At 70.8% G+C, this 111056-nt stretch carries 109 protein-coding genes, 3 tRNA genes and 2 pseudogenes (2 of these 114 cut by a window edge); 69 read left to right on the top strand and 45 right to left on the bottom strand.

The features are described from left to right. The 4 genes from M1L60_RS09785 to M1L60_RS09770 form a co-directional block, all read left to right on the top strand. A protein-coding gene (locus tag M1L60_RS09785) for a thiolase family protein (protein ID WP_253237006.1) crosses the window boundary here: on the top strand, positions 1-1047 show its 3' portion. The gene continues 144 nt to the left of window position 1, outside the view; only the last 1047 of its 1191 coding nucleotides appear in the window; its start codon lies beyond the left edge, outside the window; it ends in the stop codon at positions 1045-1047. After that, the gene (locus M1L60_RS09780; protein ID WP_253237005.1) at positions 1044-3101 is read left to right on the top strand and encodes a 3-hydroxyacyl-CoA dehydrogenase NAD-binding domain-containing protein; all 2058 of its coding nucleotides are present in this window, start codon (positions 1044-1046) and stop codon (positions 3099-3101) included. Before M1L60_RS09785 ends, M1L60_RS09780 begins: the two co-directional genes overlap by 4 nt. Before the next feature lie 149 nt (positions 3102-3250). Next, positions 3251-4216, top strand: a complete 966-nt coding sequence (locus M1L60_RS09775) for a hypothetical protein (protein WP_253237004.1) — start codon at positions 3251-3253, stop codon at positions 4214-4216. A gap of 165 nt (positions 4217-4381) precedes the next feature. Continuing rightward, positions 4382-5467, top strand: coding sequence for a DUF2637 domain-containing protein (locus M1L60_RS09770; RefSeq protein ID WP_253237003.1), 1086 nt, complete (start codon positions 4382-4384; stop codon positions 5465-5467). A gap of 1920 nt (positions 5468-7387) precedes the next feature. Here the strand turns inward: M1L60_RS09770 and M1L60_RS09765 are convergent. Beyond that, positions 7388-8698 (bottom strand): ribonuclease D, encoded by a 1311-nt coding sequence (locus tag M1L60_RS09765; RefSeq protein WP_253237002.1) that lies wholly within the window; start codon positions 8696-8698, stop codon positions 7388-7390. Positions 8699-8841: 143 nt separating this feature from the next. Here M1L60_RS09765 and M1L60_RS09760 point away from each other — a divergent pair, with 143 nt between their 5' ends. Further along, on the top strand, positions 8842-10146 hold the full coding sequence (locus tag M1L60_RS09760) for a S1C family serine protease (RefSeq protein WP_253237001.1): 1305 nt from the start codon (positions 8842-8844) through the stop codon (positions 10144-10146). 43 nt (positions 10147-10189) lie between these two features. On the opposite strand, the gene M1L60_RS09755 is transcribed toward M1L60_RS09760, so the two are convergent. After that, complete coding sequence (locus M1L60_RS09755; protein WP_253237000.1) at positions 10190-10756, bottom strand: DUF3000 domain-containing protein; 567 nt, start codon at positions 10754-10756, stop codon at positions 10190-10192. A gap of 72 nt (positions 10757-10828) precedes the next feature. Here M1L60_RS09755 and hemE point away from each other — a divergent pair, with 72 nt between their 5' ends. The 3 genes from hemE to hemQ all read left to right on the top strand — a co-directional run bounded on the left by hemE (position 10829) and on the right by hemQ (position 14087). Next, positions 10829-11869: a uroporphyrinogen decarboxylase gene (hemE, locus tag M1L60_RS09750; RefSeq protein WP_253236999.1), complete on the top strand. Its 1041-nt coding sequence runs from the start codon at positions 10829-10831 to the stop codon at positions 11867-11869. Between the two features lie 75 nt (positions 11870-11944). Further along, positions 11945-13327 (top strand): protoporphyrinogen oxidase, encoded by a 1383-nt coding sequence (hemG, locus tag M1L60_RS09745; protein ID WP_253236998.1) that lies wholly within the window; start codon positions 11945-11947, stop codon positions 13325-13327. A 58-nt stretch (positions 13328-13385) separates the two neighbouring features. Next, complete coding sequence (gene hemQ, locus M1L60_RS09740; RefSeq protein WP_253236997.1) at positions 13386-14087, top strand: hydrogen peroxide-dependent heme synthase; 702 nt, start codon at positions 13386-13388, stop codon at positions 14085-14087. On the opposite strand, the gene M1L60_RS09735 is transcribed toward hemQ, so the two are convergent. Continuing rightward, positions 14084-14491 (bottom strand): RidA family protein, encoded by a 408-nt coding sequence (locus M1L60_RS09735; RefSeq protein ID WP_253236996.1) that lies wholly within the window; start codon positions 14489-14491, stop codon positions 14084-14086. The genes hemQ and M1L60_RS09735 overlap by 4 nt on opposite strands. Before the next feature lie 60 nt (positions 14492-14551). Between M1L60_RS09735 and M1L60_RS09730 the strand changes: the two genes are divergently transcribed. Beyond that, positions 14552-15157: a TetR/AcrR family transcriptional regulator gene (locus tag M1L60_RS09730; RefSeq protein WP_253236995.1), complete on the top strand. Its 606-nt coding sequence runs from the start codon at positions 14552-14554 to the stop codon at positions 15155-15157. On the opposite strand, the gene M1L60_RS09725 is transcribed toward M1L60_RS09730, so the two are convergent. After that, on the bottom strand, positions 15154-15600 hold the full coding sequence (locus M1L60_RS09725) for a GNAT family N-acetyltransferase (RefSeq protein WP_253236994.1): 447 nt from the start codon (positions 15598-15600) through the stop codon (positions 15154-15156). The two genes, M1L60_RS09730 and M1L60_RS09725, sit on opposite strands and share 4 nt — an antisense overlap. A gap of 81 nt (positions 15601-15681) precedes the next feature. Between M1L60_RS09725 and M1L60_RS09720 the strand changes: the two genes are divergently transcribed. From M1L60_RS09720 to M1L60_RS48630, 6 genes and pseudogenes are all read left to right on the top strand, one after another. Continuing rightward, positions 15682-15957, top strand: coding sequence for an isoamylase early set domain-containing protein (locus M1L60_RS09720; RefSeq protein WP_253236993.1), 276 nt, complete (start codon positions 15682-15684; stop codon positions 15955-15957). Between the two features lie 70 nt (positions 15958-16027). Continuing rightward, on the top strand, positions 16028-16636 hold the full coding sequence (gene wrbA / locus M1L60_RS09715) for an NAD(P)H:quinone oxidoreductase (protein WP_253236992.1): 609 nt from the start codon (positions 16028-16030) through the stop codon (positions 16634-16636). A gap of 29 nt (positions 16637-16665) precedes the next feature. Continuing rightward, a complete protein-coding gene (locus M1L60_RS09710; protein ID WP_253236991.1) occupies positions 16666-16923 on the top strand; it encodes a hypothetical protein in 258 nt (85 codons plus the stop codon). A 146-nt stretch (positions 16924-17069) separates the two neighbouring features. After that, positions 17070-17870 (top strand): thymidylate synthase, encoded by an 801-nt coding sequence (locus M1L60_RS09705; RefSeq protein ID WP_253236990.1) that lies wholly within the window; start codon positions 17070-17072, stop codon positions 17868-17870. Positions 17871-17878: 8 nt separating this feature from the next. Then, positions 17879-18349, top strand: coding sequence for a dihydrofolate reductase (locus M1L60_RS09700; RefSeq protein WP_253236989.1), 471 nt, complete (start codon positions 17879-17881; stop codon positions 18347-18349). A 67-nt stretch (positions 18350-18416) separates the two neighbouring features. Continuing rightward, a pseudogene (locus tag M1L60_RS48630) lies at positions 18417-19271 on the top strand (glycosyltransferase family 2 protein); the annotation flags it as partial. A 42-nt stretch (positions 19272-19313) separates the two neighbouring features. On the opposite strand, the gene M1L60_RS09690 reads toward M1L60_RS48630, so the two are convergent. The 3 genes from M1L60_RS09690 to abmR form a co-directional block, all read right to left on the bottom strand. After that, positions 19314-19616, bottom strand: a complete 303-nt coding sequence (locus M1L60_RS09690; protein WP_253237142.1) for a DUF3037 domain-containing protein — start codon at positions 19614-19616, stop codon at positions 19314-19316. Positions 19617-19690: 74 nt separating this feature from the next. After that, positions 19691-20413, bottom strand: a complete 723-nt coding sequence (locus M1L60_RS09685) for a HipA family kinase (protein WP_253236988.1) — start codon at positions 20411-20413, stop codon at positions 19691-19693. A gap of 13 nt (positions 20414-20426) precedes the next feature. Further along, a complete protein-coding gene (abmR, locus tag M1L60_RS09680) occupies positions 20427-20978 on the bottom strand; it encodes an ATP-binding transcription factor AbmR (RefSeq protein WP_253236987.1) in 552 nt (183 codons plus the stop codon). 99 nt (positions 20979-21077) lie between these two features. Here abmR and M1L60_RS09675 point away from each other — a divergent pair, with 99 nt between their 5' ends. Next, positions 21078-22145 carry an ATP-dependent DNA ligase gene (locus tag M1L60_RS09675; RefSeq protein WP_253236986.1) on the top strand — a complete coding sequence of 356 codons (1068 nt, stop codon included), beginning with the start codon at positions 21078-21080 and terminating at the stop codon, positions 22143-22145. Positions 22146-22258: 113 nt separating this feature from the next. Next, complete coding sequence (locus tag M1L60_RS09670) at positions 22259-23773, top strand: alpha/beta hydrolase (protein WP_253237141.1); 1515 nt, start codon at positions 22259-22261, stop codon at positions 23771-23773. On the opposite strand, the gene M1L60_RS09665 is transcribed toward M1L60_RS09670, so the two are convergent. Continuing rightward, complete coding sequence (locus tag M1L60_RS09665; RefSeq protein ID WP_253236985.1) at positions 23724-24182, bottom strand: potassium channel family protein; 459 nt, start codon at positions 24180-24182, stop codon at positions 23724-23726. The genes M1L60_RS09670 and M1L60_RS09665 overlap by 50 nt on opposite strands. A 166-nt stretch (positions 24183-24348) precedes the next feature. On the opposite strand from M1L60_RS09665, the gene M1L60_RS09660 reads away from it, so the two are divergent. Beyond that, positions 24349-24810, top strand: coding sequence for a GNAT family N-acetyltransferase (locus tag M1L60_RS09660; protein WP_253236984.1), 462 nt, complete (start codon positions 24349-24351; stop codon positions 24808-24810). Between the two features lie 175 nt (positions 24811-24985). On the opposite strand, the gene ligD is transcribed toward M1L60_RS09660, so the two are convergent. The 3 genes from ligD to msrB all read right to left on the bottom strand — a co-directional run bounded on the left by ligD (position 24986) and on the right by msrB (position 26726). Beyond that, a complete protein-coding gene (gene ligD / locus M1L60_RS09655; RefSeq protein WP_253236983.1) occupies positions 24986-26017 on the bottom strand; it encodes a non-homologous end-joining DNA ligase in 1032 nt (343 codons plus the stop codon). Positions 26018-26032: 15 nt separating this feature from the next. After that, positions 26033-26227, bottom strand: a complete 195-nt coding sequence (locus M1L60_RS09650; RefSeq protein WP_253236982.1) for a hypothetical protein — start codon at positions 26225-26227, stop codon at positions 26033-26035. 88 nt (positions 26228-26315) lie between these two features. Continuing rightward, entirely contained in the window at positions 26316-26726 is a 411-nt protein-coding gene (gene msrB / locus M1L60_RS09645) for a peptide-methionine (R)-S-oxide reductase MsrB (protein ID WP_253236981.1), read from the bottom strand. A gap of 64 nt (positions 26727-26790) precedes the next feature. Here msrB and M1L60_RS09640 point away from each other — a divergent pair, with 64 nt between their 5' ends. Both M1L60_RS09640 and M1L60_RS09635 read left to right on the top strand, forming a co-directional pair. After that, on the top strand, positions 26791-27255 hold the full coding sequence (locus M1L60_RS09640; RefSeq protein WP_253236980.1) for a hypothetical protein: 465 nt from the start codon (positions 26791-26793) through the stop codon (positions 27253-27255). Positions 27256-27349: 94 nt separating this feature from the next. Continuing rightward, positions 27350-27901, top strand: a complete 552-nt coding sequence (locus M1L60_RS09635; protein WP_253236979.1) for an LPXTG cell wall anchor domain-containing protein — start codon at positions 27350-27352, stop codon at positions 27899-27901. 147 nt (positions 27902-28048) lie between these two features. Here the strand turns inward: M1L60_RS09635 and M1L60_RS09630 are convergent, their stop codons facing one another. After that, a complete protein-coding gene (locus tag M1L60_RS09630) occupies positions 28049-29494 on the bottom strand; it encodes a deoxyguanosinetriphosphate triphosphohydrolase family protein (protein WP_253236978.1) in 1446 nt (481 codons plus the stop codon). A 10-nt stretch (positions 29495-29504) separates the two neighbouring features. After that, positions 29505-30083 carry an LURP-one-related family protein gene (locus M1L60_RS09625; RefSeq protein WP_253236977.1) on the bottom strand — a complete coding sequence of 193 codons (579 nt, stop codon included), beginning with the start codon at positions 30081-30083 and terminating at the stop codon, positions 29505-29507. 36 nt (positions 30084-30119) lie between these two features. On the opposite strand from M1L60_RS09625, the gene M1L60_RS09620 reads away from it, so the two are divergent. Genes M1L60_RS09620 through M1L60_RS09610 form a run of 3 tightly spaced genes read left to right on the top strand, consistent with a single transcriptional unit; the run spans position 30120 to position 32451 of the window. Continuing rightward, positions 30120-31223 (top strand): MBL fold metallo-hydrolase, encoded by a 1104-nt coding sequence (locus M1L60_RS09620; RefSeq protein ID WP_253236976.1) that lies wholly within the window; start codon positions 30120-30122, stop codon positions 31221-31223. Continuing rightward, positions 31205-31774 (top strand): YdcF family protein, encoded by a 570-nt coding sequence (locus M1L60_RS09615; RefSeq protein ID WP_253236975.1) that lies wholly within the window; start codon positions 31205-31207, stop codon positions 31772-31774. The genes M1L60_RS09620 and M1L60_RS09615 overlap by 19 nt, the downstream gene beginning before the upstream one ends. Before the next feature lie 8 nt (positions 31775-31782). After that, positions 31783-32451: a glycosyltransferase family 2 protein gene (locus M1L60_RS09610; RefSeq protein ID WP_253236974.1), complete on the top strand. Its 669-nt coding sequence runs from the start codon at positions 31783-31785 to the stop codon at positions 32449-32451. Here M1L60_RS09610 and M1L60_RS09605 read toward each other — a convergent pair. The 3 genes from M1L60_RS09605 to M1L60_RS09595 all read right to left on the bottom strand — a co-directional run bounded on the left by M1L60_RS09605 (position 32435) and on the right by M1L60_RS09595 (position 34281). Continuing rightward, entirely contained in the window at positions 32435-32647 is a 213-nt protein-coding gene (locus M1L60_RS09605; RefSeq protein WP_253236973.1) for a hypothetical protein, read from the bottom strand. The genes M1L60_RS09610 and M1L60_RS09605 overlap by 17 nt on opposite strands. Positions 32648-32774: 127 nt before the next feature. Continuing rightward, entirely contained in the window at positions 32775-33668 is an 894-nt protein-coding gene (locus M1L60_RS09600; protein WP_253236972.1) for a diacylglycerol/lipid kinase family protein, read from the bottom strand. A 34-nt stretch (positions 33669-33702) separates the two neighbouring features. Then, entirely contained in the window at positions 33703-34281 is a 579-nt protein-coding gene (locus M1L60_RS09595) for a GAF domain-containing protein (RefSeq protein ID WP_253236971.1), read from the bottom strand. A 153-nt stretch (positions 34282-34434) separates the two neighbouring features. On the opposite strand from M1L60_RS09595, the gene M1L60_RS09590 reads away from it, so the two are divergent. Genes M1L60_RS09590 through M1L60_RS09580 form a run of 3 tightly spaced genes read left to right on the top strand, consistent with a single transcriptional unit; the run spans position 34435 to position 37977 of the window. Further along, positions 34435-35271: a PfkB family carbohydrate kinase gene (locus M1L60_RS09590; protein WP_253236970.1), complete on the top strand. Its 837-nt coding sequence runs from the start codon at positions 34435-34437 to the stop codon at positions 35269-35271. Continuing rightward, entirely contained in the window at positions 35264-37459 is a 2196-nt protein-coding gene (locus M1L60_RS09585; protein WP_253236969.1) for a glycoside hydrolase family 65 protein, read from the top strand. Before M1L60_RS09590 ends, M1L60_RS09585 begins: the two co-directional genes overlap by 8 nt. Then, positions 37456-37977 (top strand): DUF1697 domain-containing protein, encoded by a 522-nt coding sequence (locus M1L60_RS09580; RefSeq protein WP_253236968.1) that lies wholly within the window; start codon positions 37456-37458, stop codon positions 37975-37977. The genes M1L60_RS09585 and M1L60_RS09580 overlap by 4 nt, the downstream gene beginning before the upstream one ends. A gap of 311 nt (positions 37978-38288) precedes the next feature. Here the strand turns inward: M1L60_RS09580 and bioD are convergent, their stop codons facing one another. Both bioD and M1L60_RS09565 read right to left on the bottom strand, forming a co-directional pair. Next, the gene (gene bioD / locus M1L60_RS09575; RefSeq protein WP_253237140.1) at positions 38289-39065 is read right to left on the bottom strand and encodes a dethiobiotin synthase; all 777 of its coding nucleotides are present in this window, start codon (positions 39063-39065) and stop codon (positions 38289-38291) included. A 956-nt stretch (positions 39066-40021) separates the two neighbouring features. Next, the gene (locus M1L60_RS09565) at positions 40022-41401 is read right to left on the bottom strand and encodes an 8-amino-7-oxononanoate synthase (protein WP_438862088.1); all 1380 of its coding nucleotides are present in this window, start codon (positions 41399-41401) and stop codon (positions 40022-40024) included. Positions 41402-41556: 155 nt separating this feature from the next. Here M1L60_RS09565 and bioB point away from each other — a divergent pair, with 155 nt between their 5' ends. Both bioB and bsaP read left to right on the top strand, forming a co-directional pair. After that, positions 41557-42552 (top strand): biotin synthase BioB, encoded by a 996-nt coding sequence (gene bioB, locus M1L60_RS09560; RefSeq protein WP_253236967.1) that lies wholly within the window; start codon positions 41557-41559, stop codon positions 42550-42552. After that, positions 42531-42728: pseudogene (gene bsaP, locus M1L60_RS48495) on the top strand (biotin synthase auxiliary protein BsaP); the annotation flags it as partial. The gene bioB and the pseudogene bsaP, both read left to right, overlap by 22 nt. A 35-nt stretch (positions 42729-42763) precedes the next feature. Here bsaP and M1L60_RS09555 read toward each other — a convergent pair. Beyond that, entirely contained in the window at positions 42764-43810 is a 1047-nt protein-coding gene (locus M1L60_RS09555; protein ID WP_253236966.1) for a GNAT family N-acetyltransferase, read from the bottom strand. Positions 43811-43915: 105 nt separating this feature from the next. Beyond that, complete coding sequence (locus M1L60_RS09550) at positions 43916-44623, bottom strand: ACT domain-containing protein (protein ID WP_253236965.1); 708 nt, start codon at positions 44621-44623, stop codon at positions 43916-43918. Positions 44624-44933: 310 nt separating this feature from the next. Here M1L60_RS09550 and M1L60_RS09545 point away from each other — a divergent pair, with 310 nt between their 5' ends. The 5 genes from M1L60_RS09545 (at position 44934) to M1L60_RS09525 (ending at position 52261) form a co-directional block, all read left to right on the top strand. After that, a complete protein-coding gene (locus M1L60_RS09545; RefSeq protein ID WP_253236964.1) occupies positions 44934-45650 on the top strand; it encodes a pyrimidine reductase family protein in 717 nt (238 codons plus the stop codon). A gap of 167 nt (positions 45651-45817) precedes the next feature. Beyond that, on the top strand, positions 45818-47566 hold the full coding sequence (locus tag M1L60_RS09540) for an ATP-binding protein (protein WP_253236963.1): 1749 nt from the start codon (positions 45818-45820) through the stop codon (positions 47564-47566). Between the two features lie 9 nt (positions 47567-47575). Further along, positions 47576-48727 (top strand): exonuclease SbcCD subunit D, encoded by a 1152-nt coding sequence (locus M1L60_RS09535; protein ID WP_253236962.1) that lies wholly within the window; start codon positions 47576-47578, stop codon positions 48725-48727. A gap of 70 nt (positions 48728-48797) precedes the next feature. Continuing rightward, positions 48798-51284, top strand: a complete 2487-nt coding sequence (locus tag M1L60_RS09530) for an AAA family ATPase (RefSeq protein WP_253236961.1) — start codon at positions 48798-48800, stop codon at positions 51282-51284. Then, entirely contained in the window at positions 51281-52261 is a 981-nt protein-coding gene (locus M1L60_RS09525; RefSeq protein WP_253236960.1) for a hypothetical protein, read from the top strand. The genes M1L60_RS09530 and M1L60_RS09525 overlap by 4 nt, the downstream gene beginning before the upstream one ends. Here M1L60_RS09525 and M1L60_RS09520 read toward each other — a convergent pair. Then, entirely contained in the window at positions 52258-52821 is a 564-nt protein-coding gene (locus tag M1L60_RS09520) for a TetR/AcrR family transcriptional regulator (RefSeq protein WP_253236959.1), read from the bottom strand. The genes M1L60_RS09525 and M1L60_RS09520 overlap by 4 nt on opposite strands. Before the next feature lie 52 nt (positions 52822-52873). Between M1L60_RS09520 and M1L60_RS09515 the strand changes: the two genes are divergently transcribed. The 7 genes from M1L60_RS09515 (at position 52874) to M1L60_RS09485 (ending at position 60045) form a co-directional block, all read left to right on the top strand. Continuing rightward, complete coding sequence (locus M1L60_RS09515; RefSeq protein WP_253236958.1) at positions 52874-53656, top strand: class I SAM-dependent methyltransferase; 783 nt, start codon at positions 52874-52876, stop codon at positions 53654-53656. A 699-nt stretch (positions 53657-54355) separates the two neighbouring features. Then, positions 54356-55039, top strand: a complete 684-nt coding sequence (locus M1L60_RS09510) for a sigma-70 family RNA polymerase sigma factor (RefSeq protein WP_253236957.1) — start codon at positions 54356-54358, stop codon at positions 55037-55039. Beyond that, on the top strand, positions 55036-55815 hold the full coding sequence (locus M1L60_RS09505; protein ID WP_253236956.1) for an anti-sigma factor family protein: 780 nt from the start codon (positions 55036-55038) through the stop codon (positions 55813-55815). The genes M1L60_RS09510 and M1L60_RS09505 overlap by 4 nt, the downstream gene beginning before the upstream one ends. Positions 55816-56023: 208 nt before the next feature. Beyond that, positions 56024-56719 (top strand): COG4315 family predicted lipoprotein, encoded by a 696-nt coding sequence (locus tag M1L60_RS09500; RefSeq protein ID WP_253237139.1) that lies wholly within the window; start codon positions 56024-56026, stop codon positions 56717-56719. A gap of 86 nt (positions 56720-56805) precedes the next feature. Beyond that, entirely contained in the window at positions 56806-57558 is a 753-nt protein-coding gene (locus M1L60_RS09495; protein ID WP_308208440.1) for a DUF4142 domain-containing protein, read from the top strand. Between the two features lie 41 nt (positions 57559-57599). After that, positions 57600-58880 (top strand): Pecanex-like protein 1, encoded by a 1281-nt coding sequence (locus M1L60_RS09490; protein ID WP_253236954.1) that lies wholly within the window; start codon positions 57600-57602, stop codon positions 58878-58880. A gap of 280 nt (positions 58881-59160) precedes the next feature. Continuing rightward, positions 59161-60045 carry a DNA-3-methyladenine glycosylase family protein gene (locus tag M1L60_RS09485; protein ID WP_253237138.1) on the top strand — a complete coding sequence of 295 codons (885 nt, stop codon included), beginning with the start codon at positions 59161-59163 and terminating at the stop codon, positions 60043-60045. Positions 60046-60067: 22 nt separating this feature from the next. Here M1L60_RS09485 and M1L60_RS09480 read toward each other — a convergent pair whose 3' ends face one another. Continuing rightward, a complete protein-coding gene (locus tag M1L60_RS09480; RefSeq protein ID WP_253236953.1) occupies positions 60068-60868 on the bottom strand; it encodes a TrmH family RNA methyltransferase in 801 nt (266 codons plus the stop codon). A 63-nt stretch (positions 60869-60931) separates the two neighbouring features. Between M1L60_RS09480 and M1L60_RS09475 the strand changes: the two genes are divergently transcribed. Further along, entirely contained in the window at positions 60932-61687 is a 756-nt protein-coding gene (locus tag M1L60_RS09475) for an ROK family protein (RefSeq protein ID WP_253236952.1), read from the top strand. A gap of 1 nt (position 61688) precedes the next feature. Continuing rightward, positions 61689-62414 carry an HAD family hydrolase gene (locus M1L60_RS09470; protein WP_253236951.1) on the top strand — a complete coding sequence of 242 codons (726 nt, stop codon included), beginning with the start codon at positions 61689-61691 and terminating at the stop codon, positions 62412-62414. On the opposite strand, the gene M1L60_RS09465 is transcribed toward M1L60_RS09470, so the two are convergent. After that, the gene (locus tag M1L60_RS09465) at positions 62395-63261 is read right to left on the bottom strand and encodes a helix-turn-helix transcriptional regulator (RefSeq protein WP_253236950.1); all 867 of its coding nucleotides are present in this window, start codon (positions 63259-63261) and stop codon (positions 62395-62397) included. The two genes, M1L60_RS09470 and M1L60_RS09465, sit on opposite strands and share 20 nt — an antisense overlap. Positions 63262-63361: 100 nt before the next feature. Here M1L60_RS09465 and M1L60_RS09460 point away from each other — a divergent pair, with 100 nt between their 5' ends. Continuing rightward, a complete protein-coding gene (locus M1L60_RS09460; RefSeq protein WP_253236949.1) occupies positions 63362-64228 on the top strand; it encodes an oxidoreductase in 867 nt (288 codons plus the stop codon). On the opposite strand, the gene M1L60_RS09455 is transcribed toward M1L60_RS09460, so the two are convergent. Further along, positions 64219-64854: a class I SAM-dependent methyltransferase gene (locus M1L60_RS09455; protein WP_253236948.1), complete on the bottom strand. Its 636-nt coding sequence runs from the start codon at positions 64852-64854 to the stop codon at positions 64219-64221. The genes M1L60_RS09460 and M1L60_RS09455 overlap by 10 nt on opposite strands. Before the next feature lie 81 nt (positions 64855-64935). Between M1L60_RS09455 and M1L60_RS09450 the strand changes: the two genes are divergently transcribed. Further along, positions 64936-67977, top strand: a complete 3042-nt coding sequence (locus tag M1L60_RS09450; RefSeq protein ID WP_253236947.1) for a putative bifunctional diguanylate cyclase/phosphodiesterase — start codon at positions 64936-64938, stop codon at positions 67975-67977. Here the strand turns inward: M1L60_RS09450 and M1L60_RS09445 are convergent. Next, on the bottom strand, positions 67974-69149 hold the full coding sequence (locus M1L60_RS09445) for a cysteine desulfurase-like protein (protein ID WP_253236946.1): 1176 nt from the start codon (positions 69147-69149) through the stop codon (positions 67974-67976). The two genes, M1L60_RS09450 and M1L60_RS09445, sit on opposite strands and share 4 nt — an antisense overlap. Before the next feature lie 9 nt (positions 69150-69158). Continuing rightward, positions 69159-70238, bottom strand: coding sequence for an NAD-dependent epimerase/dehydratase family protein (locus M1L60_RS09440; RefSeq protein WP_253236945.1), 1080 nt, complete (start codon positions 70236-70238; stop codon positions 69159-69161). A gap of 59 nt (positions 70239-70297) precedes the next feature. Here M1L60_RS09440 and M1L60_RS09435 point away from each other — a divergent pair, with 59 nt between their 5' ends. Genes M1L60_RS09435 through M1L60_RS09420 form a run of 4 tightly spaced genes read left to right on the top strand, consistent with a single transcriptional unit; the run spans position 70298 to position 74683 of the window. Next, the gene (locus tag M1L60_RS09435) at positions 70298-70762 is read left to right on the top strand and encodes a (2Fe-2S)-binding protein (RefSeq protein WP_253236944.1); all 465 of its coding nucleotides are present in this window, start codon (positions 70298-70300) and stop codon (positions 70760-70762) included. After that, positions 70759-71721, top strand: coding sequence for an FAD binding domain-containing protein (locus tag M1L60_RS09430; protein WP_253236943.1), 963 nt, complete (start codon positions 70759-70761; stop codon positions 71719-71721). Before M1L60_RS09435 ends, M1L60_RS09430 begins: the two co-directional genes overlap by 4 nt. After that, positions 71718-73787 (top strand): xanthine dehydrogenase family protein molybdopterin-binding subunit, encoded by a 2070-nt coding sequence (locus tag M1L60_RS09425; protein WP_253236942.1) that lies wholly within the window; start codon positions 71718-71720, stop codon positions 73785-73787. Before M1L60_RS09430 ends, M1L60_RS09425 begins: the two co-directional genes overlap by 4 nt. 14 nt (positions 73788-73801) lie before the next feature. After that, complete coding sequence (locus M1L60_RS09420) at positions 73802-74683, top strand: aminoglycoside phosphotransferase family protein (protein ID WP_253236941.1); 882 nt, start codon at positions 73802-73804, stop codon at positions 74681-74683. A 3-nt stretch (positions 74684-74686) separates the two neighbouring features. Here M1L60_RS09420 and M1L60_RS09415 read toward each other — a convergent pair whose 3' ends face one another. Then, positions 74687-75427 (bottom strand): SDR family NAD(P)-dependent oxidoreductase, encoded by a 741-nt coding sequence (locus M1L60_RS09415; protein ID WP_253236940.1) that lies wholly within the window; start codon positions 75425-75427, stop codon positions 74687-74689. Between the two features lie 68 nt (positions 75428-75495). Then, positions 75496-75840: a histone-like nucleoid-structuring protein Lsr2 gene (locus tag M1L60_RS09410; protein ID WP_253236939.1), complete on the bottom strand. Its 345-nt coding sequence runs from the start codon at positions 75838-75840 to the stop codon at positions 75496-75498. Positions 75841-76107: 267 nt separating this feature from the next. Between M1L60_RS09410 and M1L60_RS09405 the strand changes: the two genes are divergently transcribed. Further along, on the top strand, positions 76108-77235 hold the full coding sequence (locus tag M1L60_RS09405) for a glycoside hydrolase family 12 protein (protein ID WP_253236938.1): 1128 nt from the start codon (positions 76108-76110) through the stop codon (positions 77233-77235). Here M1L60_RS09405 and M1L60_RS09400 read toward each other — a convergent pair. The 4 genes from M1L60_RS09400 to M1L60_RS09385 all read right to left on the bottom strand — a co-directional run bounded on the left by M1L60_RS09400 (position 77201) and on the right by M1L60_RS09385 (position 81268). Continuing rightward, positions 77201-77725, bottom strand: a complete 525-nt coding sequence (locus tag M1L60_RS09400) for a hypothetical protein (protein WP_253236937.1) — start codon at positions 77723-77725, stop codon at positions 77201-77203. The two genes, M1L60_RS09405 and M1L60_RS09400, sit on opposite strands and share 35 nt — an antisense overlap. Positions 77726-77944: 219 nt before the next feature. Beyond that, positions 77945-78448 carry a pyridoxamine 5'-phosphate oxidase family protein gene (locus tag M1L60_RS09395; RefSeq protein WP_253236936.1) on the bottom strand — a complete coding sequence of 168 codons (504 nt, stop codon included), beginning with the start codon at positions 78446-78448 and terminating at the stop codon, positions 77945-77947. Between the two features lie 49 nt (positions 78449-78497). After that, positions 78498-80147, bottom strand: coding sequence for a GMC oxidoreductase (locus tag M1L60_RS09390; protein ID WP_253236935.1), 1650 nt, complete (start codon positions 80145-80147; stop codon positions 78498-78500). A 110-nt stretch (positions 80148-80257) separates the two neighbouring features. Continuing rightward, entirely contained in the window at positions 80258-81268 is a 1011-nt protein-coding gene (locus M1L60_RS09385) for a zinc-dependent alcohol dehydrogenase (RefSeq protein ID WP_253237137.1), read from the bottom strand. Positions 81269-81320: 52 nt separating this feature from the next. Here M1L60_RS09385 and M1L60_RS09380 point away from each other — a divergent pair, with 52 nt between their 5' ends. Continuing rightward, positions 81321-82922 carry an AMP-binding protein gene (locus M1L60_RS09380; protein ID WP_253236934.1) on the top strand — a complete coding sequence of 534 codons (1602 nt, stop codon included), beginning with the start codon at positions 81321-81323 and terminating at the stop codon, positions 82920-82922. Here the strand turns inward: M1L60_RS09380 and M1L60_RS09375 are convergent. Continuing rightward, positions 82919-83905 carry a hypothetical protein gene (locus M1L60_RS09375; protein ID WP_253236933.1) on the bottom strand — a complete coding sequence of 329 codons (987 nt, stop codon included), beginning with the start codon at positions 83903-83905 and terminating at the stop codon, positions 82919-82921. The two genes, M1L60_RS09380 and M1L60_RS09375, sit on opposite strands and share 4 nt — an antisense overlap. Before the next feature lie 72 nt (positions 83906-83977). On the opposite strand from M1L60_RS09375, the gene M1L60_RS09370 reads away from it, so the two are divergent. Continuing rightward, complete coding sequence (locus tag M1L60_RS09370; protein ID WP_253236932.1) at positions 83978-84583, top strand: TMEM175 family protein; 606 nt, start codon at positions 83978-83980, stop codon at positions 84581-84583. Here the strand turns inward: M1L60_RS09370 and M1L60_RS09365 are convergent. From M1L60_RS09365 to M1L60_RS09355, 3 genes are read right to left on the bottom strand one after another with little or no spacing between them, the layout of a single operon-like run. Beyond that, the gene (locus tag M1L60_RS09365) at positions 84571-86205 is read right to left on the bottom strand and encodes an ArnT family glycosyltransferase (protein ID WP_253236931.1); all 1635 of its coding nucleotides are present in this window, start codon (positions 86203-86205) and stop codon (positions 84571-84573) included. The genes M1L60_RS09370 and M1L60_RS09365 overlap by 13 nt on opposite strands. A gap of 9 nt (positions 86206-86214) precedes the next feature. Further along, on the bottom strand, positions 86215-87885 hold the full coding sequence (locus tag M1L60_RS09360) for an AMP-binding protein (RefSeq protein WP_253236930.1): 1671 nt from the start codon (positions 87883-87885) through the stop codon (positions 86215-86217). Positions 87886-87899: 14 nt separating this feature from the next. After that, positions 87900-88550, bottom strand: a complete 651-nt coding sequence (locus M1L60_RS09355) for a dioxygenase family protein (RefSeq protein WP_253236929.1) — start codon at positions 88548-88550, stop codon at positions 87900-87902. Positions 88551-88703: 153 nt separating this feature from the next. On the opposite strand from M1L60_RS09355, the gene M1L60_RS09350 reads away from it, so the two are divergent. The 3 genes from M1L60_RS09350 to M1L60_RS09340 all read left to right on the top strand — a co-directional run bounded on the left by M1L60_RS09350 (position 88704) and on the right by M1L60_RS09340 (position 92889). After that, positions 88704-90986 (top strand): TRAP transporter fused permease subunit, encoded by a 2283-nt coding sequence (locus M1L60_RS09350; protein WP_253236928.1) that lies wholly within the window; start codon positions 88704-88706, stop codon positions 90984-90986. 10 nt (positions 90987-90996) lie between these two features. Continuing rightward, a complete protein-coding gene (locus tag M1L60_RS09345) occupies positions 90997-92022 on the top strand; it encodes a TAXI family TRAP transporter solute-binding subunit (RefSeq protein WP_253236927.1) in 1026 nt (341 codons plus the stop codon). 102 nt (positions 92023-92124) lie between these two features. Next, entirely contained in the window at positions 92125-92889 is a 765-nt protein-coding gene (locus tag M1L60_RS09340; RefSeq protein ID WP_253236926.1) for a DUF6745 domain-containing protein, read from the top strand. Positions 92890-92996: 107 nt separating this feature from the next. Here the strand turns inward: M1L60_RS09340 and M1L60_RS09335 are convergent, their stop codons facing one another. Next, on the bottom strand, positions 92997-93890 hold the full coding sequence (locus tag M1L60_RS09335; protein WP_253236925.1) for an LLM class flavin-dependent oxidoreductase: 894 nt from the start codon (positions 93888-93890) through the stop codon (positions 92997-92999). Positions 93891-94274: 384 nt separating this feature from the next. On the opposite strand from M1L60_RS09335, the gene M1L60_RS09330 reads away from it, so the two are divergent. Continuing rightward, positions 94275-94346, top strand: a tRNA-Trp gene (locus tag M1L60_RS09330). Positions 94347-94473: 127 nt separating this feature from the next. On the opposite strand, the gene M1L60_RS09325 is transcribed toward M1L60_RS09330, so the two are convergent. Continuing rightward, positions 94474-94860 carry a VOC family protein gene (locus M1L60_RS09325; protein ID WP_253236924.1) on the bottom strand — a complete coding sequence of 129 codons (387 nt, stop codon included), beginning with the start codon at positions 94858-94860 and terminating at the stop codon, positions 94474-94476. Between the two features lie 70 nt (positions 94861-94930). Between M1L60_RS09325 and M1L60_RS09320 the strand changes: the two genes are divergently transcribed. The 6 genes from M1L60_RS09320 (at position 94931) to M1L60_RS09295 (ending at position 97118) form a co-directional block, all read left to right on the top strand. Next, positions 94931-95002, top strand: a tRNA-Met gene (locus M1L60_RS09320). Between the two features lie 4 nt (positions 95003-95006). Further along, positions 95007-95081: transfer RNA gene (locus tag M1L60_RS09315), tRNA-Arg, on the top strand. A gap of 42 nt (positions 95082-95123) precedes the next feature. Then, positions 95124-95516, top strand: a complete 393-nt coding sequence (locus M1L60_RS09310) for an ArsR/SmtB family transcription factor (RefSeq protein WP_253236923.1) — start codon at positions 95124-95126, stop codon at positions 95514-95516. Further along, the gene (locus M1L60_RS09305; protein ID WP_253236922.1) at positions 95513-95968 is read left to right on the top strand and encodes an SRPBCC family protein; all 456 of its coding nucleotides are present in this window, start codon (positions 95513-95515) and stop codon (positions 95966-95968) included. Before M1L60_RS09310 ends, M1L60_RS09305 begins: the two co-directional genes overlap by 4 nt. Then, a complete protein-coding gene (locus M1L60_RS09300) occupies positions 95961-96377 on the top strand; it encodes a DUF6069 family protein (protein ID WP_253236921.1) in 417 nt (138 codons plus the stop codon). The genes M1L60_RS09305 and M1L60_RS09300 overlap by 8 nt, the downstream gene beginning before the upstream one ends. A 39-nt stretch (positions 96378-96416) precedes the next feature. Next, positions 96417-97118: an ArsR/SmtB family transcription factor gene (locus M1L60_RS09295; protein WP_438862092.1), complete on the top strand. Its 702-nt coding sequence runs from the start codon at positions 96417-96419 to the stop codon at positions 97116-97118. Positions 97119-97145: 27 nt separating this feature from the next. On the opposite strand, the gene M1L60_RS09290 is transcribed toward M1L60_RS09295, so the two are convergent. Next, a complete protein-coding gene (locus M1L60_RS09290; protein ID WP_253236919.1) occupies positions 97146-97841 on the bottom strand; it encodes a TetR/AcrR family transcriptional regulator in 696 nt (231 codons plus the stop codon). A gap of 27 nt (positions 97842-97868) precedes the next feature. Here M1L60_RS09290 and M1L60_RS09285 point away from each other — a divergent pair, with 27 nt between their 5' ends. Further along, positions 97869-98690, top strand: coding sequence for an alpha/beta fold hydrolase (locus tag M1L60_RS09285; RefSeq protein ID WP_253236918.1), 822 nt, complete (start codon positions 97869-97871; stop codon positions 98688-98690). On the opposite strand, the gene M1L60_RS09280 is transcribed toward M1L60_RS09285, so the two are convergent. Further along, a complete protein-coding gene (locus M1L60_RS09280) occupies positions 98674-99459 on the bottom strand; it encodes an SDR family NAD(P)-dependent oxidoreductase (protein ID WP_253236917.1) in 786 nt (261 codons plus the stop codon). The genes M1L60_RS09285 and M1L60_RS09280 overlap by 17 nt on opposite strands. 70 nt (positions 99460-99529) lie before the next feature. Here M1L60_RS09280 and M1L60_RS09275 point away from each other — a divergent pair, with 70 nt between their 5' ends. Then, positions 99530-101269 carry a pyruvate dehydrogenase gene (locus M1L60_RS09275; RefSeq protein WP_253236916.1) on the top strand — a complete coding sequence of 580 codons (1740 nt, stop codon included), beginning with the start codon at positions 99530-99532 and terminating at the stop codon, positions 101267-101269. Here M1L60_RS09275 and M1L60_RS09270 read toward each other — a convergent pair. Continuing rightward, complete coding sequence (locus M1L60_RS09270) at positions 101266-102267, bottom strand: fatty acid desaturase family protein (protein WP_253236915.1); 1002 nt, start codon at positions 102265-102267, stop codon at positions 101266-101268. The two genes, M1L60_RS09275 and M1L60_RS09270, sit on opposite strands and share 4 nt — an antisense overlap. A 102-nt stretch (positions 102268-102369) precedes the next feature. Between M1L60_RS09270 and M1L60_RS09265 the strand changes: the two genes are divergently transcribed. Continuing rightward, entirely contained in the window at positions 102370-103665 is a 1296-nt protein-coding gene (locus M1L60_RS09265; RefSeq protein ID WP_253236914.1) for a sensor histidine kinase, read from the top strand. Further along, positions 103617-104252 (top strand): response regulator transcription factor, encoded by a 636-nt coding sequence (locus M1L60_RS09260; RefSeq protein ID WP_253236913.1) that lies wholly within the window; start codon positions 103617-103619, stop codon positions 104250-104252. Before M1L60_RS09265 ends, M1L60_RS09260 begins: the two co-directional genes overlap by 49 nt. Here M1L60_RS09260 and M1L60_RS09255 read toward each other — a convergent pair. Then, complete coding sequence (locus M1L60_RS09255) at positions 104237-105163, bottom strand: LLM class F420-dependent oxidoreductase (RefSeq protein ID WP_253237136.1); 927 nt, start codon at positions 105161-105163, stop codon at positions 104237-104239. The two genes, M1L60_RS09260 and M1L60_RS09255, sit on opposite strands and share 16 nt — an antisense overlap. Positions 105164-105450: 287 nt before the next feature. Here M1L60_RS09255 and M1L60_RS09250 point away from each other — a divergent pair, with 287 nt between their 5' ends. Together M1L60_RS09250 and M1L60_RS09245 are read left to right on the top strand one after the other, a co-directional pair. Beyond that, entirely contained in the window at positions 105451-106428 is a 978-nt protein-coding gene (locus M1L60_RS09250) for an ABC transporter substrate-binding protein (RefSeq protein ID WP_253237135.1), read from the top strand. A 111-nt stretch (positions 106429-106539) separates the two neighbouring features. Continuing rightward, on the top strand, positions 106540-107367 hold the full coding sequence (locus M1L60_RS09245) for an ABC transporter permease (RefSeq protein WP_438862087.1): 828 nt from the start codon (positions 106540-106542) through the stop codon (positions 107365-107367). 4 nt (positions 107368-107371) lie between these two features. Here M1L60_RS09245 and M1L60_RS09240 read toward each other — a convergent pair whose 3' ends face one another. Next, complete coding sequence (locus M1L60_RS09240) at positions 107372-107737, bottom strand: hypothetical protein (protein WP_253236911.1); 366 nt, start codon at positions 107735-107737, stop codon at positions 107372-107374. Positions 107738-107765: 28 nt separating this feature from the next. Then, the gene (locus M1L60_RS09235; protein ID WP_253236910.1) at positions 107766-108809 is read right to left on the bottom strand and encodes a beta propeller repeat protein; all 1044 of its coding nucleotides are present in this window, start codon (positions 108807-108809) and stop codon (positions 107766-107768) included. Between the two features lie 74 nt (positions 108810-108883). Here M1L60_RS09235 and M1L60_RS09230 point away from each other — a divergent pair, with 74 nt between their 5' ends. Beyond that, positions 108884-109447: an antibiotic biosynthesis monooxygenase gene (locus M1L60_RS09230; RefSeq protein WP_438862086.1), complete on the top strand. Its 564-nt coding sequence runs from the start codon at positions 108884-108886 to the stop codon at positions 109445-109447. On the opposite strand, the gene M1L60_RS09225 is transcribed toward M1L60_RS09230, so the two are convergent. Further along, positions 109413-110411 (bottom strand): hypothetical protein, encoded by a 999-nt coding sequence (locus tag M1L60_RS09225; RefSeq protein WP_253236908.1) that lies wholly within the window; start codon positions 110409-110411, stop codon positions 109413-109415. The genes M1L60_RS09230 and M1L60_RS09225 overlap by 35 nt on opposite strands. A 157-nt stretch (positions 110412-110568) precedes the next feature. Here M1L60_RS09225 and M1L60_RS09220 point away from each other — a divergent pair, with 157 nt between their 5' ends. Beyond that, positions 110569-111056, top strand: the 5' portion of a protein-coding gene (locus M1L60_RS09220) for an RNA polymerase sigma factor (protein WP_253236907.1). 49 nt of this gene lie beyond the right edge of the window; the window shows 488 of its 537 coding nt (coding positions 1-488); its start codon is at positions 110569-110571; the stop codon falls past the right edge of the window.

The following is a 111056-nucleotide window of genomic DNA, read 5'->3' as shown; positions in this document are numbered from 1 at the left end:
CCGCCGGATCGGGTCGACGAGGTCGCGATCGCGGCCACCACCCAGATCGGCGATCAGGGCCTGACCATCGGGCGCACCGCCGCCCTGCTGTCCGGCCTGCCCAAGACTGTGCCCGGCTACGCGATCGACCGCATGTGCGCGGGCGCGATGACGGCCGTGACTAATGTGGCCGGCGGCATCGCGATGGGCGCCTACGACGTGGCGATCGCGGGCGGCGTCGAGCACATGGGCCGGCACCCGATGGGCGAGGGCGTCGACCCCAACCCGCGGATCCTGGCCGAGAAGCTGGTCGACCCGTCGGCGCTGGTCATGGGCTCGACGGCCGAGAACCTGCACGACCGGCTGCCCGGGATCACCAAGGAGCGGGCCGACCGGTACGGCCTGAACTCCCAGCTCAAGACGGCCAAGGCGTACGCCGACGGCAAGCTCCAGCCCGATCTGGTGCCGGTCGCGCTGCGCAGCGCCGAGCAGGGCTGGGGGCTGGCCACGGTCGACGAGGCGCCGCGCGAGACGTCGATGGAGAAGCTGGCCACGCTGAAGACCCCGTTCCGCCCGCACGGCCGGGTGACCGCGGGTAATGCCGCCGGGCTCAACGACGGCGCCACCGCGGCCCTGCTGGCCAGCGAGGACACGGCTCGTGAGCTGGGTCTGCCGGTGGCGATGCGGATGGTCTCGTACGGTTTCGTCGGCGTCGAGCCCGAGATCATGGGGTACGGCCCGATCCCGTCGACCGAGAAGGCGCTGAAGAAGGCCGGCCTGACGATCGACGACATCGGCCTGTTCGAGCTGAACGAGGCGTTCGCGATCCAGGTGCTGGCGTTCCTCGACCACTACGGCATCGCCGACGACGACCCGCGGGTGAACCCGTGGGGCGGCGCGATCGCCATCGGTCACCCGCTCGCCTCGTCCGGCGTACGCCTGATGACGCAGCTCGCGCGGCACTTCGCCGAGCACCCGGAGGTCCGCTACGGCCTCACCGCCATGTGCATCGGTATCGGCATGGGCGGCACGGTTATCTGGGAGAACCCGAACTGGGAGGCGAAGTGATCGAGCACCCGAACGAGGTCGTGACCAAGGCGCTCGTCCGCTTCGTCCAGATCGGCGGCGGCCGGCAGGCGGCCGTCATCACGTTGGACAACGGGTTCGACCACACGAAGCCGAACAGCTTCGGGCCGGGCGGCCTGGCTTCGCTGGACGCCGCGATCACCGCGGCCACCGAGGCTTCGCCGGCCTTCATCGCGATCACCGGCAAGCCCTACATCTTCTGTGTCGGCGCCGACATCACGGGCATTCCGTACCTCACTTCGCGTGAGCAGGCGATCGAGCTCGGGGAGCTGGGGCACCGCGTTTTCGCGCGGCTAAAGAATTCGGCAATTCCGACATTTGCCTTCGTCAACGGCGCTGCCCTCGGCGGGGGCCTCGAGGTCGCGCTGCACTGCCATTTCCGTACGGTGTCCGGTGGCGCCGCCGCGCTCGGTCTGCCCGAGGTCGCGATCGGTCTGGTCCCCGGTTGGGGTGGCAGCCAGCTGCTGCCCAACCTGATCGGCGTGCCCGCCGCGGCCCAGGTCATCCTGCAGAACCCGCTGACCCAGAAGGTGCTGCGGCCCAAGCAGGCCGTCGAGCTGGGCGTGGCCGACCAGCTGTTCGAGCCGGCCGACTTCCTGGAGCGCTCGCTCGAATGGGCGACCGCGGTCGTCGACGGCGAGCTCACCCCGCAGCGGCCCGAGATCGATCGGGACATGTGGGAGGGCGTGCTCTTCTTCGCCAAGCAGCAGCTCGACGAGAAGCTGCACGGCGCTGTTCCCTCGGCCAACAAGGCGTTGGAGCTGCTCGCCCTGGCCAAGGACGCGTCGTTCTCCGACGGCACGGCGGCCGAGACCGAGGCCCTGGCCGACCTGATCATGGGCGACGAGTCCCGGGCCAGCCTGTACGCGTTCGACCTGGTGCAGCGGCGGGCCAAGCGCCCGGTCGGCGTGCCCGACAAGTCGCTCGCCCGCAAGGTCACCAAGGTCGGCATCGTCGGCGCCGGCCTGATGGCCTCGCAGCTCGCGCTGCTGTTCGCGCGCCGTCTGCAGGTGCCGGTCGTGCTCACCGACCTGGACCAGACCCGGGTCGACAAGGGCGTTCAATACGTACGCGACCAGATCGACAAGCTGGTGGCCAAGCGCCGTCTCGACGAGGGCACGGCGGCCAAGCTGCGCGGCCTGGTCAGCGGCTCGGTCGACAAGTCGGTGTTCGCCGACGCCGACTTCGTGATCGAGGCCGTGTTCGAGAACCTCGAGCTCAAGAAGCAGATCTGGGCCGAGCTCGAGAAGATCGTCACGCCCGAGGCGATCCTCGCGACCAACACCAGCTCGCTGTCGGTGACGGCGATGGCGGCCGACCTCGAGCACCCGGAGCGGGTCGTCGGCTTCCACTTCTTCAACCCGGTCGCCGTACTGCCGCTGCTCGAGATCATCAAGGGCGAGCGGACCGACGACGCGACGCTGGCCACCGCCTTTGCCGTGGGCAAGGAGCTCAAGAAGTCGTCGGTGCTGGTCAAGGATGCCCCGGCCTTCGTGGTCAACCGCCTGCTGACCCGCGTGACCAGCGAGATCTTCAAGGCGATCGATTCCGGTACGCCGCTCGAGGTGGTCAACGAGGCCATGGACCCGCTGGGCCTGCCGATGCGCCCGATCGCGTTGCTGCAGCTCGTGGGACCGGCGGTGGCCTACCACGTGGGCGAGACGCTGCACCAGGCGTTCCCCGACCGGTTCGCCGAGTCGGCCAACCTCAAGAAGATCGTCGACGCCGGCCTGCCCGTCATGGTCGACGACGAGATCAACCCCGAGGTGGCCAAGCTGGTGGCGGGCGGTTCCGCGCCGTTGTCGGCCGATGAGGTACGGGCCCAGGCGCTCGACGCGCTGGCCGGGGAGATCCGCATCATGCTGGACGAGGGCGTGGTGGCCGAGGCGCAGGACATCGACCTGTGCATGATCCTCGGTGCCGGCTACCCGTTCCACCTGGGTGGCGTGACGCCGTACCTGGACCGCAGCGGCACCTCCGAGCGGGTGACCGGCCGGCGGTTCCTGCCCCAGGGTGTGGGCAGTCTGCCCGCCTGATTTTCCGTCCGATAGCCGACGCCCCGCGCTCACCAGCGCGGGGCGTCGGCCGTTTTGCCCACATGACGTCCCGCCACCGGCGAACGGGGGACGTAGTCGATTGCTCACTACCGATAGGCTCGCGCGGTACCCGATACCTGGAGCTCTTGATGTCGCAGCCCCCGTACCCCGGCCAGCCCTATCCCGGCGAGCCCTCCTCCGGTCAGCCGAACCAGGGTCAGCCGCCTTATCAGGGTCAGTCGCCTTACCAGCCCTACCCGGGTCAGACTCCCCAGGAGCCGCCGGCCTACCCGCCGACCTCGGCCTACCCGTCGTCGGGGCAGCCCTCCTACGGCCAGCCCTCCGGGCAACCTGATTACGGGCAGCCGCAGTACGGGCAGCAGCAGCCCCAGTACGGCGCCGGTCAGCCCGGTTTCGGCCAGCAGCCCGGTGGCTACGGCACGCCTCCGCCGCCGAAGAAGTCCAAGGTCCTGCCGATCGTGCTGGTCTCGGTCGCGATCGTGCTGGTGCTCTGCATCGGCGGCGTGGTGGCCCTCTACATGGTCGGCAAGAACGCCGCCGACGACGTGACGGACGCGGTCAACAACCTGCCCACGAGCACCTCGACGGCCGGGCCGACCGACGAGCCGACGACGGCGCCCCCGACCCGGGCCGCCGCCACCGTGACGATCACCGAGCCGACCACCCTGGGCGGCCGCAAGAAGCTCACGTCGGCCCAGTTCGCGGCGATCGCCGAGCAGCTCAAGGGTGGCCTCGAGTCGGTGCCGGGCGCGACCAACACGGTCGGCGCCCTCTACGGCGACGTCTCCGACCAGGACATCGTGATCGTGGCGGCGGCCGAGGCCCCCATCAAGAACCCGAAGGCCGAGCTCGAACAGACCTTCTACGGCGCCGGCATCGGCGGCCTGAAGATCGACAACATCACCACGGCCCCCACCGGCGCCCTGGGCGGCGCGGCCAAGTGCGGCAGCTCCGAGACCTCCGGCATCGACATGGCCATCTGCACGTGGGCCGACGAGGGCAGCGTCGGCATGGTCATCTGGTACTTCAAGTCGGTGGCCAAGGCCAAGGCCGAGTTCCCCAAGCTGCGGGCCGAGATCGAAAAGAAGAGCTGACGGCGTCAAGCCGACACGCCGCCCGACACGATCACATAGTCGCATCGCCTCCGGAACGGACCGGTCACGGTTCCCGTCCCGGAGGCGATTGCGTCATATCGAGCCGTCAGGATGGGCCCGGCGTTCGCCCCGAACGCCCTTCGACACTCGTCCGAGGAGGGCCCGGTGATCCTGGAACAGCTGCGACGTGTCCGCTGGGCCGTCCGGGCCACGCTGCTGCTGGGCGTGGCCGCCTCGGTCGTGGCCAACGTCCTGCATGCCCGGGACAACCCGATCAGCCAGGCCATCGCCGCCTGGCCGCCGCTGGCCCTGCTGCTGACGGTCGAGCTGATCTCGCGGGTGCCGGTGCACCGGCGGTATCTGGCGGCTATGCGGTTGATCGCCACGGCCATCATCGCGGGGATCGCGGCCTGGGTGTCGTACTGGCACATGGTGGGGGTGGCGGCCCGCTACGGGGAGACCGGGGCGTCGCCCTATCTGCTGCCGCTCTCGGTTGACGGCCTGATCGTGGTGGCCAGCATCTGCCTGGTCGAGCTGGGTGGGCGGATTTCTACGCTGGAGCGCGCCTCTCGTGAGTCCTCCGCACCTGAGCATGCTTCTCGCGACTCCTCCACGCCCGAGCCCGCCTCCCGCGATGCTTTCGCACCTGACCACACCTCTCGTGCTGCTTTTGCGCCTGGTGAGACTGTCGCGCCGGCTGAGCCCGCTGCTTCGCCGGCGCCGGTGCCCGGGCTGATCCCCAGTCCGCTCGGCGCGGCACGCGCTCGGGTCAACGGCCCCGCACCTTCGTCGCCCACCGGTGGCCCTGGACCATCATCGCCGACCCGCGGACTTGCACCTTCATCGCCGACCCCCGGACTTGCACCTTCGTCGCCGACTCGCGGACTTGCACCTTCGTCGCCGACTCGTGGGGCGGCGCCGCTGAGCCCGACTACGGCGGCGGCACTGGCTGAGGTGGCGGCAGCTCTTCCCCGGCCTGCTCCCGGTGCCGCGCGCACCCCGGTGAGCTCCGGCCGGGCGGTACCGGCCCAGCGATCGGGTACGGCCCCGAGCAACCGTGCCCTGACCGGCCGAACAGCCCGCACGGGCGAACACCCGACCGTCGCCAAGCCGCGCCGAACGCCGGCCGAGACGGTGGCGCTGGCGGCGCGGATCAAGGAGTCGCGGCCCGAGATCTCCGAGACGGAGCTGGCCGCCGAACTCGGCATCAGCGCATCCCGCTGGCGCTCCATCCGACGCGAAGCAGCGTAAGGCGCGTCCGGCGAGATCATCGCTTGCCCTCCGACGCGACGGCCGCGCGGCTCCTGCTTCTCTGCTTCCCGGCGGAGGTCTAAAGGCGGCGCTCGCCAGTCGATAGCAGCGCTCTGTCCGCCGAGAGGTGTCGGCTCCGGGGGTTGCGTCACCTTTTGCCGCCCTTTGCAGTGCAGGGTTGTTCGGGCCTTTCGTGGGGCTGCCGATGTTGTGCCCAGGGCGGGCGCCGCACGTTGCGGGCGGGATGGCCAGGCTGTTCGCTGAGCATTCCCGGCGGGCATCGAGTAGTGAAATGCCGTATTCGCCGGGTAAATAGAGCTGCGTTCACTGGTGGGCGTCGCCTGTTGCGGTGCGGGACGAGCAAGGCGGGTGGCGTCGTGCTCGCGCGTGGGCGTCGCCCGTTGCAGTGCCGTATCGATTGGGCGGGCGGCGGTGTGCTTGGGCAGCGGGTCGCCTGCTGCGGTGCCGGATTGGCTGGGCCGGATGGTGCAGTGCTCGGGCATGGGGGGCGTGTCGCGGTGCCGGATTAGCTGGGCGGATGGTGCCCTGTTCGGGTGTGGGGTCGTCTGTTGCGGGGTGGGGTTGGTCCGGCGGGTGGCGGTGGGCTTGGGGGCGGGGGTGGCCCGTTGCGGTGCGGGATTGGCTGGGCGGGTCGCGGTGGGCTCGGGGGGTGGGCGCCGCTTGTTGTGGGGCGGGATGGCCGGGCTGCTTGTCGGGTTGCGGATGGTTGAGGTTTGGCCTGGGCCTGGTGGGGGTGTTGGGCTGTCGGGCGGTTTGGCCAGGGCACCTGTGCGGCGTAGGTGAGCCAGCTTGGCGGCGTGCCTTTGTTGCAAACCCCAGGCGCGGCGTATTGCGTGTTCGCGGCGGAATTCGTCGGACGAGGGGGAGTAGTTCCGGCGTCGGGTTCTGTCGCGCATTGTTGCCAATTGTGCCGTAGTGAACAACTGTAGCTGTCGCATACCTATATTCTCCCGCGATGGCGGCCAGAATGGGCTGCCGGATCGGAAGTCGATCATGCCAAGTTCGGTATTGAATTCACTAGATCACCGTCTGGTCAAGCGGCTAAATTGGTCAGCTGAAAGGGGAGCAGCGACTCAAGTTGAACAGAATTACCGCGGGCGCAAGAATGAAAGGCGCTGATACACATTGCATAACAGGCGGAACAAAGATCGACCACGACGCCCCGTTGCCTGGGGATCGTTCTGGTCAGTCGTGCCGTGACTGGCTGCACGGTGCTGTGCGACGACGTTTGCTGGCCTGGGGATCGCTACGGACTGGCGATCTGCGCACTCGTGGTTTGTCTTTACGCCGGCCGACCCCCGCGATACGTCGAGTTTATAACGCCTCGTCGGCAGGGTCATGGTCGATTCTGTGAGAATGGATAAAAGGTGAAAGCCGGGCTTTTCGAAGTAAGGGAAGGGGTGGTAGAAGCAGGTGGCGGCGTCTTCCCACGGCAGGTTTAGGCGTTCCGAGCCAGAGCTGCAACTCACTATGCGCGCGGACAGGGAAAGCCTTCGCCTCACTGCGGCTCACAGCGAGGAGGTTCGTCTCACGCGGGCTAGCGATGAACGGCTGCTGCGCGTGGGCCGACTAGGAGCGGCTGCCGCTAGTGGCCGCCAGGGAGTGGGTTCGTGCTGGCAGGTGGGGGAGGGCTGCTGAGCGTGAACCGCCAGGGAGTGGACTGGGAGGTGCGAGCTGGTTCGTGTGGGCCGGCAGGGAGTGGGCTGGCGGAGAGCGAGCTGGTTCGTGTGGGCCGGCAGGGAGTGGGCTGGCGGAGAGCGAGCTGGTTCGCGTGGGCCGGCCGGGAGCGGGCCCGGCTGCGCTGGTGGGCGGGCGAACGGGGGCCGGTTGCGCGAGCCGGGGGTGGCCCGGCTCGCGCGTTTGATGGGCCGCCCCTGGCGGGCGCGACGAGGTCTTGGGTCAGGTGGTGGTGGGGGGTGGGGCTGGCAGGGCCTCGGTGAGCTGGTTGGCCAAGAGGTTGATCTGCCAGTTTCGGGCGCCGAAGCCGCGCAGGGTGTCGCCCACTGTTTGGGCGGTTACCTCGTCGGGTGGGGACCAGGCCAGGCGGCGTACGAAATCGGGGCTGATCAGGTTTTCCGGGGGGAGGTTGTTGGCTTCGGCGGTGGCCACCACTACGGCCCGGCAGCGGGTCAGGCGGGCTGCTGCGATCGGGTCGCGTTCGGCCCAGCGGTGGGGTGGGGGTGGGCCCTCGACCGGCTGGTTGATCGGTAGGGCGTCGTCGGGGAGGGCTCTGGCCTCGTCCAACGCGTCCAGCCAGACCCGGGCCAGGCGGCGCACGGAGCGGCCGCCGAAGCCGGCGATGGCCAGCAGGGTGCGTTCGTCCTTCGGGTCGGCCTCGGCGGCGGCGACGATGGCCGCGTCGGGGAGGACCCGGCCGGGGGCGGAATCGCGTCGGGCGGCCACGCCGTCTCGGGCGTACCAGAGGGCTCGGACCCGGGATTGGGCCCTCGCGCCCCGTACGCGGTGTATTCCGGAGGTTCGGCGCCACGGGTCGGGGCGGGTCTTCGGAGGGCGGTCGGCGCTGGCGACCAGGGCCGCGAACTCTTCGGCGGCCCAGGCGCTTTTGCCTTGGCGGTCGAGTTCGGCCGCCAGGTGGTCGCGCAGGTCGGTCAGCAGTTCCACGTCGAGGGCGGCGTACGTGAGCCACGACTCGGGTAGTGGGCGGGTCGACCAGTCGGCTGCGGAGTGGTGTTTCTCGAGCGAGTAGCCCAGGAGTTGCTCGGTCAGGGCGGCCAGGCCGACCCGTTCGAAGCCGGCCAGGCGGGCGGCCAGCTCGGTGTCGAACAGGCGGCGGGGCTTGAGGCCCAGTTCGGCGAGACAGGCCAGGTCCTGGCTGGCGGCGTGCAGCACCCATTCGCTCTCGGCCAGGGCCGTGTCGAGGGTGCGCAGGTCGTCCAGCGGGAGCGGGTCGATCAGCACTGTCCCGGCGCCGGCGCGGCGCAACTGCACCAAGTAGGCCCGCTGGGTGTAGCGGTAGCCGGAGGCACGCTCGGCGTCGACCGCAACGGGTCCGGAACCGGTGGCCATGCGGGCCACGACGTCGGCGAGTTCCTCGGCGGACTCCACCGGGCGGGGTGTGCCCTCGCGGGGCGCGGTGAGTGGTACGGGAGCGGGACCGCCAGACGTCGGGTCGGGCGAGTCGGCGTGCGGTCGTCCGTCCCTTTCGGGCTCCGGCGTGTCCCGACGGCGCAGGGGTGCTTCGTCGGTCACTCCGCTACCGTACGGGGACACCTCCCCGGCTGCTTGCAGCCGGGTCCCGGCGCGCCGTTTTCTCGATCGACATCCGACTGATCCGGACGGCCGTTTTCTGCGTACTACCCGTCGCAGCGCCGATACCCGGGAGGCCGCGCCGGATGACCATGACCTACGAACCGTTCACCCCCGCGGGCTCCGACGAGCAGCGCCGATACGACGGGCGGCGCCGCGCGCAGGGCCAGCCGGAAGCTCCGCAGCCGGAGCAGCGGGGTGAGCAGCGCTGGTCAGACCCGGTCCCGGCCGACCCGTGGGCGGAATCAGCCCACGGCGACTGGAGCGAGCCGGCGCCCCGGGCGGGCGCGTGGAGCGAACCGGCCCCGCGAGCGGGCGCGTGGAGCGAACCGGCCCCGCAGCAGCGGGCGGGCGGCTGGAGCGAACCGGCCCAGGAGTGGGCCGCGCCGGCGTCGCCGCGCGTGCAGCACTGGGGCGGCGACCAGCAGTGGGAGCCGGCTGCACCGATCCCGCGCCAGCAGCGGCACACCGGCGAGCAGGCACATGCAGGCGAGCAGCGGCACACGGGCGAGCAGCCGCGGCACACCGGGGAGCAGACCGCCTGGCACACCGGCTTGACCCCGGCCACCGAGAACTCGGCCTTTGAGAGGTCCGCGAGCCCGGCGTACGAAAAGACCGAAGTCCCGGCGTACGAAAAGACCGGCCGGACCGGCGGCAGCAAGCTCAAGCCCGCCATCGTCGGGGTGGTGACCCTGCTGCTACTCGTCGCGGGCTGGCAGGCGTACCGGATCGAGGGAATGAGCCGTCACAACCAGGACCTGGCGTCGGTGCTTTCGGCCGAGCAGAGCCGCACCGATCAGCTCGAGAAGAAGCTGGCCGGGGTGTTCGACCCCGAGGCGGTTTCATCGGGTGTGCTGCCCAGCGTGTTCCGGGTGCGGGCGGGCGGCTTCACCGGCACCGCGTTCTCCGTGGGCAAGAAGGCCACGGGCAACCAGGCCAACCTGATCACGAACTACCACGTCGTCGCCGAGACCTGGACCGATGGCGGGCGCAAGGTCTCGCTGGAGCGTGGCAGCACCCGGATCAGCGCCACCATCGTGAAGGTCGACAAGGGCAAGGACCTCGCCCTGCTCAAGGCCAACCAGAAGATCCCCGCGCTCGGCACCTCGACCAACCAGGTCAAGCCGGGCCAGCAGGTCGTGGTCGTGGGCGCCCCGCTCGGCCTGGACGATTCGGTGACCACCGGCGTGATCAGCGCCTACCGGCCCAACGACGCCGACGGCCCGACCGTGCAGTTCGACGCGCCGATCAACCCCGGCAACTCGGGCGGACCCGTGGTCAACGCGAACGAGCAGGTCGTGGGCGTGGCCACGGCCAAGGCCAAGGACGCCGAGGGCATCGGCCTGGCCATCCCGATCAAGACCGCCTGCGAGACGCTGAAAGTCTGTTAGCTGAGCTGCTGGCCTCGACGGGCGAAATTGGGTCGGGGTGCGCTCAACCCACGCGCTGGCGGTCGCCGAGGGCGGCGACGCCGGGTGGGGGGAGACCGGCCGTCGAGGCCAGCATCGAGCACCAGCCCTGCAGGTGGGCCGCGAAGTCGTCGCCGGTCGGGGTCCACGAGGCGCGCACTTCCAGGTCGGCCGTCGGCGCGGGGCCGGCCAGTTCGCCGAAGCGGGTCGACGTGGTCTGGGTGATCGTGCCGCCGATCGCCGTGTAGGCCGCGGCGTGCTGTTCGAGCGCGTCGGTCAGCCACGTCCAGGCCACCGCGGACAGCATCGGGTCGCCCGCCAGGTCGTCCTCGAGCTCGGCCGTGACCAGGGTGACCAGCCGGATGTTGCCCTGCCAGGCCTCGTGCCCGGCCGGGTCGTGGAGCAGGATCAGCCGGCCGCCGGCCACCTCGTCGCCCGCGCGCAGCACAGTCGCGCTGATCGCGAACGCGTAGGGCGCTAGCTTCTGCGGGGCGGCGATCTCTTCGAGCAGGATCTCGGGTCGTGGCGCCGCGGCCCGCAGAGCGTCGACCGCGCGGGCGAACGCCGGAGGAACAGCGGAGGGGGACGCCATGGGGGAAGACTATGCCGCCGCGCGGGTCCGTAGCCGATCGGCGCGCCGAGCGTGTCGTGGCACGATGGCGCAGTGACTTCCGTTGTGACTGATTCGCCGTTTGTCCGGGCCTGCCGCGGCCTCGACGTGCCGCACACCCCGGTCTGGTTCATGCGGCAGGCGGGCCGGTCGCTGCCCGAGTACCGCAAGATCCGGGCCGGCATCGGGATGCTCGACTCGTGCCGCCGTCCCGACCTGGTCACCGAGATCACCCTGCAGCCGGTCCGCCGGCACAACGTGGACGCGGCCATCCTGTTCAGCGACATCGTGGTGCCGATCGCGGCGGCCGGCATCGATCTCGACATCGTGGCCGGCACCGGCCCGGTCGTGGCCGCGCCGATTCGTACGGCAGATGATCTCGTTCGGCTGCGGCCGATCACCCTGGACGACGTCGGCTTCGTGGCCGAGGCCGTGCGGCAGCTGGTCGGCGAGCTCGGCCCGACCCCGCTGATCGGCTTCGCCGGGGCGCCGTTCACGCTGGCCAGCTATCTCATCGAGGGTGGGCCGTCGCGGACCTATCTGAAGACCAAGGCCATGATGTACGGGGCTCCGGAGCTCTGGAACGCCCTGCTCTCGCGTCTGGCCGACATCACGCTGGCCTTCCTGCGCACACAGATCGAGGCCGGGGTCAGCGCCGTCCAGCTGTTCGACTCGTGGGCCGGTGCGCTCAGCGAGGCCGACTACCGCGAGCACGTGCTGCCGCACTCGGCCCGGGTTCTGCAGGGGCTGGCCGACGCCGGCGTGCCGCGCATCCACTTCGGAGTGGGGACGGCCGTGCTGTTGCGGGCGATGGGCGAGGCCGGGGCCGACGTGGTCGGTGTCGATTGGCGTACGCCATTGGATCAAGCCACCGAAATCGTCGGGCCCGAGCGGTCGTTGCAGGGCAACCTCGACCCGGCGATCCTGTTCGCGGGCTGGGAGGTCGTGCGCCGCGAGGCCGACCGCGTGCTCGAGCAGGGCCGGGCCGCTCCCGGCCACGTGTTCAACCTGGGCCACGGGGTCATGCCCGAGACCGACCCGGACATCCTGACCCGGTTGGTGGCTCACGTTCACGAGGCGTCCGGTAGGGCCTGAAGACCCTCCCGGCGCAACTCACACTCGTCGACCCCGGACCGGTCGCCGCCAACGGGACCTGGAAGGCTTGAAGGCGTGCGAAAGCGGATCGCGGTCATCGGCGGCGGCATCGCCGGGCTGGCGGCCGCCCTGCGGTTGCGCGACCTGACCCCGCCCGACACCGAGATCATCGTGTACGAGCAGAGCGGCGCCCTCGGCGGCAAGCTGCGCACCGGTGAGCTGGCCGGTGTCACCGTCGAGCGCGGCGCCGAGTCGTTCCTGATGACCGGTGCCGACGGTCGCGAGTCGGCCGCGGTGGCCCTGGTCCGGCGTCTGGGCCTGGAGAAAGCCCTGGTCCACCCGCGCAAGGTCCCGGCCGCGCTGGCCCTCGGCGGCCGGCTGGCCCCGATGCCGGCCGGCACGCTGGTCGGTGTCCCGGCCGATGTGACCGCGCTGGGCGACGTCGCGCAGGCCGCGGCCGGGCACGACACCGACAACGGCCACCCGCTGCTGGCCGTGGGGCAGGACGTCGCGGTCGGCGCGCTGGTCCGCGAGCGCTACGGCGACGAGGTCGTCGACCGCCTGGTCGACCCGATGCTGGGCGGGGTCTACGCCGGCCGGGCCGACCGGATCTCGCTCGACGTGGCGATGCCGCAGCTCGCGCGCACGGCCCGGGTCGAGCACACCCTGAGCGCGGCCGTGCGGGCGGCGCAGGCGGCGAGCGGCCGGGTGCCCGGGCAACCGGTCTTCGGCGCGCTCGAGGGCGGGCTGAGCCGCCTGGTCGGCGCGGCCGCCACGGCCGGCGGCGCCCGGATCAGCCTGGGTCTGCCCGTCCGTGAGCTGGCCCGCACCGCGCACGGCTGGCGGCTGCTGCTGGGCCCGGTGCCGGCGCCGCAGACCGATGACGTCGACGCGGTGGTGCTGGCCGTCCAGGCCAAGCCGAGCGCCCGTCTGCTGGCCCCGGTGGCGCCGGCCGCGGCCGAGGCGGTGGGCGGGCTCGACTACGCGAGCGTCGCGCTGGTCGCGCTCGCGCTGCCCCCGGGCACACCGCTGCCCGAGCTGAGCGGTTTCCTGGTCCCGCCGAGCGCGGGCACGCTGGTCAAGGCGGCGACTTTTGTCACCCGTAAGTGGGACAGGCCCGAGAACGGCCCGGTGATCGTGCGGGTGTCGCTGGGCCGGGCCGGCGAAGAGGACCGTCTGCAGTTCGACGACGCGGTGCTGACCGAGCGGGCCTGGCGCGAGCTGGGCGAACTGATCGGTGGGCCGCTGCCGCCGCCGGCCGCGTCCTGGGTGCAGCGCTGGGGCGGCGGGCTGCCGCAGTACGCGCCGGGTCACCTCGACCGGCTGGCCGTGGCCCGGGCCGCGCTGCCCCCGGGGCTGGCGCTGGCCGGGGCGGCGTTCGACGGGGTCGGCATCCCGGCCTGCGTCGCGAGCGGCGAACGGGCCGCGGAAGACGTGAGCAAGGCGATGGCCGCATGACGTTCTTCGCAGGTGTGCGGAGGACCCGGCGGCCGGGCAACGGAAGGGTGAGCGAGGCATGAGCGAGCAGACGAACGCGGCGCGGATCAACGAGCTGAACGCGACGATCCGCTACACGATGTGGTCGGTGTTCCGTGCCCAGGCGCCGCTGCCGGCCCTGCGCGACGAGCTGGCGGGCGAGGTCGACGGCCTCTTCGACCAGCTCTCGGCCAAGGACGTGACGATCCGGGGCACGTACGACGTGTCCGGGCTGCGGGCCGACGCCGACGTCATGGTCTGGTGGCACTCGGCCTCGCCGGACGCGCTGCAGGAGGCGTACTCGCTGTTCCGGCGGACGGCCCTGGGCCGGCACCTGGCCCCGGTGTGGTCGCAGATGGCGCTGCACCGCCCGGCCGAGTTCAACAAGAGCCACCTGCCGGCCTTCCTCGCCGGTGAGGAGGCCCGCCCGTACATCTGCGTCTACCCGTTCGTGCGCTCCTATGAGTGGTACCTGCTGCCCGACGAGGAGCGCCGCCACATGCTGGCCGAGCACGGCAAGATGGCCCGCGGCTATCCCGACGTGCGCGCCAACACGGTCGCGTCGTTCGCGCTCGGCGACTACGAGTGGATGCTGGCCTTCGAGGCCGACGAGCTGCACCGCATCGTCGACCTCATGCGTGACCTGCGCGCCTCGACCGCCCGTCGGCACGTGCGCGAGGAGGTCCCGTTCTACACGGGCCGCCGCCGCTCGATGACCGAGCTCGTGGCTGCCCTGCCCTAGTCGAGCACCGCGGTCGCCTCGACCTCGATCAGCAGGTCGGGCTCGCCCAGGGCGGCCACGCTGAGCAGGGTGATCGGCTTGACCGGGTCGACGCCCAGCTTGGCCGCGGCCCGGGCCACGCCCTCGCCCAGCAGCGGGTATTTCTCGGGCGACCAGTCGACGACATAGATGGTCAGCTTGGCCACGTCGTCGAACGAGCCGCCGGCGGCGGCCAGGGCCGTGCCGATGTTGAGGTAGGCCTGCTCGGTCTGGGCGGCCAGGTCGCCCGGGCCGACCGGGTTGCCCTCGGCGTCGCGGGCCACCTGGCCGGCCAGGAACACCAGGCGCGAGCCGGTGGCGATCGACATCTGCCGGTAGACCTCGGGCTGGGGCAGGCCTTCGGGGTTGATCAGCTGCACGGCCATGACTGTCTCCTTCGTTCGTCGTCGAGAATTAATATAGCATCGCTATGCTATATTAAGTCAATGGCGAGGACGAAAGATCCGGCGATCCGGTTACGGCTGATCGAGCGGGCGGCGCAGATGTTGCGGGCCCGCGAGCCCATCACGCTGCGCTCGGTGGTGGCCGACACGGGCCTGTCGACGATGGCCGTCTACACGTATTTCGGCAGCATGGACGGGCTGTGGCGGGCCATGCGGCAGGAGGGCTTCACGCGTTTGGCGGCCCGGCTCGCGGCCGTCGCGCCGTCGGCCGATCCGGTCCGCGACCTGGCTGCGCTCGGGGCGGCGTACGTGTCGAACGCCCTGGCTCATCCCGATCTCTATCGAGTCATGTTCGACTCCGGGTTCGACCTGGAAGACCCGGCCGCCGCCGATGAGGGGCTGCTTCACTTCGTACGGGCCGTGGAGCGGGCCCGGGAGGCCGGGCGCTTCCCGGGCGGAACGGATGCGCCCGCGCTGGCCACCCGCACCTGGATCGTCGGGCACGGCTTGGCCTCGCTGACCGCGGCCGGTCCGCTGCCCCGTGAGGCCTTGTCGGCCGGACCGGCCCTGCTCACGGCGGTCTTCGTGGACGCCGGCGACGACCCTGTGCAGTGCGGCCGTTCGGTGGCCGAGGGCTGGACGCTCTAGGGCTCGCGGCGCATCGGGGTGTGCGGGATGCCGTCCTCGATGAACTCGGGGCCGGTCGGCTCGAACCCGTAGCGAGAATAGAACTTCACCAGGTACGACTGGGCGTCCAGCACGCTCGGGCGGTGCCCGATGACGACCAGGGCCTCCTCGATCAGCCGCCCGGCCAGCCCGGCGCCGCGGGCCGACTCGGCGGTCACCACGCGGCCGATGCGCTGCACGTCCCCGTCGTCCAGGACCCGGACGTACGCCCGCATCTCGCCGTGCCGGGTGAACCAGAGATGGCGCGTGCCGGGCTCGTCGTCGCGGCCGTCGAGATCGGCGTAGACGCACTCCTGCTCGACCACGAAGACGTCCGACCGCAGCTTCAGGAGGCGGTAGAGCGTGGTGGTGTCAAGATCACGAAACGTGGCCGATCGCAGTTCGTCATGAGGCTCCGGTTGCATGCCAGAAGACTATGCGGCGCGCCGTCACCCGTATCGCCGCCGGCCGTTGTGAAGATGGAAGCCCGAGCTGTGGAGGTCGTGATGATCAAGAGGAACCGACTCTTCGGCAACAAGACGCGGGTGACCTTCAGCCTGCCCGTCAACGATCCGTCCGGCCCGGTCAGCGTGGTCGGCACGTTCAACGACTGGGAGCCCGGCCGGCACACGCTCAAGCCGCGCCGCGATGGCACCCGCACCATCAGCATCACGATCCCGCCCGGCGACTACCGGTTCCGCTATCTCGGTACCGACGGCGTCTGGTTCGACGACGAAAGCGCGGACCGTGTCGGTCCTCACGGTGGTGAGCTCCGGGTTTAGCGTTTCGGCGTGACCCCCTCGGGGACCTTGCTTGACTGGGCAAGCAGATCTCCAGAGAGGGGGCCACATCGTGGCCGACGTGAAACTGTCAATCATCTATTACTCGTCCACCGGGACGCTGCACAAGATGGCCGAGCGCCTGACTGAGACGGCGCAGAAGGCCGGGGCCGACGTGCGGCTGCGCCAGGTGGCCGAGCTCGCGCCGCCCGAGGCGATCGCCTCCAACGCGGCCTGGAGCCAGCACTTCGACCGGACCAAGAACGAGCCCAAGGCGACCGCCGACGACGTGGTCTGGGCCGACGCCGTGCTGTTCGGGTCGCCCACCCGCTACGGCAACGTGGCCAGCCAGCTCAAGCAGTTCCTGGACACCCTGGGCCCGCAGTGGGCGCAGGGCCTGCTGGCCGACAAGGCGTACGCGGGCTTCACCGCGACCCAGACCCGCCACGGCGGCCAGGAGTCGACGCTGCTAGCCCTCTACAACACGGTGCACCACTTCGGCGGCATCCTGGTGCCCCCGGGCTACACCGATCCGCTCAAGTTCGTCGACGGCAACCCGTACGGCGTCTCGCACGTGACCGGGGGCAACAACGACAATCCGCTCGGAGACGCCGAGCTGGCCGCTCTCGACCATTTGGTGCAGCGGATCATCCGCATCGCAGCGAAGCTGAAAAGCGAATAAAACTACTCATCTTTCGCTAACCTGGCTGCATGACCACGTACGAGACTTTGGACCTGCACACGCGGGTCGCGCGTTATGAGGCCGCGCTCGAGGAACTGCGCTCGTCGCACCACGACGTCCGGGCCCTGTTGCAGGACCAGGTGCTCTACGAGCGCTGGCAGCAGATCGGCGTCGAGCTGGGGTTCATCGGCGGCGCGGGCAACGGCGCCGCCCCGAACGGGCAGCAGGCGGACCTGCAGGCGCTGAACCAGCAGATCCCCCAGATGTCGGAGTCCTGGGCGAGCTGACAGGCTGTGCCGGTCGGTCGTCGCCACCCCGGCCACCTTGGGGGTGGCGGCGACGAGGCCCGGTTGCCGGCCGCATACCGGGCACGCCGCGCGTCTCGGCCCGCCGTTGTGCGGGGCCGGGCCGCGCGGCGGGTAGGTTCTTGGCCATGCCCGTCGACACCCAGTACGAGGACCTGCTGCGCCGGGTCCTGGAAACCGGAACGCCCAAGAGCGACCGCACCGGCACCGGCACCGTCAGCCTGTTCGGCGAGCGCCTGCGCTACGACCTGTCGGCCGGGTTCCCGCTGGTCACCACCAAGCGGGTGCACTTCAAATCCCTCGCCGTCGAGCTGCTGTGGTTCCTGCGCGGCGAGAGCAACGTCGGCTGGCTGCGTGACCAGGGCGTCACGATCTGGGACGAGTGGGCGTCGCCGACCGGCGAGCTCGGCCCCGTCTACGGCGTGCAGTGGCGCTCGTGGCCCACGCCCGACGGCGGGCACGTCGACCAGATCAGCGGCATCCTCGACACGCTGCGCCGCGACCCCGACTCGCGCCGCATGATCGTCTCGGCCTGGAACGTCGGCGACCTGCCCGAGATGGCGCTCGCGCCCTGCCACGCGATGTTCCAGTTCTACGTGGCCGACGGCCGGCTCTCGTGCCAGCTCTACCAGCGCAGCGCCGACCTCTTCCTCGGGGTGCCGTTCAACATCGCCAGCTACGCCCTGCTCACCCGCATGGTGGCCGACCAGGTCGGCCTGCGGCCGGGCGACTTCATCTGGGTCGGTGGCGATTGTCACATCTACAACAACCACGTCGAGCAGGTCACCGAGCAGCTCTCGCGCGAGGCGTACGAGTTCCCGCAGCTCGAGATCGCCCCGGCCGCCTCGCTCTTCGACTACAAATACGAGAACTTCACCGTCGTCGACTACAAGCACCACCCGGCGCTGCGCGCGCCCGTCGCCGTATGACGGTCCACATGATCTGGGCCGAGGCCCACGACCGGGTGGTCGGCGCCAAGGGCGAGATCCCGTGGCGGTTGTCCGAGGATCAGAAGATCTTCCGGCAGCGTACGAACGGCGCCACCGTCGTCATGGGCCGGGCCACCTGGGACTCGTTGCCGGAACGCTTCCGCCCGCTGCCGGGGCGCCGCAACGTGGTGCTCACCCGCGACCGGTCGTGGTCGGCGCCCGGGGCCGAGGTGGCCCACTCGGTCGACGAGGTCGACCTGAGCGGCGAGGTGTGGGTCATGGGTGGCGAGTCCGTCTACCAGGTCTTTCTGCCGCTGGCCGAGCACATCCTGCGGACGCGCATCGACCTGGCGGTCGAGGGCGGCGACACCTTCGCGCCGCGGCTGGACGAGCGGTGGGTCGTCACATCGTCGTCCGGCTGGCAGACTTCCGAGGGCGGTCTGCGTTTCGTGGTCGAGGAGCTGGCCTCAGTTTCTTGAGCGGCCGAAGCCGAAATGCATTCATGATCTAGGGGTGCGGATCGGACTCGACGTGGAAGAGGTCGCCATGCTGCTTTCGGTGATCACGCCGATGTACAACGAGCGCGAAGCCGTCGACCAGTTCGTGGGCCGGCTCCGGCCCGTCCTGGACGGGCTCGACGTTCCGTACGAAGTGGTGGCGGTCGACGACGGCAGCACCGACGCCACGGTTTCGCGGCTGCTGCAACTCCGCGCCGACTGGCCCGAGCTGCGGGTCGTCTCGTTGCGCCGCAACGTCGGGCACCAGACGGCGCTGCGGGCCGGGTTCCAGGCGGCCCGGGGCGACTACATGGTCACCATCGACGCCGACCTGCAGGACCCGCCCGAGGTGATCGGCGAGATGCTGGCGGTGGCCCGGCGCGACCAGGTCGACGTGGTCTATGGCGTGCGCAGCGACCGCAGCACCGACTCGGTGTTCAAGCGGAACTCGGCCGCCCTCTACTACTGGACCATGCGGCGGCTCGTCGGGCCGTCGATCAGCGACCAGGCGGGCGACTTCCGGCTGATGAGCCGGGCCGTGGTGACCGTGCTGAACGCGCTGCCCGAGCCGCGGCCGGTCTATCGGCTGGTGGTGCCGTCGCTGGGCTTCCCGAGCGCGGAGGTCGGCTACACCCGGCAGGAAAGGGTCGCCGGGCGGACGAAGTACCCGTTGTCGCGGATGGTCCGGCTGACCTTCGACAGCGTGACCGGGTTCTCGGCGGCCCCGCTGCGGCTCGCGACCTGGCTCGGGTTGCTCAGCTTCCTGCTCTGCGTGGTGCTGATCGTGACGGCGCTGGTCGCCTGGGCCAGCGGCGGGGTGGTGCCGGGGTGGACGTCGCTCTACATCGCCGTACTGCTGCTCGGGGGTATTCAGTTGATCTGCCTCGGGCTGCTGGGTGAGTACGTAGGGCGGATCTACATGGCCTCGCAGCAGCGGCCGCCCTATCTAATCGCCCGCGACACTGACCAGCAGCTGCACGAGCCGGTCGAGCTCTTCGGAGGGGTCGGCGGCCAGACCCATGTGAACGGGGCCGGCCCGCAAAATGGTGCTGCGCGGGGCGACCAGCCAGCGGAAGCGCTCGCCCTGGCTGATCCCCGCGGCGGCTCCGGAGCCGGAGCAGGTGGCATCCCACGAGGCCAGCGCGGCGCGGATAGCAGGGACATCGGCGCCGGGGTCGACGGCAAGTAGGCGGTCGTCGCGCAGGTCGGTGCGGGCGGCCAGGAAGTCGAGGCGCTGGCTGTAGAGCACCACGCCGACGTTGATCAGCTCGCCCCGCTCGATGCGGGGCACGGCCTGGATGATCGCGTACTCGTAGGGGGTTCTCACGGCAGCCACGCCTCCGGGCGCTCGGCGCGGGCGGTGAGATGGTTCCGGTACAGCTCGCGGTCGCCGTCGTCCAGCCACTCGTCGGGAACCAGCTCGACGACCTCGGCGATCAATTCGGGCGTGAGCCGGGCGGCCAGGGCCGGGCCCTCGGTGGCCGGCTCGGTCGCGTACGGCTTCAGAACGTGGTCGTCCCACTTGTACGGACGGTGCACGACAGCTTCGGCTCGGGGCCAGTTGTGATGGAAGTACAGCGTCGCGCCGTGGTCGATCAGCCACAGGCCGCCGTGCCACATCAACAGGTTGGGGTTGCGCCAGCTGCGGTCGACGTTCTCGACGAACGCGTCGAACGCGATGACCCGGGACGCCAGGCCGGCCTCGACCGGGTGCACCAGCGGGTCGTAGCCGAGCGCACCGGGCAGGAAGTCCATGCCCAGGTTGGTGCCGGCGCTGGCCTTGATGAGCTCTTGCACCTCTTCGTCGGGCTCGGCCCGGGCCACGACCGGGTCGAGGTGGACGACGGTGAGCTCGGGCACCGGCAGGTCGAGACGGCGGGCCAGCTCGCCCGCGATCACCTCGGCCACCAGCGCGCGGGGACCCTGCCCGGCGCCGCGGAATTTCACCACGTAGGTGCCGAGGTCGTCGGCCTCGACCACGCCGGGCAGCGAGCCACCCTCGCGCAACGGGGTGACGTAACGGATCGCGGTGACCTGACGTAGCACCCCGTAACAGTAACTACGCCCCGTCGGGCCCCTGCTTGCGGAGTTCGTCGACCTTCGTCATGGCCGCGCGCAGGTCGGCCAGCCACTGGTCGGAGTGCTGACCGACGAGCTTGACGCACCAGGCCAGCGCCTCGGAGCGGGACCGGGCCACGCCGGCGTCGACCAGCGTGTCGAGGATCTGGCGCTCGGGCTGGCGCAGCCGGGTCATGACCGGCGCGGCGAGGTGGGTGAACAGCTCGTTGGTGTCGCCGCAGCGGACGCCCCAGGCGACCTTGCGCTGGTAGCGGTACTCGATCTGGCGGGCCACCCGCATGCGGGCCTCGCGGGTGTCCTCACGGAACTGGTTGATGCGGCCGGCGTGGGCGGCGGCCCGGTCGGCGTCGGTGGCGTCGGCGCCCAGCTCGGGCGGGGCGACCCGGCCCCAGATGATGATCTCGTCGCGGTCGATGACGATCTCGGGGCGCTCGGTGAACCAGCCGTCCGGAATGGCGCCGGTGACCCAGGCCGGGGCGTCCTCGGCGTTCGGCGGCTCGGAGCGGCCGGGCGGTGCGGTGCGGAAGCGCATGCTTACCTCCTAAGGCTGATTACATGATTACACCGTTTCTTTTCCGTCCGCCACGCCGCGGGGCATCCGGAAGGGGCGGGGACGCGGCAGACTGACGGCATGGAGCTGCCGATCAACCCGCCGGTCAAGCCGATGCTGGCCAAGCCGGTCGCCGCGATTCCGCCCGGACAGATCTACGAGCCGAAGTGGGACGGGTTCCGGTCGATCATCTTCCGGGACGGCGACGAGATCGAGATCGGCAGTCGCAACGAGAAGCCGATGACGCGCTACTTCCCCGAGGTGGTCGAGGCCGTGCGGGCCAACTTCCCGCCCCGGGCCGTGATCGACGGTGAGGTCATCGTGGCCGACACCGCGCGCAACACGCTCGACTTCGAGGCGCTGCAGCAGCGCATCCACCCCGCGGCGAGCCGGGTCAAGATGCTCAGCGAGCAGACGCCGGCCGGGTTCGTCGCGTTCGATCTGCTCGCCCTCGGCGACGAGGACCTGACCGAGGTGCCGTTCGGCGAGCGCCGGGCGCGGCTGCTCGAGGTGCTCAAGGACGCCAAGCCTCCCGTGTACGTGACCCCGGCGACCGACGACCTCGAGACGGCCACCCGGTGGTTCGCCGAGTTCGAGGGGGCGGGCCTGGACGGGCTCATCGCCAAGCCGCGCGACCTGATCTACCAGCCCGACAAGCGCGTCATGAGCAAGATCAAGCACAAGCGGACGGCCGACTGCGTGGTCGCCGGCTACCGGGTGCACAAGTCGGCCGACAACCGGATCGGCTCGCTGCTGCTCGGGCTCTACGACGAGCGCGGCGTGCTGGCCTCGGTCGGCGTCATCGGGGCGTTCCCCATCGCCGTACGGGAAGAGCTCTTCGCGGAACTGCAGCCGCTGGTAACGAGCTTCGAGGGACACCCGTGGAACTGGGCCGCCCACGAGGACGGCGAGCGGACCCCGCGCAAGAACGAGTACAGCCGCTGGAACAACGGCAAAGACCTGTCGTTCACGCCGCTGCGACCCGAACGGGTGGTTGAGGTGCGTTATGACTACATGGAGGGCGTCCGGTTCCGCCACACCGCCCAATTCGAACGGTGGCGGCCCGACCGGGAACCGCGGACGTGTACGTACGAGCAGCTGGAACGGCCGGTGCAGTTCGACCTGGCCGAGGTGCTCACCAGCCGCTGACAGAGTCTTGTCAGGCCGACCCGTTAGCCTTGCTGGGCAACTGCAGCCGTCGAAAGGTCAGCCACGTGCAGCGTCGCTCCCGCTCGGTGATCGCCGTCCTCGCCGCGGTCATCATGGTCGCCGCCGGGTGCACCGTGCCCACGTTCGCGCCCAACGGCTCCAGTCAGGCCGGTCCGGTGACCTCGTCGGGCGCGCCCACGACGAACGGCACGGCCGACTGGCAACCCTGCCCCGACGTGCCGAAAGACCTCGTCGGCCAGACCGCGCCGGGCATGACCTACGACTGCGCCGAGGTCAGCGTCCCGCGCGACTGGAACGACCAGAACAACGGCGAGAAGTACGCGATCTCCATGATCCGCATCCGGTCGTCCAAGCAGTCCGGTCGCATCGGCTCACTGCTGCTCAACCCGGGCGGCCCCGGCGGCTCCGGCGTCGACCTGTCGGTCTACCTGTCGTTCGGTGAGGCGTTCAACGGGCTGCCGACCGAGATCACCAACAAGTTCGACATCATCGGCTTCGACCCGCGTGGCGTCGGCCGGTCCGACCCGATCAAGTGCATCGCGCCCGACGACCAGGACGCGAGCTTCGCGGCCCCGCCCGACCCGCAGAGCCAGGCCGAGTTCGACGAGCTGGTCGCGCTCAACAAGAAGATCGCCGGCGACTGCGGCGCCAAGTACGGCGACCAGCTGCCCCTCTTCTCGACCGAGCAGGCCGCGCACGACATGGACGCGCTGCGCCAGGCCGTCGGCGACGACAAGCTGAGCTACCTCGGCTTCTCGTACGGCACGCTGCTCGGCGCCACCTACGCCCAGCTCTACCCCAAGAACGTGCGGGCGCTGGTGCTCGACGGCGCGGTCGACCCCAAGGAGAACTTCGTCGAGGGCTCCGAGACCCAGGCCAAGGGCTTCGAGCGGGCGTTCACCAACTTCACCACCTGGTGCAAGGCCACGCCCGACAAGTGCCCGATCGCGGCCGACGCGCGCAAGGCGGTGACCGACGCGCTGGCCGCCGCGGCCACCAAGCCGGTGCCGGGCAGCGACGGGCGCCAGGCCACCCCGGGCTGGATCTTCGTGGCGGTGATCTCGTCGCTCTACACCGAGTCGAGCTGGGCCAAACTGGCCGACGCCGTGGCCGAGCTGAAGCAGGGCAACCCCAAGGGCGTGTTCACGCTGGCCGACCAGTACGCCGAGCGCAAGCCCGACGGCACCTACAGCAACCTGTTCGATGCCAACCTGGCCGTCAACTGCGCCGACACCGACGACGCGCCCACCATCGACGAGGTGCGCAAGCTGCAGGGCGAGTGGCGCCAGAAATACCCGCTGTTCGGGGCGGCGCTGGCGGTCGGCATGCTGCCGTGCGCGGTCTGGCCGGGCGAGCGCGACCCCTACCCGGCCGGCGCGGCCGCCGGGGCCCCGCCGATCGTGGTCGTCGGCACGACGGGTGACCCGGCCACGCCGTACGAGAACACGGCCGACCTGGCCTCGATGCTGGGCGTCGGGCACGTGCTGACCTGGGAGGGTGAGGGCCACACGGCCTACCCGAGCACGCCCTGCATCGTGAAGGCGGTCGACGGCTATCTCATCGATCTGAAGGTGCCGCAGGCGGGGCTGCGCTGTCCGGCAAAGTGAGGCCGTCGCGCTCGGCGATGGCCTCGAGCAGCGCCCGCACCCGGCGCAGGTTGTTCTTGAGCTCCTCCTGCTCCTCGTGGTGAAAGGCGTCCGAGTCGACGATCAGCTTGCTGGCGAAGTGGGCCGTGATCAGCGGGATGACCAACAGCACCATGATCGAGATCAGCAGGCCGGCCAGGACGCGGGCCTGCCACGACTCGGGCGAGATGTCGCCGTAGCCGACGGTCGACGCGGTGACGACCGCCCACCAGATCGAGTCGCCGATCGACTGGTCCGTCTCGAAGAAGTGGTAGAGCACGCCGCAGACGACGATCAGGATCGCGTAGGCCAGGATCAACGTGCCCGGAGAGTTGGCCAGCCAGACGATTCCGCGGTAGGCCCGGAGGACCGGTTTGAGCAGCACCTTCATGGCGACATGGTGCCCGAGCAACCACTTTCCGCGTAGGCCCTCTCGGCCATAATCCCCGCCCTGATGATCGAGCGGCTCTGCCTGCTCGCCGCGCTGATGATCGAGCGGCTCGGGCTGCTCGCCGCTGTGGTGATCGCGGGCGAAGGGGCTGTGTGAGACTGCGGCCATGGAATTCCGCGCCGCGAACCGGACCGATGTGCCCTCAGTGCTCCGCCTGCTGGCCGACGACAACATCAGCCGGGCCCGCGGCTTCGGGGATGCGCCGGTGGCCGAGGACGTGGACGCGGCGATCTGGGCCGCCTTCGAAGAGATCGACGCCGACCCGAACAACGAGCTGATCGTGGCCGACGACGGCGGCGAGATCGTGGCGACGTGCCAGCTGACCTTCACGCCGGGGCTTTCGCGCTTGGGAGCCCGGCGGATGACCATCGAGGCCGTGCGCGTCCGGGCCGATCGGCGGGGGTCGGGGCTGGGCAGCGACCTCATGGCGTACGTGTTGGAGCGTGGACGGGAGCGAGGCTGCCGCATCGCGCAATTGACGACCGACAAGCGGCGCGAGGACGCGCACCGCTTCTACGAGCGGCTCGGCTTCGTGGCCTCGCACGTGGGGATGAAGCTCGCGTTGTAGGTTCCGGCGTTATCCACATTTACCCCGCTGTCCACAGGGTCAGCTCGTGCCCCGCTCATTGGCCCGCACTTTCCACGACAATGGCTGCGGGGGATCCCCCAGGGAGTGGTGGGGTCTGGTTGGCGGGGGTCCGGGTGGCCAGGGCTGGGTGGCGCTTGGTCGGTGACGCGGAGCGCTACTCGTCCTTCTGCCAGTTGGCGGCGTTCTTGCGGCTGGGCTGGACGCGTGGGGGCTCGCCCGGCATCTTCGGGTGGTCGGGGGGATAGGGCATGTCGCCCTGGCCGCTTTTCTCGTCGCGTTCGACCCACTCGAGCAGGGGGGTCAGGTCGTGGGCGATGTCGTCGATTTTTGCGTGGGGGTCGCCGATCTCGGCGAAGCGCTTGGGCAGGGTGCGCAGGTCGAAGTCGTCCGGTTCCACGTCGGGGAGCTCGGCCCAGGTGACGGGGGCCGAGGCGGTGGCGCGGGCGTTGGCGCGCAGTGAGTAGGCGCAGGTGATCGTGCGGTCGCGGGCCATCTGGTTGAAGTCGAGGAAGACGCGTTCACCGCGCTCCTCTTTCCACCACGCCGTGGTGATCAGGTCGGGGCGGCGGCGTTCGGCCTCGCGGGCCAGGGCGATCGCGGCTCGGCGGACCTCCACGAACGACCAGCTGGGGGCGATGCGGATGTACACGTGTACGCCGCGGCCGCCGGAAGTTTTGGGGTAGCCGACCCAGCCGAGGTCGTCCAGCACCTCGTGCAGCACGTTGGCGGTGGCGACCACGTCGGCGAACGAGTTGCCGGGCTGCGGGTCGAGGTCGATGCGCAGCTCGTCGGGGTTGTCGGGGGCATCGCCGCGGACCGGCCACGGGTGGAAGACAACAGTGCCCATCTGGGCCGCCCAAGCCACGTGAGCCAGGTCGGCCGGGCACAGTTCCACCGCCGTACGCATGCTGGGGAATTTGATCTGGGCCGTCTGGATCCACTCGGGGACACCGCGCTGGGGGATGCGCTTCTGGAAGAAGGCCTCGCCTTCGATGCCGTCGGGGAAGCGTTGCAGCGTCGTCGGGCGCTGCCGGAGCGCGCGCATGATCCCGTCGCCGACGGCCAGGTAGTACTCGAAGACGTCGCGCTTCGTGTAGTTCCGCTGCGGGAACATGACCTTGTCAGGGCTGGTCAGCCGGACGTCGTGGCCGGCGATCTCGACGATTTCCGCTGCGGCTTTCGGCATGCGACTGACGATAGGTCAATTGCGTACGCGGTTGTCCAGAGGCTCGGGCTGGCTGGTCCACCACTCCTGGGGCACGAGGTCGTGGATCTCGCCCGCGATGGCCTTCAGACGGTCGCCGGTGGCGTGGCCGTGATGGGCGTCGGCGAGACCCTTGACCCGCACGTACCACTCGGCGAGCTGTTCACACTTGACCGAAACCTGGTAGTCCATGAGCTCGACGCTAGGCCGGTCGGCGGTGGCTCGGGCCCGGAATCGCGCACCGGCACCCGCACGAGGTGGTGCCGGTGGCGTCGGAGCGTCAGGCGGTCTTCGGGTCGAGCTTGATCGAGAGGCTGTTGACGCAGTGGCGGGTGTTCTTCGCCGTCATGTGCTCGCCGCGGAACACGTGGCCCAGGTGGGAGTCGCAGTTGGCGCAGCGGATCTCGGTGCGGGCCATGCCGTGGGAGAAATCGTTGATCTCTTTGACCGCGCCCGGGATGGCGTCGTCGAACGACGGCCAGCCGCAGTTCGAGTCGAACTTGTCGGTGCTGGGATAGAGGGCGGCGCCGCACGCGCGGCAGTCGTACATGCCCTCGGTCTTGGTGCTGACGTATTCCCCGGACCAGGGCGCCTCGGTGCCGGCCTGGCGCAGGACACGGAACTCGTCGGGGGAGAGGCGCACGCGCCACTCCTCCTCGGTGGTGGGCAGGGTGGTCTCGTTCTGTGCCATACAACAAAAGTACGTCGCACTCAAAGTGCGGGGGGCGTGCTCTTCGTCTCCGTTGAACCCGGGCGTGGAAGACGCACCGGCGGCCACCTTCCGGCCCACCTGGCAACAAGCCCTCGGACGAGGCCTTTACCTCGGCTCCCTGGCGGCGATCGGGGTGTTGCTGATCACCGCGATTCTGGCTCCACCGGGTCTGTGGTGGGTGGCGGCGCTCACCGGGCCGACCATCCTCTGCGGGCTGATCGGGGTGCTGGCGGGGCGGTTCACCGGCACGCAGATCAGCTCGCGGGGGATCCGTACGGTTTCGGTCTTCGACGGCCGGGTCGCGACCTGGAACGAGGTCGTCGACCTGCGGGCGGAGCGGCGGGGCGGGCGCACGGTGGTGTCGGTCTATCTGGAGTCCGGCGCGAGTGTGCAGCTTCAGGCCCCGTACAGCGGTGGGTTGTTCGCGGCTGACCCAAAATTTGAGGGGAAAATGTTCGCTTTGTCCCATCTGTGGCGGAGTCACCGTTTCGGTGGTCTTCCGGGATGATGACCCGCCGAGCGCCCTTAACGGGTAAATCGGGCAATTGCCGCTAAGCTCCCCACCGGACCGAGAACACCGCAACAGGAATGGAAAACTCCTCATGAGCTCAATCAGCCGGATCGTCGCTGTCGGCCTGCCCGCCGTCGGCCTCTCCGCCGCTCTCGCGCTGGGTGTCTCCCCGGCCCTGGCCTCCGAGGCCACCATGGACCAGGGCCTGCGCCCGGTCGTCGCCGCCACCGGCTACGGCGACGAGGAGCCGGACGCCACCGACGACGCGCCGACCCGTGGGCAGGGCGGCTACGGCACGCCGGGCACGACCACGCCCGACGTGGACGACACGGACACCGCGACCCCGGCCACCACGCCGGACGTCGACGACACGGACACGCCGGACACCGACACCCCCACGCGGGGCAACCCCGGCTACGGCCCGACGCCCACCGCCAGCGTCGACACGGTCACGCCGTCCGCCACGCCGAGCACCCCGACCGGCGCGCTCCCGGCCACGTCGCCCCCCGGTGGCGGGGTCAGCGCCGGTGGCGCCCTCCCGGTGACCGGCGCCCCCACGGGCATGGTCATCTCGCTCGGCGCCGTGCTGGTCGCCGCGGGCGCCGGGGCGGTCTGGTACACCCGTCGCCGCCGCACCGCCTGAAGCACCACCTGAAAAAGGCCGCCCGATCGGGCGGCCTTTTTCGTTCCTCGGTTTGAGCGCAACCCCTCACGCACGTGGAGCGGAGCGACCCTCGGCGTGAGCTGCGGTCTGCAATCCCCACCCCGCTACGACATCCAGTTCTTGACCTTAAAGAACGAAAGCATCCGTCCAGAGTTGGCGGGATTTGCCGGAGAGGGCCTGCATGAGGCCGACCGCCTGGTTGTCGGTCAGGCCGGCGACGAAGTCGACGACGGCGCGGCCGCGGGCCCGGTCCATGCGTTCGGGAGTTCCGGGCGGCAGTTCGGCCTCGGCCAGTTCGACCAGGTCGCGCAGGCGGCTCGGGATGCGTTCCTCCTCGTCCGGGTCGACGAGCCAGGCCATCAGGGCGTCGACCAGCGATGACACCAGCCGGCCCTGGCCGCGCTGGTGGAGGGCCAGGTCGGGGCGGGCCAGGACGAAGCGGTTCTGGACGAACTTGAGGATCTGGACCTCGTGCCACTGGGCTGTGGCGAGTTGCACATGGCCGGAACGCACGGCGGGGTCGGCGATCGTCTCGACCGATTCGACCAGGCGCCTGGTCCAGGTGGCCGAGAACGCCGCCACCTGGGCCTCGGCGTCCAGGGAGCCGTCGAACGGGCGGGCCAGCAGGCCGTCGACCAGTTCGGCCCGGACCAGTTCCACCGCGGCTGAGAAGGCGTCGTCGTCGGCCATCCAGCCGTCCTTGCGGTGCAGCTGGCGGCGCAGGGACTCGATGGCGCCGCCGGCCCGGGTCAGGTCGGTCTGCGCACCCCAGCGTTGCCAGGCCATCAGCTCGGTGGCGACCGCGCCCTGCTGCAGGACGCCGACCCGGTGCACGTCCTCCAGATCGTGGATGGCGTACGCGATGTCGTCGGCGGTGTCCATGACCGAGGCCTCGACGGTCTGCTGCCAGTCGGCGACCCGGCCCAGGAACGGCGCTCGCGCCGCGTGCATGTCGGCCGCCTCGGTCGAGTAGGCGCCGAACTTGATCGAGCCGCCGTCGGGGTCGTCGGGTGGCGGCGCGGCGCCCCGGGGCGGCGGGTCCATGAAGCGTTGCGGGTCGCGCCGGGTCCACGGGTATTTCAGGATGGCGGCGCGCACGGCGTTGGTCAGGTTCAGCCCGATCGTGGCCTGGCCGCGGCTCTCGGTGCTGGTGACTATGCGGTACGACTGGGCGTTGCCCTCGAAGCCGTCGCGCAGCTTGAGCCGCTGGCGGGCGACCCGGTCGAGCACCCGCTCGCCCAGGTGGCCGAACGGCGGGTGGCCGAGGTCGTGGGCCAGCGCGGCCGCCTCGACCACGTCGGGGTCGCAGCCGCCCAGCTTGTCGGCCAGGCCGGGGTCGACGCGCTCGGCGATGGCCCGGGCCACCTGGGCCACCTTGAGGCTGTGGGTCATGCGGTTGTGCACCAGCAGGCCGGCGCCCCCGGGGCTGATGACCTGGGTGACGCCGGCGAGCCGGGCGAAGAACGGCGACGCGACGATGCGGTCGCGGTCGACGCGGAACGGGCTGGCGGCGAGGTCGCCGGGGGCGACCAGCCGGTCGCCGAAGAGGCGCTGAGCCCGGGGATCGTCCATCCCCGGGAGATTACCGGGCCTGGAGAGCGTCCAGCGCGACGGACATGGCCGCCACCAGGCGGCGGTCGACCCGCGGGTCGTGGATCGTCACGACGTAGCGGTCGCGCAGGCCCCACTTCTTGACGACCGAGAAGACCGCGCGGCCGTCGAGCACGAAGTCGAAGTGGTAGGGCAGCCACGACAGGGCCTCGACGAACCGGCGCACGATCGCCACGATCTGGTTGGTCTCGCGGCCGACCATCTCGCCGAGACCGGGCTGCTCGAGACGCCACGTCGAACGCAGCAGCGACTCCTTGAACAGCTTCTTGAACTGGCCGATCGGGTTGCCGCCGGCGTCGGTCACGTCGTAGGTGGCGCCGAGGTCGATGCGCTGGCGGGCCTTGAAGCCGAAGACCGGCACCTGCTTGGTGTCGTCGGAGTACAGGGTGACCTGCTCCTTGAACGCCATACGCTTCTGCTGCGCGAAGGCGAGGATTCCCGCCTCCTGGCCGTCCGGGGTGACGGCGTGGATCTCGTATTGGTTGACCATCAGCCGGATGCGCTGACGGATGATCAGCTGCTGCTGACTTTGAAGGGTGTCGACAGTCACGGGTGAGCAGTCTGTCACACCTGGCAAACTGGTCGGATGGCGAAGCGACGACGTACTGGATCTCTGATTGCGCTGGCCCTGGGGGCGGCGGCGGTGTGGGTCGCGCGGGACATCCCGCGCCAGATGGGGGCCCGGGCCAAGGGTGAGCGGCTCGCCCGCATGCAGGCCTCGCCGCAGTTCGCCGAGGGCAAGTTCCGCAACACGGTCCCGGCCACGATGCTCGCCGCCGCCTCGATGCCCAAGATCTTCGCCGAGACGCTGCGCGACCGCGAGCGCCGCCACCCGCGCCTGCCCATCCCGGTGGTCACTCCCGACCCGGGCGCCCCGGCCGACGGCCTGCACATCACCTGGTACGGGCACTCGTCGGCGCTGGTCGAGATCGAGGGCAAGCGGGTCCTGCTCGATCCGGTGTGGAGCGAGCGCTGCTCCCCGTCGCAGATCAGCGGCCCCAAGCGCCTGCACGAGCCGCCCGTCGCGTTGCGCGACCTGCCCCCGCTCGACGCGGTGCTGATCTCTCACGACCACTACGACCACCTCGACATGGAGACCATCCAGAACCTGGTCGACCTGCAGGCGGCGCCGTTCCTGGTGCCACTGGGCGTGGGCGCCCACCTCGAGCGCTGGGGCGTGCCGGCCACCCGCATCGTCGAGATGGACTGGAACGACACCCACCAGGTGGCCGGGCTCGAGTTCGTGGCCACCGCGGCCCGGCACTTCAGCGGGCGCGGGTTCGGCCGTGACGGCACGCTCTGGGCGAGCTGGGTCATCAACGGGCCGACCCGCAAGGTCTTCTACTCGGGCGACACCGGCTACTTCCCCGGCTTCGCCGAGATCGGCCGGCAGTACGGGCCGTTCGACGTCACGCTCGTGCAGATCGGGGCCTACAGCGAGAACTGGCCCGACATCCACATGTTCCCCGAAGACGGTGTGGCCACCCACGTCGACGTGCGCGGCGGGCTGATGATCCCGGTCCACTGGGCCACGTTCAACCTGGCCCTGCACGACTGGCCCGAGCCGGCCGACCGCACCTGGCGCGAGGCCAAGGCCCGCGACGTCCGGCTGGCCGTGCCGCGCCCGGGCGAGCGCGTCGACGTCGACAACCCGCCCGCGGTGGACGGCTGGTGGCAGCAGATCGCGTAGCGGCCGCGCTCCTGGTGCTCGGCAACGGGCTGGCGGGCTCCGGTCTGTCCGCCGGCAGTCTGGCCCGGGTGCGGGCTGCGGTCTCCTACCCGTACGTGGAGAGGGTCGTCTTCTCCGGCGGCTGGGAGCAGGCCCGCTCGGGCGCCCCGGAGCCCCCGCCCGGGTGCCGCGAGGCCGACCTGATGCGGGCGGCCGCTCTGTCACAGGGGATGAACCCCGATGTCGTGCGGATCGAGTGCCGGTCGCGCAGCACGCTCGAGAACCTGATGCACGTGGCGGCCGACGGGTTGCTCGACGGTCTGCGGCTGGGGCCGGGGCGGCCGCTCGGGCTGGTCACGCACGCCTGGCACCTGCCCCGGGCCCGGTTCCTGGCCGGAAAGGTGCTGGGGTTGCGGGGCGCGACGCTGCTCGACGTGCCGGTGCCGGGGCGGCACTTCCACGAGTACGGCATCCGGGCGGCTTCGCGGGTGTTCTTCTTCGGCGTACGCGACCCGGAAGTGTTGCTGCGCCGCGAGCGACGCATGGTGACGATGTTGCGCCGCGGGGTATAGCAGCGGGCATGGTTCTGCTTGTGCCGGTTTATCAGCCGGGCGACGGGTTGTCCCGTCTGGTCGCCGACATGCGTTCAACTGACCCTTCGGGCCCGATCGTCCTGGTCGACGACGGCTCCACGACCCCGGTCGACCTGCCGGGCTGCACGGTGCTGCGGCATTCCGTGAACCGCGGCAAAGGGCAGGCTCTGCGCACCGGATTCGCGCACATCGCCGCGGTATACCCGGGCCGGCCGGTGGTGTGCGCGGACGGGGACGGGCAGCACAGCGTCGAGGACATCCTGCGGGTCGCGGACCGGGTGGCGCACGACGACCACCTGGTGCTGGGCGTGCGGCGGGTGCGCCGGATGCCGCCCCGGTCGAGGCTGGGCAACGCGGTCACCCGGGTGCTGTTCCGGGCCGCGACCGGGCGGTGGGTGCGTGACACCCAGACCGGGCTGCGCGGGTATCCCGGCTCGATGCTCGAGTGGCTGGGCGACGTGCCCGGCGAGAGGTTCGAGTACGAGATGAACGTGCTGCTGGCGGCCGTCCGGGCGGGCCACACGATCGAGCAGGTCGAGATCGCGACGACGTACCTGAACGGGAACGCGTCGTCGCACTTCGGCTCGCTGAGCGATGCGGCCCGGGTCTACCGGTCGTTGCTGCGGTTCGCCCTGGACACTAGCTTGCGGCGTTGAAAGCGGCCGTGAACAGGGCGGCGAGGACGAGGACGACAACGGTCAGCAGGCCCGCGGCCGGCCGCCACGAGTGCCCGCGGGCGAGGTGGGCGACCGGGGCCGAGCGGCGGACGGACGGACGGCGGCTGACGTGGTAGCCGGCGACGACGACGGCGGCCAGGATCAGCAGGGCTGCGGAACTCTGGTGGAACGTCATGGCGTACCCCCTGGAGATGCGTAGCAGTGCCGGGTTGGTGACCGTCAGTGTGCGGCCACTCGGCTTCACAATCCAGGGGATATCCGGGCGAAAAGGGCGATCCGACGGACGAAGCGCCTTGTCGGCTTTATGACTGGGGGACGCAGATCTTCACGGCGGCCGGCACGACCTTGGCCGTGAACGACTTGGTTTTGCTGCGGGCGCCGCCGTCCAGTTCGTACTCCATCTTCGATTCGAGGTGGACGTCGATGCGGCGGGCGCGGGTGGTGCGGACGAAGGGCGAGCTGTCGCTGCGGCCGACGGCCATCGTGCCCAGGGCCCGGGCCCACTGCATCGCGCCGTGGGCGGTGGCCACGCCGACGTCGAGCCAGCCGTCGTCCGGTTTGGCGTCGTCGAAGGCCTTGATGCCGCCGGTGATCTGGCTGACGTTGCCGATCAGGACGCAGCTCGCCTCGTCCTTGAACCACTTCGTGCCGTCGATGGTGATGGTGGCCGTGGCCGGCTCGCCGTTGACGTGACGCAGGCCGGCCCATACGTAGGCCAGCTTGCCCAGCCTGTCCTTGAGGTTGCGGTCGGCGTCGTTGATCATCGCGCCGTCGAAGCCGATGCCGGCCATCACGCCGAAGTGCTCGCCCTCGAGTTTGCCCAGGTCGATGGCCCTGCCCTCGCCGTGCAGGGCGATCTCGACCGCCTCTTCGAGGTCGGCCGGGATGCCCAGGTTGGTGGCGAGCAGGTTGCCCGTGCCGGCCGGGAGGATGCCCACCGGCACCTTCGCCCCGGAGCGGGCGACCACGTCGATCGACCGCTGCACCATGCCGTCGCCGCCCCAGACGAGCAGCCTGTCCGGCTTGTCCTTGAGGGCCTTCTCGACCGCCTTGGGCGCCTTCTTGCTCTTCGGCACCTCGTACCAGGCGAGGTCGTCGATCCCGGCGTCGGTCAGGCGGCGGCGGAGCTCGTCCAGGCCGCCGCCCAACGTCTTCTTCTGGTGCGCGACAACAGCGATTCTGCGGGGGGTACGCATGGGCTGCGCGTTACCCGGATCGCCGGTTTCGTAATCAGTTCACCGTTTCCCGCATGCGCTGCTCGGCGGCCGCGCTGCGGATCACCATGAGGCGCAGTTCGAGCTCGTCGGAGACCATCGAGGCCAGGTGTTCCAGGGCCTGGAGCTGCCGGTCGGAGGCCTCGCGGGGCTTGTTGTCGATCACGTTGACGGTGCCGAGCCGGTAGCCGTCGTGGGTGCGGATGGGCGCGGCCGCATAGAAGCGCAGGCCCAGTTCGCCCCGGACGAGCGGATGTTCGAGCGTACGGGGGTCGACCGCGGCGTTGTTGATCACGTAGACGTCATCCTGGGCGATGACCGACGCGCACAGCCCCGGTTCCTTGCCCACCTCGCGCACGCCGACCAGCCCCTGGCACGCGGCCAGCCAGACCTTGTCCTGCTCCACGAGCGACACTGTCGCGATCGGGGTGTTGAAAATGGCGCCGGCGACGAACGCGATCCGGTCGTACGCGTCCTCGACCGGCTGATCGACCAGCCGGTAGCGGCGGACGGCCTCGAGCCGCGCCTGCTCCTCCGGACCGACGTTGTCCAGATATTCGTACGCGTTCGACGACACGGGATTGCTGTTGGTCATGGCCGGTGATCCCCCTCACATTCGACGACAGTGCCAGAGAGCCTAGAAAGTGCATCGGTGTCCGGCAATGCTCCCGATGGCCGAATCGCGCTCTCAGCCAAGGCTCAGCGCAAAAGTCGCACAAATTGTCAGTCGCTGGGTACATGCTGGTCCGTGACACCTACCGCCGCCGTGGTCGGGCAACTGGCCCGCGACCTCGTCCTCACCGTTGATGAACTGCCCGCGCGGGAAAGTTCGGGCGCCGCGCACAGCCGCCACGAGCAACTCGGCGGCAAGGGGGCCAATCAGGCCGTGGCGCTGGCCCAGCTCGGCGTGCGGCCGGCGCTGGTCGCGGTGGCGGGCGACGACGTGATCGGCGACGTGCTGCTGGCCCAGGCCCGGCGCGACGGGATCGACGTCCGCCCGGTGATCCGCCGCGCCGGCACGCTGACCGGGCTGATCGTGGAGATCCTGGAGCCGGGCGGCCACTACCGGTACGTCGAGCACCTGCCGCCGGCGGTGCTGCTCGACGAGGCCGATGTGCTGCGGGCCCGGCCGGTGCTGGAGGGCTCGGACGCCGTACTCGTGCAATTGCAGCAGCCCGAGGCGGCCACCCTGGCCGCGGCCCGGATCGGTCACGAGGCCGGCAAATTGGTCGTGCTCGACGGCCAGGTCAAGAACAAGAGCCTTCTGGCGTACGCCGATGTGGTGCGGGCCGACGAGAAAGAGGCCGACGGCCTCGACGAGAGCGTGCTCGACCACGGCCCGAAGCTGCTCGCGCTGGCCCGGGACGACGGCAACCTGTTCGTCTGGCGGGGCGGCCGCGTCAGGATCCCGCTGGACGACGCCGAGGTCGTCGACACCACCGGCGGCGGGGATGCGTTCGTGGCCGGGCTGACCGCCGCGTTGCTGGCCGGGGCCTCGTACGAGGAGGCGGCCCGGAAGGCGACGGCCGCCTCGGGCGCCACCGTCACCCACGTGAGCGGGCGACCGGAGCTGCGCGATGCCTGAGATCGGACCGGCCGAGCCGTGGATCGTCCGGGAGATCGGCGCCCCCGCCGAACAGGACGGCGCCCTGCTGCAGGGTGAGTCGGTCTTCGCGCTGGCCAACGGGCACGTCGGGCTGCGCGGCAACCTCGAGGAGCCGCACCCGGGGGGCATGCCGGGCACGTTCCTCAACTCGCTCTACGAGGAGCGCGACCTGCAGTATCCCGAGGAGGGGTACGGGTTTCCGGAGCAGACCCAGACGATCGTGAACGGGCCCAACGGCAAGCGGATCGCGCTCTATGTGGACGGGGAGAGCTTCGATCTGCGTACGGGTGAGGTGCGCCGCCACGAGCGGGTGCTCGACCTGCGGGCGGGCACGCTGACCCGCGAGGTCGAGTGGGTGTCACCGGGCGGGGCCGAGGTCTGGTTGCGTACGGAAAGGCTGGTGTCTTTTGTACGACCGTCGGTCGCTGCGCTGCGCTACTCGGTGCGGGCCGACGCCGAGCTGCGCATCGAGTCCGACCTGGTCGTCGACGAGGAACTGCCGTCGCCCCGCGAGGACGACCCCCGGGCCAGCGCGATTCTGCAGGACCCGTTCGAGCCGATCTCGCACGACGACGACCAGCTTGTTTGCCGTACGCGCCGTAGTGACATCTCGGTCGCGGCCGCGGTCACGCACACCGGCGCCGACGGCACGGTCTCGTCCACGCCCGAGCTGATCCGCTGGGTGACCACGGGCCGGGGCGAGATCACGTTCGAGAAGTTCCTCGCCTACCACTGGCCGGCCACCGACGACGCCGTGACCGACCGTGACGCGGCGGCCCGGGACGGATTCGACGTGCTGGCCCGCGAGCAGCGCGACTATCTCGACGACTTCTGGGCCGGGGCCGACGTCGAGGTCGACGGCGACCCGGACATCCAGCAGGCGGTCCGCTTCGGGCTGTTCCACGTGCTGCAGGCGGGGGCGCAGGCCGGCCCGCACCCGATCCCGGCCAAGGGGCTGACCGGCAACGGGTACGACGGTCATACATTGTGGGACACCGAGTCGTACGTGCTGCGGACGTTGACCTACACGCATCCCGGCTGCGTCGGCCCCGCGTTGAAGTGGCGGCACAACACGCTCGATCATGCCCGTGAACGGGCCCGCGAGCTCAAACTGGACGGCGCGGCCTTCCCGTGGCGCACGATCAGCGGCCCCGAGTGCTCCGGCTACTGGCCCGCGGGCACGGCGGCGCTGCACGTCAACGCCGACATCGCCGACGCTGTGCTGCGATACCACGCGGCCACCGGCGACGACGAGTTCATGCGCGAGGCCGGCGACGAGCTGCTGAGCGAGACGGCGAAGCTGTGGAAATCGGTCGCCTACTTCGACGACGAGGGCGTGGCCCACATCGCCGGCGTGACCGGCCCCGACGAGTACACGGCGCTGATGGACGACAACATCTACACCAACCTGATGGCCGAGCAGAACCTGCGGGCGGCCGGGGTCGACCTGCGCCTCAACATCCCGTACGCCGAGAACCGCCAGGTGCACGAGCAGGCGGCCGGCTTCACCCGGCTGCCCGAATGGGACTTCACCGACGACGACTACCCGCTGATGCTGAGCCACCACTACCTGAACCTCTACCGCAAACAGGTGGTGAAACAGGCCGACGTGGTGCTGGCCATGATGGTGCGCGGCGACGCGTTCACCACCGAGCAGAAGCGGCGCAACTTCGCCTACTACGAGGCCCGGACCGTGCGGGACTCCTCGCTGTCGGCCCCGATCCAAGCGGTGCTGGCGGCGGAACTGGGCCACCTGACCCTGGCCCACGACTACCTGGCCGAGGCGGCCCTGCTCGACCTGCGCAGCGGCGGCGAATCGGGCGGCGACGGCCTGCACATCGCGGCCTGCGCCGGCGCCTGGATCTCGCTGGTGATGGGCTTCGGCGGCCTGCGCGACCACGGCGGCGCGCTGTCGTTCCGCCCCCGGCTGCCACCCGGCCTGACCCGCCTGTCGTTCCACGTCCACTGGCGAGGCTCGAAGCTGTGCGTCACGATCACCCGCGACACGGTCAGCTACACCGCTGACGGCGAGGTCACCTTCCGCCACGAGGGCGACGAGGTCCGCGTACGCGCCGGAGAAGAACTGAAGTTCGCCGTCGACCCGATCGACGACATCCCGGCGCCACCGTCACCCCGGCCCCCGCGTCGGCATAGCCTTTCCGCGTGACGGTGTGGGTGGCGTTGTTGCGGGCGGTCAACCTGGGCGCCCGCAACCGGGTCCCCATGGGTGAACTGCGCACCCGGCTGGCCGAGGTGGGGCTGCCGGGGGCTCGCACCCTGCTGCAGAGCGGCAACGTGGTCGTCGAGTCCGAGCTCGACGTGGCGGCGCTGATCCGCTCGGTGCTGCGCGACAACTTCGGCGTCGACCAGCCGGTGATGCTGCGCAGCCGCGACCGGCTCGACGAGATCATCGCGGCCAACCCGTTCCCGGCGGCGGCCCGGGACCGCCCGACGATGCTGCGCGTCACCTTTCTGGCCGAACTGCCGTCGGCCGAGCAGGTGCAGGCTCTGGAAAGCCACGAGGACGTGCGCCTGCACGACCATGAGGTCTACATCGACTACCGCGACCAGGGGCACGGCAACCCGATCGCCACGACGACGGCTTCCCGTCAATCGGCCCGGAACGGCACCGAACGCAACTGGTCCACCGTCCTCAAGCTGGCCGCGCTGGCGCGGTCCGTTTGAAGAAGCGGCATCACGCTCCGGCCACCGTAGATCCGGGGACCGGGGTGGCGGGTCCGCATCGGCGGCGGGCGGCCCGGGTTGGATCTCACCGACTTGGCGGAACGAGCTGACGAGTTGGCCGTGTCAGTGGTGGCCTTCGCCGTGCTCCTCGGCTCCGACCTGCTCTGGCGCAGTCCGGTAGTGGGTCAGTGGTGGTCTTCTCTGTACTCCTCGGACGGACCCGCCGTTCTGGCGCAGTCCGTTGAGGGTCAGTGGTGGCCTTCTCTGTACTCCTCGGCCGGACCCGCCGTTCTGGCGCAGTCCGTTGAGGGTCAGTGGTGGCCCTCGCCGTACTCCTCGGCCCAGACGCGCCAGTTGTCGAGGACGCCGTAGAGGGACGGGGTCAGCCAGCCGGGGGCCGAGCGGCGGAAGACTCCGGGGTCCATCTGGCCCGCGCCGGACGGTAGGGCGCCGACCAGGTGGGGGACCAGTTCGCTCAGGTTGGCCCAGTGGACCAGCTCGGGGTCGTGGGGCCAGGCGCCGATGATCACGCCGGCCGGGACGCCCCGGCGGGCCAGGGCCTCCAGGGTCAGGGCGGTGTGGTTGAGCGTACCCAGACCGGCCCGGGCCACCACGATCGTGCTGATGCCGAGGGTGGTGGCCAGGTCGGCGACCGTCCAGGACTCGCCCGAGGGGCGTACGCCCATGGGGACCAGCAGGCCGCCGGCGCCCTCGACGAGGACCAGGTCGTGCTTGTCGGCCTCGGCCCGGATGGCGTCGACGACCTCGTAGAGCTCGAGCGGAGGCAGTTCGGCCACGGTGGCGGCGGCCAAGGGGGCTAGGGGCTCGGGGTATTCGGCCAGCGTGCGGGTGGTGTCGGGGGCGGCCAGGCGAGTGATGACCTCGATGTCGGTCGGGGCGCCGGTGGCGATGCCGGTCTGGCCGGGCTTGATCACGGCGACCCGGAGACCGGCGGCCTGAGCCGCGGCAGCGATGGCCGCGGTGACCACGGTCTTGCCGACATCGGTATCGGTGCCGGTGACCAGCACGATGCCCCGCCACTCGCCGGCCTCGGGACGCCGGGGGGCGGGCTGGGCCTGAGCGGACAGCTCGGCCGAGATCTCCGCGCTGATTGCCTCGGCACTCGGCAGATCATCGAGGCCGAGCCCGGCGCCACCCGGCGCGGGCGCAATCGGCCCGGGCGCGTCCGGCACCGGGTGCCCCGGCGCCGGCGACACCGGCGCGTCCGGCACCGGGTGCCCCGGCACCGGCGACACCGGCACGTCCGGCGCTGGATGGCCCGGCGCAGGCGACACCGGTACGGGTGAGTCGGGCACTGGGTGGCCCGGTGCGGGCGAAATGGGAACGGGCGAGTCGGGCAGTGGCTGCCCCGGCGCGGGTGAGACCGGCATGGGTGAGTCGGGCAGCGGGTGGCCAGGCGTGGGTGAGACCGGCGGGATCTGCCCCGGTTCGGCCGGCGGCGCAGTCGCAGAGGACAACCCGGCGGCGGCACTGCGCTCAGTGGCAGCGGCAGAGCTCGACGCGGTGGCGGCTCTGTGCTCAGCGGCGGCGTCAGGGCTGGGGGCGGTCGCGGTGATGGCACTGTGCTCATTGGCGCCGACAAGGCTGCGGGTGGTCGCGACAGCGGCTCGGTGCTCTGTGGCGGCGGCAGGGCTCGCGGTGGTCGCGGTGGCGGCGCTTTGCTCGGCGGCGACAGGGCCGGCGGTGGCCGCGGCTTCTTGCTCGGCGGCGCCGACCGGGCTGGGGGCGGTCGGGAAGAAATTGTCGCGGGAGGCGGTGGTGGCGTCGCTCAAGTTGAGGACACCAACTCCGGCGGCTGCGGCGAGGGCGCCGGCTTGGGCACTCGTCGTGGGGGGCGGAGGTGTATCCGCGAAGGCGGGCTCGGTGGGCGCCGGGACGGTTTCCAGGTCGATCGGGGTGAGGATCGTCGTGGGGTTGGGGGTGAAGGCACGGGCGCGGGCCGTGAAGCTGGCGTTGGCGTGGGGGAGGCGGGTCAGGACCTCGTCGAGGTCGAAGGAGGCCGCGTCTCGGCGGGTGGGGCGGGTCACGGGGCGCACTCCACGATGACGTTCAGGGCTCGGGCGAAGTCGGCGTCGGGGATTCCCGCGTTGAGGGTCAGGCGCAGGCGGGAGCTGCCGTCGGGGGTGGACGGCGGGCGGAAACAGCCGACGGCCACACCGCGGTCGCGGCAGTCGTCGGCCCACACGAGGGCGGCCTCAGGGCCGGGAGCCAGCACCGACAACACACCGGCGGCGGGAACGAGCAGTCCCCGGCCGACAACGGAATGGGCCGTGCCTGGCCCAACACCGGAAAGGCTGGCACCGGAAGAACCGGCATCGTGAAGGCCAGTACCGGCGACGGCGGCAGCGGGAGAGCCGGCACCCGGAAGGCCGGCGCCGGCGGCGCCCGCGGACGGGGTGGTGCCGGCGCCGGTCGTGTGACTGGCGTCGCCCGGACTGGAGGGAAGGCTGCTGAAGGCGAGAACTTCCGGACCGGTGGGGGCGGGTACTTCGAGGCCGGCGGCGGTCAAGTGGGCGACTGCCAGTTCGGCTCGGGCGCGGATCAAGGCGCGGCGGTCGTCGGCGGTGCGAGTTATGTGCAGGGCTTCGAGGACGCCGGCGGCCACGGCGGGTGGGAGCGCTGTGTCGTAGATGAAGGTGCGGCCGGTGTCGATCAGGTGCTGCATGAACGGCTGAGGGCCGGCGACCACGCCGCCGGCGCCGCCCAATGACTTGGACAGGGTCGCGGTGACGATCACGTCGTTGTGGGTGGACAGGCCCGCGGCGGCCACGCCGCCGGCGCCGGACGGGCCGAGCAGGCCCAGGGCGTGGGCGTCGTCGATCAGCAGCAGGGCGCCGCGGGCCGAGGTCACCTCGTGGAGGGACGCCAAGGGGGCCAGGTCGCCGTCGACCGAGAACACCGATTCGGTGACGACCAGGGCGCGAGCGGGGCGGTGGGTGTCGAGGATCTCGGCCACGGCGGACGGCGAGTTGTGGGGCGCGACCACCGTGCGTACGCCGGAGATCTTGCAGCCGTCGATGAGCGAGGCGTGGTTGTAGGCGTCGGAGACGATCAGGTCGCACACCGAGGTGAGGCTGCGCACAGCGGCCAGGTTGGCCAGGTAGCCCGACGAGAAGACGAGCGCCCCGGGCGTGCCCAGCCAGGCCGCCAGTTCCGTTTCGAGCGCGGCGTGGACCTGCGCCGAACCGCGCACCAGGCGGGAACCGGTCGCCCCCAGCCCGTACGCCGAAAGGGCTCTGGCCGCCGCCGCGACGACCGCGGGATGGGCGGCCAGGCCGAGATAGTCGTTGCCGGCCAGATCGACGACGAGGTCGTCGGCCGCGCGGGGCCGCAGCCGACGCGTCAGCCCCGCCTTGGACCGGCTCGCGGCCAGGCCCTCCAGCGACTCCAGCCAGCCCGACAAGACACCCTCCAAAGCACCACGAGAACGCCCAAGCGGGCATCACGAGAAGGGGAAACTACCACCCACCACCGACAGTCCTCCCGGGGCTGAGACTTCCGTCCGACCGCCACGCCCACCGCCGGGGAACGAGGTGAAAGCTTGTTAAGGTGCGGGGCATGTCAGAGATCCTCGACCGGGCCACAGCCCAGGTGCTCAACGACGGTATCGGCCTCGACGAGGCGCAGATCCTCGAGGTGCTGCGGTCGCCGGACGACGACCTGCCCGCGCTGCTGCAGCTGGCCCACGACGTCCGGATGAAGTGGTGCGGACCCGAGGTCGAGGTCGAGGGAATCATCTCGCTCAAGACCGGCGGCTGCCCCGAGGACTGTCACTTCTGCTCGCAGTCGGGCCTGTTCGCCTCGCCCGTGCGCTCGGTCTGGCTCGACATCCCGTCGCTGGTCGAGGCGGCCAAGCAGACCGCCGCCACCGGGGCCACCGAGTTCTGCATCGTGGCCGCCGTCCGCGGGCCCGACAAGCGCCTGATGGACCAGATGCGCGAGGGCGTCAAGGCGATCAGGGCCGAGGTCGACATCCAGGTCGCGGCCAGCCTCGGCATGCTCAGCCAGGAACAGGTCGACGACCTGGTCGACATGGGTGTGCACCGCTACAACCACAACCTCGAGACCTGCCAGTCGCACTTCCCCAACGTGGTGACCACGCACACGTGGGAAGAGCGCTGGAGCACGCTCAAGATGGTCCGCGAGTCGGGCATGGAGGTCTGCTGCGGCGGCATCCTGGGCCTGGGCGAGTCGCTCGAGCAGCGGGCCGAGTTCGCGGCCCAGCTGGCCCAGCTCGACCCGCACGAGGTGCCGATGAACTTCCTCAACCCCCGCCCGGGCACCCCGCTGGGCGACCAGCCGGTGGTCGAGGGCAAGGACGCGCTGCGCGCGATCGCCGCGTTCCGGCTGGCCATGCCGCGCACCATCCTGCGCTTCGCGGGCGGCCGCGAGATCACCCTGGGCGACCTGGGCACCCGCGACGGGCTGCTGGGCGGCATCAACGCGGTGATCGTCGGCAACTACCTGACGACGCTGGGGCGCCCGGCCACGGCCGACCTCGAGCTGTTGCAAGACCTGAAGATGCCGGTCAAGGCCCTGTCGGCGACGATCTGATGTATTGCGACCGCTGCGGCGGAGTCGCCGCCGAGGGGGATCACGGCCCATGTGTGGCGGCTCGGGATCTGGAGCCGCCACGCTTCTGCCCGGACTGCCGCCGCCGCATGAAGGTGCAAGTGGTGCCGACCGGGTGGACAGCCACCTGCGTCGAGCACGGTGTGCGTACGCAATAGAAGGTGGCGGCGACCCCCGGGGCCGCCGCCCCATCTCAGCCGAAGGCGGCCGGCGTCTCTTTCCCGGCCGGGCGGTGGCCGGCGATCGGCAGCGTCACGCTGACCAGCGTGCCGTCGCGGTCGGCCGGGCCGCCGCCGAGGCGCCGCAGGGTCCGCAGCATGGCCACGTTGTCGGCCGCCGTGTGCGCGATCAGGGCGGCGAAATTCCCCTGCTCGGCGTATGCGTAGAGGCGCCGCAGCAGGGCCGTGCCGATGCCCCGGCGTTGCCAGTCGTCGTCGACCAGCATCGCCACCTCGCCCAGGTCACCCTCGACGAGCAGGTTGGCCATGGCCACCACCTGGTCGCCGGCCAGGGCGAGCAGGGTGCGCCCCGAGCCGGACGGTTCGAGCAGCTGGGCCAGCCGGGCGTCGCTGGGCACGCTGCCCAGGTAGCGCCGCTGCAGGGAGGCGGCCGAACTGCGGGCGTGCAGATCGCGTACGGCGTCCAGGTCTTCGAAGGAAGCGGCCCGCAGCGTCAGCTCGTGACCGTCGGGAAGCAGCACCGAACTCTGCCCCTCTTGCCGGCGCAGCATCGCGCCGGACAGCTCGACCAGGGCCTGCGCCCGCGCGTATTCGGCCGGGGTGAAGGCCGGAGCCGCCCGCAGCACCTCGAACGAGCCGCCGGCCGGGTCGGCCAGGACCATGCGGGCCGCCTCGTAGCCGGGGCGCGCGGTCAGCGGCTCGGGCCGCCAGCGCACCTCGGTCGCGTCGAGCAGGGCGACCAGCGCCTCGGCCAGCGTGTCGGGTTCGTGGACGAGCCGGCCGGCCAGGGCCAGGGCCCGGGTCGGCTGGTCGACCAGACCCTGCGCCTCGGCCCGGGCCACGAACGCGTCGCGTCCGCGGCCCTTGGCCACCGCGGCCAGCAGTTCGGTCTCGGTCATCGTGTCCGGCGCGTCGACGAGGAAATCGTCGACCGCGCCGGCCTCGGTCGTGTGGACCTGGACGGCGAGGATGTTCACCGACCGCAGGGCGAGGCTTGCGGTCAGGACGGAGAGGTAGCCCGGTCGGTCGTCAACCGTTGCCCGGATCCGCCACAGCGCCATTGATGGCACCCCTTTCGGCGAGTCACGTCAGCTTTGCCGACCTCAATTCTCCTCCGCGGCTGTTAACCGGACATTGCTTGAGCTGGGATTTCAGCGAGAGTCCGATCACAGCGCGGACGGCACGGCGACCGTGTCGAGCCGGTCGCCCAGGATCACCGCGGCCGCGCGGATCAGCTGCGCGACCCGGTCGACCTCGGTGACGTGGAAGGCCGCGGCGGGCAGGTCGTCGACGTCCGAACGGGCGACCACCAGCACCAGGCCGGCCCGGCCGAACGGGGCGATCGCGTACCGGGTGCCCTCGGGACCGGTCACCGGCCGGGCCCGCAGCGGGGTGATCTCGGGCAGCTGCAGCGGGCCGGGCGCGCGCCAGCTGGCGTAGGCCACGGTGGGCTCGGAGGGCAGCGTGCGCGGCGCGTCGGCCCGCGCGGCCCAGTCGGCCGGCACGACCGCGGCCGCGGCCCAGTCGGCGGCGAGCAGACCGGGCACGGCGTCGACCAGGGTGGCCAGGCCGTCGGCCGGGTTCGCGGCCACCTGGGCCAGCAGCTCGGCGTCGTGCCCGCCCGAGACGGGGGCGCCGATCGCCTTCCAGACCCCGTCGACCTGGACGCCGGGGATGGCGGCGAGGCCGGCCAGCAGCCGCTCGACGCGGGCCGCGCCCGGCCACACGACGGTGAAGTCGTCGACGGCGCGGCCGCCCAGCCGTTCCAGCACGACCACCTGCACGATGTCGGCCCCGGCGACGCCCAGCGTGCGGGCCACCTGACCGAGAGCACCGGGACGATCGGGCAGAGTGACTCGAACCCGCAGCAACATGCGACTCCTCCCGCCTTGCGGACGGCACGGCGAGGCCGTCCCCTGAGGCGTACAGCCTGCCAATTCGGCGTTTCGCCCCGGTTGCGACGCCGTGTCCGACACCCGCGTATGCGGAGAATCACACCAGGCCGCGCCGGAATTTGTACCAGCCGTTCGTGCGGTTCGAGTGACCGGGTGGGCGGTAGGGTCGCAGTGTGATCTGCCCGGCCTGCCGCGAGCGGCGGCACGACGAGTGCCGCGGCGGTTCGTGGTGCGACTGCCAGCACAAGGTCAGCCGGCCCGTCCCGCCGGTGACGGGTCCGCCCGGCCCATGACGTCGTTCCCCGCGTGGCCGTCGAGCGCCGACGGTCTGATCGAGCTGTACCCGCGCAATCCATCACCCACGCTGCGGGTCAACTTCATCGCCAGCGCCGACGGCGCCGTCACCGTCGACGGCCTGTCCGCCGGTCTGCAGGGCCCGGGCGACAAGCAGATCTTCGACTCGCTGCGGATGGTCTGCGACGCCCTGATCGTCGCTTCCGGCACCGTGCGGGCGGAGAACTACGACGCGTTGCGGCCGAGCCCTGACGCCCGGCAGTGGCGGATCGCCCACGGCCTGCCCGAGTACCCGCTCATGGTGATCGTCTCGGGCTCCCTCAACCTCGACCTCGATCAGCTGGTCTTCACGGACGCGCCGGTCCGCCCGATCGTGGTCACGACGACCCGGGCCGACCCGGCGCCCCTGGCCGGGGTGGCCGACGTCATCGCGGTGGGCGAGGACAGGGTCGACTGCGCCGCGGCGGTCCGCGAACTGAACGCGCGCGGGGCGACCCAGCTGCTGTCCGAGGGCGGCCCGCAGTTGTTCGGCGCGCTGATCGAAGCCGACGTGGTCGACGAGTTGTGCCTGACCGTCGCGCCGCTGCTGGTCGGCGGCGGCCCCGGCCGCATCTCGGCCGGCGCCCCCGCCACCCCACGCCAGATGTCCCTGCGCCACGTGCTGACGCTCGAGGAGATGCTGTTCCTGCGCTTCTTGCGTCAGGGCCGCTGACCGGTCACCCGGCTGTTGGCCGATCGGCTCACATTGGTTCATTGATGGGCGCGCCTCCACCATCGAACCAAGATCTTGTGGATAACTCTGTGTATGAGCACTAGAAGTTGTGGACAACTCGTGCCAACCCCCGGCGGATGCGAGTTTTGTCGTACCCCTGGTGCACGATGATCGGCGTGTCTGACGAAACTTCCCCCGTCGGGCGGGTGCTAGGTACAGCCGACGCGACGCCGCTTCAGTTCTGGACGGCCGTGACCCCGGGCAGCTATTTACAGCTGGACGATGTCGTGGTCACCCAGCGTGATCTGCCGGACCGCGAACCGGTCACGATCGCCGGGGTGGTGACGCAGGTGCGGGCCCGGCACGAGGGGGCGCAGTTCGACTCCGACGTGTTCGCCATCGCCGAGGGCACCCTGCCCGCCCTGGTGCAAGAGGCGGCCGAGATCACCACGACCCGGGTCGACCCCGAGCTGTACGTGCCGCCCGCACCCGGCGCCGTCGTGCACCGGGCGACCGGCGAGGCCCGCGACGCCGCTCTGCACTTCGACCGGATGGACCGGCGCATCCCGATGGGCACCGGGCGCGACGGGGTGCCCGTGTTCCTCAATGCCGACTTCCTCGACGGCACCCGCGGCGCCCACGTGTCGATCAGCGGCATCTCCGGCGTGGCCACCAAGACCAGCTTCGCGACGTTCCTGCTCTACTCGGTGTTCCGGTCGGGTCAGCTCGGGGCCGACGGCGCCAACGCCCGCGCGCTGATCTTCAACGTCAAGGGTGAGGACCTGCTGTTCCTCGACCACCCCAACACCAAGCTCGACGAGGCCACCCGGGCCAATTACAAGCTGCTCGAGCTGCCGGCCACCCCCTTTTCCGACGTACGGGTCTATGCGCCGCCCCGCGCGGGCGACTCCTCCGGCGCGCCCGATGTGAGCAGCCGGCTCACCGGTGTCGACTCGTTCTATTGGACGCTCGAGGAGTTCTGCGACAAGCGGCTGCTGCCGTACGTGTTCGCCGACGCCGACGACGAGCGCCAGCAGTACACGATGGTCGTCCACTCGGTGACCGCCCACCTCAACCGCTACGCCGTGCCCGCCGAGGGGGGCATCAGCATCGACGGCAAGCGGATCGGCTCGTACGGCGATCTGGTCGACCACATCGTCGAGCAGCTCACCGACGACGAGACCCGGTCGACCTGGGCCGGCTCGGCGGTCAACATGGGCACGGTCAACGCGTTCGCCCGCCGGCTCATCGGCAGCAAGCGCGACCTGGCCCGGCTGATCCGCGGCGACCTGGCCCAGCGCCGCCCCCACCAGATCAAGACGGCCGAGTCGGCCCAGGTCACGGTGGTCGACCTGCACAACCTGCCCGACCGCGCCCAGCGGTTCGTGGTCGGCGTGACGCTCAAGACCGAGTTCGAGGAGAAAGAGAAGGCCGGCACCGGCCGCCCGCTGCTCTTCGTCGTGCTGGACGAGCTCAACAAGTACGCCCCGCGCGAGGGCAGCTCCCCGATCAAAGAGGTGCTGCTCGACATCGCCGAGCGTGGCCGGTCGCTCGGGGTCATCCTGATCGGCGCCCAGCAGACGGCCAGCGAGGTCGAGCGGCGCATCGTGACCAACTCGGCCATCCGGGTGGTCGGCCGGCTCGACCCGGCCGAGGCGGCCCGGCCCGAGTACGGGTTCCTGCCGCCGGCCATGCGGCAACGGGCGCTGCTGGCCCGCCCGGGCACGATGTTCGTCAACCAGCCCGACATCCCGGTGCCGCTGTGCGTCGAGTTCCCGTTCCCGGCCTGGGCCACCCGCAAGTCCGAGTCCGGCCCGCCGCCCGCCGACACGATGAAGTCCATCGTGCAGGGGGCCGATCCGTTCGCCGTCGTGGGCAGCCGCGGCGGCTCGTCCGACGACGACATTCCGTTCTAAGGTTCCGCGATGCGCATCCTGCACACGTCCGACTGGCACGTCGGCAAGGTCCTCAAGGGCCGCGGCCGGCACGACGAGCACATCCGTGTGCTGGCCCAGGTGGTCGAGGTGGCCCGGGCCGAGCGGCCCGACCTGGTGATCATCGCCGGTGACCTCTACGACACGGCGGCCCCCACGGCCGACGCGACGCGGGTGGTCACCCGGGCCCTGACCGCGCTGCGCAACACCGGCGCCCAGGTGGTGGCGATCGGCGGCAACCACGACAACGGCCCCGCCCTCGACGCGCTGCGCCCGTGGGCCGAGGCGGCCGGCATCGTGCTGCGCGGCGCCGTGCGCGACAAGGCCGACGAGCTGCTGATCACCGGTGAGACCGCCGACGGCGAGAAGTGGCAGCTCATGACGCTGCCGTTCCTGTCCCAGCGCTACGCCATCCGGGCCGCCGAGATGTACGAGCTGACCGCGGCCGAGGCCAATCAGACGTACGCCGATCACATCGCCCGGCTGATCGCGCGGCTCAGCGACAAGTTCGACCAGCCCGGCGTGGTCAACCTGCTCACCGCCCACCTGACGATCGTCGGCGCCTCGGCCGGTGGCGGTGAGCGCGAGGCGCACACGATCATGGGGTACGCCGTGCCGGCCACGGTCTTCCCGACCAACGCCCACTACGTCGCGCTGGGCCACCTGCACCGGGCCCAGCAGGTCATTTCGCCCTGCCCGACCCGCTACAGCGGCAGCCCGCTGGCGATCGACTTCGGCGAGGAAGAGAACGTGTCGTCGGTGGCGATCGTCGATGTCGCGGTGGACAAGGCGGCCCGGGTCCGTGACGTGCCGATCACCGGGGCGATCGCGCTGCGCACGGTCCGCGGCACGCTCGAACAACTCGCCACGGTGAACCTTCCGGACGCCTGGCTCCGTGTCCTCGTGCGCGAGAAGCCACGGGTCGGCCTCCGCGAGGACGTGCAGGAGCTGTTGCCCAACGCCCTCGAGGTGCGGATCGACCCCGAGATGATGCCCGACCGGGCGGGGGAGCGCATGGCACAGCGGGCCGGTCGGTCGCCGCGGGAACTCTTCGGCGACTACCTGGACAGTCGCGACAACGCCGACGACGGCGTCCGCGAACTCTTCGACGAGCTGTACGACGAGGTGAGCACCCACTCATGAGCGAGCGAAGCGAGCGCAGAAAGCTCAGTGGCCAGGGCTCTGGTTCGGCGGAGCGAAGCGGAGACGGATCATGAGACCGATCAGGTTGGACATGGCCGGGTTCACCGTCTTCCGGGACGAGACGAGCGTCGACTTCACCGACGCCGACTACTTCGCGCTGGTCGGGCCGACCGGCTCGGGCAAGTCGACGGTCCTCGACGCGGTCACCTTCGCGCTGTACGGCACCGTCCCGCGCTGGGGCGGCAGCCGCGGCATCGGCAATGCGCTCGCCCCCTCGGCCACCGAGGCCCGGGTCCGGCTCGTCTTCGAGTCGGCCGGTGACCGGTACGTGGCGACCCGGGTCGTCCGGCGCGACGGCCGCGGCAACGTCAAGACCGCGGGCGCCGGCCTGCAGCTCATGCCGCCCGGCTTCGACGTGTCCAAGCTCGACACCGGTATGGACCTGGACGACCTGGGCGAGGTGCTGGCGGGCACCCCGGCCGAGATGGACCAGGCCGTGCTCGACGCCGTCGGCCTGCCGTTCGAGCAGTTCACCAGCTGTGTCGTGCTGCCGCAGGGCCAGTTCGCCGACTTCCTGCACGCCAAGCCGGCCACCCGGCAGCAGATCCTGGTCAACCTGCTCGGCCTGCACGTCTACGAAGAGGTGCAGACCCGGGCCACCGGCCGGGCCCAGACCGCCGAGGGCAAGCTGGCCGTGGTCGACCAGAACCTGGGCGCCCTGGCCGACGCGACCGACGAGGCCGTCGAGGCGGCCGAGCAGCACGTCGCCCGCATGCGGGAACTCACCGCTGCGGTCGAGGCGGCCGTGCCCGGGCTGCGAGCCAAGCGTGCGGCCGAGGCCGAGGCGGCTTCGGCCCGGGACGCTCTGGACGCTGAAGTCCGGCTGCTCTCCTCCGTACGTACGCCCGCGGCCAGCGTGGAAACGGCCGGAGTGACCGCCGCTGCGAGGGCGACCGCCGCTCAGACCGCGGATGAGGTCCGCGCAGCGGAGGAAAAGGAAGAGAAGCTGCGCGGCGAGCTCGCGGCCTCCGGGGACGCCGGGTCGCTCAACCTCATGCTCGACCGGCACGCCGAGCTCGAGAAACTGGTCGGGCAGGCCGACTGGTTCGCCGGCGAGGTGTCAGTGGCCGAGGTCGAGCACAAGGACGCCGCGGCCTCGGCCGAGATCGCCCACAGCGCCCAGGTCGGCGCCGTCCAGCTGCTCGAACAGGCCCGGCTCGACTACACCGAGGCCCAGCGCATCGACCGGGCCTCGGCCCTGCGCGCGCATCTGGCCGCGGGCGACCACTGCCCGGTGTGCGAGCAGACCGTGACCACCGTGCCTCCGGTGTCCGAGGAATCGGCCGTGCGCGCGGCCGAGACCAGTGGCAAGGCCGCGCGGGCGGCCGCCGAGATCGCCGAGAAGGCGTGGCAGCAGCGGGACGCCGTCGCCCGCAAGCTCGAGAGCAACCTGGAACGCAAGCGGGCCCAGCACGAGCACCACCTGACCCGGCTGGCCGAGGCGCGGACCGCGGTGGCCGAGTCGCCCGGGGTCGAGGCGCTGCGCCGGCAGCTGGCCGAGATCGACCGGTTTCAGAAGCAGCTCGACCAGGCGGGCGCGGCCGTGCGGACGGCCCGGTCGGCCAACCGGCAGGCCCAGGCCGCGGTGATCGCCGCCGAGGACAGGCAGCGCTCGGCCTGGCGGGAGTTCGACACCGTACGGGATCAGGTCGCGCGCTTCTCGCCGCCGCCGGCCGACCGCGACGACCTGGCCGGGGCGTGGGCCCTGCTGGTCGAGTGGGCCGCGGGCCTGGCCGCCGAGCGGGCCACCGCCCGCGACGAGGCCGAGGGCACGGTGGCCTCGGCCCACCGCACCACGGTCGCCGCCCAGCAAGAAATCGCGGCCCTGTTCACTGCGGCCGGGGTGGCCGTGCCCGCCTCCGACGAGTCCTCGCTGATCCGCGCGGCCGCGATCACCGCCGAACGGTCCGAGGCCGCACTGCAACGGCTGGTCGACCGGCGCGAGCAGGCCCACGAGCTCACCGAGCAGCGGATGACGCTGCAGCGCGAGATGCGGGTGGCCAAGTCGCTGGCCGGGCACCTGCGGGCCAACAACTTCGAGCGCTGGCTGCTGGAAGAGGCGCTCGACCTGCTCGTCGACGGCGCGTCGCGGATCCTGCGCGAGCTGACCGGCGGGCAGTACGACCTGATCCACGACAAGGGCGAGTTCTTCGTGATCGACCACCACGACGCCGGGCTGCGGCGCGGGGTGCGCACCCTGAGCGGCGGCGAGACCTTCCAGGCCTCGCTGGCCCTGGCCCTCGCGCTGTCCGAGCAGCTGGCCGGCATGTCGACCACGGCCGCCAGCCTCGAGTCGATCGTGCTCGACGAGGGCTTCGGCACCCTCGACGCGGCCACGCTGGACGTGGTGGCGGCGACGCTCGAGAACCTGGCCGCGCGCGGCGACCGCATGGTCGGCGTGGTCACCCATGTCAACGCGCTGGCCGAGCGGGTGCCGGTGCGGTTCGAGGTGCACAAGGACGCGCGGACCGCGCACGTGACGAGGGTGGGCCTTTGACCAGCATGTACGTGGACGCGTGGGATCCGTCCTACGGCTCGTCGTTCGAGGGTGGCGCCGAGGGCGGGGACGGTCCGGCCTCGGCCAGCAGCGCCCAGGTCGACACCGACGTCGAGGTGCCGGCGGCCGAGTGGGCGCCGATCGACGTCTCGTCGTCGGTGCGCTGCCCCGACGTCGTCTTCCTGGTCGACGGGGTGCGGCGCAACGACGCCGGGCTGTGGACGGCCGAGGAGGACGGGACGTCGTACGCCGGGCTGGCCGCCTCGTACGCGGCCGGTGTGGTCCGGTGCGACCTGGCCCGGGGCGCGGCCGAACTGGTCGGCGCGCGGGTCGGCCGGGGGCTGTTCACCGCGAGCCCGTCGGCCGAGGACGTGCAGGCCGGCTCGGTGCGCTACGAGGTGCACCGCATCCACGGCACCGGCGAGGCCAGCAAGCTGCCCGCCGCCGTGCAGGGCCCGCTGACCGCACTCGAGATCGACATCTCGGCCTCGGCCCGCGACACCAGCTCCGACGGCCGCGACCTGCTCGTGGTGGACGGGCCGCTGCGCAACCGGCGGCAACTGCCCCGCACGATCGGGTACGTCAAGACGCAGCAGAAGCAGTACCTGCCGGCCGCGCTGACCACGGTCGTGACGTCGCTGCGGCCGGGCCAGCGGACGCCGGTCTTCCACCTGGGCACGGTGTGGGGCGGCTGGTCCTGGTACCTGCGCCTGCCCGGGGCGTCCGGGGCGCCGTGGTCGGGCATCGTGCGGGTGGAGTGCTCGCCCGACCTCGCGCCCGAGGAGGCGATCGAGCTGGCCGAGATCTCGGGGGCGACGCTGCCGCGGTTCGCGTCGTCGGCCTACAAGGACCCGCGAGCGCCACAGAACCTGGTGCCGATCGCCGGCCTGGAACGGCGGCTGCGCGGCCTGCTGGGGGATTCCCGGGTGCTGCACCGGGCGCTGACCCTGGCCACCGCCCGCTCCCGCCTCAACTAACTCAAGATCGACGCCACCAGTCGGCGGATCTCGTCCTGTCCGGCCACGACTCCGGTGCCGGCGAGCGCCAGGTGCGCCGCGCCGACCAGAGCGAGCGCCTGAGGGCCGACGTCGGCGTCGGCGGGCACCCGATGCTGGGCCTGCTCGGCGGTCAGATAGGCGGCGAGCACGGCGGTGGCTTCGGTCAGCATCGGCACGCCGTTCGGGCCCAGGCGGGCGCGCAGGTCGTCGCGCGACAGGATCAGGGCGGTCAGTCCCAGCCCGACCCGGTCGAAGACCAGGGCCAGCACGTCGGCGATGTTCTCGTCGACCGCCCCCGATCCGGCCGTCTCGCACATGGTCGCGCCCCAGGCCTGGAAGCCGGCGATGCGGCGGCGCACCAGCTCGGCCAGGAAGTCGTCGAAGTCGGCGAAGTGCCGGTGCAGCACGCCCTTGGCGCAACCGGCCTCGGCCGTGACCGCACGGCTGGTCAAGGCGCCCGGCCCCTCGTTCAGCAGGACGCGCTGGGCCGCGTCGAACAATTGCTGGCGTACGTCGCGCAGCGCCACTCCGGTCGGCACTCCCTCAGCCTCGCACATCGACGAGTGGGCGCTTGCCCATTAGAGTGGGCGCATGCCCACTCAGCCCTTCCGTGAGCGCCGCGTGGCGGAGTCGTTCGGCGTCGACAGTGACCGCTACGACCGCACCCGCCCCCGTTACCCGGCCGACCTGATCAATCGCCTGGCCGCCCCCGAGGTCCTCGACGTGGGCATCGGCACCGGCATCGTCGCCCGCCAGCTCCGCGCCGCCGGCGCCCACGTAACCGGAGTTGAGCCCGACCCGCGGATGGCCGCCTTCGCCCGCGACAGCGGCTTCGAGGTCGAGGTGGCGACCTTCGAACAATGGGACCCCAGGGGCCGCACCTTCGACGCGGTCGTGGCCGGCCAGACCTGGCACTGGGTCGACCCCGAGGCGGGCGCGACCAAGGCCGCGTCCGTGCTGCGCCCCGGCGGCCGCCTCGCGCTGTTCTGGAACGCCGGCCAGCCCGCCCCGGAGGCGGCCGCCGCTTTCGCCGACGTTTTCCACCGCCTGATGCCCGGCAGCCGGATGGCCGCGGCCTACCAGGGTTCGGTCTCGGCCGCCCAGGGCTATGCGGCGCTGGTGGACCAGGCCGACGCGGTGACCCGGGCGACCGGGACCTTCTCGCCCTTCGAGCGCTGGTCCTACGAGTGGGAGCGGACCTACACGCGCGACGAGTGGCTCGACCAACTCCCGACCCAGGGCCTGCTCACCACACTGCCCGCCGACGAGATGGCCGCGCTGCTGTCCGCCACGGGCGCCGCCGTCGACGCCCTAGGCGGAAGTTTCCTGATGCGCTTCACCACGCTGGCCACTGTCGCCTCGAGGCTGTCCTGATCACCTTGAAACGATCTTGCCGGGGTGCCACCGCCTCCCCCGCCCTCCCAAGGGACATGGGAAGAAGGTAGACGGCGGGCAAGCCGGTGGGCCGAACTTGTCCACAGGGCGCGACACGTTCGATTCGTTATCCACAGGGTGCCGACGGGCGAAAGCAGTCGAGGTCCCGGCCGACTTCGGTCGATGACTGCGGAGTGGCTTGGTCGCTCCTTGGAGTGGACTGGTGCCCTTCGGTGAGCGGACAGGAAGGTGTCCGGCCAGTACGCCCAATCCGACAGAAGGTGTTTTTAGGGGTAGTTGGTGCGGGTACTGCGCGAAGAGGCCGGATGGCGGTCAGACATCCCCTGAACGGGCAAGACGCGGGGCGTGATCCGGTTGGGAGCGCTCCCGAATAGCGGGACGGAAACGCAGCGTCCGGGCTTGCCTACTTAGCGGTAACGCCGCACTGCCAGTGCGTCGGTCCTGCTCAACTGCGTATTTCATGGTGCGCGTGGGGCTGAGTATTATTCGGCTGCCCTGGCCGTCATATCGGTGCAGATCGATTAATTCCGATCGCCCGCCGATGCGCCTCGTGACCCCCCACACGACCGCGGAGGATCGTTTGAGACCGCTCCCCGAAATTTTCCCGTCCGCGTTGATCCCGAGGGCTGTCCCCAGCCGTATCTCAGGCGACGGGGAAAACGCCGGGTGGAGGTATCGATGCATGCGGTGGCCGAACATCGGCTGGCGCCAGGCGGGGTGCGCCTGATGACACAGCAGCATTCCGGTGGACGGTGGCAGTCTCTCGACGGAGGCCGTAGTGCGGGCGATGGTGGTTCAGTGATTCCCCGGCAGGCGCCGCGGCATGAGGCCGCGACCCCCGCGGGGGCTTCTCACGAGGACACTCTGGTCAAGATGCTCTATGAGGAGCATGCGGGACCACTTCTGATGTTCGTGCTGCGTCTGACCGGCGGTGACCGGCAGCGCGCTGAGGACATCGTGCAGGAGACGTTGCTCCGGGCCTGGCGCAATGCGCACCGGCTCGGCGCCCAGGGGCAGCAGTCGCTGCGGCCCTGGCTGGTGACCGTCGCGCGGCGTATCGCGATCGACGACCACCGGAGCGCGAGTGCCCGGCCGGCCGAGACGTACGACCGCGAGCTCGAGAGCTTCCCCAGTCAGTCCGATGAAACCGACCGCGTTCTGCAGTCGATGACGGTCTCCGACGCGCTGCGCGAACTCAGCCAGTCGCACCGCGAGATCCTCATCGAGACGTACTTCCGGGGCCGCACGGTGCCGGAGGCGGCGGAGAAGCTCAACCTTCCGTTGGGTACCGCCAAGTCACGGGTGTATTACGCTCTGCGTGCGTTGCGGACGGCGTTGCAGCAGCGGGGGGTGACCGAATGACCCAGGAAGACCACTTCGATGTCGCGTCGTACGCCTTGGGTGTGCTCGACGAACGCGACGCCACACAGTTCGAGGACCATCTGATCGACTGTCCTCGGTGCGCCTACGAGCTCGAGTCGTTCGTCGAGGTGGCCGATCTGCTGGCCGACGTCGACGCCAACGCGGTGATCGCCGCCGAGGAGACCCGGCGCGACGGCTTCATGCTGCAGAAGGTGATCGGCGAGGCCTCCCGCGAGCGCCACCGGGCCAACAGCCGGCGGCTCTACTCGCTGGCCGCGGCCGTGGTCATCTTCGCGATGCTGTCGATCGGCGCGTTCTTCGTCGGCGGCTCGGTGCTCGGCGACAACGCCGACCCGGCGTCGACCAACACCGCCCAGCGCGACAGCACCCAGCTCGACCCGCTGCCCGTCTCGGGCGGGGGCACCGGTCTCGGTGGCACGGCCCTGGCCGGCGAGTCGCTGACCGGCACCGACCCGCGGACCGGGGTGGCCGCGACGGTGGGTCTGGTGAAGAAGGACTGGGGCACGCAGATCCAGTTCGCCATCGCCAACATCCAGGGGCCCAAGGTCTGCCGGCTGGTCGCCGTGCACACCGACGGCACGAGCGAGCCGCTCGTCTCGTGGAAGGTGGGCGACCGGGGCTGGGGCACCGCCGCCAACCCGGAGCCGCTGCTGCTCCAGGCGATCACCTCGACCCCGCGCGACCAGATCGCGCACATCCAGGTGCAAGAGGTCACCTCGAGCGGCGCCGGCGACACGCTGGTTCGCGTTCCGTAACCGCACCCGCACTCATAAAGGATCCCGGCCGATCGGCCGGGATCCTTTGTTTTTTCTTAGAGAAGCAGGTCCGGTGGCCCGCCGGGAAAAACTCGGAAATTGATGGGAACTTTCTTCAACCGACGCGACCTTGCCCTCGTACTACAGCCCGGAAACGCCAGAGCAGAAACACCTTGGAGGGCAAGTGCTACCGGAGAAGCGAAAGTTGATGGTCGTCGGCGCCGCAATCGCCGCGGCGTTCGCAGTGACCGGCTGCGCCCCGCAGGGATACAACCAGGCCGACTACGGCAACGCCGCTGAGCCCGCCGCGGAGAACGTGGCCGCGACCGCGGACCCGGCCGACCCGTCGGCCACCGACGCTCCTCCGGCCGACCCCGAGGCCACGGCCCCGCCGGCCGCCGCCGACGCCGCCCCCGAGCTCAGCGAGGAAGAGGTCACCTCCGAGCTGACCGGCACCAAGGTGGCCCGGATGGGCAAGGTCGTGGTGGACGACGAGGGCTTCGTGCTCTACCGCTTCGACAAGGACAAGAACGAGCCGGCCAAGTCGAACTGCGTCGGCGACTGCGCCGAGGTCTGGCCGCCTTCCCTGACCAACGACGGCAAGCCGACCCTCAAGGGCGTCGACGACAAGCTCGTGGGCACGGTGACCCGGGCCGACGGCAGCAAGCAACTGACCCTCAAGGGCTGGCCGCTCTACCGCTACATCGGTGACAAGAAGCCCGGTAACTGGAAGGGCCAGAACGTCAGCGGCACCTGGTTCGTGATTCGGCCCGACGGCGCCAAGAACCTGACCTGCCTGCCCAAGGTGTCGAAGCCGGTGGCCCCGCCCGCCAAGGACTCGGACGACGAAGCCGGTTCCGATTCGGGTGACGCCGGTGGCACCGGCAGTGACTACAGCTACTGATTCAAAAGTCCCCTGAGAAACGCTGATCCGGAGGTAGAGAGAAAATGCTTACCGCTCGCTTTACGCGCCGTCCGACGCGTTGGTTGGTGGGCATTTCCGCGGCGGTTCTGACGTTCCTGGTCGCGCCGGTCGCCCCTGTTCAGGCCGCCCCCGGCGACAGCGGGCCGATTCCGGTCCCGTCGTCCAACGGCCTGAGCAACAAGGGTGTCGGCGCGGTCAGCGACGCGGACAAGGACTTCGTCATCAAGGTGCGGCTGGCCGGCCTGTGGGAGATCCCGGCCGGCAACATGGCCCAGGAGAAGTCGAACGACCCGCGCATCGTGAAGATCGGCAAATCGATCGCCGAGCAGCACGTGATTCTCGACGACCTCGACCGGAAAACGGCCAAGAAGCTCAACATCGACCTGCCGGCCAAGCCGAACAGCGACCAGCAGTTCTGGCTGCAGGAGATGCGGGACGCGAACGGCGCCCAGTTCGACCAGATCTTCATCGACCGGTTGCGGGCCGCCCACGGCAAGATCTTCCCGGCCATCGCGACCATCCGGGCCTCCACGCGCAACGACTCCGTGCGCAAGCTGGCCCAGGAGACCAACCAGTTCGTCATGACCCACATGACGCTGCTGGAGTCGAGCAACATCGTCGACTACGCGCAACTTCCCACAGCCCCCGCCCCCGCGAACCCCGGCAGCGGTCCGGTTCCGGTGGACGGGCAGATGCTCGCGGCCGCCAGCAGCAGCGGTGGCATCCCGGGCGTCAGCACCACCGTGATCCTGCTCGTCCTCGCGGCCGCGCTCGTGGCCGGCGTCATCACGTCAATGCGCATTTTCCGGGCGCGGTAGCCCCAGCCACGTCCCCTCGCGTAAGAGAAAGGTGTCACCCCATGCGAAGGTCCAAGTACCGGCGCGCATCCAGGAGCAACAACTGGTTCTCCGGCAAGCGCCGCATCATCGCGGTGGCTGCCACGCTGGTGGCCTTCGGCGGCATCGTGACCGTCACCCAGGTCTCCAACGCGAGCACCGACCGCACCCAGAAGAAGGCTCTGGCGGCGTGCGACGACGTTCAGGCTCCGCAGCGCGCGAAGCTCTCGACGGAGACGCGTAAGGGCACCTACACCACCAACAACGGCAAGGTGACCCAGCACCCCGACGACGGCGCCGGCGACACGGTGTCGACCCAGACGCTGCGCACCCGGTGCCGCACCTGGGTGATGAACAACGTCGGCAACAACGGCGGTGGCAAGGGCAACCAGACCACCCCGCCGACCGAGGCCGCGACCGTCCCGGCCGCCGACCCGAGCGCCGAGGCCCCCGAAGAGGGCAACGGCGAGAACGGCAACGGCGAAGAGGGCAACAACGGCGGCGGCGAGCAGGGCACTGGCGGCGAGAACGGCCAGGGCAACGGCGAGCAGGGCGGCGACAACGGCCAGGGCAATGGCGAAGAGGGCCAGGGCAACGGCGAGCAGGGCAACGGCGAGCAGGGCAACGGCGGTGACAACGGCCAGGGCAACGGCGAGCAGGGCGGCGACAACGGCGAGCAGGGCAACGGCGGCGAGCAGCAGCCCGACCCCGAGCCCACCGAGGAGCAGACCACCCCGCCTCCGGGCGCCGGGCTGGGCGTGCTGACCAACAGCTGTGACACCAGCAACCTGACCCCGCACAACGGCTTCCAGGAAGGCAGCCGCTGCGTCTCGACCGAGTTCGGTGAGGTCGGCGAGGCCAACGCCAACCCGACGCTGCTGATCACCCGGGCCCCGCGCGCGGTCAACCCGAACACCCCGTTCACGCTGACCGTCAGCACCCGCAACCTGATCCGTGACCGCTTCCTCGCGGCCGGCCAGGGTGGCTACTACGTGGAGAGCTCGGTCCTGGCCAACGGCCTGGTCCGCGGTCACTTCCACACCGCCTGCCGGATGCTGGCCAACACCAACGAGGCCCCGGCGCCCGACCCGGTCCCCGCGTTCTTCGTGGCGACCGAGGACAGCCGCGGTGGCGCGACCCCCGACTCGGTCAACATCCAGGTCCCGGGTCTGCCCAACGCCGGCACCGCGCAGTGCGCCTCGTGGGCCGGTGACGGCTCGCACCGCATCCCGATGATGGTCCGCGCCAACCAGACGCCGGCCTTCGACACGGTCCGCATCACCGTTCGCGGCGGACGCCGCTGATCTGAGGAGCATCGCCGCTGGTACCCGGAGGCGAACCCGGACGGGACGGGGTCACCGACATGACCCCGTCCCCGAACGGACCCCCCGTCGCCCTCCGGGCGGTCGTCCTTCCCCCTGACGGACGACAACAGCGGTCGCTCCTACAGGACGTTCCGGACCAACTCGGGTGTCCGGACGTCCCCTCCGATGGCCCTGACCGGGAGCGCGGTCAGGGCCATCGGCCTGCGCGTAGTGGGCAACGGCCCCGGAAGGTGGCACAGTGTTGCCGGTGACCCGCAGGATGACGCCACCGGAGCGCTACCACTTCGGCGCCTCGGTCCGCTCGCTGCTGGTGCCCCGGCACGACCCGTGCGGCGTGTTCACCGGCGACGAGTTGTGGCTCACCGCCCGTACGCCCGAAGGCCCGGCCACGCTGCATCTCGCGCGCGACGGCCAGGATCTGGTAGCCACCGGCTACGGCCCGGGCGAGCAGTGGATCCTCGACCGCGCCGACGCCATCGCGGGCCTGCGCGACGACGTGACCGCCTTCCCCGCGTTGGCCGCCGCCCACCCGCTGATCAAGCGGCTGGCCCGCACCTTCGAGGGCATCCGGCTGCCCGCCACCGGCCTGGTGTTCCGCAGCGTGTTGCGGGCCGTGCTCGAACAAAAGGTCACCGGCAAAGAGGCGCACCGGGCCTACCGGTTGATCTGCCAGAACCTCAGCGAGCCGGCCCCGGGCCCGCGCGAGCTGATGCTGCCGCCCGACCCGGCCGTGATCGCGGCCACGCCGTACTGGGTCTTCCATCCGTACGGCATGGAACAGCGCCGCACCCAGGCCCTGCAACGCGCCGCGGTGGTCGCGGCCCGGCTCGAGCTGTGCGCCGATTCGGCCGACGCCACCCGGCGCCTGATGGCCCTGCCCGGCATCGGGGTGTGGACCGCGGCCGAGGTCGTGCGGGTCGCGTACGGCGATGCCGACGCCGTCAGCGTGGGCGACTTCCACATTCCCAACACGGTCGCGTGGGCGCTGGCCGGCGAGGCCCGCGGCACCGACGAGCGGATGCTCGAGCTGCTGGAGCCGTTCCGCGGCCACCGCGCCCGCGTCTGCGAACTGCTGGCCCACGGCGGCATCGGCGCCCCCAAGTTCGGCCCGCGCATGCCGATCCGGTCGTTCGCCCGGTTCTGAGTTCTAGGGCGCCAGATACGCCCTAGGCCCGGGACCGCTGGCGCGAAGCTTCGTAGAGCACCACCGTGGCCGCGGCGGCCGCGTTGAGCGAGCTGGCCGCGCCGGTGATGGGGATGCGGACCAGGACGTCGGCCGCGTTCTTCCAGGCCGTGCTGAGACCGGCCGTCTCGTTGCCGATCAGCAGCATGGTCGGGCCGGTCAGGTCGTGGTCGGCCACGTCGACCGCGCCGTGCTCGTCGGTGCCGACCAGTTGCACGCCGGCCCGCGCGGCCCACGGGAGCACATCGTCGGGGCCGTCGGCCGCGATCACCGGCAGCGCGAACAGCGAACCCGTGCTGGCCCGCACGGACTTGGGGTCGAACGGATCGGCGGCGTGCCCGGTGACCACCACCGCGGCCGCGCCGAACGCGTCGGCCGAGCGGATCAGCGTGCCGATGTTGCCGGGCGTGCTGGGCCGGTCGAAGACGACCACCAGAAGATGCGGATCATCGAACGAGGGGAGTTCGGGCGCCGCGGGCATCGCGACCACGGCGATCAACTCGGCCGAATCCTTGTCGGCCAGCTCGGCCACCAGCTCGGGGGACATGGCCACCGGCCGGGCGCCGCTGCGCTCCAGGATGTCGCGCGCCCACGACGACAGGGACTGCCGGTCGGGATGGATGAGGTCGCGGATCTCCCACCCGTGGTCGACCGCGAGCGAGATCGGGCGTACGCCCTGAACCAGGAACTCCCCGGCCCGGTGGCGTTTGTTGCGGTTGGTCAGCAGCGCCTGCCACTGCTGGAAGCTGGCATTGCGGGTGCTGATCCGGACGGCCCTCGACACCGCAGCGACGATACCGGGTCACAATTGCTGTGCGAGGAGGTGTACTCCATGCAAACTGGCGGCGTGGCTTTCACCCTGACGATCGACTGTGGCGGCGGCGGCATCAAGGGTTCCGTGCTCGACGAGGCGGGGACCATGCGGGCCCAGCCGCTGCGCGTCCCCACCCCCTATCCGTTGCCCCCCGAGCTCTTCGTCAAGACGTTGACGCAGCTCGGCGCGCGGCTGCCCGCGCACGACCGGGTCACCGTGGGCATGCCCGGCATGCTGCGGCACGGCGTCGTCGTGGCGACCCCGCACTACATCACCCGCAGCGGCCCGCGGACGAGGATCGACCCCGAGCTGCAGGAGGCCTGGTTCGGCTTCGACGCGCGCACCGCCCTGGAGGACGCGTTCGGCCGCCCCACGCTCGTGCTCAACGACGCCGAGGTGCACGGGGCCGGAGTGGTCGCCGGGACGGGCTGCGAGCTGGTGCTGACCCTGGGCACGGGACTGGGCTGCGCGCTGTTCGACGGCGGCGCGCTGGCCCCGCACCTCGAGATGTCGCAGGCGCCGGTGCGGTGGGGCATGTCGTACGACACGTACATCGGCGAGCACGAGCGCCGCCGCCTCGGTGACGCCCTCTGGTCGCGCCGGGTCCGTAACGTCGTCGAGGGGCTGCGCCCGGTCTTCCTGTGGGACCGGCTGTATCTCGGCGGTGGCAACTCTCGCCTGATCACGGCCACACAGCTCGCCCGCATGGGTGACGATGTGGTCGTGGTGCCGAACACGGCGGGCATCGTCGGCGGCGTGCGCGCCTGGACCCTGGGCACCGCCCGCTGACATGCGGCCCGCGGCGATCCTGCTCGACTTCGGCGGAGTGCTGGCCGACGCCCCGTCGCGCCGGACCGCTCCGCCCGGCCTCGTGCTGCGCATTTTCAACCTGGTCAACGGCGTGCTGACGCCGGGCGAGATCCAGCGCACGCTGACCGAGGGCGCCGCGGCCTGGTCGGCCTGGCGTGACGAGGACTGGCCGGACGAGCTGCCCCAGGCCGAGGTGTGGGAGCGGTTCATCCTGCCCGGGTGGCCGCCGGCGGCCCAGGTGCCGGTGCGCGGGGCGGTGCGCAAGCTGAGCTACGAGTGGGCCTGGCGGGACAACTGGGCGTTGCGGCCGGGCATCCCGTCGGCCCTGGAGGCAGCGGCCGATGCCGGCGTCACGCTGGCCGTGGTCTCGAACACGCTGTCCGGCGCGGCCCACCGCGACTTCCTCGACAAGGCCGGCCTCGGCCACCACTTCGCCGTGCAGATCTACAGCGACGAGGCCGGCGTCCGGAAACCCAACCCGCAGATGATCTGGAACGCCACCGACGAGCTGGGCCTGGCCCCCGGGGACTGCTGGTTCGTCGGCGACACCCCCCGGCGCGACGTCGTGTGCGCCCGCCGGGCCGGCGTCGGCCGGGCGATCCTCATGCCCTCCCCGCGTACGGCCGACGAACCGACCGGCCCACCGCCGGACGACACGGTCGAGGACGGATTCGGCCTGCGCACGCTCATCGAGAAGTGTCTCTAGACGCGTGCAGTGAGGCCAGCAGCGCCAGCCGGTCGGCGTCGGGGCTGCCCTCGTCGGCCGTGAACACCAGCATCATCGGCCCCGCGGCGCCGGGCAGCGGGTACGTGTCCCAGTGCAGGACGATGTCGCCGACCTCGGGCACCCGGAACGTCTTGGTGCCGCTGACCGACACCCGCACGTCGTGCCGGGCCCACAGCCGCCGGAAGTCGGCGCTGCGGATGCTGAGCTCGCCCACGACGGCGGTGGCCCGCGGGTGGGTGGGGTCGGTGGCGACGGCCGCCCGCATCATGCCGATGTAGTCGAGGGCCTGCTGCTCCCAGTCCGGGCACTGCCGCTCGCGGGTGCGGCTGTCGTCGAACAGCAGCATGAGCATGTTGAGCTGGTCCGGCGGATAGTCGCGGGGGTCGCCGAGCAGCGCCTCGGCCAGATCGTTCCAGGCCAGTACGTCGAGGTGGCGGCCCAGCACGACGGCCGGGGTGGCCAGCACGCGCAGCATGCGCCGGGTGCCGGCAGGCACGGTCTCGGGCTCGCGGTGGACCCGGGCCGGGGCCGGGCGGCGGGCCGCACGGGCCAGCGTGAACAGGTGCCGGCGCTCGCTGTCGTCGAGCTCGAGCGCGCCTGCGATGGCGTCCAGCACGTCGTCCGAGGGGCGCAGGTCGCGGCCCTGCTCCATCCGTTGGTAGTAGTCGGTGCTCAGCCCGGCCAGCAGGGCCAGCTCCTCGCGGCGGAGCCCGGTCACCCGGCGCCGGCCGCCCGGTTCCAGGCCGACGTCCTGCGGGCGCAGCCGGTTGCGCCGGGCGCGCAGGAAGTCACCGAGCTCACGGGCGTACGGGTGGGTGCCGGCCATGTCGCCAGTGTGCCGCCGCCGGGGGCCGGCTGGGTAGGACCACCGGACCTAGGCTCAGCGGTGCGACGGGCCCGGCCCGCGGCGGCCCTAGCTTTCCGGCATGACCACGAATCTGCACGGCCGCGTCGCCGTCGTGACCGGCGCGAACTCGGGCCTCGGCCGCGTCACCGCCACCGAGCTGAGCCGGGCCGGGGCCCACGTCATCCTGGCCGTCCGCAATGTCGAGGCCGGTCAGGAGGCGGCCCGGGCGATCGGCGGGGACGTCGAGGCGCGGGAGCTCGATCTGGCCTCGCTGGCCTCGGTCCGCGCCTTCGCGGCCGGCCTACCGACGCTCGACCTGCTGGTCAACAACGCCGGGGCGGTGCTGCTGGGCCCGCGCCGGGAGACCTCCGACGGGTTCGAGCTGCACCTGGGCACCAACATGCTCGGCCATTTCGCCCTCACCGGCCTGGCGCTGCCCAACCTGGCCCCGACGGCCCGGGTCGTCAACCTGAGTTCGATCACGCACAAGCGGGCCCGCCTGGACTTCGACGATCTGATGTTCCGGCGCAACTACAGCGCCTCCAAGGCGTACGGAGTCTCGAAGCTGGCCTGCACGGTCTTCGGTCTCGAACTGGACCGGCGGCTGCGGGCGACCGGTTCGTCGATCACCGCCGTGCTCGCGCATCCCGGCATCACGCGCACCAACCTGACCCCGCGGGCGTGGGAGCACCGTGGCCGGCTGGGGCGTTTCGTGGCGTCGGCGGCGCTGATCACCACGCAGTCGGTCGAGCGCGGCACCGAGCCGCAACTGCGCGCCGCGACCGACCCGGATCTGCGCGGGGGCGAGTTCCTCGGGCCGTCCGGCCTGTTCGAGATGCGCGGGCCGGTCACGAAGGTGCGGCCCAGCGCTGTGGCCGCCGATCCAGCCGTGGGGCGGCGGCTGTGGGCGGTCGCCGAGGAGTTGACCGGCGTCAGCTACCTCTGAGTCAGCTGCCAGACCTTCGTACGCCGGGTGTCGACGCTTTCCAGGCTGACCGGCACCGGGATGTCGTAGGTGGCCCGCTCGACCAGCCCCTCGCTCGGGAGATAGGCGCGGCCGGGATCGCCGACCAGCACCAGCGAGCCCCGGCCGGCCGCGCGGCGCAGGTAGGGCAGCACCCGGGCCGCCATCTCGCGGCTGTAGAAGACATCACCGGCCAGAATCACGCCGTACGGGTCGTCGCCGTCCAGGATGTCGGCCTCGAGGGCTCGGACGGCGACACCGTTGGCGAGGGCGTTGGCCTGGGTCGCGGCCAGCGAGTAGGGGTCGATGTCGTTGGCCGTCACCGGCGTCGCCCCGGCCCGGGCGGCGGCCACCGCGACCAGGCCCGAGCCGGTCGCCAGGTCGAGCACCGAGCGGCCCGAGACCAGGTCGGGGTGGTCGAGCACGTGCCGGGCCAGGGCCTGCCCGCCGGCCCACGCGAAGGCCCAGAACGGCGGCGGCTGGGCCGGGCCGGCCTGCTCGGTCTTCTCCCACAGGGCGATCGGCTCGTCCGCCTGATGGAGCGTGATCTCGGGGACGAACGGGACGGGGGCAGCGGTCGTGTTGCCGCGGATGAACTCCAGGAGCACCTCACGATTGTGCCCGGTTGCTCAACTCGCGCCGCGGGGAGCCGATGTAAGCGCCACTGCCCTTCGGAAAAAGGACCACGCATGCCCCCACGCTGGGTCGCCGCTCTCTTCGGTGGCTGGATGGCGGTGCTCGCCGCGCTGTTCGTGGTGGTGCCGGAGGGCGCGCAGTCCGTGGTGCGGCTGGTCGCCGGGGCCGGCGCGATCGCTGTGGTCGGGCTGGGCGTGCGTCGCAACCGGCCCGGGCGGCGGCTGCCGTGGCGGTTGTTGTCGGCCGCGATCGCGCTGGCCGCGGTCGGCACGGCTCTCTATCGGGCGCCGGAGTCGCTCACCGCCCGCGTGCCGGGGCTCGTCACAGCCGGGGCGGTGCTGGTCACCGCCGGGTATCCAGCGCTCGCGGGCATGTTGTTCGTGCTGCTGCGCCGGCGTACGGGCGGCGCGCGCGACCGGGCAGCCATGCTCGACGCCCTCACCGTCACGGCCGGGGCGGCCCTGCTGGCCTGGACCTTCCTGATCGGGCCGAACCTGCCGCGCACCGGCGGCGACCTGTGGATGACCGTGGCGTTCCCGCTGGGCGACCTGCTGCTGCTCGGCATGCTGGTCCGGCTGCTGATCAGCGACCGGCCGGTGTTCGCGGCCCGGGTGCTCGGCGGCGGGGTGGTCCTGCTGCTGCTGGCCGACATCGGCTACGAGCTGTCGCTGTTCGAGGTGCCGGTGGTCGCCGTGTGCCGGTTCGCGCTCTACACGGCGGCCGGTCTGGCTGCCCTGCACCCGTCGATGGCCGAGCTGGACGAGCCGGCCGACCAGCCCGCGCCCGGGCTGGGCCGCGGCCGGCTGGCCCTGCTCGGGTTCGCCTCGATGACGGCGCCGGCCGTGCTCGTGGTGAGCATGGTGCGCACCGAGAAGGCCGACCTGACCGTGGTCGCCGGCCTCAGCGCGATCACGTTCCTGCTGGTCCTGGTGCGGATGGCCGGGATCATGACCGGTCACCGGCAGGCGCTGGCCCGGGAGCGGGCGCTGCGCGAGGCCTCGGCCGCCCTCGTCTCGGCGGCCGACAACGAGCAGGTCTCCGAGGCCGTACGCACCGCCGTGGCCCACCTGCTGCCGCCCGACACCCCGCACGCGGTGGTACTGGCCGTGACCATCGCCCAGCCCGGCCTGCTCTCGCCGGAGGCGGTGGCGCAGGCCGCCGTGGACCGGTCGACCGGGACGGCGGCGCGGATGCTGCCGACCCGCGACGTCGACTGGGCCGTCTCGACCCGGCTGCACCACTTCGCGCTGTCGCTGCGCTGCCCGATGGTGCTGACCGACCGGCCCACCGGTGACCCACTGGTCGGGGTGCTGCACGTCGGCGCGCCCATGCCGGCCCTGGCCGGGCTGCAGCGGGCCATCGAGGTGCTGGCGACCCAGGCCGCCCTGGCCCTGGAGCGCATCGGCCTGAGCCAGGAGGTCATCCGCCGTAACAGCGAGACCTATTTCCGGACGCTCGTGCAGAAGACCTCCGACGTGATCCTCATCGTCGACGAGGACGACCGGATCAGGTACGCCAGCCCGTCCGCGCTGGCCGTGTTCGACGATGAGCCGATCGGTCGCCGGATGACCGCCCTGATCCACCGGGCCGAGCGCACGCGGCTGACCGAGGTGCTGGCGGCCCTGCGTACGGGGGAAGGTCTGCAGGAAGGTCTGGACTTCCGGACCCGGGCCGACGTCGTGCTCGAGATGCACGGGCAGGACCTGCGCCGCGACCCGACCGTGGGCGGGCTCGTGGTGACCCTGCGCGACGTCACCGAGCGTCGCCGGCTCGAGGCCGAGCTGACCCACCGGGTGTTCCACGACGCGATGACCGGGCTGGCCAACCGCGTGCTGTTCCACGACCGGCTCGGTCACGCGCTGCAGCGGGGCGCGCGCGACGGCTCGGTGGTCGGCGTCCTCTTCATCGACCTGGACGACTTCAAGAAGGTCAACGACACGCTCGGTCACGCCGCCGGCGACCAGCTGCTGATCGGCGTGGCCAACCGGATCGCCGGCGCGTTGCGGGCCGACGACACCGCGGCCCGGCTCGGCGGCGACGAGTTCGCCGCGCTGGTCGAGAACGTGCAGGACCCGGGGGCGGTCGAGGAGACGGCGCAGCGGATCCTGGCCGCGCTGGCCGAGCCGATCCGGATGGACGACGGCTCGGAGCTGACCGCGGTGGCCAGCATCGGCATCACCACCACGCCCGAGGCCGACACCCCGGACGAGCTGCTGCGCCAGGCCGACCTCGCCCTCTACGTGGCCAAGGGCGCGGGCAAGAACCAGTGGCGGCGCTACCAGGCCCACCTGCACGGCGCGATGGTCGAGCGGCTGGAACTGCGCTCGGCCCTGGACCACGCCGTGCACGAGGGGCATTTCCTGCTGGCCTACCAGCCGATCATCGACCTCGGCACGGACGAGCCGGTGGGCTTCGAGGCGCTGGTCCGCTGGCACCACCCGACCCGCGGGGTGGTCGCGCCGGCCGAGTTCCTCGAGGTGGCCGAGGAGAGCGGGCTGGTCGTGCCGATGGGCCGCTGGGTGCTCGACCAGGCCCTGCACACGGTCGCGCAGTGGCGGCGCATCCTGCCCCGCGCCCACCAGCCGTTCGTCAGCGTGAACGTGTCGGTGCGCCAGTTCCGCGACGGCGCCTTCGTCGACATGGTGGAACAAGCATTGGCGTACGCCGGTGTGCCCCCGCAGGCGTTGATGCTGGAGCTCACCGAGAGCGTGCTCGACGGCGACCACGAACCGATCTGGGCCGACCTGGCCGTGCTGCGGGACCTGGGCGTACGGGTGGCGATCGACGACTTCGCGGCCAGCTCCTCGGCCCTGGGCAACGTGCGCCGCCGCCCGATCGACGTCGTGAAGATCGACAAGGCCTTCGTGGACGGCGTGGTCGACGACCCGCACCAGCTCGCGCTCGTGGCCGGCCTGATCAACCTGGCCCAGGCCCTGGGTCTGACCGTGATCGCCGAGGGCATCGAGGACCCGGCCCACCGCGACCTGCTGGCCCGGCTGGGCTGCCCGCTGGGCCAGGGCTACCTGTACTCGAGCCCGGTCGACGGCACCGAGGCCCTGAGCCAGATGACCGACCGCCTCCCGCTGGTCGCCTAGAGAGCTTGCAGGAGGCGGTCGACCTCGTCGGCCGTGTTGTAGTGGTAGATGCTGGCCCGGACCGCGCCGCCGGTGGCCCGCAGCCCGGCCGCCTCGAAGTACTCGACCGCGTAGTAGTCGCCGTGCGAGACGCAGATGCCCTGCTCTCCGAGGCGGCGGGCGGTGTCCGCGGGCGCCTCGCCGGCCAGCCGGAACGAGACCGTGGGACAGCGCTCGGCGCCGGCCGGGCAGATCGTCACCCGGTCGTTCGCGGTCAGGCCGGCCAGCAGGCGGTCGAGCAGCCCGAGCTCGTGCTTCTCGGCCGCGGCCATCCCCGCCAGCACGCGGCTGCGCCGGTCACCCTCGGCACCCCCGAGGCCGGCCAGGAAATCGACGGCGGCGGTGATCCCGGCCAGCAGTTCGAAGCTCAGCGTCCCGAACTCGAAGCGGTCGGGCGCCCCGGCCGGGGACGGGATCAGCTTCCGGGGGTGCAGCGGCTCCCACGTGGCCGGGTCGGCGATCACGGCCGCGTAGTGCGGACCCGACCACTTGTACGCGCTGGTGACGTAGAAGTCCGCGCCGAGTGCCGCCACATCGGTCGGCCGGTGAGCCGTGGCGTGCACGCCGTCGACGTACACCTGGGCCCCGGCCGCGTGCGCGAGGTCGGCGATCTGCCGGACGGCCGGGACCGTGCCGGTGGCGTTGCTGGCCGCCGTCACCGCCACCAGCCTGGTGCGCGGACCGATCAGCTCGCGGTACTGCTCGACCGGCAGCTCACCGGTCGCCAGGTCGACGTCGGCCCAGCGTACGGTCGCGCCGGTCTGCACCCACGGGCGCACGTTGGCGTCGTGGTCGAGCCGCGACACCACCACCTCGTCGCCCGGCGCCCAGTTCTGCGACAGGGTGCGCGACACCAGGTAGGTCAGCGCGGTGGCACTCGGCCCGAAGACCACCCCGGCCGGGTCGCCGCCGACCAGGTCGGCCACGGCCGCGCGGGCTGCGGCGACGATCTCACCGGAGCGGCGGGCGGGCTCGTGCACGGTGCCCCGGTTCGAGACGGCCGTGCGCATCGCGTGGGCGATGGCCTCGATCACCGGCGCGGCCGGCTGCGTGCCGCCCGCGCCGTCGAAGTGCAGGAACCCCTCGGCGAGAGCGGGATAGTCCGACCGGATGCGAACGACGTCGAAGATCATGACTTGAACCTAGTAGGGATTACCGGTTCCGGGCAGACGGCCTTTCAGCAGCCCGCCCAGCCGGCCCGGCAGATCCGGATCGCCCGACAGCGGCGGGCCGCCGTCGTCGTGAGCGCGGTCGGCCATGCCCGCCACCAGCTCCTTCAAGGCCGAGACGGCGTCGTGGCGCGGGTGCCAGCCGAGCTCGGTCGCGGCCCGGTCGCACGACATCAGCGGCGCCCGCAGGCCCAGCTCGACCCAGCCCGCGTCGACCGGTTGCAGCCGCAGCCACCAGCTCGCGGCGGCGGCGCCCCTCAGCGCGAAACCGGGCACCGGCACGGGTACGCCGTGGAACGTGCGTGCGGCCACGTCGGGGTCGAGCACCGGACCGGCGGCGATGTTGAACGCGCCATGCGCGTCGGACAGCACGGCCCGGGCGTACGCGTCGGCCACGTCGTCGGCGTGCACCGCCTGCATCCGCAGCCCCGGATGCGACGGCACCACCGGCAGCCACTGCGGGCGCAACAGCCGGGCCGGCAGCAGCGGACCGGCGAAGTAGCGCGCGATCTCGGTACCGACCGCCCGCTGGAAGATCAGCCCGGGGCGCAGCCGCACGACCCGCAGTTGCGGATGGTCGGCCTCGATCTGGTCGAGCATCCACTCGACGAGCGCCTTGTGCCGGCTGTAAGAAGACCGCAGCACGCCGGTGCGTGGCCAGTTCTCCCGTACGAAAGCGTCCTTGGGCCCGGGTGAATAGGCGCCGACCGAGGACGCGTGGACCAGCGCGGGCACCCCGGCCCGTAACACCGCCTCGGCCACCGCGCGACTGCCCAGCACGTTGGTGCGATAGAGCCGCCGCTGGTCGTGGCTGGGCTGGATCTGCCAGGCCAGATGCACCACGGCGGCGGCCCCGGAGAAGATCTCGGTCAGCTGGTCCTGGGCCCCGTCGACCCCGATGTCGACCGAGTGCCAGGTCGCCTTGGCGTAGACGCCGGTGCGCGCGGGCAGCCGGCGGGCCACGCCGACCAGGGACACGCCGGACTCGGCGCCCAGACGGCGCAGCAGGGCGGTTCCGGCGTTCCCGGTGGCTCCGACAATCACGACTCGCATGGGTAACCGCTACCCGGCGCCGGGCGGTTGAACCCCTTCCGTCCGGGTACGACCGGGCCATGGACCTCGTCGTCAACGGCACCGAGCACAGCGTCGAGCTCGATCCGCGCACCACCCTGCTGGACGCGCTGCGCGACCATCTGGGGCTGACCGGCGCCAAGAAGGGCTGCGACCACGGGCAGTGCGGAGCTTGCACCGTGCTGCTCGACGGGCGCCGGGTGAACAGCTGCCTGATCCTCACGGTGACACTTTCCGAATCGGAGATCACCACCATCGAGGGCGTCGATCATCCGGTGCAGGAGAAGTTCCTCGAGCACGACGGGTTCCAGTGCGGCTATTGCACGCCGGGGCAGATCTGCTCGGCGGTCGGGATGCTCGACGAGGCGGCCAAAGGTTGGCCCAGCGCCGTCGGTGACCCGGAGTTGACGGACGCCGAGATCCGCGAACGGATGAGCGGCAACCTCTGCCGCTGCGGCGCCTACCCGAACATGGTTCCGGCCATCCGGGAGGCGGCGGGACGATGAAGACCTTCACCTACCGCACCGCGGACGACGTCTCGGGCGGGCTCGAACCGGGCGCGACCTTCCTGGCCGGCGGCACGAACCTGGTCGACCTCATGAAGCTCGGCGTGGCCACCCCCGACGTGCTGGTCGACGTGACCCGGCTCGGGCTCGACCAAATCGGCGACCTTCCGGGCGGTGGGCTGCGGATCGGCGCCGGCGTGCGCAACAGCGACCTGGCCGCCGACCACCGCGTGCGCCGCGACTACCCAGTGCTCAGCCAGGCCCTGCTGGCCGGCGCCTCGGGTCAGCTGCGCAACATGGCCACCACGGCCGGGAACCTGTTGCAGCGCACCCGCTGCCGCTACTTCATGGACGCCACGATGCCGTGCAACAAGCACGCGCCGGGCTCCGGTTGCCCGGCCCGCGAGGGCGACCACCGCAACCTGGCCATCCTGGGCGCGTCGCCGTCGTGCGTGGCGACCCATCCGTCGGACATGGCGGTCGCGCTGGCCGCGCTGGATGCCGAGGTGCGGATCAGTGGACCCGCGGGGGAGCGGACCGTGCCGGTCACCGAACTGCACCGGCTGCCCGGGGATGCGCCCGAGCGCGACACCGTGCTCGAACACGGCGAGCTGATCACCGCGGTGGATCTGCCGCCGCTGGACCTCGCCGCGCGGTCGGCCTATCGGAAGGTGCGCGACCGGGCCTCGTACGCCTTCGCGGTCGGTTCGGTCGCGGCGGCCCTGCAGGTCACCGACGGCACCGTACGGGATGTGCGGCTGGCTTTCGGGGCCGTGGCCCACAAACCATGGCGTGCCCATCGCGCCGAGGAGGCGCTGCGCGGACGGCCGGCCACCCGCGAGTCGTTCCGGGCCGCCGCGGACGCCGAACTGGCCGCGGCCGAACCGCTGCGCGACAACGCTTTCAAGGTCACCCTGATCCGCAACCTGGTCGGCTCGGTGCTGGAGGGACTGTCATGACCGCCACGACTGAACGGGCCGTCGGACAGCCGATCGGCCGCATCGAGGGGCCGGACAAGGTGCGCGGCGCGGCCCGGTACGCGGCCGAATTCCAGGTCGGGGACGATCTGGCGTACGCCTGGGTCGTGCAGTCGCCGGTCGCCCGGGGCACCCTGCGCACGGTGGTGGTCGACCCGCTGGTCGAGCCGGACGACGTGCTCGCCGTGCTGTGGCACGGCAACGCGCCCCGGCTCGGCCCGGCCGACGATCCCGAGCTGGCGGTGCTGCAGTCCGACCGGATCAGCTATCGGGGACAGGCAGTGGCGCTGGTCGTGGCCCGCACGCTGGAGGCCGCCCGTCGAGCCGCGGCGTCGCTGCAGCTCGAGATCGACGAGGAGCCGCACGACTGTCTGCTGCGCGTCGACCATCCCTCGGCGTACGAGCCGGAGAAGGTCAACCCCGGGTTTCCGGCGTCGTCGGCCCTGGGTGACGTCGACGCCGCCTTGGCCGGCGCGCCGGTGACGGTCGACGTCACGTACAGCACCCCGGCCCTGCACAACAGCCCGATGGAGCCGCACGCGACGACCGCGCTGTGGGTGAACGACGACCTGGTGCTCTACGACTCCAACCAGCACCCGCCGGGCGTCGCGGCCGCGGTCGGGGCGCTTTTCGATCTTCCGGCCGACCGGGTGCACGTGATCACCGAGCACGTGGGTGGCGGCTTCGGGTCCAAGGGCACGGCTCGGCCCAACGCGGTCCTCGCGGCGATGGCCGCCAAGGTCACCGGGCGTCCCGTGCGGCTGGCGTTGCCCCGCCAGGCGCTGTTCAGCATGGTCGGGCACCGTACCCCGACGATCCAGCGGGTCCGTCTCGGCGCCTCGGCCGACGGGCGCCTGACCGCAATTGATCATAAGGCGTGGGGGCAGTCGTCGCGGCTGTTCGAGTTCGCCGAGCAGACGGCGGTCACCACCCGGCACATGTACGCGGCCCCGAACCGCCGGACGGGCCATCGCCTGGTCCGTCTCGACATGCCGACGCCGCGCTGGATGCGGGCGCCCGGTGAGGCGCCAGGCATGGTGGCCCTCGAATGCGCGATGGACGAACTGGCGGTGGCGCTGGAGATAGACCCGATCGAACTGCGCGTACGGAACGAGCCCGCCGTCGAGCCGGAGTCGGGAGTGCCCTTCAGCAGCCGCCACTACCTCGAATGCCTGCGCCGGGGAGCGGAGCGGTTCGGCTGGCACGACCGCGACTCTCGCCCCCGCCAGCGGCGCGAGGGCGACTGGTGGATCGGCACGGGTGTGGCCGGCGCGACCTACCCGGCCATGGTCCAGCCGTCCACGGCGCGGGCTTCTCGTCTGCCTTCCGGGGACTACGAGGTGTCGATCGCCGCCACGGACCTGGGCACCGGCGCTCGCACGATCCTGACGCAGATCGCGGCCGACGCGCTCGAGGTCCCGGTCGCCCAGGTGCGGGTGCGCATCGGTGACAGCACCCTGCCGATGGCCTCGGTGGCCGGCGGCTCGTCGGGCAGCGCCTCGTGGGGCTGGGCCGTGACCGGGGCTTGTCGTGCGCTGCGCTCCTCGTCGGCCTCGTCCGCGACCTTCGACTCCAGTGAACTCGTAGCCCAGCAGGAGAAGGACGGCAAGCACGCCTTCGGCGCCCACTTCGCCGAGGTACGCGTCGACGCCGTCACCGGGGAGGTCCGGGTCACCCGCCTGTTCGGCATGTACGCGGCCGGCCGCATCCTCAACCCACGCACCGCCCGCAGCCAGTTCCGGGGCGGCATGATCATGGGGATGGGCATGGCCCTGCACGAGGAGTCGGTGCTGGACCCCGCGATGGGCGCCTGGGTCAACCACGACTTCGCCGAGTACCACATCCCGGCCCACGCCGACTTGGAGTCGGTGGAGGCGGAGTGGCTGGACGAACAGGACGACCAGCTCAATCCGATGGGCAGCAAGGGAATCGGCGAGATCGGCATCGTCGGCTCCCCGGCCGCCATCCTCAACGCCGTCTGGCACGCTACGGGCGTCCGGATCCGCGACCTGCCGGCCCGCCTGGACAAGATCCTTCCGTACCTCTAGTACCTTGCTGGGCCATGGTTGAGGTCAGCGCGGAACTGGTCCGCATCCTGCTGCGGGAGCAGCACCCGGACCTGGCCGATCGGCCGATCCGCGAGGTGGCGGGCGGCTGGGGGAACCAGATGTGGCGCCTCGGGGACGACCTGGCCGTCCGGATGCAGCGGATGGACACGAGTCCCGATCCACAGCTCAAGGAGCGCCGTTGGCTGCCCCGGCTGGCTCCACGCCTGCCGCTGCCCATCCCGACCCCGGTGCGCAGCGGGGTGCCGGTGGATCGTTTCCCCAAGCTGTGGACGGTCATGACCTGGGTCGAGGGAACGCCCCTGGACCACGGGACGATCGCCCGCGGCGACCACGCGGCTGACACTCTGGCCGCCTTTCTCGAGGCGCTGCATGTGGAAGCGCCGGCCGACGCCCCGGACGGCACGTCGGGCTTCGGCGGTCACCCCGAGGAGTGCACGGCCGGGTTCGAGCACTTCCTGGAGGCCTTGGGGCTCCCCGGGAACGACATCCGCGCTGTGTGGGACGACGCGGTAGCGGCTCCCCGCTGGCCGGGGCCACGGGTCTGGGTGCACGGCGACCTGCATCCCGCGAACGTGGTGGTCGCCGACGGCACCCTGGCCGGCGTCGTCGACTTCGGCGCGCTGTTCGCCGGCGATCCGGCGTGGGACCTCGGCGCGGCCTGGCTGCTGCTGCCCGAGGGCGGCGCCGCGCGCTTCTTCGGCCGCTACCCGCGAGTGGACGAGGCGACGGTCCGGCGGGCACGCGGGCTGGCCGCCCTGAAGTGCCTCTTCCTGATGCTGATGGGTCAGAACGGGGACCGCGGCCTACCCGGCGGAAAGACGAGCTGGGGACCCATCGGCCGGTCGGCCCTCGACCGTGTGCTCAAGGGCCTCTGACTGCTAGATCCGGCCCTTGATCTCCGCCTTGCCGGCTGCTTTGCCCGCGTAGATGCGGTCGGCGAGGGCGGGGAAGACGTGGGCAGCGACGATGGCGGCCCGGTACTTCGCGGGGACGACGATGCGGCGGCGCGGGCGGCGCAGGGCCTTCTCGACGGCGGCGGCGACGATCTCGGGGCCGGGCAGTTTGCTGCGGTGCTGGTTGAACGAGGTCGCGATGTAGCCGGGCTCGACGAGGGTGACGCCGATGCCGGTTCCGGCCAGCTCCCGGCGTACGGAATCGGTCATGCCCCGCAGGGCGAACTTGGTCGCCGAATAGGCGCCGCTGATACCGACCTCGCCCGCCACCGAGCCGATGTTGACGATGGCGCCGGCCCGCTGCTCCCGCATGATCGGGACGACCGCGCGCATCAGCCGGATCGGGGCCAGCAGGTTGACCCGCATCATGCTTTCGACCGCGTCGTCGGCGGCCAGGATCGACGCCGCACCGCCGATGCCCGCGTTGTTGACCAGACCGTCGATGCGACCCGACACGGCCTTCGCCCGCTCGACGAGATTGTCGATTGCTTCCGGATCCCGTACGTCGGTGGGGACGACAACAGCGCCTGGCAATTGCGCGGCGAGCGCCTCGAGTTTGTCGGCGCGGCGGGCGGCGAGCACCACCGTCGTGCCGTTGCGGGCGAGCCGTTCCGCCGTCGAGCGACCGATTCCGCTCGACGCGCCCGTGACGATGACGACCGGCATGCTTTCCCCCCATCTGCAAAAGCGGCGCCGTCGGGGATCGACGACGCCGCTCATTCTTGCCGATGAAACTATCGCTTGCTGTGGTACGCCTCCACGATGTGGCTCGGGATGCGCCCGCGCTCCGAGACCTCGTAGCCGTTCTTGTTCGCCCACTCGCGAATCGCCTGGTTCTGGTCGCGGCTGGCGCGGCCGGTGCTCGCCGGCGCCGTGCGGCGGGTCGGCGACACGACAGCGGTGCGGCCGACCCGGGTGGCCGAATTCAGAAACGGGTCGAGCGCCTTGCGCAACTTGCCGGCGTTCTTCTCGGAGAGGTCGATCGTGTAGTTCACACCGTCGAGTCCGAACTCGACGGTGCGGTCGGCCTCGCCACCGTCGAGGTCGTCGGTCAGAAGGGTTATTACCTGCTTGGCCATGGTGTGCCCCGCTCCTACAGCGATGTCATTTGAACCACGACAATGCTCATGCCTGCTTCGCCGTGAATGTCGATACGGTTGCATTCTGTCTCGCTTAAGTTCTCAGTGCAAATTGCCCCCTTCCGCATGTCGCAATTCTGCCCGGACTTACACCCGTGGAGGTGGGTCGAGGACACCTCTTTTCATGCTCGTGAATGTCCTGTAACGTAGCGTGGGAGCGCTCCCATCGTGCCCGTCCCCGCGGGATCCCCTCTCCAGGAGCTCCGAATGAGACGTCTTCTCCGCGCCACCCTGGCCGCCGGGCTACTGGCGACCGCCGCCCTCACCGCTCTCGTCACGGCCGGTCCCGCTGCGGCCGACGCCGAGATCTGCGAGCAGTACGGCCAGACCACCATCGGCGGCCGCTACATCGTGATGAACAACCGCTGGGGCACCTCGGCCCAGCAGTGCATCGACGTCACGAGCACCGGCTTCTCGATCACCAGTCAGCAGGGGGTCGGCAACACCAGCGGCGCCCCGGTGTCGTACCCGGCGGTCTATCTCGGCTGCCACTACACCCGCTGCTCGCCCGGCACCAACCTGCCCATCCGGGTCAGCGACATCTCGTCCGCCACCAGCAGCGTCAGCTACCAGTACGTGTCCGGGGCGACCTACGACGCCGCGTTCGACATCTGGCTCGACCCGTCGCCGCGCACCGACGGTGTCAACGCGCAAGAGATCATGATCTGGTTCAACCGCCAGGGCTCGATCCAGCCGATCGGTTCGGTGGTGGGAACGGCCACGGTCGGCGGCCGGACCTGGGAGGTGTGGCGCGGCAGCAACGGCGCCAACGCGGTGATTTCCTACGTCGCGCCGTCCCCCATCGCCAGCTGGAGCTTCAGCGTCCTCGACTTCATCCGGGACACGCAGAATCGCGGCGCGATCACCAGCAGTTGGTATTTGACAAGTATTCAGGCCGGATTCGAGCCGTGGATCGGCGGCGCCGGTCTCGCCGTGACCAATTTCGCGGCCGCGGTCAACGGCGGCGGCAGCAATCCGCCCACCACTCCGCCGGTCACCACTCCACCACCCGCGAGCGCCGGTTGCCGCGTCACCTACGCCACCAACACATGGAATACCGGCTACACCGCCAATGTGACCGTCGCGAATACCGGATCGACGGCGTTGAACGGCTGGACGCTCGGCTTCACGCTCCCGTCCGGCCAGACCATCACGAGTTCCTGGAACGCGGCATTGACCGGATCGAGTGGCGCGGTGACCGTTCGCAACATCGCGTGGAACGGCAACATCCCACCCAACGGCAGCGCGTCGTTCGGTTTCCAGGCCACCCACACGGGCAACGCGGCCGCCCCCACCGCCTTCACCCTGAACGGTTCCGCCTGCACCACCGCTTGACGCCCCACCCCACCCTGAACCCGAGCCGCCTCGTCGCCGATTCTCCGGTGCCGGGGCGGTTCGTCCATTCCCCAAGTTGATCTTCGCGATTGTCTGCCTCGCGCCTTTCCCTGGGCCCGAGTCGCACCAGGCGCAGCCTTTCCGCGTCGCCGGGCTTCCACGGCCGGAAGCTCTCCGTGTCACAGTAGGCGAGCGTCGCCGGCCCGAGCACGTCTTCGACCGGGAGCCTCTCTCGCACCGCGTCCGGCTCGGTCAACTCGGCCACGGTCAACCCACTCAGTCCTCGCCGCACGACTTCAGCGCTGTCTTTGTCCGGCGCGGTAGCCGCGGCGTTACCGGCGAGCGCGACGATGCCCACCCATCCCGGCGGGCACAGCTGAGACGAGGGCGCTACGCCGACATCAACGCCATCCACCCCGAACTCGACAGCCGCCCCGGCCAAACCAACCCAGAGCCGCCGCGCGTGGTCCAGCAACAAGTCATCGATCACGGTCGCATCATGGCAACCGCCACCCGCGATCACCATCGAGATTCACTCGGCCGGTGACCGGCAAACCCGCCCCGCCCAACACGGCCCGCCTGCCGTCGGGCAGATCGCGATCTTCGATCCGTCGACCGTCACGCCGGTCGCCGCTGCCGCCTGATTGCTTCTCCGCGCTGCAATCCCCATTACCCGTGGTTGCGTGATGTCGGCGCGACAGCCCTTGACCTACAGCACCCGGGCGCGGTGGTCCTGGGCGATGTTGTGCCGGGGGCAACCCTCGCGCGGTTCGCGTGGGCACAGCACCCACAGCTCGGTCGCCGCAGCCTGATAGAGCCGCCAGGGCGATTCCCCGATCAGGTCTTCCCGCGAGATGGTGCCACCCCCGCGCGAAGCCGGCCCCGGATAGTGCGGCAACCGTTCGTCGACTTCGTCGGCCGGCACCTCCCGACCCTCGCCCACCGCGTAAACAGCCCGCCCGTGGTAAGCGGGCACAGTGGAGTCGAAGACGGTGATCGCGACCGCCGGCCGCACCGCCAGGTGGCGCGAGTGCTCCGCGTCGACCGTGGAAACCCAGAGAAACTCCCACTCCCCGGTCCACGAGAAGTAGACCGGACTGGCCCACGGCTGCCCACCCGGCGACACCGTAGCCAGCGTCAGATAGCGGTTTGCGTCCAACAGCTCGCGCGCATGCGAAGCCAGCCCCGCGTCCGGTTCCTCGGGTGTCCCCATGCCGTCCACCCTAGAACCACGCCGCACCATCAGCCGTCGGGAAGTGGGATCAGGCGGCACTGGTCGGGCCGATGCGCAGGGCGCCGGGCGCGTGGGCCGGGACGGCGGGGGAGTGCGGCATGGTCGGCGCGAGGCGAAGGTACGGCTGGCCGGGAGCGGGCCGCTGGTCGGGTTCGCCCTTGTTGGGCCACAGCGCGATGGCCCGCTCAGCCAGGGCCGTGATGGTCAGCGACGGATTGACGCCCAGGTTGGCCGGCACGGCCGATCCGTCGATCACGTGCAAGCCCTCGTACCCGAATACGCGGTGATAGGCGTCGATCACGCCGGACGACGGGGACGCGCCGATCGTGGCGCCGCCGAGGATGTGGGCCGTCATCGGGATGTTGAAGACGTCGCCGACCGTGCCGCCCGGGAAGCCGCCGATGCGATCGGCGATGCGGCGCACGGCGTCGTGGCCGACCGGGATCCAGCTCGGGTTGGGCGCCCCGTGCCCGGGCCCGGTGGTCAGCCGGCCGCGGCGGGTGCGGCTCACCGTCAGCGAGTTGTCGGCCGTCTGCATGACCAGCGCGATGATCGTACGTTCGCTCCAGCGCCGCACCGACAGCGAGCGCGCCAGCACCACCGGATGCCGCAGGGCCGTCCCGAGGAAGCGCACCGGCCGCGGCACCCGCCCACCCCCGTCGACCAGCAGCGTCGACAGCAGGCCCATCGCGTTGCTGCCGGGCCCGTATCGCACCGGCTCGATGTGCGTCGTCTCGTCGGGGTGGAACGACGACGTGATCGCCACGCCCTGCGAGTACGGCTGATCCGGCACCGACCCGGCCTGCGCGCCGAGCAGCGCCTCGGAGTTGGTGCGGGTCAGCGCGCCCAGCCGCGCCGACAGCGCGGGCAGCACCCCGGTGTCGCGCATCGTGTGCAGCAGCCGTTGCGTGCCCAGCGCGCCCGCGGCCAGGATCACCTCGCGTGCCGTGAAATCGCCGCGCGACGACGAAATGACCCAGCCCGACGGGCCCGGCCGCACCGACGAGACCTCGGTCGAGGGGTGCACGACCGCCCCGGCCCGCTCGGCCAGGTGCAGATAGTTGACGTCGAGGCTGTTCTTCGCCCCGACCTTGCAGCCGATCATGCAGTTGCCGCACTCTGTGCAGCCCGTGCGGGCCGGGCCGGCGCCACCGAAGAACGGATCGGCCACGGTCTGCCCGGCCTTTCCGAAGAACACCCCCACCGGCGTACGCCGGAAGGTCGCCCCCGCCCCCATCTCGTCGGCCACCTGGCGGATCACCAGATCGGACGGGGTCATCGTGGGCTGCTCGGTCACGCCCAGCATGCGCGACGCCTGGTCGTAGAAGGGCGCCAGCTCGTCAGCCCAGTCGGTGATCGCGGCCCAGTGCCGGTCGGCGAAGAACGTCGCGGGCGGGCGGTAGAGCGTGTTCGCGTACACCAGGGAGCCGCCGCCGACCCCGGCCGCCGACAGCACCACGAGGTCTCTGAGCAGGGTGATGCGCTGCAGGCCGCGCAGGCCGAGCCGGGGCGCCCACAGGAAGTTGCGCAGGTTCCACGACGTCTTGGGCAGGGTGTCGCGGGTGAAGCGCCGGCCCGCCTCGAGCACGCCGACGCGGTAGCCCTTCTCGGCCAGCCGCAGCGCGCTCACGCTGCCGCCGAAGCCGCTGCCCACGATCACCACGTCGTAATCCGCCATGGCTCCACCATCGCATTACCGATGGGTAGCCAACAGGGCTGCCTGTGGACAGCGGCGAATTGTGGATAACTTCGGGACGCCTTCCGGATCGGCCTAGAGTCGCCCCCGACTCACGCCGAGAGGAGGACCTTCAGATGGCGACCGGAGGCAGCATCAGCGAAGGCGGCGGCCGCGTCGGCCAGCGGGTGCACGGCCGTGACCATGGCCGAGACGTCCACCTCGCCCGACTCGAGCAGCCGCATGGCCTCGGTGAAGTCGGCCGGCAGATAGGTCGCGCTGCCCTGGATGCGCAGCTGGGCGTCCTGGATCAGCGGCAGCGGGATGCGCACGTCGGCCGGCGGCACCCCGACCACCACGACCGTGCCGCCCTTCATCACCAGCGCGAGGGCCTGGTCGGTGGTCGACTGCTCGGCCACGCAGTCGAAGACCACGTCGGCGCTCTCCCGCAGCGCGTCGCGCACCTGGTCGACGGCGTCGGGCGCGGTCGCGTCGACCGCCGCGTCGGCGCCGAAGGTCAGCGCCCGCTCGCGCGAGGCGGCCGACCGGGCCGTCATGACGATCCGCTTGGCGCCGTAAGCCCGCGCGACCTGGGCCATCAGAATCCCGATGGTGCCGGCGCCGAGGATGGCCACGGCCTTGTCCCGTACGCCGCCGGCCAGCCCGATGGCATGCACCGGCGTCCCCAGCGGCTCGATGAAGGCGGCCGTCCGCCAGTCGAGCGCGTCCGGGACGACGTGCAGCCGCCGCTGGTCGACCGTGAACAGCTCGGCCATGCCGCCCTGGTCGTGGGCGCACCCGAAGAACCGCAGCCGCTCGCAGATGTTCTGCCGCCCGGCGACGCACTGCTTGCACTCCCAGCAGGGCAGGAACGGCTCGAGCGTGACCCGCTGCCCGACCACGACCGCGGTCACCGCCGACCCGATCGCCTCGACCGTGCCGCACACCTCGTGCCCCGGCGCGTACGGCAGCTCGATGAACGGATGCAGCCCGGCCAGCGCGTGCGTGTCCGAGCCGCAGACCCCGGCCACCGCCGTGCGCACCAGCACCTCACCCGGCCCCGGCTGCGGCACGTCCGCCACCACGACCGAAACCCCGCCATCCGAAACGATCACCCGCTGCATGGTCACGATCAGACCCTAGCTTTCGTACGGACGGAAGGGTCATGCTGCGGGAATGCTGTCCTATGCCTCGGGTGTGTCGGACCTGCCCCTGCTCGGCGAGACGATCGGCGCCAACCTGGAACGCACGGTCGCGCGCTTCGGCGACCGCGAGGCGCTGGTCGACGTGGCCGCGGGGCGGCGCTGGACCTACGCCGAGCTCGACGCCGACGTCGACCGGCTGGCCCGGGGGCTGCTGGCCCGGGGCGTCGAGCGGGGCGACCGGGTCGGCATCTGGGCCCCGAACTGCGCCGAGTGGGTGATCACCCAGTACGCGACGGCCAAGATCGGCGCGATCCTGGTCAACGTCAACCCGGCCTACCGCACGCACGAGCTGCGCTACGTCGTCGAGCAGTCCGGGCTGCGGCTGCTGATCAGCGCGATCTCGTTCAAGACCAGCGACTACCGCGCGATGGTCACGGAGATCGGATTCGAGGACGTCGTTTACATCGGCACGTCCGAATTCACCGATCTGTTCCGCGAGGGCCCGGTGCCGGTGGCCGACCTGGCGTTCGACGACGCGATCAACATCCAGTACACGTCGGGCACGACCGGCTTCCCCAAGGGCGCCACCCTCTCGCACCACAACATCCTCAACAACGGCTACTTCGTGGGCGAGCTGATCAACTACACCGAGCACGACCGGATCTGCCTGCCGGTGCCGCTCTACCACTGCTTCGGCATGGTGATGGGCAACCTGGCCGCCACCTCGCACGGCGCCTGCATCGTGCTGCCCGCCCCCGGCTTCGACCCGGCGGCCACGCTGGCGGCCGTCGCGTCCGAGCGCTGCACCTCGCTCTACGGCGTCCCGACGATGTTCATCGCGGAACTGGGCCTGCCCGATTTCAGCGGCCACGACCTGTCGACGCTGCGCACCGGCATCATGGCCGGCTCGCCGTGCCCGGTCGAGGTGATGAAGCGGGTCGTGGCCGAGATGAACATGAGCGAGGTCGCGATCTGTTACGGCATGACCGAGACGTCCCCGGTGTCGACCATGACCCGGCCCGACGACACGCTGGCCCGGCGCACCGAGACCGTGGGCCGGGTCATGCCGCACCTGGAGTCCAAGGTGGTCGACCCCGATTCGGGCCGGCCCGTCCCGTACGGCGAACCGGGCGAGCTGTGCACCCGCGGCTACTCGGTGATGCTCGGCTACTGGAACCAGCCCGAGGCCACGGCCGAGGCGATCGACGCCGCCCGCTGGATGCACACCGGCGATCTGGCCACGATGGACGACGAGGGCTACGTCAACATCGTCGGCCGGATCAAGGACCTGGTGATCCGCGGCGGCGAGAACGTCTATCCGCGCGAGGTCGAAGAGTTCCTCTACACCCACCCGGACATCGCCGATGTGCAGGTGATCGGGGTCCCCGACGCGAAGTACGGCGAGGAGCTGATGGCCTGGGTCGTGCTACGTCCCGAGGCGCCGCCCTTGACCGCCGAGGCCGTCCGCGAGTTCTGTGCGGGCAAGCTGACCCACTACAAGGTGCCGCGCTACGTGCACGTGGTCGAGGGCTTCCCGATGACCGTGACCGGCAAGGTCCGCAAGGTCGAGATGCGCGAACAAGCGGTCGGCATCCTGGGCCTCGAGGACGCCGCCGCCATCCGCAACGCCTAGCTCGGCAGGACGCGGGCGACGCGGATCTGCAAGCTGGTGGCGCCCGCGGCGGGGTGGGCCGCGCTGCCGTCCGCGTACGGCTTGAAGGCCTGGTAGTCGTGGTCCTTCACGCCGATGGTGAACGGTTTGCCGATCGTCGTGGCCGTGCCGGCGTCGTAGACCTGGCCCCGCATCGACGACCCCGACTGCCAGGTCAGAAGCATGCGACCCGTCCCGTACGCCACCAGGTGCGGATGTCTCGACCCGGCCGCCGTGGTCACGGTCTTGTCGGCCGTGGCGCTGCCCGCGAAGTGCGAGAGCCGCACCTTGTCGCCCTGGCTCCACGCCGTCCAATAGCCCTTTTTCTTGGCCAGCACCACGTCGCCCCCGAAGAGCGTGCCGTCGCACTTGCCCTGGGCGATCGTCCGGTACGGCGAGGGCTGCGCGATCCGGCAGTTGTTGTCGGTCGCGCAGACCGTGACGAACTTCTTCGTCCGCGGATCCCACACGATGCACGGCGTCCAGGCGTGGCTGCACCCCACCTCGAAGCCGCCGCTCTTCAGCTTGCCGGCCGAGTTGACCACCTGCATCCGGTCGCCCTGGTGGATGTCGACGCAGTCGCCGTTCCTGACGGTGATCGCGACCCCGAAGTACGCCGCGTAGTTGCTGCCGTCCGAGGCGAGCCGCCCGTGATGCTGGTACCACCAGACGAACCGCGCGCCGTCGCTGTAGCCGCCGCGCCCGCCGGTCAGGTTGGTGACCTGCCGTTCCCACACGACCTTGCCGCTGTTGTTGAACCGCACCATGTACATCGTGTTGCACGGGCTCGACTCGCCGCCGCACAGTGGCCCGGTGGCGCAGGCGCCCTTGCGGGTCAGCAGCACGCCGCCGTCCGCGTCGGCCTGCACGTCCTGCAGGTCGATGCCGGTGAACGCGACCGGCTTGCCCACCATCTTGTCGTCACATCCGAGCCGGCCCAGGTGCACCCGGCCGTCGGCGCCCATCCAGGCCAGCCACGAGCCGCCGTCGGGGACGAGGAATCAAAGAAAGAGCAAAGGAAGTAATGTCCGTGGACCATGACGGCTCCGAACGACGCCGAGGTCGAGAAGGCCTTGACGGAACGCCTCAAGTTCTTCTCCGACGCGGTCATCGCGATCGCGATGACGCTGCTCGCGCTCGAGCTTCCCGTCCCCGCGGGCGAGACCGCGGGCGAGGTGTGGCGCTCGTTCGGCGAAGGCTGGGAGGAGTACCTCGCCTTCTTGATCACCTTCTGGGTGATCGGTCAGCAGTGGATGAACCACCACTCGTTCCTGCGCTACGTCCAGGGGGTGCCGCATTCGTTCGTCCGGCTCAACCTGCTCTGGCTGCTGACCGTGGTGATCACGCCGTTCGCCATGCGGACGCTGGTCGGCGACGCGTCCTTCGAGTTCGGGTTCACCCTGTACGGGATCGTGCAGGTTTGTTCGGCGCTGATCCGGTTCTTCATGATCAGGAAGATCCGCGCGGACGGTCCGGACGCCTTCTACCGCGACATCCAGCTCCGGCTGATCAGCCTGGCCGTCGTCTTCACAGTGGCGATCCCGTTCGCCTATGTGATCGGCCATTGGGCGTACGCGATCTGGGTCGCCGGCCCGGCCGTGACCGGCGGACTGCGGCGCCTGGTCGCCCGTCAGCGGCGATAGATCGTCATCGAGTAGCCGACCTGGTCGATCGGGGTACTGGTGTCGAGCAGCCGTTCGAGCTGGTTGCGGGCCAGCGCCACCCGCGAGTCGGAGACCACGAGCAGCCCCCGCACCTCGTCGACCGGCACGGTCAGCGGGTTGCGGCTCTCGATGCCGTAGTAGCGGGGCACCCCTGCGCCCTTGTAGACCAGCCAGATCGGCTCGCCCGGGTATTTCGTGCGCAGGCGTTCAGCCAGCCGGGGCAGGTCCTGACCCCAGTCGACGTTCGAGTCGTGCAGATTGTTGTGGGTGTTCGCGGTGCCGCCGAAGGCCTCGTTCGAGTACGGCAGGTAGTACGGGAACGTCATCAGCGAGCTCACCCCCACGAAGGCGACCAGCGCCGTGGCCGGGACCCAGGTCCACCGCCACCGGATAAGCACCACCGAACCGGCCGCGACAGCGAGCAACATCGGCAGGAAGATGATGTAGCGGGTGCCGTAGTCGCGGGAGCCGGTCATCGCGACCAGCATCAGCACGCCGGCCGGCAGCAGCAGGTAGAGCGCGGCGATCCACTTCTTGATCAGCAGGGTGACCACGCCGGCCAGCCAGAGCAGCATCATGCCGAGCGGTGTCTTGATCACCAGCGCGGCCGGCAGGTAGTACCAGAGCGAACCACGGTAGGCGTCGCCCAGCAGGAAGCCGTTGAACGTGCGCGACTCGAACCGGAACTGGATCAGCACCCCGTCCTTGTACGACTGCGGCAGCGGCAGCAGGTCGACAGCGAGCCCTTTGAGCCCGCCCGGATTGTTGAGCCAGCTCGGTGTGGTCCAGCGCAGCCGCGGGTCGACGATCAGATAGACGAGCCACACCACGGCCACCGCGATCAGACCCACCGCGATCGCGCCGAGCACGCGCAGCCCGAGTTCACGCCAAGTGACGCGGGAGAGCCAGGTCGCGCGGGAGCGCAGCGTTCCTATCGGCGCGTGCGCCACCACAGCGGGGGCCAGCAGCGCCATGAGCAAAGCCACGGGTACAGCAGGAAGGGTGCTCATCCGCGTGGCGAGCGCGGCCCCGAGGGCGACACCGGCGAGCGGCAGATACAACCGTGGGTTGTCCCGGGCCCGCCACAGCATCCAGAACGTCACCAGCACCAGCCCCGCGGCCGGCACGTCCAGGGTGGCCAGCGAGCCGTGGGCGATGATGTCGGGCGAGAAGGCGTACAGCCCGAGGGCGAGCAGACCCGCCCACCGCCCGGCCAGGTCACGGGCGAAGAACAGCACCGCCAGCCCGAACAGCAGCGTGAGCACGATGATCGGCAGACGCGCGGCCAGCATCAATTCGGACGGGTTGTTGCCGCTCTCGTAGAGCAGGTGCCGGCCCAGGTAGGTCTGATTTCCCCGGTACGCCGGGTCGAGCTCGGCCCCGGCGAAAAGCAGCCCGGTCGCGATGACCAGCTTGGCCAGCGGCGGATGCTCCGGGTTGTAGAGCACCTGGTGCTGGTCGAGATAGACCTGGGCCGTGGCCACGTAGACCGGCTCGTCGATGGTCGGCGACTGCTGCACGGCCGTGGTGACCATGGCGAACGCCATCTGCCCCAGCAACAGCACCACTGCGAGCGGATAGAGCAGTCGCCGTCGGAGCATCGCGCCAATCTATCCGGCGAATTCTCCGGGCGGCGCGGCGGACGGGTCGGCGTGCTTCTCGAGCTCGGCCGCGCGCAACTCGACCCGGCGGATCTTGCCGGAGATCGTCTTGGGCAGGTCGGCGAACTCGAGGCGGCGGATCCGGGCGTACGGCGGCATGTGTTCCCGGGCGTACGCGAAGAGCGTCTCGGCCGTGGCGGCGTCGGCCGCCCACCCCTCGGCCAGCACGACGTACGCCTTGGGCACCGCCAGCCGCAGCGGGTCGGGCGACGGCACCACCGCCGCCTCGACCACGGCCTCGTGCTCGATCAGCACGCTTTCCAGCTCGAACGGCGAGATCCGGTAGTCGGAGGCCTTGAACACGTCGTCGGTGCGACCCACGTACGTGATGTAGCCGTCCTCGTCACGGGCCGCCACATCGCCGGTGTGGTAAAACCCGCCGGCCATCCGCTCGGCGGTCAGATCGTCGTCGCCGTGATAGCCCACCATCAGCCCGGTCGGCCGTGGGTCGAGCGCCACGCAGATCTCACCCTCGGCCGCCTCGGCGCCGGTGGCCGGGTCGATCAGCGCGATCCGATAGCCCGGCACCGGGCGGCCCATCGAGCCCGGCTTGACCGGCTGTCCGGGTGTGTTGGCGATCTGCACGGTCGTCTCGGTCTGCCCGAACCCGTCCCGGATCGTCACGCCCCACGCCTTGTCGACCTGGTCGATCACCTCGGGGTTGAGCGGCTCGCCGGCCCCGACCACGATCCGTGGCGGTGTGGCCAGCGCCGACAGGTCGGACTGGATGAGCATCCGCCACACCGTCGGCGGCGCGCAGAAGCTGGTGACCCCGCAGCGCTGCATCTCGGCCATCAGCCGGGCCGGATCGAAGCGCGTGTAGTTGTGGATGAACACGCAGGCCTGCGCGTTCCACGGGGCGAAGACGTTGCTCCAGGCGTGCTTGGCCCAGCCCGGCGACGAGATGTTGAGGTGCACGTCCCCGGGCCGCAGCCCGATCCAGTACATGGTCGAGAGGTGCCCGACCGGGTACGACTGATGGGTGTGCTCGACCAGCTTCGGGCGCGCCGTCGTGCCCGAGGTGAAGTAGAGCAGGAGCGTGTCGCTCGCCTGCGTGACGCCGTCCGCCTCGAACCCGACATTTCCGGAATAGGCGTCGGAGAACGCGAGCCAGCCCTCGACCGGCGCGCCGACCGCGATCTTCGTGGCGGCCACCTGGGCAAACTTGCCGGCCGCCGAGGAAGCGGCGATCACGTGCTGGGTGCCGCCCCGCGTGACCCGCTCGGCGGAATCGGCCGGGCCGAGCAGCGGCGTCGCCGGGATCAGCACCGCGCCCAGCTTCATGGCGGCGAGGATCGTGTCCCACAGTTCGGCCTGGTTGCCCAGCATCACCACGATGCGGTCACCCCGGCGTACGCCCTGGGCCCGCAACCAGACCGCGACCTGGTCCGACCGCCGGGACATCTCGGCGAACGAGAACACCTGTTCCGAGCCGTCCTCCTCGACGATCCAGAGCGCGGGCGCGTCGTTGCCCGCGGCGATCACGTCGAACCAGTCGAGGGCCCAGTTGAACTCGCTGAGGGCAGGCCATCGGAACCGGCGCACGGCCTCGTCGTAGTCGCTGCTGTGCTTCAGCAGGAAGTCGCGCGCCGCCCGGAATGCCTCTGTGCCCTCGGTCATCTGAGCCTCCTCGCTCAGATGCTAATCGTCCTCGTCGCCACGAGGCCGCGGCCGAGATCACCCGTGACGGTGGCCATGGCCAGTTCGCCGCCGTCCTCGGTGACCGGCGTGGCCAGCGCGAGGTGGGTGGCGCTCTGCTCGTACCCGGGAACGCCGTACGCCGTCGCGCAGGCGTCGCCCGGCAGCGCCACCTGGCCCGCCGCGCCGGACAGAGCCTCGACATGCAGGTGCGGCCACCGGCCGTCGTGGGCGCCGGGGAAGATCGTCGTGAAGGTGACCCAGCCGGTCTCGTCGGTGATCTGGACGCCGCGCAGGTAGTTGCGCTCGGCCCGGCCGGGGGAGTGCAGCGAGTACGCGCCGTCGCGGTCGGCGTGCCAGAGATACAGCGCGGACCCGGCCAGCGGGCGGCCGGAGTTCGCGCTGACCAGGCGCAGACGCACGGTCAGCGGCACGCCGCGGGCCACCCCGGTGGCCTTGCCGAAGCTGCGGCGCAGATCCCGGCGTACGAGACCCGAGCGCGAGAGGGCGTCCGTGTGCCCCTCGGCCAGGGCGGCCACGGTGACCCCGTGGTCGAGGCTCATCATGCCGCGCCGGCGCATCAGCGCGAAGTCGCGGGCGAACCCCTCGGCCCGCTGCTGTTGCGGCGCTTCCACCTGCACGGTCATACGGCCCCCTCCGGCGACGGTCAGGGGTCCATTACGCCGTCCGGCGGGTGCGGACCGGGTGATCCGACGGGTGCGGGCCGGTTGCGGAGCCGTCCGGTTCGTTACAGAGTCGTGCGGTTACGAAGCGCGACACAGCACGGTACTGTCCGTTCCATGGGTGATGATCGATCTCTTGGTCGCCCCGCCACGGTGGAAGCCCTCCAGGTCGACGACGAGGAACTGCCCGCCCGCGAGCTCAAGGGCCGCATCGGCATGGCCGTCGCCGTCGTCGCCTTCGCGGTCGCCCTGCTGGTGCTGTGGCAGGTGTTCCGCCCGCTCGCCCGGGGCAGCCAGTTCTACCTGATCATCTTCCTGGCCGGCACGCTCCCGCTGGTCTTCCTGGCCTACCGGGCCCGGCTCGGCGGCAACAAGGATCGCCCGACGGTCCTCGACTGGATCCTCGCCACCGCGACCCTGGTCGTCTGCCTCTACCCGGTCAGCCCGCTCGGCGGCGGCTACGACGGCTTCCTCAACCGGCAGGGCCTGCTCGAACCGGCCGACATCGCCTTCGGCGCGGTGCTGCTGGCGCTGGTCGTCGAGGCCTGCCGCCGCACCACCGGGCTGGCGCTCCCGATCGTCTGTCTCGCTTTCCTGGCGTACGGGTACTACGGCGGGCTTCTTCCGCAGAGCTGGCCGATCGCCCACGCCGGGCTCGACTTCTCGCAGATCGTCGACGCGCTCTACAACTCGGGCAGCGGGTTCTACGGCACGCCGCTGGACGTCGCGGCCACGTACATCGTGCTGTTCACGATCTATGGCGCCGTGCTCGACCTCTCCGGCGCCAGCCGCTTCTTCGTCGACCTGTCGGTGGCTGCCTTCCGCAAATCACGCAGCGCGGCCGGACGGACGGCGGTCGCGGCCGGCTTCCTGCTCGGCACCGTGTCGGGGTCGGGCACGGCCACCGCGGTCAGCGTCGGCGCGGTCACGTGGCCCATGCTGCGGCGGGCCGGCTACCCGGCCGAACAAGCGGGCGGCATGCTGGCCGCGGCCGGCGTCGGCGCCATCCTCTCGCCACCCACCCTGGGCGCGGCCGCGTTCATCGTCGCCGAATACCTCGACGTGTCGTACCTGACCGTCCTGGGCTGGGCCATGATCCCGACTGTCCTGTACTACCTGGGCATCCTGCTCGCGGTCGAGATCGACGTCCGCCGCTTCCGGGTCCGTGGGCTCGACCCGCCGCCGGTGAGCACGCTGCGACTGCTGGGCCGGTTCGGCTACCACTTCTCGTCGCTGGTGCTGATCGTCGTGCTGCTCGCGCTGGGTCAGAGCGCGACCCGGGCCGTCGTCTACGCCACGCTGCTGGCCTTCGCGCTCTCGTTCCTCGACCGGCGCTCGTGGCTCACCCCGCCGCGGTTGTTCGGCGCGCTCAGCGCCGGGGTGCGCAGCGTGCTGCCGGTCGTCGCGGTCTGCGCCGCGGCCAGCATCATCACGGCCACCACGACCAAGACCGGGCTCGGCGCCCAGCTGGCGTCACTGCTGGTGCGCGGGGCCCAGGCCGTGACCTCGAACCCGACCGCGGTGCTGGCCCTGACCGTGATCCTGGCCGCGGTGGCGCTGGCCATCCTCGGGCTGGCGGTGCCGGTCACGGCCAGCTTCATCATCGGCTGGGTCATCATCGGGCCGGCCCTGCTGGCCCTCGGCGTCCCGGCGCCGGCCGCGGCCATGTTCGTCTTCTACTACTCGGTGCTCTCCGAGGTCACGCCACCGACGGCCCTGGCCGCGGTCGGGGCGAGCGCGATCACGGGCGGGCGCACGATCCCGACCATGTGGCAGGCGCTCAAGTACGCGTTGCCGGCGTTCCTGGCCCCGATCGCGTTCGTGCTGACCCCGGCCGGCTCGTATCTGCTGGCCCGCGGCCCGTTCCTCGACATCGTCTGGGCCACCGCGGCGGCGATAGTCGGGGTGGCCGCCCTGGCCGTGGCGACCGGCGGCTGGGTGCTGGGCGTGGGCCGGGCCGGCACCCCGAGCCGGGTGCTGGCCGCGATCGCGGGCCTGCTGCTGCTCTACCTCGAGCCGCTGACCATCGGGATCGGCATCGCCCTGCTCACCGTCGCCGTCGGCTGGGCCGCCGTCGACTGCCGCCGCCGTCCCCCACCCGACGACCCAGCACCCGCGCCGACCACCGCCGACCGGTCGCCTCTGCCGGCCACGACCGACCAGCCGCCCGCCGACGAGCCAACTGCCACACCGCCGACGCCGCGCGAGGCGCGAGACGAGACGGATCGTTCCGCGGTGGCCCCGTCCGAGGCGCGAGACGAAACGGATCGTTCCGCAGTGGCCCCGTCCGAGGCGCGAGACGAGACGGAACGGACCGTCTCGTCATCACCGGTTCCGCCCGGTGCTCCACTTCGGAGCAACGGCGACCGCGACACCACGCACACCGAAGATCGGGGTTGATATGAAGCGCATGGCCATGGTTGCCGGGCTCGCTCTCGTCCTCACCGGGGCCGCCTGCGGCGGACGGCAGGACGCCGCCTCCACGGACGCCGGTGGGGAGGTGACCTGCACCGTCGCCAACGAGACGCGGGTCGGCATCGCCACCGGCAACGCGACCGGTGTGTACTTCGCGCTCGGCAACGCGTACGCCGAACAGATCGGCGCCGCCGGCGGCAACGTCAAGGCGACCGCCTCCGAGACCGGCGCGTCGGTGCAGAACATCCAGCAACTCGTGGCGGGCAGCTACGGCGTCGCGTTCTCGCTGGCCGACACGGCAGCCGACGCGATCAACGGCAGCGGCAGCTTCGACAGCAAGCAGCCGATCGCCGCCCTGGCCCGCATCCACACCAACTACACGCAGGTGATCGTGCGCAAGGCGGCCGGCATCAAAGACGTCGCCGGCATGAAGGGCAAGCGCGTCTCGACCGGTTCCCCCAAGTCCGGCACCGAGGTCATCGCCAACCGCCTGCTGACCGCGGCCGGACTCGACCCGGCCCAGGACATCAGCGCCCAGAAGCTCGACCTCACCAAGACCGTGGACGGCATGAAAGAGGGCTCGATCGACGCCCTCTTCTGGTCGGGCGGCCTGCCCACGCCGGGCATCACCGACCTGCTCACCACCTCGGGGGCCCAGGTCGAGTTCCTCGACATCACCCCGCTGCTGCCCGAGATGCAGAAGATCAACGAGGTGTACGAGGAGGGCAGCATCCCGGCCGCGACCTACAAGCTGGCCGCCGACACCAAGACGATCGTCGTGCCCAACGTGCTGCTGGTGAAGGACGACCTGGACGCCGACGTCGCCTGCGTGCTGACCAAGACCCTGTTCGACCGCAAGCCGCAGCTCGAACAGGCCAACGCCGCGGCCAAGGAGATCTCGCTCGACCAGGCCCGCAAGACCGAACCCGTGCCGCTGCACCGCGGATCGGCCAAGGCCCTCGACGATCTCGGGGCACCGAAAGAAACGCTGGACAGTTCGCGCCCTTCCGAGAGAAGCTGAACCCATGATGATCTTCTCTCGGAAGGGCGCGTGCGCCCTCGCGCTTTGATCGCGCCCGCGCGGCGACCGGCCGCGCTTCGTCCGGAACTGTGGGATCGAGCGGTGGAAACCCGCCGCGAGTGGCTCGAGGTGGGGCTCTCCACCAAGCCTGCCGACCACAGCATCTCGGAAGAAACAATCACTTCCCTGTACGCCCGGCACGGCCGTCCCCGGCCGCAGTTCGTCCGGGTGCCGTCGCCCCGCGCGGCCATCCCGTACCTCGACGGCCTGCCCACCCACGACGACCTGCGCGCGTGGCTGGGCGATCGACGGCCACCGGGCCGATGTCCACTGGCCGGCGACATCGCGGCCGGGCTCTCGCACCTGCGCTCGGCCCTGGCCGAGGATCTCACCGAGCCGCCCCCGGAGCGTAAGCCCCTGAAACGCCGCAAAGGCGAGGCGTGGCCCGTCCTGCCGCCCGGCCAGGCTCTCGACTCCGGGTTGCCGTTCCACGAGATGCTGACCCAGGGCGTACGCAATGCGCTGTTCCGCAGTCTGGCCGGGATCTACCTTCCGGTACGGGCGGCGCTGGGTCACGCGGTCGGTGCGGTGCCGGTCGGTTGGTACGGCCAGCAGGACGCCTCCTGGGTCGGCCATGTCGACGCCATCCGGCGCACGGTGCAACCCCACCTGCGACGCGAACGCGAGTTCACCGAATGGTCGGCGCTCACACGCTCGGCCGGCTGGTGGTGGCCCGGCGAGCACCGGTGTGTGCTCGTCGACCGCCCGGTGGTCCTGCGAACCGAACCCGTGCCTCACGCCTGGCACGAGGAGATCCGCCTCGTCTACATCGAATACGCCGACGGCTGGTCGGTGACACCCACATAACCGCCTTCCCGGCCCGGCCCGCGCGGCCGGGCCGGTTCACGGCTCTCGTGAGCGACCCTTGCCGGCCCGCGGGCGGCCGGCGCGAGCAAACGTTCGCACTGGCGGGCTCAGCCTTGGGCGAGCAGAACGCGGCTCTCGGCCAGCACTTCGCATTGTTCGCGCCAGCCCGGGCCGGCCAGGCCGATCACCATGTGGGTGGCGCCGGCCTTCCCGTACGCAGCGAAACGCTCGGCCACCGCGGCCGCCGAACCCGTGACGGGCAGTCCGAGCGCGCTCTCGACCGACCCGCCGTACGTCCCGGCGATGTTGACGGCCAACTCGTGGGCGGTCGGTAATCCGGGCCCCGATCCCAGCGCACCACTCGCACCCACCGTGATGGACGGGGTGGGCCGGCCATGACCGGCCGCCCATTCGGCCAGCCGCTCGGCTCCCTGGGCGACGATGCTCGGGGCGATCAACGACGGGAACCAGGCGTCGCCGTAGCGGGCGGCCCGGCGCAGCGCCGCGTTGCCGATCCAGAACGGCGGCCGGGCCACCGCCGGGAGCAGCCGCACAACCGGCTCACTGGGCTCGTCGGGCAGCGTGACCTCTTGTCCGTCGAGCAGGCTGGGCAACAACTCGAGCGCGTGTTCGGTGCGTCGGCGTCGTTCGGCGTACGGCACACCCGCTGCAGCCCATTGCGTCTCGCCGCCGCCGGAGCCGATGCCCAGGATCAGCCGGCCCTTCGACACGTGTTGCAGGCTGGCGATCTGTTTGGCCGCCCAGGCCAGCGGCCGGATCGCCGGGATGAAGACGCTGGCCCCGATCCGGATGCGGCTGGTGCCGGCCGCGGCCGCGGCGAGCGCCACCGCACAGTCGAGCGACGGCATGCCGGTGGCCAGATGATCCCCGTGCCAGACACTGTCGAGGCCCAGCTCCTCGGCATGACGGGCCGCCGCCGGCAGGTCGAGTTGTTCGCGTTCCTGCACCGCTACCGACGGCAGGATGACCCCGATCTCCACAGCGGAGAGTCTTCACCCTCAACCTCGCTTCAAGTCAACCCACCCGTAAACGGATTGCCCGCTAGATGCGGCGGCCCCTAGTGTTCTGGGTGTCCGCAGGAGCCCCGCCCGAAAGGAGATCGAAGATGCGATGGCGTAACGCCGACCGCGCCGACCTCTGGGTGAGTGCCGCGGAAATGCGCCGGCGAATGCGACGATCCGGCCGCCGATAACCTCGGGCACGCGCCGGGTCAGCCTCGGCCGAGGCGTCCCACGACGAGTGTCGGGGTGTCGTCCCGCAACGAGCGTCGAGGTGCCCTCCCGCAACGAGCGTCGCGGCGCCGTCCCGCGGCGGGTCGGGCGAGCCGGCATGCGCCCCGTTCGGACGGGTGCGGCCATCAACTTACGGGCGTAGCTCAACGGAAGAGCGACGGCCTCCAAAACCGTTAGGTGCGGGTTCGAATCCTGCCGCCCGTGTGCTTTCCACGACCGGGAGCGGCGGCGCAGTGCGGGCCGGCTGCGGCAGTCATGACACTGCCGGGCTAGCTGTCAGGGCATATTTGCGCTACCCCGACAACGTACGGCCGCCGCTCCGGTCGGCTCCTCAACCGTCATCGCGGACGAGACAGAAAGGGTGACCGGCCGGGTCGAGCAGGACCCGCACGTGTTCCTGGGGTTGATCGGCGGCCACCTCGGCGCCCAGCTCCCGAGCCTCGGCCACGGCCGAATCCAGATCCCCGACCTGGAAGTCGAGGTGCATCATCGGTCGCTGGCTACCGTCGACCGGCGGCCAGACCGGCCGCACGTAGTCGGTCGCCTGCTGGAACACGACGAAGTTCGTGCCGTCCGGCCCGGTGGCGAGGACGGTGGTGCCCGGTTCCTCGTGCACCACGGGCCAGCCGACCAGGCCGGTATAGAACCGGGCCAGCGCGGCCGGGTCCGGCGCTTCGACAGCCATGCCCCACCACATGTCCTTTGTCCTTGTCAGCATCCGAGAACCCTAGGACCGGTTGCGGACGTTCCGCTTCCGGAACGAAACGAAAGAACGCCGATCGAAGCACGTCGTCGTAGCTCAGTGGCAGAGCGCCGCCCTCATAAGGCGGAGGCCGGTGGTTCGAGACCACCCGACGACACGACGCCCCCGTGGCGCAGCTGGACAGCGCGCCCGATTACGAATCCTTCAGGACGGGAGTTCGACTCTCCCCGGGGGCACCGATATTGAACTTTCCGGTTCAGTTTCGTACAGTGAACCACGTGGTTCAGCAAGAGGAATTGGATCGGGTGTTCGCCTCGCTCTCCGATGCGACGCGGCGCGGCATCCTGGTGCGGCTCGGGGAGGGCCCGGCCACGATCGGCGAGCTCGCCGAACCGTCCGGCATGACCCTGACCGGCATGAAAAAACACGTCCAAGTGCTCGAGGGCGCGGGTCTCGTCGTCACCGAGAAGGTCGGCCGCAGCCGGCAGTGCCGTTTGGCGCCGGCCCCGCTCGACCAGGCCATGGCGTGGATCAGCTTCTACCAGCGGCTCTGGGCCCGTCGTCTCGACGGCCTCGACGCCTATTTCACCCTGCGCGCCGGCGCGGCCGAACAAGGCCCGGCCCAAGATCGCGGCGCCACCGACCGAAGCCAGAAGGAGCAAGAGACATGACGCTCGACATGCGTATCACCCGGGAACTGCCGGCCCCGCCGGACGAGGTGTTCGACGCGTACACGGATGCCGAGAAGCAGAAGATCTGGTTCAGCATCCTCGACGAGGAACCGGGCATCGTCGAGATCGAAGTCGACCTGCGCGTCGGCGGGCAGCAGACCGCGGTCTGGGGGCCCAACCGCGACACGCTGTTCCGCGAGACCCAGACCTTCCTCGAGATCGACCGCCCCCACCGCCTGGTCACCGAGTCGACCGGCTCCAGCCCGGACGGCATGGAAATGACCACCCGCATCGAGATCACCTTCGAGGAGAAGGGCGACGGCACGCTGATGACCGTCGTGCAGAGCGGCTTCCCGGTCCCCGAGGTCCGCGACTTCTTCGTCGGCGAGGTCTGGCAGGGCGCCTTCGCCCGCCTCGAGGCCTTCCTGCGGCGCGAGAAGCCCGGTGCGTAACCGTCCGGCGATCATCGCCCTGGCCGCCGCGGCGGCGATCATCGTCAACCTGATCGTCCACGCGGCCGGACGCGCCGCCGGTGGCAGCTTCCGCTTCACGAATGGCGGCGTCACCAACGAGGTCGACGCCGTCACCGTGGCCGGCTTCAGCGCCGTGCCGCTGCTGATCGGACTGCTCGTGGTCGCAATGCTCAGCCGTCTCGGCCCGTGGGTGGCCCGGGTGGCCGTGGTTGTGGCTCCCGTACTGGCCGTGGTCACGATTTTCGTCATGACGGTGCCGGCCGACCTCGACCGTGCGAGCACAGTCGCGCTGGCCCTCTGCCACCTGACGTTGATCCCGATCAGCGTCAGGGCGATCCGGCTGATCAGCGGCGCCGCCGCCCGGCCCGCCCTGGCTCCCACCGGGTGACGTTCGGTTCGGCCGGCGCCGAAGTGTTTCCGGCGCACACTGGGGAGCATGACCACGGCCCGGGATCTCGCTGCGCTCGCCGGGCTGCTCGCCGACGAGACGCGGGCCGGGATGTGCCTCGCTCTGCTCGACGGGCGGGCCTGGACGGCGGGCGAGTTGGCGCGGCACGCGGGGGTCGCGCCCTCCACCGCCACCGAGCACCTGCACCGGCTGGTCAGCGGTGGGTTGCTGGTCGAGCGACGGCAGGGGCGGCACCGGTACGTGCAACTGGCCGACGAGTCGGCCGCGCAGCTGATCGAGGACCTGGCCGGGCGACTCGAATCCCGGCCGGTTCCCGTGGCCGGGCTGCGGGCGGCCGCGGCCAGTGCGGCGTTGCGGCGGGGGCGCACCTGTTACGACCATCTGGCGGGGCGGCTCGGCGTTGCCCTCACGGATGCGATGGCGGCGGCCGGGATGCTGGACCTGGCCGGCGGCTTCGCTCTCACCACGTACGGAAAAACGTTCTTGATCTCGACGATCGGGGCGGAGCCGGGGGCGGGGCGGCGGCCGCTGGCCCGGGGGTGCCTCGACTGGACCGAGCGGCGGCCGCACCTGGCCGGCGTGGCCGGGGCCCGGCTGTGCGACACGTACCTGACGCGGCGGTGGATCACGCGCATCGGTTCCGGCCGGGCGGTACGCCTCACCCCGGAGGGCGGGAAGGCGCTGCACGACCTGCTCGACCTGAACACCGACGGTCTCTGAACGCCGCGAGCAGGGACGTATCGGCTGCTAGGGGCGGGCGTGCCCCAGGCCGACCGCCAGCAGATCGACCGCGGCCACCAGCCCGGCGCGGGGGGCGTCGCGCCAGTCCGGCGTGATCGGGGGCAGATCGGCCGAGAGCGGATAGGAGTTCGGGACCGCCGCCGCGCCGGACTGCCACGCCTCGAGGTCGGCATCGGTCAAGCGGGTGTAGGCGGCCGCCGTCTGTGCGGTCGCGCGGACCGTCGCGTACAGCATGGTCACGGCCGGCGTCCGCGAGCCGGGCGGCACCTCGAACTGCTTGAGGATCGCCAGTAGCGCCTCCATCCAGTCCTGTTCGTTCGGGCCCTGGGTGGCCTGCGCCCACGACCGCTCGGTCAGCCACGGATGCGCGAGATACACCTCGTACAGCGCGGTCGCCCATCCCGTCAGTGCGCCCGCCAGGTGATCGTGCGACGCGGGAAGCGGCGTCAATCGGGACGCCTCGTCCTGCATCAGCGCGAGCAAATTCTCCTTGGTTCCCACGTACGGATACAGCGCCATCGCCGTCTTGCCGAAGTGCGCGGCCACGGCCCGCGTCGACACCGCCTCGAGCCCCGACGCGTCGGCGAGGCTGATCGCCACGGCGAGGATCTCGTCGAGGTCGAGTTGCTGCTTCGGGCCGCGGCGGGGCGTGGGCAGGGTCGCCCCGCGGTGCCGCCAGAGCCTCTTCAGGTGGTCGTCCATAACTCCTGACAGTGTATAGTGTTTCGCATGCCGACTGTGAGACTGCACGACGGATCCACCATCGACGTCCAGGTCCAAGGCGCCGGTCCCGCCATCTTCCTCCCCGTCAGCACGGCGATCCTCGAGGGCGAGCCGGCCGAGGCGATGCGGGCCTGGGGTGCCGACCCCAACAACGGCCACGTCCTCGCCACCGGTCTGGCCGAGGCCGGCTTCCGGGTGACCACGGCCGACTACGAGGGCCACCTCAACCAGCACCCGGCTCCGCTCACCCTGACCGCCGACGCGGTCGCGGCCGACCTGCAAGCGCTGGCCGGCGCCGACCGGTTCGCCTACTACGGCTACTCCTGGCTCGCGCTGGCCGGGCTGCAACTCGCCATCCGTACGAAATGCCTGACTGCTCTGGCCATGGGCGGCTTCCCGCCGCTCGGCGGGCCGTACGAGGCCATGCTCGCCGTCACCCGCTCGGCCCACGCCATGGCGCTCGACCCACCGCCCCCGCCCGCCGGTGGACCCGTGGCCGGCGACTGGGACTCGGTGGCCTTCACCCAGACGCCCGACCAGACCCGGCAGTTCGTCACGCTCTACGAATCGCTCCAGGATTTCGACGAGCGGGCCGTCCACCTCGACATCCCCCGGCTCGCCTTCGCCGGCGCCGAGGACAACATCCAGTACGGCCCGGCCTGGGACAACGCCTACGTCGCCCTGGCCGAGCCGCTGATCGAGAACCGGGACGCCCTGGAACAAGACGGTTGGGAAGTGAGAACTTTCCCGAAGGCCGACCACATGGTCGCCATGCAGGCCGCCACCGTTCTCCCCGTCCTGATCCCGTGGCTCAGGTCGTCACTTTGAGCCAGCCGCCGTCGACGTAATAGGTCGAGCCGACCGAATAGGCGGCCCGCTCCGAGCAGAGGAAGACGAAGAAGTCCGCCACCTCCTCAGGAGTGGCGAACCGTCCGATCGGCGCGTTGTCCTCGGCGATCTTGGCCAGGTACTGCTCCCAGGTCTGCTCGGTGCCGGCCGTCAGCGCCTTCGCGGTCTTGATCCAGTCCCCGGTCATGACCAGGCCCGGGTTCACCGCGTTGACCCGGATGTTGTCCCCGATCAACTCGTTGGCCAGACACTTCGAGAACATGACGAGCGCGGCCTTGGTGGTGTTGTAGATCGGCTCGTAGCCCAGCGGCTGGGTGGCGCAGATCGACGCGTTGTGCAGGATCACGCCCCCGCCGCGGGTCTTCATCTGCGGCGCGATCTCGCGGGCCAGCCGTACGGCCGCCATCACGTGCAGGTCCCAGTAGAACTGCCACTTCTCGTCGGGCGCGGTCAGGATCTTCTCCTCGCTGCCGGTGCCCGCGTTGTTGATGAGGATGTCGGCCCCGCCGAACTCATCCTGTACGGCCGCCGCGACCCGCGCCGCCGCGGCCGGCTCGGTCAGGTCGGCGGCGATGGTCAGCACCCGGACGCCGGAGATCTCCGAGGCGACCTCGCGCAGCCGATCGGCGTCGCGGGCCACCAGCGCCAGCGAGACGCCCTCGGCCGCCAGCCCGCGCGCGATCGCATAGCCGATCCCGGCGTTACCGCCTGTGACCACGGCCACCTTATTTGTGAGACGCAGATCCATCCGCTACTCCGTTCGCGTGCTCGACTGCCCGGGTATCCCCAGCACATTCGCACGATGGCGGGAGGCCGGGGTGTTCGGGAAGAAAAAGACAGTCGCTGACCAGTTCGTCGAGGTGCTGGTCCAGGCCGGGGTGGAGCGGATCTACGGCCTGGTCGGGGACAGCCTCAACGCGTTGTCCGACGCGATCCGGCGCAACGACGCCATCGAGTGGGTCCACGTGCACAACGAGGAGGCGGCGGCGTTCGCGGCCGCCGCGGAGGCCCAGCTCACCGGCAAGCTGGCGGTCTGCGCGGGCAGTTGCGGGCCGGGCAACACGCACCTGATCCAGGGCGTCTTCGACGCGCACCGGTCGGCCGCGCCGGTGCTGGCCATCGCCTCGCACATCGTCTCGACCGAGATCGGCTCCGGCTTCTTCCAGGAGACCGACCCCAAGCAGCTGTTCGGGCAGGCCAGCCACTGGACCGAGATGGTCTCGTCGGCCGGGCAGATGCCGCGGATGGCCCGGATGGGCATTCAGCAGGCGGTCGGCAAGCGCGGCGCGGCCGTGCTGATCATGCCGGGGGACGTGCTGGCGGCCGAGGCCACCGAGGAGACGGGGGCCGGGCACGCGGTGGCCGGGCCGGTGCTGGGCGCACCGTCCGACTACGTCATCGAAGACCTGGCCGAGCGGATCAACGCGGCCGGGACCGTGGCCATCTTCGGCGGGATCGGCTGTACGGATGCCCGTGAGCAGGTGCTGCAGCTGGCCGAGTGGCTGGGCGCGCCGGTCGGGCACACGCTGCGGGGCAAGGACGTGCTGCAGTACGACAACCCGTACGACGTGGGCATGTCGGGCTTGCTCGGCTACGGCGCCTGTTACGAGGCGACGCACGAGGCCGACCTGCTCCTGCTGCTCGGCACCGACTTCCCGTACCGGCAGTTCCTGCCCCAGAAGAACACGATCCAGATCGACATCGACCCGTCCCGTCTGGGCCGCCGCACGGCGCTCGAGCTGGGCGTGGCCGGTGATGTCGGCGCCACGATCACGAAGCTGATGCCGAAGCTGGAACGCAAGGATCACAAGTTCCTCAACCGCATGCTCGAGAAGCACGTGCACGAGCTGGACCGGGTCGTCGACGCGTACACCAAGGATGTCGAGCACCTCGTGCCGATCCATCCGGAATACGTCGCCTCGATCCTCGACGAGGAGGCCGCGGACGACACCGTCTTCACCGCCGACACCGGCATGTGCACGAGCTGGGCCGCCCGCTACATCACGCCCAACGGCCGTCGCCGGCTGCTCGGCTCGTTCGTCCACGGCACGATGGCCAACGCCCTGCCGCACGCGCTCGGCGCCCAGAAACTCGACCCGAGCCGTCAGGTGGTCTCGATGTCGGGCGACGGCGGCCTGGCCATGCTGCTCGGCGAGCTGCTGACCGCGCGGCTGCACAACCTGCCGGTCAAGGTGGTGGTCTTCAACAACTCCAGCCTCGGCATGGTGCGCCTCGAGATGCTGGTGGCGGGCGATCCGCCGTACGAGACCGACCACGAACACGTCGATTTCGCGGCCATCGCCCGGGCGGCCGGGCTTTTCGCCGTACGGGTGGAGAAGCCCGACGAGGTCCGCGGCGCTCTGCGCTCGGTGCTCGACCACGACGGCCCGGCCCTGCTCGACGTGGTCACCGATCCCGACGCGCTCGAGATCCCGCCGCACATCAGCAAGGAGGAGGCGGCCGGGTTCGCGATCGCCGCCGGGAAGTCGGTGCTCTCCGGCGGCGTCGGGCAGATGCTGCACCTGGCCCGCACGAACCTGCGCAACCTGCCGCGTTAGGCGGTCCGGCGGAGGTCGGCGCCCACGTCGTGCAGGTGGCTCAGGGCCTGACGGTACGAATCGGTCAGGCTGGTCATCTCGTACGAGACGCCGATCTCCGCGCAGTACTGCTGCACGATCGGTTGCGCCTTGCGCAGGTTGGGCGTCGGCATGGCCGGGAACAGGTGGTGCTCGATCTGGTAGTTGAGCCCGCCCAGGGCCGCGTCGACGAACCGCCCGCCCCGCACGTTGCGCGAGGTCAGCACCTGCTTGCGCAGGAAGTCCTCGTCGCCGGTGGGGTGCGGCATGCCCTTGTGATTGGGCGCGAACGTCATCCCCAGATAAACCCCGAAGATCGCTTGGTGGACGACGAGGAACGCGAGCGCCTGCAGCGGCGTCAGCACCAGCAGCAGCGCGGCGGCGTACCCGGCGAGGTGGGCTCCGATCAGCAGCGCCTCGCCGACCTTGCCTCTCTGCATGATCCACTTCACGCTGTCCCGCTTGAGGCTGAGGCCCAGCAGCGTCAGCAGCGGAAAGAAGAAGTACGCCTGATAACGCGTCAGGAAACCCTTGCCGGCCGCTGCCTCGCGCGACCACACCAGCACGCCCGGCCCGACGTCCGGGTCGAGGTCGTCGTGGTTGGGGTTGGCGTGGTGCTTGGTGTGCTTGTCCATCCAGTAGCCGTAGGACATGCCGATGGCCAGGTTGCCCGCGATCAGCCCGGCCCGCGAGCTCGGCTTGTTGGTGCGGAACACCTGCCGGTGGGCGAGGTCGTGGGCGACCAGCGCGGTCTGCGCGAACACCACGGCCAGGAAGGCGGCCACGGCCAGCGTCCACCACGAGGCGCCGATCGCGAAGAACGCGGCCCAGCCCAGCCCCAGCGCCCCGCCGACCAGGCTCAACCGGGCCACGTAGTACGCCGGCCGCCGGCGCAGCAGCCCGGCCGCGTTGATCCGCCGGCCCAGTTCCGCGAAGTCGCTCCCGGCCGTCGCCCGCGGCCGCTCTGCCATTGTCGTCATGCCCATAAGCAGACCGTGCGGGAACCCTCAAGGTCAGGAGTGGCATCCCCCCAACCTTTGGTGGGGCTAGCACTACTGAGTTGAGCGCGCCGGTAAGCCACGATGAGAGGCGTGGAGACAAGAGACTGGCTTCGGGACGGGCTGCGGGCGATGGCGTTCGGCCTGCTGGGGATCGTTCTGGCGGTGCTGAACTTCCCGCTCTTCGTGCTGTTCGTGGTGTCGCTGGTGCTCACCCCGGTGCTCGGCATCGGCCTGCTCCTGCTGCCCGCCGTGACCGCGCTGATTCGGCTGCGGGCCGACCTGGCCCGGCGGGTGGCCGGCTGGCAGGGCGTGCCCATCGCGCGCCCCTACCGGCCGAAACCGGCCGGTCTGGCCCCGATCGGCTGGGCCCGCTACAAGTGGATCATCACCGACCCCGCGACCTGGCGCGACTTCGCGTGGCTGCTGCCGGGTGCGATCGGCGGGCTCGTGCTCGGCATCCTCACGATCGCCCTGCCGGCGTACGGGGTCGAGGGCATCACCCTGCTCCCGCTCTGGATCTACCTGGGCGAGGGCTGGTCCGGCTACGGCGTCAACTGGCCGATCGAGAACGTCGGCGAGGGCTTCCTCTCCATGCCGCAGGGTGTCGTCATCCTCCTGCTGGGCCTGGTCGTCGCGCCCCACCTGCGCCGGTTCGACGGGTTGTTCCACCGGCTCTTCCTGGCCCCGACCCGGGCCGCCGAGCTGCGCCTTCGGGTCGCTCAGCTCACCGTGACCCGGGCCGACACGGTCGACTCCCAGGCGGCCGAGCTGCGCCGGATCGAGCGCGACCTGCACGACGGGGCCCAGGCCCGGCTGGTGTCGCTGGGCATGGCCATCGGCCTGGCCGAGGAACTGGTCGAGCGCGACCCCGAGACCGCCCGCAAGCTGCTCGCCGAAGCCCGCGAGAACAGCTCGACGGCCCTGGTCGAACTGCGTCATCTCGTACGCGGGATCCACCCGCCCGTGCTGGCCGAGCGCGGCCTCGACGGCGCGGTGCGGGCGCTCGCGCTGACCATGGCCATCCCGACCACTGTGGACTCCGACCTCGCGGGCCGCCTCGAGACTCCGGTCGAATCGGCCGCCTACTTCGCGGTCGCCGAAGCTCTGACAAATGTGCAGAAGCACAGCGGCGCCAACGTTGCCTACGTCAGCATGCACCGCACCGATGACCTGCTGCGTCTCGAGGTCGGCGACGACGGGCACGGCGGCGCCGACCCGAAGCGCGGCTCCGGCCTGGCCGGAATGGAACGCCGTCTCGCCGCCTTCGATGGCACGATGTCCGTGTCCAGCCCGCCGGCCGGACCGACCATCGTGACCATGGAGCTGCCGTGCGCGTCGTCATCGCCGAGGACCATGCTCTCCTCCGGGACGGACTGACCCGGATCCTCGAGGCGTTCGACTTCGAGGTCGTGGCCGTCGTCGACCGCGGACCCGACGTGCTGCCCACGCTGCTCGAATGCAAGCCCGACGTGGCCGTCCTGGATGTGCGCCTGCCGCCCACCTTCACCGACGAGGGGCTGCAGGCGGCCATCGCGGCCCGCCGCCAGGCCCCCGGTCTGCCGATCCTGGTGCTGAGCCAGCACGTCGAGCCGCTGTACGCCCGCGAGCTGCTCTCCGACCGCCGCGGCGGGGTCGGCTACCTGCTCAAGGATCGGGTCAGCGACGTCGCCCAGTTCGTCGACGCGGTGCGCCAGGTGGCCGGCGGCGGCACGATGATGGACCCCGAGGTCGTGGCCCGGCTGCTCGACCGCAGCCGGCCGCTCGACGTGCTGACCGCGCGCGAGCGCGAGGTGCTGGGCGAGATGGCCGCGGGCCGGTCCAACGCGGCGATCGCGGCCAAGCTTTTCGTCACCGAGAAGGCGGTCAGCAAGCACATCAACAACATCTTCACCAAGCTCGGGCTGCCGGTCTCCGAGGACGACAACCGCCGCGTGCTGGCTGTGCTGGCTTACTTGGACAGCTGAGGGAGCACCTCGCTCGCGATCAGGTCGATGTGGTCGAGGTCGTCCATCTCGATCATGCGGAGGTGCACGCGGCTCGCGCCGATCGCGCGCATCTCTTCGATGCGCTGCACGAGCTGGGCCGGGGAGCCCTCCACCGGGTCCTCCGGCGGCAGCACGCTCTTGACGTGCAGGGGAGCGGCGCGGCGGGCGGCCTCGGCGTCGGTCCGGCCGATCGCGACCACGATGCCGGCCGACAGGGTGAGCTGCCGGCCCGATTTGTCGCACGCCGCCCGGACGCGATCGAAGGCGGCGGCCGTCTCGGCCACGGTCTTGAACGGCATGTTGTATTCGTCGGCGTAGCGGGCGGCCAGATCGGGCGTACGCCGGGGGCCCTTGCCCCCGATGATGATCGGCGGATGCGGCCGCTGGACGGGACGAGGCAGCGCCGGGGCGTCCACCAGGTGGTAATGCTTGCCGTCGAACGAGTAACTCTGGCCCTCGGGTGTGCCCCAAAGTCCCGTGAGGATCTCCAGCTGCTCCTCGAGCCGGTCGAAGCGCTCGCCGACCGCGGGGAAGGGAATGCCGTACGCCGTGTGCTCGCGCTCGACCCAGCCCGCGCCCATGCCCAGCTCGACCCGGCCGCCGCTCATCTGGTCGACCTGCGCCACCATGATCGACAGTGGACCGGGCATACGGAACGTAGCGGAGTTGACCAATGTCCCGATCCGCAGCGTACGGGTCTCGCGGGCCAGTCCGGCCAGCGTGATCCACGCGTCGGTGGGGCCCGGCAGGCCCGGCTCGGGGGTCAACGCACGGTAATGATCGGCCCGCAACAGGCCCTCGAAACCGGCGTCCTCGGTGTGACGGGCGAAGTTCAATTGAGTGTCGTACGTCGCACCCCGGTGCGGTTCGACGAACAGACAAACGCGCATCATCGTCCCTCATAAACCGAGCTGGGCGCATACCCGGCTCATCCTGCTCGAACATCGGCGCATCCGTCTACTTCGGCTTTTGAGACGAACCTGTCATCGATGCATGTGCCAGTTTGCCCTACGATCCCCGTCGGGACACCACTGCCCCACGTTCGACCCCTCACGGCCCCGGTGTGCCAATTGCCGGGTTGCCGGTTCCCCATTCGACCGCACCAGGTCGGGAAGGATCTACGGTGCACAGAAGGACCCTCGTACGTTCCGTTGTCGCCGGCGCGCTTGCTCTCACCATGAGCGCGGCCGCTGGATGCAGCGACGACTCGGCTGACGGCGACGGTGGCAGCGGCGCCTCGCTCGAGAAGATCACTTACCTGACCTCGTTCGGCACCTTCGGCCGTGACTCGTACGCGTACGTCGCGCTCGAGAAGGGCTACTTCAAGGACGCGGGCTTCGACGTCACGATCAACCCGGGCAAGGGCTCCGGCGAGAACATCAAGTCGATCGTGTCCGGTCAGGCCCAGTTCACGCCGATCGACCTCACCGGTGGCCTCATCGCCGCCGGCGGCAAGGACAAGACCACCGGCTTCACCGCCGTGTCGGCCATCCAGCAGCGCACGATGGCCGCGATCATCGCGCTCGACGGCAACAAGATCAACTCGCCCAAGGACCTCGAGGGCAAGACGATCTCCGATGCCCCCGGCTCGGTCGTGCGCACGCTGTTCCCGACGTACGCCAAGCTGGCCAACATCGACGACACCAAGGTCAAGTTCCAGAACGGCCAGGCCCAGGAACTGATCGGCCAGCTCGCCTCCGGCCGCAGCCAGGCCATCGGCCAGTTCGTGGTGGGCAAGCCGACCGTCGAGACGGTGTCGAAGAAGAAGGCCGTCGTCCTGCCCTACAGCGACTACCTGCAGGACCTCTACGGCAACGTGCTGATCACGTCGACCAAGTACGCGCAGGACAACCCCGAGAAGGTCAAGAAGTTCACCGAGGCGCTGCTCAAGGGTCTCGCCGACTCCATCGCGAACCCCGACGAGGCCGGCAAGATCACGCCGAAGTACGTGCAGACGGCCAAGCCCGAGGGTGTCGCGGCCGAGCTCACGCTGATGGGCCCGTACGTCAAGTCGGCCGCCGCCGGCATCCCGGTCGGCGCCCTCGACGCCGAGCGCGTCGCCCGCTCGATCGCGATCCTGCAGGGTTCCGGCCAGATCGACCCCGGTCTCAAGCCGGAGCAGGTCATCAACTTCGACCTGACCCCCAAGGCCTGACCTACTGATCTACGCGGGGTGCGCCGGTCCGCCGGCGCACCCCACCGCGCTTCGCCAGATCCGCGCGGCGTTCGTTTCACGCAGTCCGCACGGTTATGAGGAGCACCCCCGGTGCAAGAGACGTTGACGCCCCCGACGGAGGCCGCTGTGGCCCGTCCCGCCCGCCCCGACCGGAAGTTCTCACCCAGCGTGGTGGCCTGGCCGGTGCTCGGCATCGTCGTCACCGTCGTGGTGTGGTGGGCGGTCGTCGAGATCTTCGACATCCAGCCGATCATCCTGCCGTCGCCGATCGACGTCTACGAGGGCTTCCGTACGTACCCTGAGCTGCTGCTGCAGACCACGTGGGACACGGTGCGGGTGACCCTGATCGGCTTCGGCCTGTCGGTGATCATCGGCGTGGCCCTGGGCACGGCGATCGCCGCCTGGAAGCCGTTCGAGCGGGCCTTCGGCCCCCTGCTGGTGGCGCTGAACGCCGTACCCAAAGTGGCCATCGCGCCGCTGATGATCGCCTGGTTCGGGTTCGGCACCAAGCCCGTCCTGGCCATGGCCTTCCTGCTCTGCTTCTTCCCGATCGTTTTGTCGACGGCCACCGGCCTGGCCAGCACCCCGGCCGACCTGGCCGAACTGGCGCGTTCGCTCGACGCCACCCGCACCCAGACGTTCCTGCGCGTCCGCGTGCCGGCCGCCCTGCCCCAGATCTTCGTCGGCCTCAAGCTGGCCATGCCGCTGGCCGTGATCGGCGTGGCCGTGGGCGAGATGCAGTCCGGCGGCGTCGACGAGGGCCTCGGCACGATCATCGTCCAGACCGCCGGCCAGGGCGACACCGCGACCGCGTTCGCCGCCCTCACCCTGATGGCCCTGGTCAGCATCATCCTGTACTACGTGCTGGTGTGGATCGAGCGTCTCGCCCTGCCCTGGGTCAAGGGCACCACCGCCTGACCGGTCAGTCCCGCTTTGCCCAGGCCTGGACGGCGTCGACACAGAGCCGGTTGACAGCGATCTCGTACTTGCCGCCCCGCGCGGTGACCGAGAAGACCTGGGAACCCGGATAGTTCGCCCAGGGTTCGCCGGCCGCCGGGGTGCGGGGCCCACCCACCCGCGGACCGGGCAGGGTGATCGTTTTCCGCCCGGCGAAGACCATGGGGTCACCCAGCCGCAGCTGACCGAAGTGCCAGCGCGACTGGCTCACGACGTGCAGGCCGGCCAGCACGACGACTGATCCGTGCGTCGTGACCGGCCCTTGCTCGATGTTCTTGCTGCCGGGGGATACGCCGGAGAACAACTGCAGGAGCGAGCCGAGGATGTCCACGAGATCATCATCGACCCGCTCCGCAAATTCAGCCCCTCAGCCTGGCCACACGGCCCTGCGCGCCGGAGGCCCAGCACGCGCCGGGGACGCACTCGACGGCGTCGAAGCTGCCGGTGTCGAAACGTTTCCAGGTGCGGCCGGCGTCGTACGAGATGTCACTGCCGGTCGGGCCCACGGCCAGGGCGGTGTTGCCGCGGCCGACCCAGGCCGAGCCCGAGCGGTACTCGCCCGGGACGGTGCGCGACACGGTCCACGTGCGACCGCGCAGGTAGGCCGAACCGCCGGGCGCGACCGTCGGGGCCGCGTAGTCACCGCCGACCGCGATGGCGGCGCCGTCACGGCGTACGGCCAAGCTGTAGATGCCGGCACTCGGGCCGCTCGGCACCGGGGTGGAAGTGACCGACCAGTTCCGCCCGCCGTCGCGCGAGGTGAAGACGCGGGACTCGGCGCCCCCGCCGGTCGCGAAATAGGCCTTCCCCGCCGCTGAGACCAGGCAGGTGCCGCTGGCCGCGAACGCGAACTCGCCGGTCAGCGCGGCCGGCATGCCGGCCGTGGGCTGAACCCGCCAGGAACGGCCGCCGTCACGGGTGGCGAGAATGCGGAACTTGCCGTCGACCGGGTCGGACAGGGCCAGGCCGTGCCTGCGGTCGAGGAACGTCATGCAGTCGTAGAAGGCGGCCGGGTCCTCGTTGCGGAACGACTCGGTCCAGGTGCGGCCGCCGTTCGACGTCGCATAGATCCGCGACTCGGGCCCGTTGCCGATCGTCAGGGCCACCGCGTGCTTCGCGTCGAACGCCTCGATGTCGCGGAACTGAAGCTCGGCCGCGGCCGCCGGTCCGACCGACGACCAGTGCCGGCCCCCGTCGACCGTCCGCAGAATCGTGCCGGCCGAACCGGCCACCCAGGCCACCTTCGCGCTGACCGGCGCCAGCCCCCGGAACTGCGCCGTCGTGCCGGTCGAGGTCAGCTGCCAGGTCAGGGAACCACCACCGGCCAGCGCGGGCGCGGCGGGCAGAAGCAGGGCCGCGACGACACCGGCGGCGGCCATCGACAACTTTCGCTGCAAGGTCATGCGCCGGAACTTACCTTGTGGGCCACGGCACGGAAACCGTCACCGAGCAGCGCCGGAAACTTACGGATACCAGAATGTGGGACATGGAGTCTCCCGCAGTCACCGTCGCCATCACCCGGCGCGCCGACCCGTCCCGGCAGGCCGAGATGATCGCCTGGGTGAACGCCGGCACGACGCTGGCCGAGGACTTCCCCGGCTTCCTGGGCACCGGCTGGGTCCGCCCCGACCAGACCTCGTACGAATGGCACATGCTCTACCGCTTCGCCGACGAACACGCCCTGCGCAACTGGGAAGAATCCCCCCAACGCCGCTGGTGGCTGTCGTCGGCCGAAGGCTTCGTCGAACACACCCGCACCGAGAAAAGAACCGGAATCGAAGGCTGGTTCGACCCACCCCGAACCCACGAGATCAGCGAGGCGGCGACCCCGAAGGCGCCACCCCGCTGGAAACAGGCGGTGACCATCTGGCTGGGCTTCTTCCCGGTGAGCTTGCTGGCCGCCTTCACGCTCAACCACGTCATCGCCGACCTCAACGTCGTGCTGCGCACCCTGATCAGCACCCTCTGCCTGACCCCACTCATGACCTACCTGGTGCTCCCACAAATCACCCGCCTGCTCCAACCCTGGCTCCGCCGCTGACCCCGGCTACCGTTCCCGGCAGGGCCCGGCCTTCGAGGCGGCCGGCCTGGGAGTCGAACAGTCGGCTGACGACCTGCTGGGTCGCGCCGAAGAACAAGGCCCAGGCAGCGATCTGCGCGGGCTGGTCGAGGTCGCTCAGGCCAGGCACGAAACCGCCGTGGATCAACAGGATGCCGGCCACCGCGGTCAGCGCACCCAACGGAAGCTTCAACACTGCGAGCAGCGGTGTCATGTGTGCATAGGACATTCCCGATGGTCCCTGGTAGCGGAGGGGGAAAGCCATCGACAGCACTGCCCCGAACGCGCCGAAACCCTGGACCATGAAGATGTCCGCGGGCTGCGCTTGAGTGCCCCCAGCCGGACAGGCGACGGGCAAAGAATCCGGCTGAAAACACAGGGACAGCGCCTCCGGAAAACACGCACCGGCCGCCGCCGTGAACCCGGCTCCGCCGGTGAGGACCATGAAGACGATCAGCACTACGTTGCGCAGGGTAAGCAGCTGCTTGTGCGCCTGGTCCCCAGCGGCATAGGCGGCCCGAAGTGCGTCGGCGAGGACGTGCCGGTCGGGCCCTTGCTTTTCGGCCTCGATCCGACGCTGGTCGAGGCGGGGAAGGTAGCGCTCGGTGTGTGCGAGCACGTGAACGGCGATGGCCCGCAGTTCCGCGGGCGGGGTCAGGGTGACCAGCTCGGCATCCGCGGCGTGGATGCAGGGGTAGACGTCGGCCAACGGGCGGCCGTTCCACCGATCGCACGGAGACCGCCGGCGGTCCAGGGCAGCCTGTGCCAAGGCCAGGTCTTGACGGATCCGACGGAGCTTGGCCAACTCCTCGTGTCCTTCGCTGGTCCGTTCGAGCCGGTCGCACCGGTCCATGAGCTGGGCGATCCGGTGGTGCTCGGTCGCGTGAGTCCGGTGGCCCGGGTCGGCGTTCAGTATCGTCGGCAGGCGTTCGGCGGTGATCGACATCAGCAATCCCCTGAGGTGTTCGGAAGTGACTTCGCCTCCTTGTCGCCCCGGGGGTGCAGCGGTGTTCGGCCGCGTCCGGTTCCGCTTTCACGGATGGTGTCAGTCGATCGAGGCTGCGTGAGCGAACACCGGCGACCGGGCCGGGCTACAGATAGCCATGGAGACCAGTGGCTCCGCGCGCGCCGATGTCGAGTTGCTCGACGCGATAGCCGAACGGGATCGGGGTGCTCTGCGGGAGTTGTACGAACGGCATGCGCCGTGGCTGCGGGCCCGGCTGGGTCGCCGCTGCGGTGACGAGGGACTTGTCGAGGAGGTCCTTCAGGACACCTTCGTCGAGATCTGGCGCAAGCCAGGCAACTATCGTGGTGCTGGCCCGGTGCCGGCGTGGGTCTGGGGCATCGGGGTCCGCCGGCTGCTCAGTGCGTTGCGCCCCCGGTGGCCGGTGCCGGTGCCGTTCCTCGCCGATCCGGCTCCCGCGTCGTCAGCCGAGGACCAGGTCCTGCTGCGCATCGAACACGGCGATCTGGGCGGCGCCGTCGACGGGCTGTCCCCGGAGTTGAGGGCGGTCATTCAGGCCGTGGTCCTGGACGGCTTGAACAGCCGCGAGGCGGCCCGCCTGCTGCGGGTGCCGGCGGCCACGGTGCG

This window comes from Paractinoplanes aksuensis (genome assembly GCF_024137025.1).
GTDB lineage: Bacteria > Actinomycetota > Actinomycetes > Mycobacteriales > Micromonosporaceae > Actinoplanes > Actinoplanes aksuensis.
This window is presented reverse-complemented; position numbering and strand designations above follow the sequence as displayed.

Excerpts from the sequence above, each read along its gene's own strand:
- M1L60_RS09505 (WP_253236956.1), top strand. The coding sequence starts at position 55,036 with ATGACCCAGGAAGACCACTTCGATGTCGCGTCGTACGCCTTGGGTGTG.
- msrB (WP_253236981.1), bottom strand. The coding sequence starts at position 26,726 with ATGGCACAGAACGAGACCACCCTGCCCACCACCGAGGAGGAGTGGCGC.
- M1L60_RS09735 (WP_253236996.1), bottom strand. The coding sequence starts at position 14,491 with ATGGCCGTGCAGCTGATCAACCCCGAAGGCCTGCCCCAGCCCGAGGTC.
- M1L60_RS09285 (WP_253236918.1), top strand. The coding sequence starts at position 97,869 with ATGCCGACTGTGAGACTGCACGACGGATCCACCATCGACGTCCAGGTC.
- M1L60_RS09470 (WP_253236951.1), top strand. The coding sequence starts at position 61,689 with ATGCGGCCCGCGGCGATCCTGCTCGACTTCGGCGGAGTGCTGGCCGAC.
- M1L60_RS09460 (WP_253236949.1), top strand. The coding sequence starts at position 63,362 with ATGACCACGAATCTGCACGGCCGCGTCGCCGTCGTGACCGGCGCGAAC.
- M1L60_RS09490 (WP_253236954.1), top strand. The coding sequence starts at position 57,600 with ATGCGAAGGTCCAAGTACCGGCGCGCATCCAGGAGCAACAACTGGTTC.
- M1L60_RS09430 (WP_253236943.1), top strand. The coding sequence starts at position 70,759 with ATGAAGACCTTCACCTACCGCACCGCGGACGACGTCTCGGGCGGGCTC.
- M1L60_RS09545 (WP_253236964.1), top strand. The coding sequence starts at position 44,934 with ATGACGTCGTTCCCCGCGTGGCCGTCGAGCGCCGACGGTCTGATCGAG.
- M1L60_RS09700 (WP_253236989.1), top strand. The coding sequence starts at position 17,879 with ATGATCTGGGCCGAGGCCCACGACCGGGTGGTCGGCGCCAAGGGCGAG.
- M1L60_RS09420 (WP_253236941.1), top strand. The coding sequence starts at position 73,802 with ATGGTTGAGGTCAGCGCGGAACTGGTCCGCATCCTGCTGCGGGAGCAG.
- M1L60_RS09485 (WP_253237138.1), top strand. The coding sequence starts at position 59,161 with ATGACGCCACCGGAGCGCTACCACTTCGGCGCCTCGGTCCGCTCGCTG.
- M1L60_RS09760 (WP_253237001.1), top strand. The coding sequence starts at position 8,842 with ATGACCATGACCTACGAACCGTTCACCCCCGCGGGCTCCGACGAGCAG.
- M1L60_RS09395 (WP_253236936.1), bottom strand. The coding sequence starts at position 78,448 with ATGGGGACACCCGAGGAACCGGACGCGGGGCTGGCTTCGCATGCGCGC.
- M1L60_RS09720 (WP_253236993.1), top strand. The coding sequence starts at position 15,682 with ATGATCAAGAGGAACCGACTCTTCGGCAACAAGACGCGGGTGACCTTC.
- M1L60_RS09555 (WP_253236966.1), bottom strand. The coding sequence starts at position 43,810 with ATGGCGCTGTGGCGGATCCGGGCAACGGTTGACGACCGACCGGGCTAC.
- M1L60_RS09350 (WP_253236928.1), top strand. The coding sequence starts at position 88,704 with ATGGGTGATGATCGATCTCTTGGTCGCCCCGCCACGGTGGAAGCCCTC.
- M1L60_RS09450 (WP_253236947.1), top strand. The coding sequence starts at position 64,936 with ATGCCCCCACGCTGGGTCGCCGCTCTCTTCGGTGGCTGGATGGCGGTG.
- M1L60_RS09530 (WP_253236961.1), top strand. The coding sequence starts at position 48,798 with ATGAGACCGATCAGGTTGGACATGGCCGGGTTCACCGTCTTCCGGGAC.
- M1L60_RS09705 (WP_253236990.1), top strand. The coding sequence starts at position 17,070 with ATGCCCGTCGACACCCAGTACGAGGACCTGCTGCGCCGGGTCCTGGAA.
- M1L60_RS09435 (WP_253236944.1), top strand. The coding sequence starts at position 70,298 with ATGGACCTCGTCGTCAACGGCACCGAGCACAGCGTCGAGCTCGATCCG.
- M1L60_RS09390 (WP_253236935.1), bottom strand. The coding sequence starts at position 80,147 with ATGGCGGATTACGACGTGGTGATCGTGGGCAGCGGCTTCGGCGGCAGC.
- M1L60_RS09375 (WP_253236933.1), bottom strand. The coding sequence starts at position 83,905 with ATGGGCGCCGACGGCCGGGTGCACCTGGGCCGGCTCGGATGTGACGAC.
- M1L60_RS09550 (WP_253236965.1), bottom strand. The coding sequence starts at position 44,623 with ATGTTGCTGCGGGTTCGAGTCACTCTGCCCGATCGTCCCGGTGCTCTC.
- M1L60_RS09225 (WP_253236908.1), bottom strand. The coding sequence starts at position 110,411 with ATGTCGATCACCGCCGAACGCCTGCCGACGATACTGAACGCCGACCCG.
- M1L60_RS09325 (WP_253236924.1), bottom strand. The coding sequence starts at position 94,860 with ATGCTGACAAGGACAAAGGACATGTGGTGGGGCATGGCTGTCGAAGCG.
- M1L60_RS09710 (WP_253236991.1), top strand. The coding sequence starts at position 16,666 with ATGACCACGTACGAGACTTTGGACCTGCACACGCGGGTCGCGCGTTAT.
- M1L60_RS09370 (WP_253236932.1), top strand. The coding sequence starts at position 83,978 with ATGACGGCTCCGAACGACGCCGAGGTCGAGAAGGCCTTGACGGAACGC.
- M1L60_RS09465 (WP_253236950.1), bottom strand. The coding sequence starts at position 63,261 with ATGGCCGGCACCCACCCGTACGCCCGTGAGCTCGGTGACTTCCTGCGC.
- M1L60_RS09610 (WP_253236974.1), top strand. The coding sequence starts at position 31,783 with ATGGTTCTGCTTGTGCCGGTTTATCAGCCGGGCGACGGGTTGTCCCGT.
- M1L60_RS09425 (WP_253236942.1), top strand. The coding sequence starts at position 71,718 with ATGACCGCCACGACTGAACGGGCCGTCGGACAGCCGATCGGCCGCATC.
- M1L60_RS09670 (WP_253237141.1), top strand. The coding sequence starts at position 22,259 with ATGGTCGCCGCCGGGTGCACCGTGCCCACGTTCGCGCCCAACGGCTCC.
- M1L60_RS09380 (WP_253236934.1), top strand. The coding sequence starts at position 81,321 with ATGCTGTCCTATGCCTCGGGTGTGTCGGACCTGCCCCTGCTCGGCGAG.
- M1L60_RS09515 (WP_253236958.1), top strand. The coding sequence starts at position 52,874 with ATGCCCACTCAGCCCTTCCGTGAGCGCCGCGTGGCGGAGTCGTTCGGC.
- M1L60_RS09725 (WP_253236994.1), bottom strand. The coding sequence starts at position 15,600 with ATGCAACCGGAGCCTCATGACGAACTGCGATCGGCCACGTTTCGTGAT.
- M1L60_RS09510 (WP_253236957.1), top strand. The coding sequence starts at position 54,356 with ATGCATGCGGTGGCCGAACATCGGCTGGCGCCAGGCGGGGTGCGCCTG.
- M1L60_RS09440 (WP_253236945.1), bottom strand. The coding sequence starts at position 70,238 with ATGCGAGTCGTGATTGTCGGAGCCACCGGGAACGCCGGAACCGCCCTG.
- M1L60_RS09635 (WP_253236979.1), top strand. The coding sequence starts at position 27,350 with ATGAGCTCAATCAGCCGGATCGTCGCTGTCGGCCTGCCCGCCGTCGGC.
- abmR (WP_253236987.1), bottom strand. The coding sequence starts at position 20,978 with ATGCGCTTCCGCACCGCACCGCCCGGCCGCTCCGAGCCGCCGAACGCC.
- ligD (WP_253236983.1), bottom strand. The coding sequence starts at position 26,017 with ATGCCGAAAGCCGCAGCGGAAATCGTCGAGATCGCCGGCCACGACGTC.
- M1L60_RS09650 (WP_253236982.1), bottom strand. The coding sequence starts at position 26,227 with ATGGACTACCAGGTTTCGGTCAAGTGTGAACAGCTCGCCGAGTGGTAC.
- M1L60_RS09410 (WP_253236939.1), bottom strand. The coding sequence starts at position 75,840 with ATGGCCAAGCAGGTAATAACCCTTCTGACCGACGACCTCGACGGTGGC.
- M1L60_RS09595 (WP_253236971.1), bottom strand. The coding sequence starts at position 34,281 with ATGACCAACAGCAATCCCGTGTCGTCGAACGCGTACGAATATCTGGAC.
- M1L60_RS09235 (WP_253236910.1), bottom strand. The coding sequence starts at position 108,809 with ATGACCTTGCAGCGAAAGTTGTCGATGGCCGCCGCCGGTGTCGTCGCG.
- M1L60_RS09605 (WP_253236973.1), bottom strand. The coding sequence starts at position 32,647 with ATGACGTTCCACCAGAGTTCCGCAGCCCTGCTGATCCTGGCCGCCGTC.
- M1L60_RS09290 (WP_253236919.1), bottom strand. The coding sequence starts at position 97,841 with ATGGACGACCACCTGAAGAGGCTCTGGCGGCACCGCGGGGCGACCCTG.
- hemQ (WP_253236997.1), top strand. The coding sequence starts at position 13,386 with ATGAGCGAGCAGACGAACGCGGCGCGGATCAACGAGCTGAACGCGACG.
- M1L60_RS09445 (WP_253236946.1), bottom strand. The coding sequence starts at position 69,149 with ATGATCTTCGACGTCGTTCGCATCCGGTCGGACTATCCCGCTCTCGCC.
- M1L60_RS09360 (WP_253236930.1), bottom strand. The coding sequence starts at position 87,885 with ATGACCGAGGGCACAGAGGCATTCCGGGCGGCGCGCGACTTCCTGCTG.
- M1L60_RS09305 (WP_253236922.1), top strand. The coding sequence starts at position 95,513 with ATGACGCTCGACATGCGTATCACCCGGGAACTGCCGGCCCCGCCGGAC.
- M1L60_RS09365 (WP_253236931.1), bottom strand. The coding sequence starts at position 86,205 with ATGCTCCGACGGCGACTGCTCTATCCGCTCGCAGTGGTGCTGTTGCTG.
- M1L60_RS09250 (WP_253237135.1), top strand. The coding sequence starts at position 105,451 with ATGAGCGCGGCCGCTGGATGCAGCGACGACTCGGCTGACGGCGACGGT.
- M1L60_RS09500 (WP_253237139.1), top strand. The coding sequence starts at position 56,024 with ATGGTCGTCGGCGCCGCAATCGCCGCGGCGTTCGCAGTGACCGGCTGC.
- M1L60_RS09355 (WP_253236929.1), bottom strand. The coding sequence starts at position 88,550 with ATGACCGTGCAGGTGGAAGCGCCGCAACAGCAGCGGGCCGAGGGGTTC.
- M1L60_RS09280 (WP_253236917.1), bottom strand. The coding sequence starts at position 99,459 with ATGGATCTGCGTCTCACAAATAAGGTGGCCGTGGTCACAGGCGGTAAC.
- M1L60_RS09415 (WP_253236940.1), bottom strand. The coding sequence starts at position 75,427 with ATGCCGGTCGTCATCGTCACGGGCGCGTCGAGCGGAATCGGTCGCTCG.
- M1L60_RS09620 (WP_253236976.1), top strand. The coding sequence starts at position 30,120 with ATGGCGAAGCGACGACGTACTGGATCTCTGATTGCGCTGGCCCTGGGG.
- M1L60_RS09730 (WP_253236995.1), top strand. The coding sequence starts at position 14,552 with ATGGCGAGGACGAAAGATCCGGCGATCCGGTTACGGCTGATCGAGCGG.
- M1L60_RS09255 (WP_253237136.1), bottom strand. The coding sequence starts at position 105,163 with ATGCGCGTTTGTCTGTTCGTCGAACCGCACCGGGGTGCGACGTACGAC.
- M1L60_RS09230 (WP_438862086.1), top strand. The coding sequence starts at position 108,884 with ATGTGGGACATGGAGTCTCCCGCAGTCACCGTCGCCATCACCCGGCGC.
- M1L60_RS09540 (WP_253236963.1), top strand. The coding sequence starts at position 45,818 with ATGATCGGCGTGTCTGACGAAACTTCCCCCGTCGGGCGGGTGCTAGGT.
- M1L60_RS09660 (WP_253236984.1), top strand. The coding sequence starts at position 24,349 with ATGGAATTCCGCGCCGCGAACCGGACCGATGTGCCCTCAGTGCTCCGC.
- M1L60_RS09265 (WP_253236914.1), top strand. The coding sequence starts at position 102,370 with ATGAGAGGCGTGGAGACAAGAGACTGGCTTCGGGACGGGCTGCGGGCG.
- M1L60_RS09270 (WP_253236915.1), bottom strand. The coding sequence starts at position 102,267 with ATGACGACAATGGCAGAGCGGCCGCGGGCGACGGCCGGGAGCGACTTC.
- bioB (WP_253236967.1), top strand. The coding sequence starts at position 41,557 with ATGTCAGAGATCCTCGACCGGGCCACAGCCCAGGTGCTCAACGACGGT.
- M1L60_RS09775 (WP_253237004.1), top strand. The coding sequence starts at position 3,251 with ATGTCGCAGCCCCCGTACCCCGGCCAGCCCTATCCCGGCGAGCCCTCC.
- M1L60_RS09385 (WP_253237137.1), bottom strand. The coding sequence starts at position 81,268 with ATGCAGCGGGTGATCGTTTCGGATGGCGGGGTTTCGGTCGTGGTGGCG.
- M1L60_RS09345 (WP_253236927.1), top strand. The coding sequence starts at position 90,997 with ATGGCCATGGTTGCCGGGCTCGCTCTCGTCCTCACCGGGGCCGCCTGC.
- M1L60_RS09665 (WP_253236985.1), bottom strand. The coding sequence starts at position 24,182 with ATGAAGGTGCTGCTCAAACCGGTCCTCCGGGCCTACCGCGGAATCGTC.
- M1L60_RS09585 (WP_253236969.1), top strand. The coding sequence starts at position 35,264 with ATGCCTGAGATCGGACCGGCCGAGCCGTGGATCGTCCGGGAGATCGGC.
- M1L60_RS09675 (WP_253236986.1), top strand. The coding sequence starts at position 21,078 with ATGGAGCTGCCGATCAACCCGCCGGTCAAGCCGATGCTGGCCAAGCCG.
- M1L60_RS09630 (WP_253236978.1), bottom strand. The coding sequence starts at position 29,494 with ATGGACGATCCCCGGGCTCAGCGCCTCTTCGGCGACCGGCTGGTCGCC.
- M1L60_RS09535 (WP_253236962.1), top strand. The coding sequence starts at position 47,576 with ATGCGCATCCTGCACACGTCCGACTGGCACGTCGGCAAGGTCCTCAAG.
- M1L60_RS09755 (WP_253237000.1), bottom strand. The coding sequence starts at position 10,756 with ATGGCGTCCCCCTCCGCTGTTCCTCCGGCGTTCGCCCGCGCGGTCGAC.
- M1L60_RS09405 (WP_253236938.1), top strand. The coding sequence starts at position 76,108 with ATGAGACGTCTTCTCCGCGCCACCCTGGCCGCCGGGCTACTGGCGACC.
- M1L60_RS09600 (WP_253236972.1), bottom strand. The coding sequence starts at position 33,668 with ATGCGTACCCCCCGCAGAATCGCTGTTGTCGCGCACCAGAAGAAGACG.